Source organism: Streptomyces sp. NPDC091376 (assembly GCF_044757085.1).
Taxonomy (GTDB): domain Bacteria; phylum Actinomycetota; class Actinomycetes; order Streptomycetales; family Streptomycetaceae; genus Streptomyces; species Streptomyces pratisoli.
This window is the reverse complement of sequence record NZ_JBIVUF010000009.1, coordinates 170962-286304: the sequence shown is the minus strand read 5'-3', so window position 1 is coordinate 286304 and position 115343 is coordinate 170962. Positions and strand designations below refer to the sequence as shown.

Sequence of the window (115343 nt, the reverse complement as noted above, 5' to 3'; positions counted from 1 at the left end):
CACCCCGCAGTAGTTCGGGCAGTGGGTCCGGCGTAGTTCGCAGTGGTTCGCAGGAGTTCGCTGTGGTTGTGCCGTTCCTCCGCCGGGGCCCGACGGCGCCTGCTGAGGCCTGCGGTCGCGCACCGGTCCGCCCCTGGAACAATCCTTTGCACTGTGCAATGCTTCGCGGCGAGGAGGGCTCGACGAGCGGTCGGTCCTTGCCCGGGAGCTGGGCGCTGGCACGGTGACGCAGCTGTACGCGGCACACCGGCCCACGCTGTCGACGCCCTCCTCGCCAAGAACCCAAGAGCCGGCCCGATGGCCGAGCCTGAGGCCGCTGCCTCCGGCAGAGGGCGCGCGGCTCCCGTGTGGCTTCAGTGCCCGCGCACCGCCTGCGCCCCCCCCGCGCACCGCCTACGTACCCCCGCACACCCCCCGCCCGTCGCCTGCCCGCGGACCACCTACGGGCCCGCGCACGAACGGCCGATGACGTCTCGACGCACACGGGGGACGAGGGTCCCGGGTGCGCAAACGATCAATGACTCTGTGTTATATAGTCCGCCGCAACGTGTAGGTAAGGGGATCGTGGATGACCAATTCCGCCCCACTGGTCTCCGTCCTGGCGGATGTCAGTGAGCTGAGCGACGCTGAACTGGCCGAGCTTCCGGACACGGTGTTCGGGGCCATCGTGGCGCGGCTCAGGGACGATGCGCTCCATCCCTCCGGCGAGCCGGTGTCGGCCTTCACCTCGGCGCTCAACCCGGTGTCCTGAGACACGTTGTGACGTTCCGCCAGTATCTGCTGAAACTGCACGGGCGGTGCAATCTCTCCTGCACGTACTGCTACGTGTACGAGGCCGCGGACCACAGCTGGCGCACCAAGCCCCGCCGGATGGAACTGGCGACCGTACACCGGGTGGCCGAACGGATCGCCGCGTACCGGCGGGAGGCGAGTGCCCCCGGAGCAGGAGCAGGAGCAGGAGCCGGTGCCAGCGCCGGGGCCGGGGCCGCGGCACCGATCGCGGTCACCCTGCACGGCGGCGAGCCGCTTCTCGTCGGGTCCCGGCATCTCGACGAGACCCTGACGGTGCTACGTGACGCCCTGGACGGCACCGGCGACGTCGCGTACGCGGTGCAGACCAACGGGGTGCTGTTACGGGACGATCCCGAACTGCTGCGCGTGCTGCGACGGCACCGGGTGCGGATCGGCGTCAGCGTGGACGGGACCGCGGCCGACCACGACCGCTACCGCCGGTTCGCCGACGGGCGGGGGAGCCATGCGGCGGTCGCCGGCGCGCTCGGGATCCTCGGTACGGAGGAGCACCGTGACCTGTTCGGCGGAGTGCTGTGCACGGTCGATCCGGCCACCGACCCCGTGGCCACCTACGAGGCGCTTCTCGCGTTCGCGCCGCCCCGCATGGATCTGCTGCTGCCGCACGGCACCTGGGGCAATCCGCCACCGGGTCTTGCGGGCCGTCAGCCCCCGGACCGGCCGCCCGTGCCGCGGCCGCCCGTGCCGCGGCCGCCCGTGTCCGGCCCTCCCGTGTCCGGCCCTCCCGTACCCGGGCCGCACGCGCCCGGTGGCGCCGAGGAGCCGACTCCGTACGCCGACTGGCTGTGTGCCGTCTTCGACCGCTGGTACGGGGCGCCCCGCCGTGAGACCGGGATCAGGCTGTTCGAGGAGCTGATCGTGCTGCTGCTGGGCGGCCGGGCGAGCAGCGAGATGGTCGGGACGGGGCCCGCGGACCTGGTGGTCGTGGAGACGGACGGATCGCTGGAGCTGGCGGACAGTCTGAAGGCGGCGTACGACGGCGCCGCGTACACCGGGCTCAGCGTCTTCCGCGACTCCTTCGCAGAGGCCGCCCGGCATCCGGCGTTCCGTACGCCCCGGCCCGCGGCCCTGTGCCGCGAGTGCCCGCTGTGGGCGGTCTGCGGCGGCGGGCTGTACGCGCACCGCCACCACCCCGGAGCGGACGAGCCCTTCGACCGGCCCACCGTGTACTGCCACGACATGGTCGTTCTCATCGAGCACATCCGGCGGCGTCTGGAAGCCGATGTCGCCGCCTTCAACGCACGACGCGCGACGCACGAGCAGGAGGTGGGAGCCCGATGACCACGGCCTCCCCGCACACCATCCCCCGCCGGACCTTCCTCGCCCTCGCCCGGGGGCGCGGCGGCGCCGACGCCGTCGCCGTCCTGCGGGCCGGCCAGCTCAGCAAGCGACGGCTGCTGCTGAGCGCGGTGCGCCGGGCCGCCGAGGCGCGGCGGCCCGACGAGGCCCGTGAGGTACGGCTCGCCGAGACGTACGAGGAGTTCGAGCGGATCCGGCAGCGGTCCCGCGAGCAGTGGGAGTCCGTGCTGCTGCAGCCGTATCTGGACCTGTGGGCGGCGGACTGTCTGCGCCGGCTCCACGCGGACGAGGCCCCTGCCCGGGACCAGGCCCCTGCCCGGGACGAGGCCCCTGCCCGGGACCAGGCCCCTGCCCGGGACCAGGCCCCTGCCCGGGACCAGGCCCCTGCCCGGGACGAGGCCCGCGCCCGGGACGAGCATCACGCCCCGGACCAGGCCCCTGCCCCGGACGAGACCCCCTCCCCGGCCCAGACCCCCGCCCCGGACGAGGCCCCCGCCCCGGCCCAGACCCCCGCCCCGGACGAGGCCCCTGCCCCGGACCAGGACCCCTCCCCGGACGAGGCCCCTGCCCCGGACCAGGACCCCTCCCCGGCCCAGCCCCCCGCCCCGGACCCGGACCGGTCCCGGGACACCGACCGCGACCGGCTGCGCGGGCTCGCCGGCTTCCTCCGGCCGACCGGGCACGTCGTACGCCTGGAGGCCGCCGGACACCGCCTCGTGCTGCGGATCGACGACCGGGGCCCGTACCGGCACGCGCACGGTGAGCCCGTGCCCGGCCCGCTCGGCGAGGACGAGCTGCGCGCCTGGCGGGAGCTGCTCGCCGAGGCATGGCGACTGCTCGCCGAGCGCCATCCCTGGTACGCGGAGGCCGTCGGTGCCGGCGTGTCCACCCTGGTGCCGCTGCGGCCGCCGCCCGACGGGACCGCCGTGTCGTCGGCCGTACGGCGCGGCTACGGCGCGGTCGGGGTGTCGCTGCCCTCCGGTCCGCAGGCGCTCGCGCTCGCCCTGGTCCATGAGTTCCTGCACATCCAGCTCGGGGCGCTCCTCGATCTCGTACCGCTGCACGGACCGGACTCCGGGGCCCGCTACCACGCCCCCTGGCGGCCCGACCCCCGCCCGGCCGGGGCGCTGCTCCAGGGGACGTACGCGCATCTGGGGGTGTCGGACTTCTGGCGGAGGGAGCCGGGCGGTCACGCCGCCGAGCAGTACACGCACTGGCGCGGCCGCACCCTCCAGGCCGCTGACACCCTCCTGGAATCCGGTGAACTCACCGAAGAGGGGCGGGAGTTCGTCACCGAGCTGCGCCGCGCCGTCTGCGACAGGTAAAGAAACGCGGCGACTTCTGGCCAGAACGTGACGGGCGGCTTAGCTCCTCCACGGAGAGGGCAATAACCAGCAAACCCAAAGGGTGTCGAGCCCCTGCCGGGGCGCTGTGAGTCTGCGTTGAGCAGCCGGAGTCATGGGGGAGCCGGTGGGGCCGTACTTCTTCCTGAGTTACGCGAGGATCGACGACTCGGACGCGTATGTGCAGCAGTTCTACGACGATCTCTGCACTCAGATCATCGAACTCTCCGACGGCACGGCCCAGGTTCCGATCGGATTCCGCGACAACAGCTCGATCCGGATCGGCGAACACTGGAGCGAGCAGCTGGAGATCGCCCTCGCGGGCTGCCACTCGATGGTCGCGCTCTACTCGCCCGCGTACTTCCGCAGCGCGTGGTGCTCACGTGAGGCGGGGGTGATGATGCGCCGTGCCGGTGAGTACTTCGCCCGCACCCGGCGCGGCTCCTCGGCGCTGATCCCCGTGCTGTGGCACCCCGTCGAGGTGCCGCAGGAGGTGGGGCACATCCAGTACCTGACGGACGGCTTCGGCTCCTGGTACGCGGACGTCGGGCTGCAGCGGCTCCTCCAGCGGGCGCCCACGGGGGAGGACTACACGGGCGCGGTCCGGCTGATCGCCCAGCGCGTGCTCGACGTCGTCCACGGCGAGGACCTGCCCGTGCCCGAGGAGCCCCTGCGGCTGGCGCGGGAGCCCCTGTCGTTCCAGCCGAGGACCGAGCCGACCCGGCCGGGCAGCACGGTGCAGTTCTTCGTCGCCGCCGGCACGTCGGAGTCCGTGCCCGGGCACCGCCAAGGCGCGCCCTACTACGGCCAGGCCGGGCTGGACTGGAATCCGTACCATCCGCAGGAGGAGTACCCGCTCTACCAGCAGGCCCAGCGGCTCGTGACGGCGCAGGGCTACGGGACGGCCTACCGGGAGGTGGGCTCGGGGCTGAACCGGCAGCTCAACCAGGCCTGGCGCGACGACCAGGTGACGATTCTGCTGGTGGACGCCTGGAGCGCGCCCGAACCTCCGTACCGCCAGCCGCTGGAGCAGTTCGACCGTACCGAGCATCCGGCGACCGGTGTCCTGGTGCCGTGCCATCCCCGGGAGGAGCGGGACCGGGAGGAGCTCTGGAGCAGGGTCGGCGACGTCTTCGAGCGCAAGTCGTCGCGGGGCGTGCACGACAGACAGTTCCAGCTCCGGGTCTGCTTCGACGACTTCAAGAAGGCACTGGGCCGGATGGTGTCGGCCGCGCAGAACAATCTGATCCGCAAGCGGACCGCCGTCGTGGCGCCGGGTGACGACGGGGACGACGGCCCGGTGGCCGCCCGGCCGATCCTGCGCGGCCCCAGCGGCGGCCCGCAGCAAGGCGCCCGGGCCGGCGGCTCGCCGGGGAGCGCGAACAAGCCGCCCGCGCCCCGTTCGCCCCGCTGGTCCGGCGGCCGCGCGCACATCCCGTACGACCCGTACGCGTTCGACCCGTACCCGTATCCGCACACCCCGCAGGACCCGTTCGACGGCCGCCGTGAGGGAGGACCAGGACGATGAAGAGCGCAGGCATCCGCGAGCCCGGCAGCACAGGCACCGGTGAGCCCGGGACCGTCGTCACGTTCTACTCGTTCAAGGGCGGAGTCGGCCGGACGATGGCGCTCGTCAACACCGCCTGGATCCTCGCCGGGAACGGGCTGCGGGTGCTGATGGTCGACTGGGACCTGGAGGCCCCCGGTCTGCACCGCTACTTCCACCCCCTGCTCACCGACCCCGAACTCGGCTCCACCGGCGGCGTCATCGACCTCATCCGCGACTACGCGATACGGGCCGACGAGCCGGGCCCCGGCGCGGCGGGCTCCCGGGACCGTGCCCAGTGGTTCCGTGAGCGCTGCGACGTGGACCGGTGCATCGTCGGGATCCGGGAGGACTTCCCCGACGGCGGAAAGCTGGACTTCCTGCCCGCGGGACTCCAGGACGACGGCTACTCGGCGGCCGTGTCCACCTTCGACTGGGACCACTTCTACACCCGGCTGCGCGGCGCCGCCTTCCTGGCCGCACTCCGCGACGAGCTGCGCGGCCGCTACGACTACGTCCTGATCGACAGCCGCACCGGACTGTCCGACACGGCCGGCATCTGCACGGTCCTGCTGCCCGACGTCGTCACCGTCTGCTTCACCCTCAGCGCCCAGTCGATCCAGGGCGCGGCCGCCGTCGCCGAGTCCGTGCGCGCCCAGGTCACCGACCGTCCGGTGCGGATCCTGCCCGCGCCGATGCGTGTCGAGTACGCCGAGCAGAAGAAGCTGGAGGCGGGGCGCGACCTCGCCCGCAGCCGGTTCCTGTCGTTCCTCGAAGGGATGACCCGGGAGGAGCGCGACCGCTACTGGGGCGATGTGGAGATCCCGTACCGGCCGTTCTTCGCGTACGAGGAGATCCCCGCGCCCGTCGGCGACCGCCCGCACCAGGGCACCAGCCTGCTGGCGGCGTCGGAGCGGCTCACCGGGCGGATCACCGGCGGCCGGGTGACGCGGCAGCGGCCCATGCCGGAGACCCGGCGGCGCGCGCTGCTGTCCCGCTACGAGCGGACCAAACCGCCCGTGCCCTCCGATCTGTTCCTCAGCTACGCGCCGGCCGACCGGATGTGGGCGGAGTGGATCGCGGCCAGGCTGCGCGGCCTCGGCTACGAAGTGGTGCTGAGCGGCGCCGCCGAACACGCCGGCTCCGACGCGCAGACCGAGGTGCGCCGGGCGCTGGACGGATCGGGCCGGATCGTGGTCCTGCTCTCGCCCGACTATGTGCGGCTGCCGCACGCCTACGAGGTGTGGAAGTCGGTCTCGGCCCGCGACCCGGAGGCCTCGCAGCGGATGCTGATCCCCATCCGGATCCATCCGGCCCCGCTGGCACCGCCGTTCGACGGTCTGGTCGCCGTGGACCTCGTCGAGCGCGACGACCAGGTCGAGGCGGAGGCGGCGCTGCTGGCGGCGGTCGGGCGGCCCGATCCGCCGGCCGCCGAGACCGTGGGCACCCCGGGTGACGCGGACGAGGACCAGGGGCCGCGCTATCCCGGCACCCCGCCGCCGGTGTGGCAGATGCCCACCCGCAACGCGTCGTTCACCGGCCGCGGCCGGACGCTGGAGGAGATGCGGGACGGGTTCGCCGCGGGTGTGCCGCTGGGCGGTCCGCCGCAGGCCGTGTTCGGCATGGGCGGCGTGGGCAAGACGCAGGTCGCCATCGAGTACGCGCACCGGTTCGCGGCCGACTACGACGTCGTCTGGTGGGTCAACGCGGGCCAGCCGAGTCTCGTACGGCAGGAACTGGCCACCCTGGCGGGCCGGTTGGGGCTGCCGTCCGGGGACGATGTGGAGACCACGTCCAACGCGGTGCTGGAGGCGCTGCGGCAGGGCAGGCCGTACCGGCGCTGGCTGCTGGTGTTCGACAACGCGGAGCACCCGGAGGAGCTCGCCCCGCTGATCCCGTCCGGCACCGGGCATGTGCTGGTGACCTCACGCAACCGGGCCTGGGCGGACCGGGCCGCACAGGTCGAGGTGGACGTCTTCACCCGGGACGAGTCCGTGCGGCTGCTGCAGCGGCAGAACCCGCATCTGCCGGACGCCGACGCCGGACAGGTCGCGGAGGCGCTCGGCGATCTGCCGCTCGCCGTCGCCCAGGCGGCGGCTTGGCTGGAGCAGTCCGCGATGCCGGTGGAGACGTATCTGGAGCTGCTCAGCACCCAGCTCGCGACGATGCTGGAGCAGGAGCCGGCCACGACGTACCCGAGATCGGCCGCGGCGACCTGGCTGCTGGCGCTCGGCAAGGTCCGCGAGTCGATGCCGGCGGCGGCCCAACTGCTCGAGATCTGCGCGTTCTTCGGCCCCGATCCCATCCCGATGTGGACGCTGTACGGGCAGAAGACGGCGGAGCTGCTTGCCCGCCACGACCGGCGGCTGGTCCACTCGGTGCGGATGGGCGCGCTGTTCGCCGAGATCAACCGCTACGGTCTGGCCCGCACCAACCAGAGCGACAAGACCATCAGTGTGCACCGGCTGGTGCAGGAGGTGCTGCGCGCCCAGATCCCGCGCGAGCAGTGGCCCGTCATGCGCGCCCATGTCCACGCGATCCTCGCCGAGGCCAACCCGCGCAACATGGAGGACCCGGCGTCCTGGGACCGGCACGCCTCACTGCTGCCGCACATGAGACCGTCGCGTGCCTTCACCAGCGAGGACGATTCCGTACGCCGCTGGATCGCCGACTCCGTGCGCTACCTGTGGCGGCGGTCCAACCATGTCGCGGCGCAGGAGACGGCGGAGCGCGCCCTCGCCGCCTGGGAGCCCGTCTTCGGTGACGACGACGCCCTCGTGATCTATCTGCGCACCCAGTACGCCAACGCGCTGCGCTCCAGCGGGCGGCTGGAGGAGGCGTACGCGATGGACGAGCAGGCGTTGCGGACCGCACGCGAGGTGCTCGGCCCCGACGACTACTACACCCTGGTGGCCGCCGCGAACCTCGGCGCCGATCTGCGCGCCAGGGGCGCCTACCGGCAGGCGCGTGACGTCGACAACGAGACCTACGCGGCGAGCAAACGGGCCTACGAGGGCGGGGACGAGGAGCGGCTGCTCATGGCAGCCAACAATCTCGCCGTGTCGAAGTTCCTGGTCGGGGACCGCTGGGGCGCCCGTGAACTCGACCGGGAGGTGTGGGAGAAGCGCAAGGGCCTGCTCGGCAAGCACCACCCCTACACGCTCACCTCGGCCAGCAACTACGCCCGAGGGCTGCGCGAGACCGGGTCCGTGGACGAGGCGCTCAAGCTGCTCCAGGAGACGGTGAAGGCGTTCCGCGACAAGACCGGCGACCGCCATCCCGAGACCCTTCAGGCCGCCCGCAACCTTTCCGCGGTGCTGCGCCGCAGCGGGCGTTACGAGGAGGCGAGGGCGCTCAGCGCGGAGAACTACGAGATCTCGATGTCCGTGCTCGGCCCCGACCACCCGGACACACTCTCCGCTGCCGTCAACCTGGCCTGTGCGCTGGTGGCCACGGGGGACGCGCAGGGGGCGCGGGATCTCGCCAGGGACGCCCTCAACCGGCACCGGACCCAGCTGGGCGAGCGTCACCCGTTCGCCCTGGCCTGCGCCAACAACCTGGCGGTCTATCTACGTCTGACGGGAGAGCGGGACGCGGCGCTCGCGCTGTCGCGCAGAACGCTGCATCAGCACCGGGAAGTGCTCGGCCAGGACAATCCGTACACGCTGACGAGCATGATGAACCACGCGACCGACCTGGCCGCGGACGGCGACGCGGAGGGGGCGGTGCGGCTGGGCCGTGAGGCGTACGACGCCTTCGTCCGCGTCCTCACCGCCGACCACTACGACGCCATCGGCTGCGCGTCCAACCTCGCGGCGGATCTTCGGGACCTGGGGGAGCCGGAGGAGGCCGCGCGGCTGCACGAGGACGCGCTGCGGCGGGCGAGGGCGACGATGGGGCCGCAGCATCCGACGACACGGGCGGTGAAGGAGTGGGTGCGGCTCGACTCGGACATCGAGCCGCCGGCGACGTGAGGGCCGACTGCACGCCGGCGACGTGACGACCGACCGCACGCCGGTGACCCGACGACCGACCGTACGCCGGCGACCTGACGACCGACTGCAGGCCGTTGACCCGATGGCGGACTCCACGCGTTTCCGTCAAGGTCGTGCGCGGGCCCTGCCTTGACGGGGTGCGGGGCGGCGCATAGCGTCGGGCTTCGGGCTGAGCGAGCGCTTAGGCGACTGGGGAGGGACCCGTACGTGCCGCATTCCGAAGACCCCTCGGGGCGTCTCACCGCGCCAGGGGCGCCCTTCGCGGTCGAGGACGGGGCGTATGTGTCGGGGCCGCGCACGCTGCGCGAGTTCGTCGAGGCCACCTGGGCGTTCGGGGAGCAGCCGTTCCTGGTCGCGGAGAGCGGGACGTACACCTACGGGGAGTTCTTCGCGGCCGCCTCCGCGCTGGCGGGACGCCTCGTCGACGTGCACGGACTGCGGCCGGGCGACCGGGCCGTCATCGGCATGCGCAACCACCCCGAATGGCAGATCGCCTTCTGGGCGGCACAGCTGGCCGGGCTGGTGGCCGTACCGCTGAACGCCTGGTGGACCGAGGCGGAGTTCACCTACGCCCTCGACGACTGCACGCCCCGGGTACTGCTCGTGGACGGGGAGCGGCTGCCGAGGATCGGCGCCTGGGCGTCGCGGCAGCGGGTGCCCGTCATCGTCTTCCACCACGACGGGCCGGCCGGGGAAGGCGTCGAGCGCTACGAGGACCTGCCGGCCCCGGACCCCGGCGTCGCGCCGCCGGACGTGCAGGTACGCCCCGAGGACGACGCGACCATCATCTACACCTCCGGGACCACGGGCCGGCCCAAGGGCGCCGTCGCCACCCAGTTCGCCCAGGCGGGCGCCGCGATGAACCCCCGTTACACCGCGGCCGCGTCCGCGCTCGGCAGGGGAGTCCTCCCCGGGCAGGGCCGCGCCCCGGTCAGCCTCATGACCTTCCCGTTCTTCCACGTGGCGGCGTTCACCACGGTCTACTCGGTGATGGCCGTCGGCGGGACGCTCGTCCTCATGCGCAAATGGGACGCCGAACAGGCACTCGCGCTGATCGGGCGACACGGCGTCACGCACTACTCCGGGGTGCCCACCACCGCGCTCCAGCTGCTGGCGGAAGCCGAACGGTCCGGCGCGCACCTGGAGAGCCTCACCCACCTCAACACGGGCGGGGCCGCCGCGCCGCCCGATCTGGTCGCGCGGCTCACGGCCCGTTTCGGTGAACGCGTCGAGCCCCGCAACGGCTACGGGCTGACCGAGACCAGCGGCGGTGTGACGGCCAACTTCGGCGCCGGGTACCGGAGGTTCCCGGACAGCGTGGGCCGGCCCACCCCGGCCACCGAGGTACGGATCGCCGGCCCGTCCGGTGAGGTGCTGCCGGAGGGCGAGGTCGGGGAGCTGTGGCTGCGCGGGCAGTCCCTGGTGCGCGGCTACTGGCGCGACGAGGACGCGACCAGGAAGGCGTTCACGGCGGACGGCTGGTTCAGGACCGGCGACCTCGCGACGGTGCGGGACGGCCGGGTCTCGATCGTCGACCGCCTGAAGGACATGGTCGTCCGCGGCGGCGAGAACGTGTACTGCGTCGAGGTCGAGGCCGCCCTGCACGACCATCCGGACGTCGTCGACGCCGCCGTGCTGGGCGTACCGCACCCCGTCCTCGGCGAGGAGGTCGCCGCCGTGGTCCGGCTCGGCCCGGGCGCCGCGGTCACGGCCGACGAGCTGCGGGCGCATGTCGCCAGGACCCTGGCCGCGTTCAAGGTGCCGGCGCATGTCGTCGTACGGGACGAGCCGCTGCCCCGCAATCCCACGGGGAAGATCCTCAAGCGGGAACTGCGCGGGCCGCTGGTGGAGCGGGTCAGGAGCGGCGGCTGAGGCGTGGCCCGGTCGGGTGAGCCGCGGGGCGCGGAATCCACCTCGGGGTGCTCTTGGGGCGCGGTGCGCTCCGGGCGCGGTGTGTTCCGGGTCGTCAGGTGCGGGTGACGCGGACCCGGTAGGTCCCGTTCGCGCTCTCCGACAGCACGGTGATCCGGATCCTGTGCGCCGGGTCGACGAACGACTCGCCCGGCCGGTACGGCGCGTCCGACAGCTCGGCGTGCACATTGGGCCGGCGGGTGCAGCCGCCGCTCTCCTTGTCGCTGTCCGCGACGGCGACGGGCCCCTGCCCCGTGTCGACGTCCGTCTCGACGTGGTAGACGAGGACGCCCGGCTCGCAGACGGCCTCGTCGTTGCCCGCGCGGGTGCGGACCTCCACGGCGTAGCCGGCGTCGGAGCCGAGCGGGATCACGACGAGCTTGCGGCCGCCCTTGGTGGCCAGCGGGGTCAGCGCGTACTCGGTACTGCCGGTCGTGGAGGCGCACACGACCTGGTCGCTGTCGAGCCAGCCCAGCTTCCACTTGTGCCAGCCCAGCAGATCGTTGTTGGCGCCCCAGTCCTCGGACATGATGTCCCAGTGGCCGACGGCGCCGCCGCCCTCCGCCGTGTAGAGGTCGGGCAGTCCGAACACATGGCCGTTCTCGTGCGGGAGCACCCGGTAACCCGTCTCGGAGTAGGTCCCCGAGCCGTCGTCCTGGCGGCTGTAGACGAACGACGTGTTGGCGAGCGGCACCCCGTCCGCGTAGGGCGCCTCGTGGTTGCCGGAGAAGGTCACCGACAGGACGGTGTCCAGCGCCGAGGGGCCCGCGTTCGGCGTGACCAGGACGTTGACGAGGTCGTACGCGCTGAAGTCCACCTGGTGGTCGGTGGCGGCCACGATGTCCTGCACCAGCTGGCGGTAGCCCGGCTCGTACGGTGCCCCACGGTCTATCCCGTACGCGGAGAACGGCATCGGCATCCGCAGCCAGCCCTGCAGCGGCGCCTCCGGGCGGTAGACGAGCCTCCCGTACGAGCTGGTGGCGAACCAGTGCTCGGTCTGCGGGAAGAACTCCGCGTACCGGTCCAGTGCCGAGCCCGTTCCCTCCGCGTCCGGGAAGTCGATCATCAGGTTGAGGGCGCGGATCTCGCCGGTGGAACGTACGTAACCCGTCGGGGTCGGCACACCTTCGGACATCTGTACGCCCGTGGTGGAGGTGAGACGGCACGGGTCGAGCGCCGACTCCTTGGCCGCCGCGATGGGACCGGCCGAGGCACGCGAGGTGCCGGGGAGCGTCGAGCTCGCCGAAGTCAGTGCCGCGAAGGTGATGACGGCGAGGGCGCCGAGCGTGCCGGGTCTGCGTATCCGTCGGCGGGTCTGGTGCATGCCGTCGTCCGCCTTCGGCTCCGCGGCAGCCGGCCTGCTCCGGGCTGCGCTCCGTTCGTTCAGCCTGGTGGGAGCCGTGGGAGGGCGCGCGCCGGGAGAGCCGATCGTGGGACACGCCGAAGCGGAGGCGAGGCGGTGACTCAGCTCACACCGATCCGCTCCCGGTCCGGAAATAACCGGGGAGCGTTTCCCCGTTTGCACCGGTGTCCCAGCGAAACGGGGAAGTCGTCCCCGATTCCGCGAAGGCAATCGACCGAGCACCGGCCGAGCACCGGCCGAGCAGCGATCAAGCTGCGATCAACAAGACTGGAAGGACGTGGAGCCGTGAGCCCCGCCACCGACACCGCAGAGCGCCGCGCCACCCGGCCGCGGGCCGACGCTCTGCGCAACCGGGAGCGGATCGTGGCGGCCGCCCGGGAGATGTTCGTCGAGTTCGGCCCCGAGGTGCCGCTCGACGAGATCGCCCGTCGCGCCGGCGTCGGCAACGCGACCCTCTACCGGAACTTCGCGGACCGGGCGGCCCTCGTCCACGAGGTCGTCCTCGCCGTCCTCGGCGGCACGGCCGAGCGTGCGGAGGAGGCGGCCGAGGGGGAGCCGGACCCCTTCATCGCGCTGAGCCGCTTCACCCACGCGGCCGCAGACGAACGGATCGGCGCCCTGTGCCCGATGCTCGCCGGAGGCGTCGACTTCGACAAGGACCATCCCGATCTGCTCGCCGAACGCGACCGGCTCGAAGGGGTCGTCCAGGGTCTCGTCGCCCGTGCCCAGGCGGCAGGAAGGCTCCGCGCCGACGTCGCCGTCGGAGATCTGCTGGTCGCCCTCTCCCAGCTCACCCGGCCGCTTCCGGGCTTCGCCTGCCTGGACATCGACCGGTACACCCACCGCCATCTCCAGCTGTTCCTCGACGGCATCGAGGCGCCCGCGCGCTCCGAACTCCCGGGCACGGCAGCGACCTTGGAGGACCTGAGGCACAGGCCGTAACGACGACGCGCGCCGGCCGCACCTCCTCTGCCTTCTCCGCCCCCGCCCCCTGACTCCTTCGACTCCCTTACCTTCTCACGACCTCACTTCTCGCGACCTCACTGCTCACGACCTCACTTCTCGCGACCTCCTCTCACGACCCGCCTCCTCAGGCACACCTGTCTTCGCGACACCCGTACGTACAACGCTTTTTCACCACTTCACATCCTTAGGTGGCTTCTTCCATGTCAAAAACGGCCGAGACCCAACTGCCCGACTCCGCCGGGCCCGATCCGAGCCGCTGGAAAGCGCTCGTCTTCATAGCCCTCGCCCAGCTGATGGTCGTGCTCGACGCGACGATCGTGAACATCGCGCTGCCCTCCGCCCAGCAGGACCTGGGGATCTCGGACGGCAACCGCCAGTGGGTCATCACGGCCTACGCCCTCGCCTTCGGCGGACTGCTCCTCTTCGGCGGGCGCATCGCCGACCTGTGGGGCCGTAAGCGCACCTTCGTGGTCGGGCTGCTCGGCTTCGCCGCCGCGTCCGCGCTCGGCGGAGCCGCGAACGGCGAGACCATGCTGCTCGGTTCGCGCGCGCTCCAGGGCGCCTTCGGCGCGCTGCTCGCGCCGGCCGCACTGTCCCTGCTCGCCGTGATGTTCACCGACGCCAAGGAGCGGGCCAAGGCGTTCGGGATCTACGGCGCGATCGCCGGTGGCGGTGGCGCGGTCGGTCTGATCCTCGGCGGGTTCCTCACCGAGTACCTGGACTGGCGCTGGACCTTCTACGTCAACATCCCCTTCGCGGTGATCGCCGCCGCGGGCGCGTACTTCGTCATCCGTGAGCCGGCCGGCGGCCGCAACCGCTCGCCGCTCGACGTCCCCGGCGTCGTCCTGTCCACCCTCGGACTGGTGGCGCTCGTCTACGGCTTCACCCGTGCCGAGTCCGACGGCTGGTCGGACCCGACGACGATCGGCCTGTTCGTCGCCTCCGCCGCGCTGCTCGCCGCGTTCGTCGCGGTCGAGGCCAAGGTGAAGTCGCCGCTGCTGCCGCTGCGCGTGCTGACCGAACGCAACCGCGGCGGGGTCTACCTCTCGCTGGGCCTCGCCATCATCGCGATGTTCGGCCTGTTCCTCTTCCTCACGTACTACCTGCAGGTCGTGAAGGGCTACTCGCCCGTGAAGACGGGCTTCGCGTTCCTGCCGATGATCGCGGGCATGATCACGGGCTCCACGCAGATCGGCGCCCGGCTGATGACGCGTGTCCCGCCCCGGCTGCTCATGGGCCCGGGCTTCCTGGTCGCCGCCACGGGCATGCTGCTGCTGACCCAGCTGGAGATCGACTCCTCGTACGCCGGACTGATCCTGCCGGCGCAGCTGCTGCTCGGCCTCGGCATGGGTACGGCCTTCATGCCGGCCATGTCCCTGTCGACGTACGGCATCGAGGCGCGGGACGCGGGTGTCGCCTCGGCGATGGTGAACACCTCGCAGCAGGTCGGCGGCGCCATCGGCACGGCGCTGCTCAACACGATCGCCGCGTCCGCGACGACTTCGTACATCGCCGCGCGCGCGGCCGGGGCCACCGGTCCCGAGGCCCAGCAGCTGCTCCAGCTCCAGGGCATGGTGCACGGCTACTCCAGTGCCATCTGGTGGGCCGTCGGCATCCTGGCGGCCTCCGCCGTGATCGCGTTCGTCCTCATCGACTCCGGACGGCCCGGCACCACGGCCGTGGCGTCCTCGGGGGAGAGCGCCGAGGACGAGGTGAGGATCCCGGTCGTCGCCCACTGAGGCAGAGCCGGTGCTGTCGAGTGCCGGCGCAGCCGACAGTCGGCACCACGGGCAGGGAGCGGGCCCCTGCCGGAGTCCAGCGGACTCCGGCAGGGGCCCGCGTGCGTGCGGTCAGCGCAGCCAGGGGAGGTCGGCGCCGGTGCCGTCCGGCTGGAGGGTCTCGGTCATGATCCGGGTGATCTCGCCCAGCTGGCGCACCTGGTCCGGGCTGAGCCGGTCGAAGATCGCCTGCCGTACGGCGGCGACATGGCCGGGTGCCGCCTTCTTCAGGACGTCGAAACCCTGGTCGGTCAGGCAGGCGTTCTGCCCTCGCTTGTCGGAGGGACAGTCCTCGCGGCGCACCCAGCCGTTCCTCTCCAGGCGTGCGATCGCGTGCGAGAGCCGGGAGCGGGTGATCTTGGCGTCCTTGGCGAGCTCGGTCATGCGCAGACGACGGCGCGGTGCCTCGGCGAGCTGGACGAGCAGACCGTAGTAGATGTGGGGCATGCCCGCGTCCCGCTGGAGCTGGCGGTCGAGACTGTCCTCGAGGAGGGTCGTGGCGTGGAGGTAGGAGCGCCACACGCGCTGCTCCTCGGCGGTGAGCCAGCGGGGTTCACCCGCGTTCGGTGCCGTGGTCATGCATCTATCCTACGGCCTGTTCTTGAAAGTTGAACTAGATCTGCGTACGGTATTTCCCGAAGGAACTTGAAGGTTCAAGATTTCAGGCTCACTGCCGGGAGGCTCCCGTGAACGCTGCCGACGTGACCGCGGATCGCACCGCCGGGACCACCGCTCCCGCGGAACGGATGCCCGTCCTCTATCTCTCGCACGGCGCACCGCCCCTGGCCGACGACCCGGTCTGGCCCGGCCAGCTCGCCGCGTGGTCGGCGTCGCTGCCCAGGCCCACGGCCGTCCTGATGATCTCGGCCCACTGGGAGGAGGCCCCGCTCGCGCTCGGCGCGACGCGGACCGTGCCGCTCGTGTACGACTTCTGGGGCTTCCCCGAGCACTACTACCGGGTGCGGTACGAGGCCCCGGGTGCGCCCGCGCTCGCCGAGTCCGTACGGAAACTGCTGCGCGGCCCCGGCACGCCCGTGCAGGACATCCCCGACCGCGGCCTCGACCACGGGGCGTACGTCCCGCTCGTCGAGATGTTCCCCGGTGCCGACATCCCCGTACTCCAGGTCTCCATGCCGACCCTGGACCCGCAACGGCTCCTGGAGATCGGGCGCAGGCTGGCACCGCTGCGCGACGAGGGTGTGCTGATCGTCGGCAGCGGCTTCTTCACCCACAATCTGGCGGCGCTGCGGCACACGGGTGGCACAGTGCCCGGCTGGTCGGCCGAGTTCGACGACTGGGGGCAGCGGGCACTGGCCGCCGCCGATGTGGACGCGCTGCTGGACTTCGAGCGCAAGGCCCCGGCCGGGAAGCTGGCTCATCCGCGGACCGAGCACTTCGCGCCGCTGTTCGTGACCCTCGGGCTCTCGGAGGGGGACCTGTCGAGCGGGGGCGCGGGCGGCTCCGGGGGTTCCGGTGGCTCCGGCCCCGGTGGCGGTCGTGGTGCCCGCAGCGTCATCGACGGATTCTGGATGGGGCTGGCGAAGAGGTCGGTCCAGTTCGGCTAGGGCGATCCGGTTCGGTCGACCGGGCTCGAGCGTCCGGGGCGGTTCGGGCGGGGCGATCCGGGTAGGGCGATTCGGGCGGAGCAACCAGATCGAGGTCGGAGTCGTCTTCATGGGTGGCGGCGCGGTGGCGGGCGGCGCTGTGGATCCGCGCTTCTGACCTGCGGTTCTGTGCACGCTCGGGGACGCTGGAGGCGTCAGCGGCGGTGCAGGGTACTGCAAGATCACGAAAATCTGTGCACCGCGTGGGAATTCTGTCCGGATTCCAGTCGTTGTTTCCGTCGGATGCAGGGCACCCGCGAGGGTGTCGCGACCTACTCAGCAAGGGAGCTCGCATGGCAACCCGTGCCGTCGCCCGTCGTCAGTCCGCCGCCAATGGGACCAGGGCTGATGGGGCAAGCAGTGTTCGCGCCGCGACCGGGGAGATCGCCGACCGCGATCTGGTCGGCATGTATCTCGACGAGATCGCGCGCACGCCGCTGCTGGATGCCGCCAAGGAGGTCGAGCTCTCCCAGACGATCGAGGCCGGCGTCTATGCGAGGCAGATCCTCGGCGAGGAAGTGGACAGTGGCGCTGCCGGTGCCTCGCGTGAGGAGCTGCAGGCCCTCGTCGAAGCCGGCGAGCGCGCCAAGGACATCTTCATCAAGTCGAACCTCCGCCTGGTGGTGGCCGTCGCGCGGCGCTATCCGCGCAGCGGTCTGCCGCTGCTGGACCTGATCCAGGAGGGCAACGCGGGCCTGGTCCGCGCCGTGGAGAAGTTCGACTACACGAAGGGCTTCAAGTTCTCCACGTATGCCACGTGGTGGATCCGCCAGGCCATCACCCGCTCCATAGCCGACCAGTCCCGTACGATCCGGCTGCCCGTCCATCTGGTCGAGGAGCTGGGCCGGATCCGCCGCGTCCAGCGGGAGTTCAACCGTGAGCACGGACGCGAGCCCGAGCCGGCCGAGGTGGCAGCGGAGCTGGGCTCGACGCCTGAGCGGGTCATCGATGTGCTGGACTGGGCCCGTGACCCCGTCTCGCTGAACATGGCGGTGGACGACGAGGGCGAGACGCAGTTCGGCGATCTGCTGGAGGACACCTCCGCGGTGTCGCCCGAGCAGTCCGTGCTGACGTTGCTGCGCAGCGAGGAGCTCGACGATCTGATCGACAGGCTCGACCACCGCACCGCCTCGATCATCCGGATGCGGTACGGCATCGAGGACGGCCGCGAGCGCACGCTGACCGAGGTCGGCAAGGAGCACGGCCTCACGCGAGAGCGCATCCGTCAGATCGAGAAGCACGCACTGCTGGAGCTGAAGCGGATGGCCCGGGACACGGGCTTCGACGCGGCGGCGTAACGGCGGCGGCGCGACGAGCGCCGGCCCCACGAGCGCCGGCCCGACGGGCGATGGGCGACCTGCCCCCGCCCCCGAGAGCGGACCCCGGCACCCTACCCCCCCTGGTGCCGGGGTCCTTCGCGTTCAGCTGCCCGCCCGGGTCAGACGTGCGCCGAGTTCCGTCAGGTAGTCGGACAGTGAAGCCGGCCCGTGGACCGTGAACTCGCAGTCGACCAGGGCGAGTCGCAGCGCGACCCACTCCAGCGAGTCCTGCGAACGGGTACGCAGCCGGCAGGTGCCCGGGCCGGTGGGCTCGGGTGCGCCGAGATAGTCCGGCAGCCGGGCGGCGACGAAGTCCGCCGGTGCCTCGAAGCTGACGTCCAGCGTGTGCTCCGGCTGGTTGCGGGACATGGAGTGCGAGAAGAACTCCGCCGCGTCCCCGCCGGTCGGTAGCTCACGCGGGGTGAAGCGGGCGCCGGTGGCGAACGGTTCGCTGACCCGGTCGACCCGGAACGTACGCCAGTCCTCCCGCCCGAGGTCGTACGCCACGAGGTACCACCGCCGCCCGGTCGAGACCAGCCGATACGGCTCGACCTGCCGCTTCGTCTCCGTACCGTCGCCCGAGCGATAGCCGAAGCGCAGCCGCTCCCGGCCGGTGACGGTCGCCGCGATGGCGGTGAGGGTGTGCGGGTCGACGGTCGCCCCGTCGCCGCGGGTCAGCGGGATCGTCGCGTTCTGGAGCGTGGAGACGCGGTGCCGCAGCCGTGACGGCAGCACCTGCTCCAGCTTGGCCAGGGCCCGTACGGACGCCTCGTCCACGCCCTCGATGGCATGGCCGGCGCCCGCCCGGAGCCCCACGGCGATCGCGACCGCCTCCTCGTCGTCGAGGAGCAGCGGCGGCATGGCGGCACCCGCGACCAGGCGGTATCCGCCCACCGCGCCCTTGGTCGCCTCGACGGGATAGCCGAGGTCGCGCAGCCGGTCGATGTCCCGGCGGATCGTGCGCGGGCTGACCTGGAGCCGTTCGGCGAGTTCACTGCCCGGCCACTCGCGCGGCGTCTGGAGCAGCGACAGCAGATTCAGCAGTCGTGCCGGCGTGTCTCTCATAACACTCAGGTTCCCAGGCTTCTAGGACATGACCTGACCTATATCGTTCCTAGGTTGCTCCGCATGAGCTCCCACGACGCCGTACTGGATACGGCTCCCGACCCCGCTGCCCCTGCCGACCGGCGCCGCTGGATAGCCCTGGCCATCGTCATGACGGCCGCCTTCATGGACCTGGTCGACGTCACCATCGTCAATATCGCGATCCCGTCGATCGAGCACGATCTCGGTGCGTCGTTCGGTGCCATCCAGTGGATCACCGCGGGGTACGCGCTGGCCTTCGCCGCCGGCCTGATCACCGGTGGCCGACTCGGTGACATCTACGGCCGCAGGCGGCTCTTCCTGGTCGGCATCACCGGTTTCACGATCGCCTCCGCGCTCTGCGGATTCGCCGCGGGACCCGAGATGCTGGTCGCCTCGCGGCTGCTGCAGGGTGCGATGGCCGCGATGATGGTGCCCCAGGTCCTCGCGATCATCCATGTCACCTTCCCGGCGCACGAACGCGGCAAGGTCTTCGGGATGTTCGGCGCGATCGTGGGCCTCGGGGCGGTCTCGGGCCCGCTGCTCGGCGCGCTGCTCACGCAGTGGAACCTGTTCGGCCTCGAGTGGCGGCCGATCTTCCTGATCAATCTGCCGGTCGGTGTCGCGGGAGTCATCCTCGGCCGGAAGTTCATCGCCGAGTCCCGTGCCGAGAAGGCGCTCCGCCTCGACCTGGTCGGCGTCGCCCTCGTCACCACCGGTCTGCTCATGCTGGTCTACCCGCTCACGCGCGGCCGTGAGCTGGACTGGCCGCTCTGGGGCCACCTGTGCATGGCGGCCAGCCCGCTCGTGTTCGCCGTGTTCGTGGCGTACGAGAAGCGCAAGACCCGCAAGGACGGCTCGCCGCTCGTCGAGCTGTCGCTGTTCCGGGTGAAGAGCTTCGCCGCCGGTATCGCGGTCCAGCTGACCTTCGGTGTGGTCCTGGGCATCTTCTTCCTGGTCTGGACGCTGTACATGCAGATCGGTCTGGGCTGGAGCCCGCTCAAGGCGGGCCTCACCGGAGTGCCGTTCTCCATCGCGGTGTCGCTGGCCGCCGGCCTGTCCGTACAGAAGCTGGTGCCGCGCTTCGGCCGCAAGGTGCTGCAGGCGGGTGCGCTCACCATGGCGGCCGGGCTGCTCCTCTACATCTGGGAGGCCGGGCGGTACGGCACGGACATCCAGTCCTGGCAGATGATCGCGCCGCTGGTGATCATGGGGCTCGGCATGGGGCTGATCGTGGCGCCGCTGACGGACGCGGTGCTCTCCGACGTGCCGCGTGAGCACGCCGGGTCGGCGTCGGGGCTGATCAACACGACCGGGCAGATGGGCAATGCGCTGGGCCTCGGACTGGTCTCGGTCGTGTTCTTCGGGGTGATCGACGAGAAGCCGCTGACGTCGCAGGGAGCCGTCGGCCGGGCCTTCGCGGACGCGTTCCAGGGCTCGCTGTGGTGGGTCGTGGCGGTGCTCGCGGTGATCTTCGCGGTGATGTTCGCCCTGCCGGCGCGTCCGAAGCAGCACCTGGAGGGCGCGGACGCCTCCGGGGAGGGCGTCGGCGCGGGTACGGAGGAGCAGGAGCTGGTGCTGACGCGCTGAGCCGACCGCTCCGCAGAGCCGCCGACTGCTCCGCAGAGCCGACCGCTCCGCTGCTCAGCAGAGGTTCTCAGTAGAGGCCCGGCGCCGGGATGTTCCCCGGCGCCGGGCCTCTTTCTGTGCCTGCTCGAGTCCGTATGTGCCCGTGTGGATGCCCGAGTCTGTTTACTTCGTGTCGACGGGGGCGTAGCCTGACCCTGAAACCACAGGTTCGGGCATGGAATGGACGTAAACCCACATGTACGCACCGGAGCGTCAGCAGCAGATCCTCCGCCTCGCCCGTGAGGGCGGACGGGTCGACGTGCTGTCTCTCGCCGACGAGTTCCAGGTCACCGCCGAGACCATCCGGCGCGATCTGAAGACCCTCGACCGGGCCGGGCTCGTGCGCCGGGTGCACGGCGGGGCCATCCCGGCCGGGCGGCTCGACTTCGAGCCGGACCTCGCCGAGCGCGAGTCCACCGCCGCCGACGAGAAGGACCGCATCGCGCACGCCGCCCTCGCCGAACTCCCCGAGGACGGCAGCGTCATCCTCGACGCCGGCTCCACGGTGGCCAGGCTGGCCGCGGCCTTCCCGCTGGAGTGCTCGCTGACCGTCGTCACCCACGCGCTGCCCGCCGCCGCCCGGCTCGCCGACCACCCCGGGATCGACCTGCATCTCGTCGGCGGCCGCGTCCGCCACCGCACGCGCGCCGCCGTCGACGCCTGGGCCCTGCGGGCGTACGGGGAGATCCGGGCCGATGTCGTCTTCCTCGGCACCAACGGCTTCTCGGCCGGAAGCGGGCTGACCACACCCGACCTCGCCGAGGCGGCCGTCAAGCGCGCCGTCGTCGCGGCGGCGCGGCGCGTGGTGCTCCTCGCCGACTCCGCCAAGTACGGCGAGGAGCACTTCGCCCGCTTCGCGGGCCTCGCCGATGTCGATCTGCTCATCACGGACAGCGGGCTCAGCCCCGAGGACGCCGCGGCTGTCGAGGCCGCGGGCACGGAAGTAGTACGTACATGATTCTCACCGTCACCCCGAATCCCTCGCTGGACCGGACGTACGAGATCCCGGACCTGGAGCGCGGCGAAGTGCTGCGGGCCACCGGCGACCGCATGGACCCCGGCGGCAAGGGCGTCAACGTCTCGCGGGCGGTCGCGGCGGCCGGACACCGGACCGTCGCCGTACTGCCGCTCGGCGGCCCGCCCGGCAGGCTCGTCGCGGAACTCCTGGCAGGGCAGGGCATCGAGACCGCGGTCGTGCCGGTCGCGGGAGTGACGCGGTCGAACGTGGCGCTCGCCGAGCCGGACGGCACACTGACCAAGATCAACGCGTCGGGGCCCGAACTCACCGCGGCGGAATCGCAGGCGCTGCTCGCCATGGTCGCAGCGCGCTCCCGTACCGCCGACTGGATCGCCTGCTGCGGCAGCCTTCCGCGTGGCCTGGCGCCCTCCTGGTACACCGAACTGGTCGCCCGCGCCCATGAGTCGGGCGCCCGGATCGCGCTGGACACCTCCGGGCCGTCACTGACGGCGGCTCTCTCCGCCCGGCCCGATGTCGTCAAGCCGAACGCCGACGAACTCGCCGAGGCGGTCGGACGGCCGCTGGCCACGGTCGGCGACGCGGTGAAGGCGGCGGAGGAACTGCGCACGCGCGGCGCGGGCGTGGTGCTGGCCAGCCTCGGAGCGGACGGTCAGCTTCTCGTCTCGGGCGCCGGCGCGTTCTACGGCGCCGCGTCGGTCGCCGCCGTACGCAGCAACGTCGGCGCGGGCGACGCGTCCCTGGCCGGCTTCCTGGCGGCGGGCGCCGACGGACCCGACGCCCTGGCCGCCGCGGTCGCCCATGGCGCGGCCGCCGTCCAGCTGCCGGGCAGTGTGATGCCCACGCCGTCCGATCTCGATCCCGCCGCGGTTCTGGTGACCGCGGACGTCCCCCTGGACCGCGCACTCACGGAGCAAGGGAGCCCGCGATGAGCGACATGATCACCGCGGACCTGGTCGACCTCGACCTGGCCGCCGCGACGAAGGAAGAGGCGGCCAGGTCGCTCGCCGAGCGCATGGTCGCGCTCGGCCGTGTCACCGACCTCGACGGCTTCCTGGCCGATGTGGCGGCGCGTGAGGCGCAGATGCCGACGGGCCTGGACGGCGGCATCGGCATCCCCCACTGCCGCAGCGCGCATGTCACCGAACCCACCCTGGCCTTCGGACGCGCCGTCACCGGCATCGACTTCGGCGCACCCGACGGACCCGCCGACCTCGTCTTCCTCATAGCGGCCCCCTCGGGCGCCGACGACGCGCACCTCACCATCCTCTCCGCCCTCGCCCGCCGACTGATGGACCCGGACTTCACGTCCGCCCTGCGCGAGACGGACTCCCCGACGACCGCGGCGGCCCTCGTCCGCGGCGATGTCGAACCGGCGGACGCGTCGGCGGCTTCCGCCGCTTCCGCTGCCGAGGTGGCGACGGGCCCCGAGTCCGACCGGGTCACGTCTCCCACCGGTACGGGCACGGGCACTGGCACTGGTGCGGAGCCGGCTGCCGAGTCTGCGCCTGCGTCTGCGTCTGCGTCTGTGTCCGCGTCCGCGTCCGTGCCGGGCGAGGATGCCGCGGAGCCGGAGGGTTCCACACCCTTCCGGGTCGTCGCCGTCACCTCCTGTCCCACCGGGATCGCGCACACCTACATGGCCGCGGAAGCCCTGGAGCGCGCGGGGCAGGAAGCCGGGGTCGAGGTCACTGTGGAGACGCAGGGGTCCGCCGGGTTCGCCCGGCTGGACGCCGCGGTCGTCGAGGCCGCGGACGCCGTGATCTTCGCGCACGACGTCCCCGTACGGGACAAGGAGCGCTTCGCCGGGAAGCCCACCGTGGACGTCGGGGTGAAGGCCGGGATCAACCGGGCGGCCGAACTCATCGCCGAGGCCCGGGAGAAGGCCGCCCGCGGCGAGGCGAGCGCCGTGTCCCGGCCCGCCCCCGTCGAGGGCGCGGGCGAGCCCGGTGAGGGGTACGGCAGCAAGCTCCGCAAGTGGCTGATGTCCGGTGTCAGTTACATGATCCCGTTCGTCGCCGCCGGCGGTCTCCTCATCGCCCTGGGCTTCGCCCTCGGCGGCTACGAGATCACCAGCGCCAAATCCGTCGCCGACGTCTTCGTGTGGGGCGACCACACCAGCTGGGCCGCGCTTCTGTTCCAGATCGGCGGGCTCGCGTTCAGCTTCCTGATCCCCGTCCTCGCCGGATACATCGCGTACGGAATGGCCGACCGCCCCGGCCTCGTCCCGGGCTTCGTCGGCGGCGCGATCGCCATCACCATCAAGGCGGGCTTCCTGGGCGGTCTGGTCGCCGGACTGCTCGCCGGCGCCGTCGTCCTGGCGATCCAGAAGGTCAGGGTGCCCGACGTCCTGCGCGGCATCATGCCCGTCGTCGTGATCCCGTTGATCTCCTCCGCGATCGTCGGCTTCCTGATGTTCCTGGTCATCGGCAAGCCGCTCGCCTCGCTCCAGCAGGCCCTCACCGACTGGCTGAACGGCCTCAGCGGCGCCAACGCGATCATCCTTGGCGCGATCCTCGGCCTGATGATGTGTTTCGACCTGGGCGGCCCGCTCAACAAGGTCGCGTACACCTTCGCGGTCGGCGGCCTCGCCACTCCCAACGAGGGCTCGCTCAAGGTCATGGCGGCCGTCATGGCCGCGGGCATGGTGCCGCCGCTCGCGATGGCACTGGCCACGACGGTGCGCGGCAAGCTGTTCACCAAGGCCGAACGTGAGAACGGCAAGGCGGCCTGGGTGCTGGGTGCTTCGTTCATCACGGAGGGTGCGATCCCGTTCGCCGCCGCCGACCCGCTGAGGGTCATCCCTTCAGTGATGGCGGGCGGCGCGGTCACCGGCGCCCTGTCGATGGCCTTCGAATGCACACTGCGCGCGCCGCACGGCGGCATCTTCGTCGTCCCGCTGATCGGCAACGCGTTCCTCTACCTGCTCGCGATCCTCGCGGGCACGGTGGTCGCCGCCGGTCTGGTCATCCTGCTGAAGGGCATGAGGAAGACCTCCCAGACCCCTCCGCAGCCCGCGGCCACCGCCGAGAAGTCCGCAGTCGTCGCGGCGGTCTGAGCACTCGCCTGCCGGGCTGCCGAGCCGTCGGGCAGCCCTCGGGTCAGCGCACCCGCGCGCGGAACTCCATGGCTTCGCGCGCGGTGCGCTCGTCCTCGTACACCTCGCACATGTGACGGCCGTCGGGCGTGGCCGTGTGCTCCACTTCCCACAGGCTCAGCTCCGTGCCGTCGAGCAGCAGGAACGCGTGCTCGTAGAGCGTGAAGCCCGCGTCCCGGGCGTCGGCGAGGCACTGCCGGCCGAACGCCTGGCCGATGTGGTGCGCGAACGCCGCCCGAAGCAGCCTGGCGGTGTCCTCGCCCGGCCGGTCCGGATTCTCGGCTCGGCGCAGCAGCCGCCGGGCGTGGTCCGCGGAGTCGTCCGGGACGTACCTGCGCGCGGGGACCGCCGGAGGGGCAGCCAGCAGCCTGCCGAGCAGCTCCAGCTCGGCGTCGAGCCCCTCGGTGTCGGGGTCCGCCTCGGGCGCGGCCCCGGATATCGCCGCATGGCCGGTACGCCCGCCGTGCTCCGAGCACAGCCTGGACGCCGCGAGCCGGGCCTCCGACTCGTCCACGTACAGCTCATGCTGCCGGGCGCCGCCCCGTCCGCTGTTGTGCACGAGCTCCCACAGGGTGAGGGAGGAGCCGTCGGCCAGCAGATACGCATGCCGGTAGGTCGTACGGTGCAGGGCGGCGCTGTGGTGCGAGGAGTGCAGCGAACTGTCGTGGGCCAGCGCGGATTCGAGACGGTCGACCATGGTGTCGGGAAGGTCGAAGGAGTTGAGTGCCCGACCCAGGAGCCGTTCGAGGTGCGTCTCGGTTGTCTCGTAGGGATCGTTCAAGGTGGATCTCCCGGATCTCCAGGCCGTTGCCACACGTCACTTGATGACTGCTTAACGTAGTCCCTGGGTCTGACATCGCGTCCCGGGTTCCGGAAAACGAGCGGCTCACACGCAAAAGTTCCGCGCGCCGTCCGCGCGCGCCTCAACTCCCTGACGCAGTACGTCAGTCCGCGTTGGGGGCGCCGCGTGGCCCGAGCCCGTACAGCTCCGTGTACGAGGGGAAGTCGCCGCCTGCCCCGGTGACACTCCGTGCGGCCAGCAGAGCGCGGACGATCGCCCTCGTCACGACATCCGCCCCTGCCGCGAGAACGGCGTTGAGGGCGAGCGGATGGCCGTCGAGCGGACGGGCGCCGGTGGCCAAGGTGAAGACGGTGTCGCCGTCGTTGAGGAGATGCACCGGGTGCACGGCGCGCGCGATACCGTCGTGCGCCGTGCCGGCGAGCTTCTGCGCCTGCGCGCGGGTCAGTTCGGCGTCGGTGGCGACGACGGCGAGGGTGGTGTTCAGCGGCGGTGCCCCGTTGCGGTCGGCGGCCTCCGCGAGCCGGTGCAGGGCTGCGGCGTGCACCTCTGGCGGCGGCGGAACGGGCAGCCCGCCCGTGACGTACTGCCCGTAGAGCACACCGGTGTCCAGGTCGACCGCCGAACCGGCCGCGTTGGCCACGACCAGCGCGGCGACCGTCGCCCCGCTGGGCAGGACGGTGCTCGCCGTGCCGATGCCGCCCTTGATACGGCCGACCACCGCGCCCGTCCCGGCGCCGACCGAGCCCTCCTCCACCGGCGCGCCCGGCTCCGTGAGCGCCGCCGCCTCCACGGCCGCGCGTCCCGTCGAGGCATCCGGCCTGGCCCGCCAGTCCCCGCCGCGGCCGAGGTCGAAGACGCAGGCGGCGGGGACGACCGGTACGACCTGGCCGGGTTCCCGCCCGGCCGGCACCCCGCGGCCCTGCTCCTCCAGCCACGCCATCACGCCGGACGCGGAGTCCAGCCCGTACGCGCTGCCTCCGGTCAGGACGACCGCGTCGATGCGCTGGACCAGATTGCGGGGGTCGAGCGCGTCGGTCTCCCGGGTGCCGGGTCCGCCACCACGGACGTCGACCGCGGCGACGGCCCCGCCCTCGGGAGCGAGGACGACCGTGGTGCCGCTGAGGGCGCCCTCCCCGGAGAGCCGGGCGTGGCCGACCCGGAGGCCGGGCACGTCGGTCAGTGCGTCGTTCGGTGCCTTGTCTGCCATGCGTTCTGCGTATCACGCGTGCCGGGCGGCGTGGCCGGGTCCGGGAGAGGTCCGCCCGTGGCGTCGATCACCCGGCCGGTGCTCCGGCGGTGGCCCCTGGCCCGGGGCGGTTCGCGCGACGGCTCAGTGTCTCTCCGGCCGCGACCGTGGCAGCCGCCACCAGCCCGGCCGCGAGCACGGCATGCTCGCCCGCCAGGGTGCAGAGGAGGATCGCCAGCGCCGAGCAGGGCAGGATCAGTTGCTGCCAGAGGCCGTGCTTGAAGTGGCGTGCGTGCAGCAGCCAGACGGTCAGCAGGAACGCCGCCGTGGGTACGGTGACCGCGGCCGCCGCCGCGACCTCGGAGATGTGCGACTTGTGGACGGCCGTCTCGACGGCGACCTCCAGACCCGCGCCGATGGCCGCCGCGCACGCGAAGATCACATAGTGGCCGTAACCCCACAGGAACGCCTCGTCGCCGGCCTCCAGCCGGACGTGGACCGGGACGGCGAAGTAGATCCACCAGGCGGCGAACACGATCAGCAGCCCTCCGACGGCGATCGGCACCAGCACCCCCAGCGCGTTGCTCACATCCAGTGCGGAACGCACCCCCACGGTGGCGGCCAGGATCGTCTCGCCGAGCACGATGATGGTGAACAGGCCGTAGCGCTCGGCGATGTGGTGGGCGTGCCAGCTGGTGGCCATGGAGCGCTCGGCGATGAGCGGTACGGCCATCTCGGCCAGCGCCAGCACCAGGAACGCCCAGGGCCGTACGTGCTGCGGGAGTACGAGCAGTGCCAGCCAGCCGATCTGGCAGAGCACGATCCCGCCCGCGTACCGCAGGGCCGTCCTCCGCTCCGCGCCGCGGGTCGAGGCCGCGACCCTCAGCCACTGCCCGACGAGCGCGATCCGCATCACCACGTAGCCCAGGAAGACGACCACGTAGTCCTGGTCGAGGAAGGCGCGCGAGACCCCGGCCGCGAGGATCAGCACGCCCGCGATCTGGATGAGCGTGACGATGCGGTACGGGATGTCGTCGGTGTCGTACGCGGAGGCGAACCAGGTGAAGTTCATCCACGCCCACCAGATCGCGAAGAACACCATGGCGTAGTTCAGCAGTCCGTCGCCGGCGTGGTTCTCGGCCACGGCATGGACCAGCTGCGCCCCGGCCTGGTTCACGGCGACGACGAAGCAGAGGTCGAAGAAGAGTTCCAGCGGGGTCGCGGCGCGATGGGCCTCGTCGCGACGGCGCGCACGCATACGGCGCCGGGATCCCGAGCCGCCGCTCTCGGCGGATGCGGAAGTGGAGGTCATGCCTCCAGCACACCAGAGCGAGCGGGACGGCGTGGCGAGACGCGCGTACGAGCGTGGTCAGGAGCCGCACCGCAGGATCGTGGTGTCCTGCTGTCCGCCGTCCCGCGGTGGCGCGGCGCCATCGGCACGGTAGGGGCGCCATTTGAGCGAAGCCCTCACCCCCGTGAGTAGCAAAACAGGACCAACCCGCACAGAGCCCCTAGCGTGGCGGCGTGAACGACCCGTCCGAGCCAACGCAGAGCCCGCAAGCGCCGTCCGCCGCGCCGGCTGCCGGGCCGTCCGCGCCGCCCGCTCCACCGCCCGCCCACCAGCAGACACCGGGAGCCGTGCGCCGGCGTGCCTCGCTGGCGGGCGCCGCCGTCTGCGTACTGCTGATCATCGCGATCGTTCTCGGCAGCCGGCTCCTCACGGACTTCGACTCCGCTCTCCTCCCCTATGCCGTCGCCACCGTCTTCCTCGCCTTCGGCATCACCTACCGCTACACCGTCTGGATCTCCTCGCCCGGCGCCCGTCGGCTGTTCCGGCAGGGATGGCGCAGCTTCTTCTCCGCCGCCAACTTCCGCAGGGCACCGACCGCGCTGCCGAGGATGATCGCCACCTATCTCGGCTTCCAGAAGTTCCTCGGAGCCCGTTCGCACGCACGCTGGGCCGCTCACCAGCTGATCTTCTGGGGCTGTGTGCTGGCCGCGTTGATCACCTTCCCGCTCACCTGGGGCTGGTTCACCTTCACCTCGCCCACCGGCTCCGGGCCCGGCTACGACATGCGGATCTGGGGCTTCAAGGTCCTCGGGTTCGACGCGTTGAGCTTCTTCGGCTGGGTCATGTTCCACGGCCTCGACCTCGCCGCCGTGCTCGTCATCGCCGGTGCCTCGTACTTCCTGTGGCGGCGGATGAAGGACCGCGGGGCGATCACCGGCCAGCGGTTCGCCTACGACCTGATCCCGCTGATCGCCCTGCTCGTCATCTCGGTGACCGGTCTGCTCCTCACCTTCTCGTCGATCTTCCTGCACGGCGGCGGCTACGAGTTCCTGGCGATCCTGCACATGGTGGCGGTGGTCTTCACCCTCATCTATCTGCCCTTCGGCAAGTTCTTCCACATCGTCCAGCGCCCCGCCGCGGTCGGTATGCAGCTGTTCAAGTACACGGCCCGGCAGGACGAGCAGATCTTCACCTGCCGCCGCTGCGGCGACCCCATCGACACCACCCCCTATGTCGAGAACCTGCAGGGCACCATGCGCGATCTGAAACTCGACTTCGACGAGTGGGCGCAGTACTGCCCGCGCTGCAAGCGGGTGCTGCGCGGCAACGCCTACCTCACCCATGTCAAGAAGGGCTTCAAGTGACCGAGCAGCCCCTCCCGCTGGATCCCTCCCTCGCTCCTCCCGGCACCCGCAACTTCCGGGACGCCGGAGGCATCCCGGCCGACCGGTGGCGCGCCGACCAGGGGGGCGAGACCCTCGTCCCCACCCACTGCTGCTTCTGCGGTGTCCAGTGCGGCATGTATCTGCGCGTCAACAAGAGCGGCAAGGTCTTCGGCGTCGAGCCGCGCAACCACGACATCAACCGGATGCGCCTCTGCCCCAAAGGCATCAACGCCTATCAGCAGGTCAACCATCCGGACCGGCTCACCAGCCCGCTGATCCGCCGCTCCCGCGACGAACCCTTCCGTGAGGCCTCCTGGGAGGAGGCGCTCGACTTCACCGCCGCCGAGATGCAGCGCATCCAGTCCGCGTACGGCAACGACGCCTTCGGCGTGCTCGGCGGCGCCAGCCTGTACTCCGAGAAGACGTATCTCGTCGGCAAGTTCGCCCGGGTCGCCCTGAAGACCCGGCACGTCGACTACAACGGCCGGCTGTGCATGGTCAGCGCCGCCGGGGCCAACAAGCTCGCCTTCGGGATCGACAGGGCCGGCAATCCCTTCGCCGACATCCTGCAGACGGACTGCCTCCTCATCGCCGGCTCCAACGTCGGTGAGTGCTTCCCCGTGATGACCCAGTACCTGTGGGGCGCCCGGGACCGTGGTGCGAGCCTGATCGTCATCGATCCGCGCGAGACCGCCATTGCCCGCACCGCCGACATCCATGTCGCCCTCAAACCCGGCACCGACTCGGCGTTCTTCAACGCCGTGCTCCATGTCGTGATCCGGGAGGAACTCGACGACGAGAGCTTCATCTCCGCCCACGCCACCGGCTGGGCCGAGGTCCGGGAGAAGGTCGCGGAGTATCCCCCCGAGCGGGCCGCGGAGATCTGCGGCGTCCCGGAACGGCAGATCGTGCAGGTCGCCCGCATGTTCGCCCGCGCCCCGAAAGCCATGGCCTGGCACGCCCGGGGTATCGAGCACCATTCGCAGGGCGTCGAGAACTGCCTTTCCGTCATCAACCTCTGTGTGGCCACCGGCAACATCGGCAAGCCCGGAGCCGGCTACGGCACCATTACCGGCCAGGGCAACGGCCAGGGCGGCCGCGAACACGGCCAGAAGTCCGACCTCCTTCCCGGGGGCCGCTCCATCACGAACGACGAGCACCGCCGCCAGATCTGCGAGATCTGGGGCATCGAGGAATCCGAACTCCCGCCCGCCGGCACCTCGATGATGGAGATGGTCTGGCAGATGCAGCGCCACGAGATCCGTGGGCTGATCGGCATCTGCAACAACCCGTTTGTCTCCCTCCCCAACTACCGCGTGGTCAAGGAGGGATACGACGCCGTCGAATTCCATGCCCAACTCGACTTCTTCCTTTCCGAGACCGCGGCCAACGCCCATGTCGTCCTCCCTGTCACCACCTGGGCCGAGGACGAGGGCGTGATGGCCAATGCCGAAGCCCGCGTGATCAAGCACAACAAGGCCCAGGAACCGCTCCCGGGCGTACGCACCGACACCTGGGTCATGTGCCAGCTCGCCCAGCGCCTCGGCGTCGGCGACAAGTTCGCCTTCGCCGGATCGCGCGAGGTCTTCGATGAGCTGCGCGTCGCCTCCGCCGGAACGGTCAACGACTACTACGGCATCACCTACGAACGCCTGGAGGAGACCGGCGGCATCGCCTGGCCGTGCCCCTCCACGGACCACCCGGGCACCCCCCGCCTGTTCGAGGACGGGAAGACCTACCACCCCGACGGCAAGATCCATATGCAGGTCGTCGAATGGCACCCGCCCATGGACCCGTACGACGACGAGCACCCGATGACACTCACCACCGGACGGACCGTCGCCCACTTCCTCTCCGGCAACCAGACCCGCAGGCTCGGCGCCCTCGTCGAACAGACCCCACGCCCCTGGATCGAGGTCCACCCCTCCCACGGCTTCCGCTCCGGAGACCCGGTCCGCGTCGTCACCCGCCGTGGCAGCGAGGTCTTCCCCGCCCTGGTGACCGAGGCCATCCGCCCGGACACCGTCTTCGTCCCGTACCACTGGCCCGTCCCCACCGCGGCCAACGCGCTCACCATCGACGCCCTCGACCCCCGGTCGAAGATCCCCGAGTACAAGGTCTGCGCCTGCCGTATCGAGCGCGCCGAGCAGATCGACGAGGTCCCCGAGCCCCCGACCGCTCCCGGCCACCACGCGTACCCGGAGACCCAGGTGTCCCGCACCGACCCACTGCCGCCCACCGTCCCGCAGGGCCGTGGCACCGCGGAGAGGAGCTGACGAGAACCATGATGGGCAGAACGATCTTCATCGACCCGGGGCGCTGCATCGGGTGCCAGGCATGCGTCTCCGCATGCCGTGAATGCGATTCCCACCGCGGAAAGTCGATGATCCATCTCGACTACCCCGACGAAGGTCACTCCGTCGCCTCCCTTCCCACCGTCTGTATGCACTGTGAGGACCCGGTCGCCCCCTGCGCCGAGGTCTGCCCCGCCGACGCGATCCTGGTCACCGCGGACGGTGTCGTGCAGCAGGCCGACACCACCCGCTGCATCGGCTGCGCCAACTGCGTCAACGCCTGCCCCTTCGGTGTCCCGAAGATCGACCTCCAGGCGAAGCTGCAGATGAAGTGCAACCTCTGCTACGACCGCACCGCCTACGGCCTCGCCCCGATGTGCGCCACGGTCTGCCCCACCGGCGCCCTCTTCTACGGCACCGTCGAGGAACTCCAGGCCGAACGCCCCGGAGTCCAGGTCGTCGACTCCTTCACCTTCGGCCGTACGACCGTGACCACCGGGGTCGCCATGGTCGTCCCCGCCGACAAGGTCCAATGGCCCGTGCCCGGCGGACTGCCCGTGGTCGAGGTGAACGGAGTGGACGTCCGATGAGCGTGACCGAACAGCCGCCGGCCGACGGACCGGGCGCGACGGACGCCGCACAGGAGGCGCTGGAGGACCGGATCGCCGCGGACTCCCTCACCACCCGCCGCGACTACCTCCGCATCGTCGCGACCGTCTCCGGCGGCCTCGCCGTGGGCGGCATCGGCGTCGCCGCGGGCGTGCTTCACCGGCACGGCGACAGCGAGGGAATCCCGGCCCCCAAGCGGATCGCCGGCGGGCTGCTGCCCGGGGAGTCCATCGCGTTCCGCTACCCGGAAGAAGCGGACCGGGCCGTCGCCGTACGCCTCGGAGACGGCAGCCTCGTCGGCTACTCCGCCGTCTGCACGCATCTCGCCTGCGGGGTGCTCTGGCGCGCGGACCGGGGGAGCGAAGGCGAGCTGTACTGCCCCTGCCACGAGGGCATCTTCGACCCGCGGACCGGTGAGGTCACCGCCGGTCCGCCGCCGAGGCCGCTGCCCAAGGTGCTCCTCATCGAGGAGGCGGACGGCAGCGTCTGGGCGGTCGGCACCACCCGCTCCGGAGAGTCCGCGACCGAAGGGCTGTGCCGCCAACTCCTCGAGGACCGCCCCGAGATGGCCGCCAGACTCGGTTGCCCGGGTGCCCGTTCCACAGGGGAGGAGGGGCTCCGCTCATGACCACACCTTCCTCGCAGCCGAACACCCCACCGCCCGACTACCGCCCCGGCAGCGCCCAGCCCCGGCTGAACCGGCCGGTGCGCGAGCGCTATCCGCAGATCCGCTCCACCAGCGGCTACGGCGACCCCCGGATCCGGCACACGGGCCCGGGGCCCGGTGCCGGCAGCGAGCAGGAGCCCGAACGCTCCTCCAAGCTCACGGCACGCCTGGCACTCGCCCTCACCGTCATCGTCGGCCAGCTCTGGGGGCTGACCATCACCGTCGACGAGTGGATGAGCGGGAACACGGGCACCGCCTGGTGGGGCGCCGGATTCCTCGTGCTCTCGTTCCTGGTGGTCCTCGGCCTCTGGCTCCTCGACCCGAAGGACCGCTGACCCCCGCCGCCCCCGGCGTACCCTGAGTCCATGAGCACCGCCCCCGCCCCCGGACCGCGTGATGCGGAGGAGCCCCGGCAGCCCCTTCCCAAGCCGGCGCTGATCTTCGACGATCCGCTGGACCAGCAATCCTCGGACGATACGGACCGCGGGTGGGGCGAGCGGCCTCCGACGAGCGGCGACAGCGCCACCGACCTGGCCCGCTTCCTCGACGAGAAGCCCCCGCACCACCTCTGACCCCGGCCGAGCGGGCCTGCCACCGGCCGTACGGGACGGGCGAGGGGAACGCGGCGTGCACGGGAAACCGGACGTGCACGGAATGCCGGGACACGACTCAGCACAGCGTCACCGCCAGACGTGATGTGGCGCTCGCTCCGGCGAGCGCCGCAGCGACCGGACGCGGCACGGCAAGGACGACCAGAGCCCCGCTCTCCTGCAGACCCTCGCTCGCCCGTGGAACATCGGCCACCCGGGCACCGGTCGCGATGACCCGGGCGTCGGAGTCCGCGCGCGACGTCCCTCGCAGGCCCGAACCCCTGCCGTACGCCGATCCGAACCCTGTGCCCGCCGGGGAGCCGGCGGCCGCGATGACGTCCACGCGGTCGCCCGGCTCCAGCAGCCGGACCGTCTCGGCGTCGGCGATGCGCACCGGCGCGGACACGATGTCCACCGGTAGCGGTGGAGCGGGCAGCGGTGGCGCATGCCAGGGCAGCGCGACCGGCTCCCCCCGGGCGTCGGCCCCGACCTGCGCGCGTGGCACCCAGGCGGCCAGCGCCGCAGCCGTGACCGCCAGACCCGCCGCCAGGGCTCGCCGCCTCCGCCGCAGCACACGCCGCAGCCGCGTCCTCTGCCAGTGCAGCCCGCCCCGCACCCTCAGCGGCGGGAACGCGGGCACTCCGCAGGGCTCCGGCGCCGGAGCCGGCGGCAGGGCCGATGTCCCGGAGGGGGAAGCAAGCGAGGAGGGAAGCTGCGTCATGGTCGTGACCACCCGTCGTGAGCCGTGTGAGGGGCGTGGATGCCCAACGCCCTTCACGATCCCCGCTCACGCGCCGCCCCGCCCGGACCTGTGGACAGCCCAGGTCCTGTGGACAACTCCCTCACCCTCACGGGCGATCGATGCACCGCGCGCCCACCGCTACGGCAGCTTCATCCCCGTATCCATCCCGTTCAGCGCGTTCCCGCACAGGCAGTCGCGGTCCTCGTTCGCCGGCAGCCCGGCCACCGCGTCGAACAGCACGTCCCTGAGCCGGTCCACGTTCGCGGCGAAGACCTTCAGCACCTCCCCGTGGGAGACGCCCTCACCGCTCTCCGCCCCCGCGTCGAGGTCCGTCACGAGCGTCATCGTCGTGTAGCAGAGCTCCAGTTCACGGGCGAGCGCGGCCTCGGGGTGACCGGTCATCCCCACCACCGACCAGCCCATCGCCGCGTGCCAGCGCGACTCGGCGCGGGTCCCGAAGCGCGGCCCCTCGACCACGACCAGCGTGCCGCCGTCGACCGGCTCCCAGTCCCGCCCGCGTGCCGCGGCCAGCGCGGCGGCGCGGCCGGAGGGGCAGTACGGATCGGCCAGCGACACATGCACGACCTTCGGCACCTCCCCGCTCGAGAGCGGCTCACCGTCGAAGTAGGTGTCGGCGCGGGCCTTCGTACGGTCGACCAACTGGTCAGGGACGAGCAGCGTGCCCGGTCCGTACTCCGGCCGCAGCCCGCCCACGGCGCACGGCCCCAGCACCTGCCGGACGCCCACGGACCGCAGGGCCCACAGATTGGCGCGGTAGTTGATGCGGTGGGGAGGGAGGCGGTGGCTGCGGCCGTGCCGGGGGAGGAAGGCGATCCTGCGGCCGGCGATCTCGCCGAAGAACAGGGAGTCGCTCGGGCTGCCGTACGGCGTCGGAATCTCGGCCTCGGTCACGTTCTCCAGGAACGAGTAGAAACCCGAGCCGCCGATCACGCCGATTTCCGCGCGCTGTGCGCTGTCTGCGTTGGCCATGGCGATCACAGTAGCCGCGCCCGAACACGCGCCGGAATGCGCCCGGTGCCCACGGAACGCGCCGGATGCCCGCCGTGAACGCCCAGGGCCCCACCGTCCGAAGACGGTGGGGCCCTGACGCGAAGAACTGGATCAGGCGGCCGTCGTACCGCTGCTGGAAGCGCCGGACGAGCCGGACGTGCTCGCCGCCGGCTTCGAGTCCGAGGACGAGGACTTCGTGTCCGTGGAGGAGGACGAAGAAGCGGACGACGACGAGGTCGACGACGGCGTGCTGCTCGACGACGAGCCGCGGCTGTCGTTCCGGTAGAAACCGGAGCCCTTGAAGACGATGCCGACCGCCGAGAACACCTTCTTGAGGCGTCCGTTGCAGCTGGGGCACTCGGTCAGGGCGTCGTCGGTGAACTTCTGCACCGCCTCGAGGCCCTCGCCGCACTCGGTGCACTGGTACTGGTAGGTCGGCACTTGTCTTCCTCCTGGCACTCTCACTCGATGAGTGCTAACGACGGTCCATAGTGACGTATTCCCGCGGATCAGTCCACCGTCACGGGCACTCGGTGACCGACACCACGTGCGACGGTACGGCTGTGCGACCGCGGCGCGAGCCGTGACCGCAGCGCCACGAGCGTGATCAGGGCCAGTGCGGTGCCCACCAGCGGCACCAGGAATCCGGCGCTCGCGCCGTACCCGTCGGCGAGCCGCCCCGCGACCGTCACCGCGGCCGCCTGGCCCAGCGCCACGGAGCCCGTCAGCCAGGTGAACGCCTCGGTACGGGCCGATGCCGGCACCAGAGTCTCGACCAGCGTGAAGCCGCTGATCAGCGCGGGCGCGATGCATACGCCGACGACCAGGCCGAGCGCTCCGAGCAGGACCGCGGAGTGCGCCGCCCACAGCAGGGACGCGGCGATCGCGAGCCCTGCGTAGCCGAGCACGAGACGCCGTCGCGGCCCGGACTTCCAGGCGATCGCGCCGATGGCGATGCCCGCCAGCATGTTGCCGGCCGCGAAGAGCCCGTACAGCAGACCGTTCATGCCGGGCTGCCCGATCTCCTCCGAGAACGCGGTCAGCGAGACCTGCATACCGCCGAAGACGGAGCCGATGCCCAGGAAGGCCACGGCCAGGACCCGTACGCCCGGCACGGACAGCGCGGACACATGCGCCTCGCGCTCACCGGCGGCCGGGCGGCCGAAGGGCGGCTGCGTGCGGCGCTGGGCGGCGAACAGCAGACCGCCGACCAGGGTCAGCCCGGCCTCGGCGATCAGTCCCGCGGCCGGGTGCACACCGGTGCACAGGGCGGTGGCCAGCACCGGGCCGACCACGAAGGTGAACTCGTCCGTCACGGACTCGAACGCCGCCGCCGTCGGCATCAGCGGTGAGCCCCCGAGCTTCGCCGCCCAGCGGGCCCGCACCATCGGGCCGACCTGCGGGACGGAGGCACCGGCCGGCACGGCGGCCGCGAAGAGCACCCACAGAGGAGCGTGCGCGAGCGCCAGCACGGTCAGCGCGGCGACGGACGCGGAGTGCACCAGCACCCCGGGGACCAGCACGGCGCGCTGGCCGAACCGATCGGCGAGCTTGCCGCTCTGCGGAGCGAAGAGAGCCATGGAGACACCGGTGACGGCGGCGACGGCGCCCGCGCTGCCGTACGAGCCGGTGGTGTGCTGCACGAGCAGGACGATGCCGATGGTCAGCATCGCGAAGGGCTGCCGGGCAGCGAATCCGGGGAGCAGGAACGACCAGGCCCCGGGAGTGCGGAGCAGCTGCCCGTAGCCAGGACGCTGTGAGGACGTGTCAGAAGCGACCGTGGACACCACGGCCCTTGCCTTTCTGCCGCCTGGTAGCGCTTCCCGGGGTGCCGGGAGCAGCCGAGAGCTGTCCTCTTGCGCGGAACTGCGGTAGATACCGGAACCCACTGCTGGGGGATGCTCGGCCGCCATACGGTCGCGCCAGCTCTGCGTCAGGCAGAGTTGGTCGATCAGTGTGCCTTCATGGTACAGGGGTGGAGGCCGTTCTTCCGCTGAGATCGCAGACGTATCCGGACCGGCACCTGCGATTAACGGGACGTCTGCCCTCCGGTCCCCAGCCAACCGGCGAGCTTTCCGCCCTGACCCACGGCCCGCAGCCGTGCTTCCGCGGAGTCCCGCACCGGATCCGTCGCCACCACCAGCAGCTCGTCACCGCGCCGCAGTACGGTCGTCGGCAGCGGTACGAAACTCTTGCCCTCGCGGACGACGAGCGTCACCGCGGAGCCGGCGGGCAGCCGCAGCTCCGCGACCTCCACACCGTGCATCCTCGACTTCTCCGGAATCGCGACCGACAGCAGATGTCCACGCAGCCGCTCCAGCGGCGCCGACTCGATGCCCAGGTCCGCGGCCTCCGCCCCGTTGCCGAGCCGCAGCGCCTTCGCCAGCCAGGGCAGTGTCGGCCCCTGCACCAGCGTGTAGACGACCACCAGCACGAAGACGATGTTGAAGACCCGCTCGCTGCCGTCGATGCCGGACACCAGGGGAATGGTCGCCAGGATGATGGGCACGGCGCCGCGCAGGCCGGCCCAGGACATCAGGGCCTGTTCCGGCCAGGGCATACGGAACGGAATCAGGCTGATGACGACCGACAGGGGGCGCGCGACCATCGTCAGCACCAGCCCGATGGCCACCGCGGGCCAGAAGTCGCGCACCAGCTCGTGCGGGGTCACCAGCAGGCCGAGCAGGACGAACATGCCGATCTGGGCGATCCAGCCGAGCCCGTCCGCGAACCCGCGGGTGGCGGGCCAGTGCGGCAGCCTGGCGTTCCCGAGCACCATCGCGGCGAGGTAGACGGCGAGGAACCCGCTGCCGTGGGCGATGGCGCCGGCCGCGTACGCCGTCATCGCGATCGCCATGACGGCGATCGGGTACAGACCGGAGGCGGGCAGGGCCACGTGGCGCAGCCCGAAGGAGCCCAGCCAGCCGACCGCCAGACCGATGGCGGCGCCGATCGCCAGTTCGAGCAGGATCGTCGCGACGAGGAGATACCAGGTGTCCACGGGTTCCGCCGCCGAGAAGGCGACGACGAGGATGACGACGGGTGCGTCGTTGAATCCGGACTCGGCCTCCAGGACGCCTGTGATGCGTGCGGGCAGGGGCACTCTCCGCAGGACCGAGAAGACCGCGGCGGCATCCGTCGAGGACACGACCGCGCCGATGATCAGCGCCTGGCGCCACTCCAGTCCGACCAGATAGTGCGCGCCCGCCGCCGTGACGCCCACGCTCACGGCGATGCCGACGGTCGACAGCGCGACCGCGGCGGGCAACGCCGGTTTGACTTCCTTCCACTTGGTGCCCAGACCACCTTCGGCCAGGATCACCACGAGTGCGGCATAGCCGATCACCTGCGTCAGTTCGGCGTTGTCGAACTTGACGTTGAAGATGCCGTCCTGCCCTATGGCGACCCCGATGCCCAGATACAGCAGCAGGCTGGGGAGCCCGCTCCGGGACGAGATGCGCACCGCCGCGACGGCGATGAGCAGGACGAGCGAGCAGATGAGCAGGAGTTCATTGAGCTCGTGGACAGTCAGCGGCCGATCCTTCCCCTCGCGCTTGCTGCCGGATCGTTCCTCCGGCAAGCGACACTTCGTTACCTTACCTAATCTTTAACGACTTCTTGACGGTCCCATGACGGCTTCCGCCCTGAAGTCGATCGTCAGTTCGAGTGGCCGGTCATTGATGTCGCCTTACTGATACCGCGTCCGGGCCCGTCGATCGCTGCGCCTATGGTTGCTCCAGCACTCCCAGGACCACACTGCCCCTCGAAGGACAGCGATGCCCGCCAACACAACCGCCTCCTCCGCCGAGAAGCCAGGCAAGAGGAGGGGCCGACGCGCCCGTCTGATCGTGCTCGCCCTGGTGCTGGCGCTGGTCGCGGGTGTCGTCTGCGGTGCGTACTGGGGCGTCAGCACCGTACGCGCCTCCTTCCCGCAGACCAGCGGGACGATCGAGCTCAAGGGCCTGTCCGGGTCCGTCGACGTCAAGCGCGACGGGAACGGCATCCCGCAGATCTACGCCGACAGCGACGAGGACCTCTTCCGCGCCCAGGGTTACGTCCACGCGCAGGACCGGTTCTGGGAGATGGACGTACGCCGTCACGTCACCGCGGGCCGGCTCTCCGAGATGTTCGGCCCGGGATCGGTCGAGACGGACGCCTTCCTGCGCACCCTCGGCTGGCGCCGGGTGGCACAGGAGGAGTACGACAAGCAGCTGGCGCCCGCGACCAAGAAGTACCTCCAGGCGTATGCGGACGGCGTCAACGCCTATCTGTCGGGGCGCGACAGCAGTGATGTGTCCCTCGAGTACGCCGCCCTCGGCCTCACCAACGACTACGCCCCGGAGAAGTGGACGCCGGTCGACTCGGTGGCCTGGCTCAAGGCGATGGCCTGGGACCTGCGCGGCAACATGCAGGACGAGATCGACCGGTCGCTGATGACCAGCAGGCTCAGCCAGGCGCAGATCAAGCAGCTGTACCCGGCGTACCCGTACGACCTGCACCAGCCGGTCGTCCAGGGCGGCAGCGTGGACAGCGACACCGACAAGTGGGATCCGAAGGCCAAGGCCTCCTCCTCCGACGACTCGGACAACGGCTCGAACGGCGGCTCGAACGGCGGTTCGGGCAACGGCCTGGGCGTCGGTTCGGGCAGTGGCTCGGACAACGGCACGGGCGGTGGCTCGGGCGACGGTTCCGGCTCCGGCGGCGGTCAGGACGTCCAGACCCAGCTCTCCGGCCTCTCCGACGTCCTCGACCGGGTCCCGGCGATGCTCGGCCCCAACGGCAACGGCATCGGATCCAACTCCTGGGTCGTCTCCGGCGACTACACGACGACCGGTAAGCCGCTGCTCGCCAACGACCCGCACCTGGCGCCGCAGCTGCCCTCGCTGTGGACCCAGATGGGCCTGCACTGCCGCGCCGTCTCGCCCAAGTGCTCGTTCGACGTCGCCGGTTACACCTTCTCCGGCATGCCGGGCGTGATCATCGGCCACAACCAGGACATCGCCTGGGGCTTCACCAACCTCGGCGCAGACGTCACCGATCTCTACCTGGAGAAGGTCTCCCAGGCCGGCTGGCTGTCCGGCAGCAGGGTCAAGCCGTTCAAGGTCCGCGACGAGATCATCAAGGTCGCGGGCGGCAGCAGCAAGACGATCACCGTCCGGGAGACCGACCACGGGCCCCTGATCTCCGACCGCAGCGCCGAGATGGAGCGGGTCGGCGAGCGGGCGCCCGTCAGCAACTCCACCCCCGTCCCCGACCGCGGCCACGGCTACGGCGTGGCGCTGCGCTGGACGGCCCTGGATCCCGGCAAGTCCATGGACGCGGTGTTCAAGCTCAACCTCGCGAAGGACTTCAAGGGCTTCCAGGCGGCGGCGAAGGACTTCGAGGTCCCCTCGCAGAACCTGATCTACGCCGACACCAAGGGCAACATCGGCTACCAGGCGCCCGGCAACATCCCCATCCGCGCCGAGGGCTTCGACGGCTCGATGCCGGTTCCGGGCTGGAACCCGACGTCCGACTGGAAGGGGTACATCCCCTTCGACGAGCTGCCCTACGAGTACAACCCGCAGCGCGGTTACATCGTCACCGCCAACCAGGCCGTCGTGGACTCCGACAAGTACCCGTACCTGATCACCAAGGACTACGGCTACGGCTCGCGGAGCCAGCGGATAAACGACCTGATCGAGTTGAAGATCAAGGACGGCGGGAAGATCTCGACGGACGACATGCGCACCATGCAGATGGACAACAGCAGTGAGATCGCCAAGCTGCTGACGCACCATCTGCTGAAGATCGACGTTTCCGACCCGTATGTGCGGGAAGCGCAGAAGCTGCTGGAGGGCTGGGACTACACCCAGGAGCCGGACTCCGCGGCCGCCGCCTACTTCAACGCGGTCTGGCGCCAGGTCCTCAAGCTCGCCTTCGGCAACAAGCTGCCCAAGGAGCTGCGGGTCCAGGGCGAGTGCCTCAACGTCCGTCCGGCCGACAGCACCGGACCGGTCGACGATCTGAACGGGCTGGTGCGCGAGTGCGGCCAGCGGGACACCGAGTCGGCCCAGCCGGACGGCGGCGACCGCTGGTACGAGGTGGTGCGCGGGCTGCTCGAGGACGAGAACAGCGAGTGGTGGCAGTCCCCGAAGACCCGCAAGGACGTTGCCACGACGACCCGTGACGGGCTGCTCGCCCGGGCCATGAAGGACGCCCGCTGGGAGCTGACCGCCAAGCTGGGCAAGGACGTCTCCACCTGGAGCTGGGGCCGGCTGCACCAGCTGACGCTGAAGAACCAGACGCTGGGCACCGAGGGACCCGGGGTGCTCCAGTGGATGCTCAACCGCGGCCCGTGGAACCTGGGCGGCGGCGAGGCCACGGTCAACGCGACCGGCTGGAACGCGGCGGGTGGTTACGACGTGATCTGGGTGCCGTCGATGCGCATGATCGTCAATGTGGGCGACTGGGACAAGTCCCGCTGGATCAATCTGACCGGCGCCTCCGGGCACGCGTACAACGCGCACTACACCGATCAGACGGACAAGTGGGCCAAGGGCGAACTGCTCGACTGGGCCTACGGCGAACAGGCGGTCCAGGCGGCGACGAAGGACACGCTGGTGCTCAAGCCGTAGGCCGCGGCCGGCGGCTCAGGCCGTGGGCGGCGTCGCGAAGCGGCGGACGCCCTCCGGTGTCACCACGGCGTGGACGGGGTGGTCGTGCGGTTCCTCGGGGACCCGCGCGACCACCTCGTTCGCGTACAGGAGCACGACGAGGGCGGGGTGCGCGCCGGCCGCTTCGAGGCGGGCGAGGACCCGGTCGTACGAGCCGCCGCCGCGCCCGAGCCGCATTCCGCGTTCGTCCACCGCGAGCCCGGGCAGCAGGACCGCGTCCGCGTCGAGTACGGCCTTGTGGCCCAGCCGTGGACCGTCCGGCTCGGCCAGACCGCGCCGCGCGGGGACCAGGTGGTCCGGCCCCTCGTACACCGCCCAGTCGAGATCGTTGTCGTCCAGCAGCACCGGCAGGAGCACCCGCACGCCCCGCGTGCGCAGCTCGTCGAGCAGCGCACGGGTACCCGGCTCGCGCCCCACGGACACGTAGGCGGCTACTGTGCGGGCACGGCTGAGTTCCGGAAGCCCCCGTGCACGCCGTGCGAGAACCAGGGAGGCCTCCCGGACGTCTTCCGGTGACAGGAGGCGTCGTACGTCGAGCAGTTCACGCCGTACCCCGCTCTTTCCGGACATGTCGGCACCAGCAGCACCCACAGCAGCCTCACAATCCTCAGGCAATCCACAGCCAATACGCCTTTATGAGGAGAAAGTTAACCGGAGGCTAATCTTCCGCCCATACGCACCGGATATGGTGCCCGCATGACTGAGTCGCACCCCAGGATCAGCAAGGCTGTCATCCCCGCCGCAGGCCTCGGAACCCGGTTCCTGCCTGCAACGAAAGCCACTCCGAAAGAGATGCTGCCTGTCGTCGACAAGCCCGCCATCCAGTACGTGGTCGAGGAAGCGGTGGGCGCCGGTCTCTCGGATGTTCTCATGGTCACCGGTCGCAACAAGCGCCCCCTCGAGGACCACTTCGACCGCAACTACGAGCTGGAAGAGGCCCTGAGCCGCAAGGGCGACGCCCAGCGCCTCGCGAGGGTCCAGGAGTCCAGCGACCTCGCCACCATGCACTATGTGCGCCAGGGCGACCCCCGCGGTCTCGGCCACGCCGTCCTCTGCGCCGCCCCGCACGTCGGTGACCAGCCCTTCGCGGTCCTCCTCGGTGACGACCTGATCGACCCGCGCGACCCGCTGCTGTCGCGGATGGTCGACATACAGGAGCGCGAGGGCGGCAGCGTCATCGCCCTGATGGAGGTCGAGCCCTCCCAGGTCCACATGTACGGCTGCGCCGCCGTCGAGGCCACGGGTGAGGACGACGTGGTCAGGGTCACCGGCCTCGTCGAGAAGCCCGACCCGGCCGAGGCGCCCAGCAACTTCGCGATCATCGGCCGGTACGTCCTGGACCCGGCCGTCTTCGAGATACTCCGCAAGACCGAGCCGGGCCGCGGCGGCGAGATCCAGCTCACCGACGCCCTCCAGATGCTCGCCGCCGACGAGAAGATCGGCGGACCCGTGCACGGCGTCGTCTTCAAGGGGCGCCGCTACGACACCGGCGACCGAGGCGACTATCTGCGTGCCATTGTCAGACTCGCGTGCGAACGTGAAGACCTGGGCCCGGACTTCCGAGCCTGGCTTCGCCGTTACGTCACCGAGGAGATGTAGCACGTGAGCAGCACGGCAACACCCGGCACGGGCTCAGGCCCGGCCACCCCGACCGGCTCCGGTCCGGCCGGTGACGCCCCCGGCGGGCGGCCGGTCCTGTGGTCGGTGGACGACCATCTGGAGGACATCCTCGGCGCGATCCGCCCCCTGGACCCGATCGACCTGCAGCTGCCCGACGCCCAGGGCTGCGTCCTCGTCGAGGACGTCACGGTCCCCGTCGCCCTCCCGCCGTTCGACAACAGCTCGATGGACGGCTACGCGGTGCGCGTCGCCGATGTCGCGGGCGCCAGCGAGGACTATCCCGCCGTCCTCAGGGTCATCGGGGACGTCGCCGCCGGCAGCGGGGAGCAGCGCCTCGTCGGTCCCGGGGAAGCCGCCCGCATCATGACCGGCGCCCCGCTGCCGCCAGGCGCCGAGGCCGTCGTCCCGGTCGAGTGGACCGACGGCGGCACGGGCGGCGGAGCCGCCACGACCATGCGCCCTGCCGGCAGCGCCCCGGAGGCCGCGGGCGGCGAGGTCCGGATCCACCGGCCGGTGGAGCCCCGCGCCCATGTCCGCGAGCGCGGCAGCGACGTCCAGGCCGGTGATCTCGCCCTGGTGGAGGGCACGGTCCTCGGCCCGCCGCAGATCGGCCTGCTCGCCGCCATCGGCCGCGGCACCGTGCGGGTGCGCCCCCGTCCGCGCGTCGTCGTGCTCTCCACGGGCAGCGAACTGGTCCAGCCCGGTGAGGAATTGGGCGACGGCCAGATCTACGACTCGAACAGCTTCGCGCTCACCGCCGCCGCTCGGGACGCCGGAGCCATCGCCTACCGGGTCGGCGCCGTCACCGACGACGCCGACGAGCTGCGCGCGACCATCGACGACCAGCTGATCCGCGCCGATCTGCTGGTCACCACGGGCGGCGTGAGTGTCGGCGCGTACGACGTGGTCAAGGAGGCACTCGCCTCGGTGGGTGACGAGGACGAGCCGGGCAGCGGGATCGACTTCCGCACCCTCGCCATGCAGCCGGGCAAGCCCCAGGGCTTCGGCTCCATCGGCCCCGACCACACACCGCTGCTCGCCCTGCCCGGCAACCCCGTCTCCTCGTACGTCTCGTTCGAGCTGTTCGTACGGCCGGCGATCCGTGCGCTGATGGGCCTGAAGGACGTGCGGCGCCCGCACGTGCGCGCCGAGCTGCGCACCGACAAGGCGCTGACGTCGCCCGCGGGGAGGCGTCAGTTCCTGCGCGGTGCCTACGATGCGGAGGAGGGCACCGTCACCCCCGTCGGCGGCAGCGGATCCCATCTGATCGCGGCGCTCGCACAGGCGGACGCGCTGATCGTGGTCCCGGAGGACGTGACCTCCGTGGAGCCGGGCACGGAGACGGAGGTGGTCCTGCTCGGATGAGCGCGTTGCCGTGGCGGTAGCGTGTCTCATCACACAGTGACCGGGAGCCACAGCGATGAGCGCGCAGCAAGGACTGACACACCTCGACGAGGCGGGCGCGGCCCGTATGGTCGACGTCTCGGAGAAGGCCGTCACCGCGCGCACCGCCCGCGCGAGCGGGAGGGTCCTGGTCTCGCCGCGCGTCGTCGAGCTGCTGCGCGGCGAGGGAGTGCCCAAGGGCGACGCCCTCGCCACCGCCCGTATCGCGGGCATCATGGGCGCCAAGCGCACACCCGACCTGATCCCGCTGTGCCACCCGCTGGCGCTCTCCGGAGTCAAGCTGGACCTGTCGGTGGCCGACGACGCGGTCGAGATCCTCGCCACGGTGCGGACGACGGACCGCACCGGCGTCGAGATGGAGGCCCTGACCGCGGTGTCCGTGGCGGCGCTGACCGTCGTCGACATGATCAAGGCGGTCGACAAGGCCGCGGTCATCACGGATGTCCGGGTGGAGGAGAAGACCGGCGGGAAGTCGGGCGACTGGTCCCGTGAGGGGGACGGGCAGTGAGCCCCCGCGCGGGTGAGGTGCACAGCCACGCCCACGGTGCGGCGCCCCGGCCCGGCGGGACAGGGCGTCCTTCGCGGCGCGCCCTGGTCGTGACCGCCTCCAACCGTGCCTCCGCCGGTGTGTACGAGGACAAGGGCGGCCCGCTGCTGGCCGAAGGCCTCGCGGGCATGGGCTTCGAGGTCGACGGCCCCCGGGTCGTCCCGGACGGCGACCCGGTCGAGGCGGCGCTGCGCGAGGGCGTGGCCGAGGCGTACGACGTGATCCTGACCACCGGCGGCACCGGCATCTCGCCCACCGACCGCACCCCGGACGCCACCCGCCGGGTGCTCGACTACGAGATCCCCGGCATCCCGGAGGCGATCCGCGCGTACGGACTGGCGAAGGTCCCCACCGCGGCGCTGTCCCGGGGCGTCGCGGGCGTCGCAGGCCGCACCCTGATCGTCAACCTCCCCGGATCCTCGGGCGGGGTACGGGACGGACTCGCCGTTCTGTCCCGGATGCTGCCGCACGCCGTCGACCAGATGCACGGCGGTGACCACCCGAGACCCGCAGACCTCGCGGACGTCGCGGACCCCGTGGTCCCTGAGGACCTCTCGGGCACCGAAGGCCGCGCCGGGGGTTCACGCTGAACGCCCATGTCTGGCCCGTGGTTCTGACGGACGGTGATGTCACTCTCCGCCCGATAAAGCTGCGCGACCAGCGGGCCTGGCGAGAGGTGAACCGGCGCAACCGGGACTGGCTGCGCCCCTGGGAGGCGACCATTCCGCCGCCCGCGCCCGGCGGCCCTGTCGCGCAGCGCCCGACGTACCGCCAGATGGTCCGTCATCTGCGTGCGGAGGCCAATGCGGGCCGGATGCTGCCGTTCGTCGTCGAGTACCGGGGAGTGCTCGTCGGGCAGCTGACCGTCGCGGGGATCACCTGGGGTTCGATGTGCTCGGGCCATGTCGGCTACTGGGTGGACCGTGAGGTCGCGGGCCGCGGGGTGATGCCGACGGCCGTCGCCCTGGCGGTCGACCACTGCTTCAGGTCCGTGGGACTCCACCGCATCGAGGTCTGCATTCGCCCCGAGAACGGTCCCAGCCGCCGGGTCGTCGAGAAACTCGGATTCCGCGAAGAGGGTCTGCGCCCCCGCTATCTCCACATCGACGGCGCGTGGCGGGACCATCTGGTGTTCGCGCTCACGGCCGAGGAGGTACCCGAGGGGCTGCTGCGCCGCTGGCACCAGGCACGACCCGCGCGGCACGAGAAATAAAATGATTGTTCGAATTCAGTCGCCACTCGATCGCGCAACGATCTGAAGAATCACAAAAAAAGTCAGTGATATCAGCCAGATCGTGCGACACACCGGGCCAATTGGCCGATGCCCTCGTGCGAATCCCTCTACGGTGTGTTGCGTGAGCAGCAGCGGCCTCATCTATGCAGTCATCGTCGGGGCCTGGGCCGCCTACTTGGTGCCGATGTGGCTCCGCAGGCAGGACGAGCTCAACGAAGCCCGTCCCACGGAACGCTTCAGCACCGCCATCCGGCTGCTGTCCGGACGGGCGGGAATGGAGCGCCGGTACGCCAAGGAGCTGCGCGAGCGCACCGCCGAGGACGAGCCCACCTCCGACGCCGACCCGGACGCCGGGACGGACCGACTCAGTTCGGTCGACGTCCGGTCCTTCGCCGCGCCTCCGGCCAGGACGGAAGCCCGGCTGAAGGTGCCGGACCCGTCGGCCGGACCCGCGTCCGCGCGCAAGGAGCGTCCCCGTCCTCCGAGACCGAACAGCGCGGCATCGGAACGCGCCCGGCGCTCGAAGGTCCTCGCCCGTCGCCGGCGGACCACCGTGATCCTCTTCCTGGCCTTCACCGTCGGCGCGATCGTCGCCGCGGTCGGCGGGCTGGCGTTCCTCTGGGCGCCCGGCGCCCCGGCGGTCCTGCTCAGCGCGTACATCGTGCATCTGCGCGCCAAGGAGCGCAGGCGCTTCGTGTACGTCATGGACCGCCGTCGCGCCGAGGCCGCGGCGCAGCGCCTGCGCGAGAGCCACCCGCGCCGCAAGCCCGCCGCGGCCACGGAACCGGACGAGGAGCCGGCGGAGCACCCCGAGCCCGAACCCGCGCCGGTGGTCTCGCCGCAGGAGGCGGGCCGCCGCGCCCTCGTGGAGCAGACCGACCACGCGGAGTGGGTCGACCAGCAGCGCGACCCGGGCCCGGCCCGCGGCGACAGCTGGGACCCGGTCCCGGTGCCCCTGCCCACGTACGTCACCGCGCCGGTCGCCCCGCGCGCCACGAGCGGCATCGATGTCACGGACCCGGAGACCTGGAGCTCGGCCCGCTCCTCCACGGCCGATCCCACCCCCTCCGCCCCGCAGCCCCCGCGCCAGCGCACCACCGCTGCGCGCCGCACCCGCGACCACGGCCGCACCCCGCTCTTCGACCAGTACGCGGACGAGGACAGGCCCCGCGCGGCCAACGAGTGAGACGGCCCCGCCACACGCGGGACCTGGGGCGACGGACCTGCCGGCCTTCGGAACCCCGCCTCGGCTGACCAGCGAGGAACGGATTTCCAAGCACCCCGATCGGGATGCTAAGGTTTCACTCGTTGCAAGGGCCTGTGGCGCAGACTGGTAGCGCACCTCGTTCGCATCGAGGGGGTCAGGGGTTCAAATCCCCTCAGGTCCACAACAAGTCAAAGCCTCTGTCGGAGAGATCCGGCAGGGGCTTTTTCGTGCCTGGGCGTAGTGACCACAGGCGTACTCCGGACGGAACCGCGGGTGCCGGGCCCGGACGACGGGCCCCTGCGCAGGGGCGCCGGGCGCCGTCGTAGGGTCACGGGGTGACGACGAAGACGCCATCGAGGGCTGGGCAGCTGCTGTACGGGTGCATGGGGCTCGGGGGGACGTGGGACGCCGAACCGTACGGCGCCGCGGACGTCGACGCGGCCGAGGCGGCGATCGCGGCGGCGCTGGACATCGGGATCACCTCGTTCGACCACGCCGACATCTACCGGCACGGGAAGGCCGAAGCCGTCTTCGGTGAGGTCCTGGCACGCACTCCCGGGCTGCGGGAGCGCATCGTGCTGCAGACCAAGTGCGGTATCCGCCTGGCGGACGGCGAGCGCCCCGGGATCTACGACCTGCGCGGGCGGACCATCGTGCGCCGGGTCGAGGAGAGCCTGGCACGGCTGCGTACCGACGTCATCGACGTGCTGCTGCTGCACCGGCCGGACCCGCTGGCCGACCCGGACGACATCGCGGAGGCGCTGACCTCTCTGCACCGGCAGGGTCTGGTGCGCCGGTTCGGGGTGTCGAACATGGGGGCTGTGCAGATGGGCCACCTTCAGGCGCGGCTCGACTTTCCGCTCGTGGCCAACCAGTTGGAGATGAGTCTGCAGCGGCGTGACTGGCTCGAAGCCGGTGTCCTCGTGAACACGCCGGAGGCGGCGGTGAACGGCTTCCCCTTCGGGACACTCGAGTTCTGCATGCAGAACGGGATCGAGCTGCAGGCCTGGGGCGCCCTGGCACAGGGCCGTTTCTCAGGGCGTCAGGAGACGCCCGAGGAGCACGCCACCGCGCGGCTGATCGAGTCGCTCGCCGCGGAGAAGGGCACGACGCCGGAGACGATCCTGCTGTGGTGGCTCCAACGGCACCCCGCGCGGATCGCACCGGTGATCGGCAGTGCGCGTCCCGATCGCATCCGCGCCTGCCGCCAGGCCGCACAGGAGGAGCCCGGCCTCACCCACGAGGAGTGGTACGGGCTGTGGGTGACGGCCCGCGGAGTCCCGCTGCCCTGAGGAAACCGGGCCCCCGTCCGCGCGGTGTCGGTGCCGGGCGCCACACTGATGACATGCCTGCCGCTTCGTGCACTCCCGCGCCGGCCGATCCCGAGCCGGTCTCCGCCGAGCCGCCCGGCTCCACGCACAGGCCGCTGCTCACGCAGTCGTGGCTCGATCTGGCGTTCCTGCACTGGGCCGTCGACCCCGCGGACGTGGCTCCGCTCCTGCCGGCCGGCACCGTTCCCGACACGCTGGACGGCGCCACCTACGTGGGGCTCGTCCCCTTCCGCATGCACCGCGTGGGCTGGCTCCGCCTCCCCGGCGTGCCGTATCTGGGCAGCTTTCCCGAGACCAACGTCCGCCTCTACTCGGTCGACGGCGACGGCCGCCGCGGAGTCGTCTTCCGTTCGCTCGACGCGTCCCGGCTGATACCGGTCGCCGTCGCGCGGTCCGCCTTCCACCTGCCCTACTACTGGTCGCGGATGGCGGTCCGGCGCCGGGGTGACACCATCACCTACACCAGCGCTCGGCGCGGACCGGGACCTCGCGGTGCGTTCAGCCGGGTCACCGTCCGCCCCGGCGAACGGATTCAGGAGCCGAGCGCCCTCGAGCACTTCCTGACCGCCCGCTGGGGCATGCACAACTCCGCCTTCGGGCGCACGAGGTACCTCGCGAACACTCATCCGCGATGGCCGCTGCACCGTGCGGAACTGGTCGAGTGCGACGAGGACCTGACCAGGGCCGCGGGTCTCGTGACGCCGCTCGGCGACCCCGTGAGCGTGCTGTACTCACCCGGCGTCGCCGTGCGCTTCGCCCGGCCCGTGGTCGCCTGACGGGTTCCTACGAGACGACGTCCCGGGGCGGTTTCCCGTCCAGGTGGTCGATGACGTTCTGGACCGCCGCCAGAGCGATGCGGACCAGGGTTTCGCGGGTGACGCCCGCGACGTGCGGGGAGAGGACGACGTTCGGGGACTTCAGGAGGCGCAGGGCGGCGGTCGGTGGTTCGGGGTCGAAGACGTCGATGCCCGCGCCGGCCAGGGTTCCGGCGGCCAGGGCGTCGGCGAGGGCGTCCTGGTCGATGAGTGCGCCGCGTGCGGTGTTGACGACGAACGCCGTGGGCTTGAGGAGCGCGAGGCGGTCGGCGTCGAGGAGATGGCGGGTCGCGTCGGTCAGGGGGGCGTGGAGGGTGACGTAGTCGGAGGTCCGCAGGAGTTCGTCGAGGGGGACGTGGCGGGCGTCGCCGAGGCGGGCCTCGGTTTCCGGCGCGGCGCGGCGTGGGCCCGTGTAGAGGATGCGCATGTCGAACGCGAGGGCGCGGCGGGCGACTTCCTCGCCGATGTGGCCGAGGCCGACGATGCCGAGGGTCTTGCCGGAGAGTTCGGTGATGGACCGCTGGAGGCGTGGCAGTGCCCAGTCCGCCTCGACGAGGGCGGTGTGGGCGGGGACGAGCTGCTTGGCGAGGGCGAGCATGAGCGCGAAGGTCTGCTCGGCCACGTTCTGCTTCTCGGCGCCGCTGGAGCCGATGTTGCAGACGGGTACCGAACGGGCCCCGGCGGCCGCCAGGTCCACGTAGTCGTAGCCGTGGCTGGCGCACTGGACGAGTTCCAGGCCGGGCGCGGCGGCTATGTGGGCGGCGGTCACCGGGCCGAGGCCGGTGATGATGACGTGCGCCTCGCGCAGGGCGGCCGGGTCCTCGTCCGCCGATTCGACGACGGTCACACGTGCTCCGGGCATGAGGCCGACGAGTCCCGCTCCCGCGGAACGGCCGCCGACGTGCGCGGAGATGACGGCCAGAACGTTCTTGGCGGCATGCGTGCTCATGCGGAGGATTCCTTCACGAGGTCGTCGGCGGTGAGCGAACCGGGGCCCGCGTGGCCCGACAGCGCCATCGTCAGGTCGAGTTCGGCGAGCAGACAGCGGATGACGTGGTCGACGCCGGCCTGGCCGTCGAGGCCGAGACCGTACGCGTACGGGCGGCCCAGCAGCACCGCGCGGGCGCCGAGCGCCAGGGCCTTGAAGATGTCGTCGCCGCTGCGTACGCCGCTGTCGAAGAGAACGGTCAGCCGGTCGCCCGCCGCCTCGACGACGCGCGGCAGGGCGTCGGCCGCGGCGACGGAGCCGGCGACCTGGCGGCCGCCGTGGTTGGAGACGATCACACCGTCCATGCCCGCGTTCGCGGCCCGGCGGGCGTCGTCGGGGTGCAGGATGCCCTTGAGCACGATCGGCCCGTCCCAGTGCTCGCGCAGGAAGGTCAGGTCCGGCCAGGTCTTGGCGGGGTCGGCGAACATCCCGACGAAGTGCATCACGGCCGCGTTCGGGTCCGCTTCCACGGGCTTGGCGAGCCCGGCCCGGAAGGCCGGGTCGGAGAAGTAGTTGGCGGTGCCCACGCCGTGGAGGAACGGCAGGTAGGCCTGGTCGAGATCGCGGGGGCGCCAGGCCAGCAGCGGGGTGTCGAGGGTGACGATCAACGCGGTGTAGCCGGAGGCCTTCGCCCTCGCCAGGAAGCTCGCCGTGACCTCGCGGTCCTTCGCCCAGTACAGCTGGAACCACCGTTCCCCGTCGCCCATGGTCTCGGCGACCTGCTCCATCGGCGTGCTGGACGCCGAGGACAGGATGTACGGCACTCCCTGCGCGGCGGCCGCGCGCGCCGCCGCGCACTCTGCGTCCGGGTGCATGATCGACAGGACGCCGATGGGCGCGAGGGCGAGCGGGGCCGGCAGCGGGCGGCCCAGTACCTCCACGGACAGATCGCGCTCGTGGACGTCACGCAGCATGCGTGGCACGATCCGCCAGCGGTCGAGTGCGGCACGGTTGGCGCGCGCGGTGCTGCCGTTGCCCGCGCTGCCCGCCACATAGCCGAACGGGCCCGGCCCGAGCCGGTGTTCGGCCAGTTCCTCCAGCCGGGTCAGGTCGGTGGGCAGCCGTGGTACGGCGCCCGTCATGCCGTTGAGATAGATCTCGTACTGGAAGTCCGCCCAGTGCCGCGTCGTCGCCATCCGTGCATCCTCGCGGTGCGGGGCGGGCCCCGTCCATGGTCGCGTGCGGCGGGCGGCGAGGGCTGTGCTCCTCGCCGCCCGCCGACTCGGCCCAGGAGGCGGTCAGGAGGCCCGGATCAGGAGGCTTGTGCCTTGTCGTACAGCGCCTTCGCCTCGTTGCCGAAGTACGGGCCGAACATCCGGTTCGGCAGGAAGACGTAGCCGAAACTGTTCACCGAGACCTGCAAACCCGTGCCCGCCGACTCGTTGAAGCCGGTGAACCAGGGGCCACCGCTGGAGCCGCCGGTCATGTTGCAGCCCAGGCTGTGGTCCTGCGAGAACAGCCAGTCCTTCGAGCTGTTGCCGCTGCAGTAGATCAGCTTCGTGCCGTCGTACGGGGACGCGGCCGGGAAGCCGAAGGCGTACATCTGCTTGTTGTACCCGCCGTTGAACTGGATGCCCTGGGCGCCGGTGACCGACGTCAGGGTCTGGCCGTTCAGCGGTGCGACGACGGCGGCGCCGATGTCGTGGTTGATGTCCTCGCTCGCCTCCCACTGCGGGGTGGTGAGCGTCTTGGAGGCGGTCCACTGGCCGTACGGGGCCTGGCCGTTGTCGTACGCGGGCACGAAGACCCAGTTGGTGTGCCAGCTGCCCTGGTACTTGACGCAGTGCCCGGCCGTGATGACGGTGCTGGCGTTCTTACTGGTCACCGCGTTGCCGGAGCAGGATGCCGTACGGCCCTGGAAGGTGAAGAACACCCGGCCCGAGGTCTTCACGACGGCGCCGCCGCCGGTCCAGGGGCCGCCCGCCTGCGGGAAGGCGGTGGGGGCGACGGTCGTCGTCGTGGAGCCGGGCGCGGGCGGCTTGAGGGTCTTCAGGGCGTCCGCGCCGAGGCGCAGATCGAGCGGGGTGGCGCCGCGCATCCGGTCCGCTGTCCAGAAGGCCCGTGCCGTGCGCTGGTCGGCGGCCGAGGCGTTGTGCGCCACGGCGGAGGCGGAGGCGGAAGCCGGGGAGGGGGAGGGGACGGGGGTGGCGGCCTGGGCCGCGGTGGCGGCCGTCATGCCGCCCGTGAGCAGAGCGCCGACGGCTAACAGAATGCCTGCGGCTGTGCGATGGCGTCTCACGCATGTCTCCTTCTGCCGGGGCAGGTGGGGGATGAGAACGGTGCGGATCGGCGTGCGTGAGGCAGGGTGCCACGACAGTGCAGGCTTTGTCAGGAGCGCGTCAGGGTCTTGTGTGTCCGGCCCGGTCGGGCTATGTCAGCGGCTTCGCGAAGCAGCGGCTGTTCTCGTACTCGCGGTAGTGGCCGAACTTGACGCACGGCTCGTAGCCGCTGGTCGTGTACAGCGCGATGGCCTCCGGCTGGGCCGTGCCGGTCTCCAGTACCATCCGCAGCCGCCCGGCCGCGCGGGCGTCCTCCTCCAGCGCCGCCAGGATGCGCCGGGCCAGGCCGAGGCCGCGTGCCTCCGGCACGACGTACATCCGCTTCAGCTCGGCGTCGCCGTTCGCGTACCCCTCGTCGTTCTCGTCCTGGCTGCGCCAGCCGCCGGTGGCGACCGGGCGGCCGAGCCCGTCGTAGGCCAGCAGGTAGAGTCCGCGCGGGGACGCGAACATCGAGGCGTCGAGCGGTGTGGCATCGCCCTCGTCGCCGTAGCGCGCGGCGTATTCGAGCTGCACCTGTTCGTTGAGTTTGACGGCGTCAGGGTGGTCGAAGAGCGTCGGCCGGATATCCATGCAAACTATCGTACATGTATGCGCACGATGCTCCTCGGATCAGGATGCTCCTCGGATAGTGTGCCGGAATGCTCACTGTGACCAGCGTGAATGTGAACGGCCTCCGTGCCGCCGCGAAGAAGGGCTTCGTCGAGTGGCTGGCGGAGACCTCCGCCGATGTGGTGTGCCTGCAGGAGGTGCGGGCCGAGGGGCACCAGCTCCCCGAGGAGGTGCGCGAGCCTGAGGGCTGGCACGTCGTCCACGTCCCCGCGGCGGCCAAGGGCCGAGCCGGCGTCTCCGTGTACACGCGCCGGGAGCCGGACGCGGTGCGGACCGGATTCGGCAGCGAGGAGTTCGACGGAAGCGGGCGGTACGTCGAGGTCGATCTGCCCGGTGTCACGGTGGCCAGCCTCTATCTCCCCTCGGGTGACGTCGGCACCGAGCGGCAGGACGAGAAGTTCCGGTTCATGGACGAGTTCCTGCCCCATCTCAAGGCCCTGAAGGGGCGGGCGGCGGCCGACGGCCGTGATGTCCTGGTCTGCGGCGACTGGAACATCGCCCACCAGGAGGCCGACCTGAAGAACTGGAAGGGCAACAGGAAGAACTCCGGCTTCCTCCCGGAGGAGCGCGAGTGGCTCGGCCGCGTCTACGGGGACGGTGAGGCGGGAGCCGGGTACGTGGACGTGGTCCGCGCGATGCACCCCGAGCAGGAGGGCCCGTACTCCTGGTGGTCCTACCGGGGCCGTGCCTTCGACAACGACACGGGCTGGCGGATCGATCTGCTCGTCGCGACGCCTCGCCTCGCGGGCAAGTGCGTGAAGGCGTATGTGGAGCGGGCCGCGAGCCATGGTGAGCGGTGGAGCGACCATGCGCCGGTGACGGCGGTCTTCGAGCTGTAGCGGTCCGCCTGTAGCGGTCGGTCTGTAGCGGTCCGCCTGGGCGGTCCGCCGGCGCCCCGGGCGCGGAGGTTGGCTGTTTCGGTACGTGACCTGTCCGGCAGGGTCGGGCAGGCTCAGGAGCCGTGCGGATTCGCCGGGTTCTTCGGATGCGTGTGTTCAGGGCCGTGCTGCTCGGGGTGTTGGCGCTGTGCCTCGTGGGCGCGGTGCCCGCCCCGCCGCAGCGCGGCGTCGCTGCCCCCGACCTCCTCGTCACCGACCAGGCGGCCAAGCGACTCCTGCTGCTCGACCGGTCGCGGACGACCTGGGATCCGGCAGCCGATCCGTCCGTGGTGAGATGGGCGTTCTCTCCGGTGGGCGACGCACGGTACGCGGATCTGGATCCGGCCAGGAGCTGGGTGTACCCGGACGAGGCGAAGGTGCGCAGGCACCGAGGGCGGACGTATGTGCTCACCACGGCGTCGTTCGGTTTCGCGGCGGTCGTCGAGTATCCGTCCGGCAGACGCTACTGGGGTGACGCGCTCGCGCCCGGCACGATCGAGGTCAATCCGCACAGCATCGAGCTCCTGCCCGACGGCAATGTGGCCGTCGCCGGCAGCACCGGTGATGTGGTCAGGCTCTATGCGGCCTCCCGGGGGGCGGCGGACGTGCCCTTCGTCTCGTACCCGCTGGACGACGCGCACGGGCTGCAGTGGGACACGCGGCGCGAGGTGCTGTGGGCGCTCGGCGGCGACCGGCTGGTGGCGTTGAAGCCGGGCGGGACGGCCGCGCGCCCGACGCTCACCAAGACCTTCGAGACACGGCTGCCCGGTCCGCACGGGCACGATCTGCTGCAGGTCGCCGGGCGGCCCGACCGGCTGTGGGTGACCACGGGCTCGGCGGTCCACCAGTACGTCAAGAGCCGCGACGCGTTCGTGCAGGACTTCGCCGGCGCCGCAGGGATCAGCCGTCCCGGGGTGAAGGCGGTCGGGAACGATCCGACGACGGGACAGGTGGCGTCCACCGTGCCGGAGAGCGGGCTGGAGGAGACGTGGTGGACGCGGAAGGTGACGGTCCATCGGCCGGAGGGTGCCCACCACCTGGTGAACGGCGGCATCTACAAGGCCCGCTGGTGGCTCCCGTCGCCACTCTGAGCGCCGGGCCGCGCACGCCGCCGCGCCGCACGCCGCCGCGCCGGGAGGGATCCAGGGGCGGAGCCCCGTCAGTCGTGGAGCCGGCGGTCCATGGCCATGGAGAGTTCCGCCTCCACCACGCTCTTGGCCAGGGGGCGGAGGCGGGCGATGTCGTCCTCGGCCGCGTGGGTGCGCAGCAGTTCGGTGAAGAGCGCGGCCAGGGCGTCCGCGTGGGCGCGGACCTCGCGGCCCGCGGCGAGGACGGCGGCGAGCGGCACGCCCTCCTTCACCAGCGCGGAGGAGACGTCGAGCAGCCGGCGGCTGATGTGGACGATCTCGTCGCCGTCGGTGGCGAGATAGCCGAGGTCGAGCGCGGCGGTGAGGTTCTCGGGGGTGACCTCGCCCTCGAAGTAGTCGGCGAGATCCTCCGGGGTGAGGCGGACCGGTGTCTCCTCGCTCGGTTCGCCGAGGCCCAGCACCTCGCCCACGTCCCGCCCGCTGTCGAAGGCGGACGCGAGGTCCGCGATGCCGCTGAGGGTGTGGCCGCGCTCCAGCAGGGCGGAGATGGTGCGCAGCCGGGCCAGGTGGTGGTCGTCGTACCAGGCGATACGGCCTTGTTTGCGCGGCGGCGGAATGAGTCCCCGCTCGCGGTAGAAGCGCAGGGTGCGCACGGTGATGCCGGCCTCCTCGGCCAGCTCCTCCATGCGGTACTCGCGCGTTTCGCGATCCTTGCGCTGCTCGTCCGTCACGTCCGCAAGCCTATGTTGTACCGCCGGTAACTTGTTCGGTCCGACCTCTACCGCTCGGTATGCGGAGGCTCTACGCTCCCCACCATGCCAGTGATTGCTGGCGCGGTTCGGCGGAAGTCAGTCTGTGGGAGGGCGGCGGCATGAGCCAGCAGCACGAGCACGTACGAGTGGCGGTGATCGGATCCGGATTCGGCGGCCTCGGCGCCGCGGTCCGGCTGCGCCGCGAGGGGATCACGGACTTCGTCGTCCTGGAACGGGCGGACTCGGTCGGCGGGACCTGGCGGGACAACAGCTATCCCGGGTGCGCCTGCGACGTACCGTCCCACCTCTACTCGTTCTCGTTCGCGCCCAACCCCGACTGGCCCAGGACCTTCTCCGGACAGGAGCACATCCGGGCCTATCTGGAGCACGTCGCCGACGTCTTCCGGCTCCGCCCGCACATCCGCCTCGGCCACGAGGTGCTGATGATGCGCTGGGACACCGACGAGCTGCGGTGGGAGATCGAGACCTCACGGGGCAGGCTCACCGCCGATGTCGTGGTGTCGGCCACCGGGCCGCTCTCCGACCCCAAGGTCCCCGAGGTCCCCGGTCTGGCCTCGTTCCCCGGCAAGGTCTTCCACTCGGCCCGCTGGGACCACGACTACGACCTGCGCGGCAAGCGGGTCGCGATGATCGGGACCGGCGCCTCGGCGATCCAGATCGTGCCGTCGATCCAGCCCGAGGTGCAGCGGCTGACGCTGTTCCAGCGCACCGCGCCGTGGGTGATGCCGCGCATGGACCGACGCGTCACCACGGCCGAGCGCTGGCTGCACCGGCAGCTGCCGTTCACCGGGACCGCGCGCCGCGGACTGCTCTGGGGCATCAGGGAGTTGCAGGTCAGCGCCTTCACCAAGCGGCCGAACCAGCTGGGGCTGATCGAGTCCCTCGCCAAGGCCAACATGGCCAAGTCCATCAAGGACCCGGCGCTGCGGGCGAAGCTGACACCCTCGTACCGCATCGGCTGCAAGCGGATCCTGCTGTCCAGCGACTACTACCCGGCGCTCGCCCGGCCGAATGTGGACGTCGTCGCTTCCGGGCTGGCGGAGATCCGGGGCTCGACGCTCGTCGCCGCCGACGGGACCGAGACCGAGGCCGACGCGATCGTCTTCGGCACCGGCTTCCACGTCACCGACATGCCGATCGCCGAGCGGGTGGTCGGCGCGGACGGACACACCCTGGCCGAGGCGTGGAAGGACGGCATGGAGTCGCTGCGCGGCGCGACCGCCGCCGGCTTCCCCAACTGGATGACGATCATCGGCCCCAACACGGGCCTCGGGAACAGCTCGATGATCCTCATGATCGAGTCCCAGCTGAACTACATGGCCGACTACATGCGGCAGTTGAACGTCCTCGGCGGCCGGGTCGCGCTCGGCGCGCGGCCGTCCGCCGTCGGCGCCTGGAATCGGCGGGTCCAGGAGCGGATGAAGCGCACCGTGTGGAACACGGGCGGCTGCACCAGCTGGTACCTGGACGCGAGCGGCCGCAACACCACCATCTGGCCGGGCACGACCGGGGAGTTCCGGCGGCAGACACGAGGGGTCGACCTCTCCGAGTACGAAGTGATCCGCCCGCCGGACACCCGCGAAACGACGTCCGGGCTCGTCACGGAGGAGGCCAGGTGAGCCGGCTCATGAAGCGGTCCGCGGCAGCGGCCCCCGCCCCGCCCGTCGCCACCCGCGAACTGACCGCCGTCTCGGCCGACGGCTCCCGCCTCCACGTGGAGCTGCACGGCCCCGAGGGCGCCCCCGCCGTCGTCCTCGCCCACGGCTGGACCTGCTCCACCCACTTCTGGGCGGCCCAGATACGGGACCTGTCCACCGATCACCGGGTCATCGCCTACGACCAGCGCGGGCACGGGCGCACCCCCGCCGTGGCGAAGACGGGCCACAGCACCGGCGCGCTCGCCGACGACCTTGAGGCGGTGCTCGCCGCTGCGCTGGAGCCGGGCGAGAAGGCCGTGCTCGCCGGGCACTCCATGGGCGGGATGACGCTGATGGCCGCCGCCGCCCGGCCGGGGTTCGCCGAGCACGCCGCGGCCGCGCTGCTGTGCAGCACGGGCAGTTCGCAGCTCGTCGCCGAGTCGCTGGTGGTGCCGATGAGGCCGGGGCGGGTTCGGACCCGGATCACCCGGTCCATCCTCGGCTCGCGGGCGCCGCTCGGGCCGGTCACGCCGATCTCCAAGCGGATCCTCCGGTACGGGACGATGGGGCCGGGCGCGGCGCCGGAGCGGATCGCCGAGTGCGCCCGTATCGTGCACGCCTGCCCGCGGCCGACCCGGGTGGCCTGGGCGCGGGTCCTCGCCGAACTCGATCTGGCCGCGGGCGTACGGGAGATGAGGCTGCCCACGGCCGTGATCGCGGGCACCGCGGACCGGCTCACGCCGATCGTCCACGCGCGGGCGCTCGCCGCCGAGCTGCCCGAGTGCGTGGGGCTCGTCGAACTCGCCGGCATGGGGCACATGACGCCGGTGGAGGCGCCGGAGGCGGTCACCGCCGAGATCAGGAAGCTCGTGGACGCCCACCTGAAGCCGGACACCCGGCCGGAGCGGGACCGGGCCGAGCAGGGCCACGCGAAGCAGGACCACGCGAAGCAGGAGGAGAACGCATGACCAGGGTCCGCCTCGAAGGACAGGTCGCCGTCGTCACGGGCGCGGCGCGGGGTGTCGGTGAGCTGCTCGCCCGCAAGCTGTCGGCGCGCGGCGCGAAGATCGCGCTCGTCGGTCTCGAGCCGGACGAACTCAAGGCCGTCGCGGGCCGGCTGCACACCGAGTGCGAGCACTGGCACGCCGACGTCACCGATCACGAGGCGATGACGCGCGTGGCCCAGGAGGTCAAGGAGCGCTTCGGCAAGGTCGACATCGTCGTCGCCAACGCGGGCGTGGCCTCCGGCGGGCCGTTCGCCGACTCCGATCCCGAGGCGTGGCGCCGGGTCATCGAGGTCAACCTCATCGGCGGCGCGGTCACCTGCCGCGCCTTCCTCCCGGTGCTGATGGAGTCGCGTGGCTACTTCCTGCAGATCGCGTCGCTCGCCGCGATCACCCCGGCGCCGATGATGACGGCGTACTGCGCCTCCAAGTCCGGTGTGGAGGCCTTCGCGCACAGTCTGCGCGCGGAGGTCGGCCACAAGGGCGTGCGGGTCGGCGTCGGTTATCTGTCCTGGACCGACACGGACATGGTGCGCGGTGCCGACCAGGACGAGGTCATGCGGGAGTTGCGGCAGCGGCTGCCGTGGCCCTCGAACCGTACGTACCCGCTCGGTCCGGCCGTCGACCGGATCGTCGAGGGCATCGAGCGGCGCTCGGCGCATGTGTACGCGCAGTGGTGGCTGCGCGGGATGCAGTCGGTGCGCGGTTATCTGCCGTCGCTCATCGGGCTCGTGGGACAGCGGGAGATGCGGCACTTCGAACCGCGCCTGTCCGGGGTGCGCAAGGGGCTGGTGGGTGCCGGAGGTGCCGCCGACGAGCAGGAGCGCACGGAGCGTCACTGATCGAAATGCGAGGGATGTTCCTGCATGCCAGGCTGGTCGAGGCCCCGGGGGCCGGCAACGGCCCCCGAACCTCCCACACCCTTCCAGGAGTGAACCAGATGGGTATCCAGGAGCAGTTCAAGGACAAGGCGGAGCAGCTCAAGGAGCAGGCGAAGCAGAAGCCGGGCAACGCCAAGCGCGAGGCCGCGCAGCGTTCCCCGCAGGAGCGGCCGCAGGAGCGCCCCCCGCAGGAGCGCGGGAAGCAGGAGCGCCCGCAGCACGAGCGCCCGCAGCAGGAGCGTGTGCAGCAGCGCGGCCGGCAGCAGCGTGAGATGCACGACGAGCCCCGCCGGTCCCCGCAGGAGGCCCAGCGCCGCTTCGACCAGGACCACGACGCCTGACGTCAGCGGCTCTGAAACGCGGAAGGGGCGCACCCAGTGCACGGGGTGCGCCCCTTCACCGCGTCCAGGTCCGTCCGGTTCATCCGGTCCGTCCAGGTCGGTGAGTCCAGCGGTCCGTCCAGGTCGGTGTGTCCAACGGTCAGCCGCGCGGCGGCAGTTTGGGGCGGCGCCGGTCCGGGACGTTCTCGTACCCGGGAGGTGTCGCCGCCGGATGCTGCTCCAGCCGGTCGAGCGCGACCTGCACCGCCGTGTCGAGGTCGGTGCGCTTGCCCTCGGCCCAGTGGAGCGGCGGCCGTTCGGCGAAGATGTCCGGCTCCACGCCGTGGTTCTCGACCGACCAGCCGTACACGTCGAACCAGGCCGCGTTCATCGGCACCGTGATCACCGTGCCGTCCGCGAGCCGGTGGCGGCCGGTCATCCCGACCACCCCGCCCCAGGTGCGCTGTCCCACCACGGGGCCGAGGCCCAGCAGCCGGAACGCCGCCGTGATCATGTCGCCGTCCGAGGAGGTCGCCTCGTCGGCGAGCGCGACGACGGGTCCGCGGGGCGCGTTCGACGCGTACGAGACGGGCTGCGCGTCGCGCGTCAGGTCCCAGCCCAATATGGTGCGGGTCAGCTTCTCGACGACCAGCTCGCTGATGTGACCGCCCGCATTGCCGCGTACGTCCACGATCAGCGCCGGGCGGGACACCTCCATCCGCAGATCGCGGTTGAACTGGGCCCAGCCGGAGCCGCCCATGTCCGGGATGTGCAGGTAGCCGCACTTGCCGCCGCTCACCTCCCGTACGACGGCCCGGCGTTTGGCGACCCAGTCCTGGTAGCGCAGCGGGCGTTCGTCGATCAGCGGCACGATCGCGACCCGGCGTGCCGGTCCCTCGCCCTCGGCCGGCCGGAAGGTCAGCTCGACGGTCGTTCCGCCGGCCGCCGACAGCAGCGGATACGGGCCGGCGATCCGGTCCACCGGCCGCCCGTCCACATGGGTCAGCACGGCGCCCTCGCGGATGCCCGTACCGGCGAGGGGGGAACGGGCCTTGGAGTCCGAGGAGTCGCCGGGCAGGATCCGCCTGACGACCCAGCCCTCGTCCCGGCACGCCAGGTTGGCGCCGAGCAGGCCCATCGCCCGCTGGTAGTGGGGCGGTCCCTCGTTGCGGCGGGCGGGAGTGACGTAGGCGTGCGAGGTGCCCAGTTCGCCCAGCACCTCACGGAGCAGATCCGCGAACTCGTCGGGGGAGGCGACCCGTTCGACCAGTGGCCGGTACTGGTCCAGGACGGCGTCCCAGTCGATGCCGGACATCCCCGGGTCCCAGAAGTAGGCGCGGATGAGGCGGCCCGCCTCCTCGAAGGCGCCACGCCACTCCGCGGGCGGATCCACCTCGTGCAGGATGCGGCGCAGATCGAGATAGACGGTCGAGTCGCTGTCGCCGGGTTCGGTCGCGGGCATCGCGCGCAGCTCGCCGTCGTCGACGACCACCAGTCGTGAGCCGTCGCCGCTGACCGCGAACCCGTCCAGATGCGGGACGAGTTCGGTCCTGCGGGCCTTGGGGATGTCGAAGTACTCCAGGGTCGGCCGGTGCGAGGGGTCGGCCGGGTTGGCGAACGTCTCGCCGAGCGCGCCCGAGATCGGCCAGCGCAGCCAGACGAGGCCGCCGCCGCTGACCGGGTGCAGCGAGGAGTACTTGGACGCGGACACCGGGAACGGAGTGACCCGGCTCTCCAAGCCCTCTACCTCCACCTCCACCATCGCGGCGCCCTCCCCCATGTCGGCCTCGGCGGGATCGAGCCCGCCGGCCGCCGGGCGCCCGTCCGGCAGCAGCGCGAACGGCGAGGGCGTCGCGGACGACAGCGGTACGAGATAGGGGCGGCAGCCGAGCGGGAAGGACAGGTCGCCGGTGTGCACGTCGTACACGGGGTCGAAGCCGCGCCACGACAGGAAGGCGAGGTAGCGGCCGTCGCGGGTGAAGACGGGACTCTCGTCCTCGAAGCGGCCGTTGGTGACGTCGACGACGGTGCGCGGGCCCGCGCCGTCGATCCGTACCATCTTGATCTGCCGCAGGGTGCGGCCGATGCCGGGATGCGACCAGGTCAGCCAGTTCCCGCGGGGCGAGAACGCGAGATCGCGCACCGGGCCGTTGTCGGACCGGACGAGTTCCGTGACCACGCCTACGCTGCCCGCGTCCCGGTCGGGGCTCTCCTCGGCCGCGCCACCGGGCCCGTTCCCGGCGCCGGCGGCGCCGCCTCCGGCTCCGGGCTCGTCCTCCGGCCCCTGCGCGGTCCCGGACTCGTCCGCTCCCGGTGTCCCGGGCTCGTCCTCCGGCCTCTGCGCGGTCCCTGGCTCGTCCGCCGGCTGTTCAACCGCTCCGGGCTCGGCCGCGCCCGTCGTCGCCTCCGGCTCCTCCTCGGTCACCGTGATGAGCAGCAGCCGGCCGTCGTGCGAGGCGATCGCCAGACGCTCCCCGGCCGGGTCGGACACCATCTCCCGCACGCGTCCGAGCTGCCCGGCGGCCAGCCGTCGGGGCTCGCGTTCGCCGCTCGCCCGCGGGAGGTAGGCGATCTCGATCGCGTCCTCGCCGTCCGCGTCCGTGACGTACGCGACCTGTCCGCCGCCGCTGCCGAGCATCACCGGCTGCCGCACCCGGACGCCCGGGGTGTCGGCGATGGTCCGCGCCGGGCCGTCGCGGTGGGTGAGCCAGTACAGGCTGCCGCGTACGGAGACGGCACTGGCCCGGCCCGTCGTGTCGACGGAGAGTCCGTCGACGTGGTTGGAGGCGGGGACCTGGTAGGGACGCCGGCCGGCGCGCTGGCCGCCGAGGCGCACGTCCAGTTTCCGCGGTTCCGCGTCGGGCGCCAGATCGTCGACCATCCACAGCTCGCCGGCGCACTGGTAGACGATCCGGTTCCCGTCGCTGGAGGCGTGCCGGGCGTAGAAGGCGTCGTGGTCGGTGTGCCGGCGCAGGTCCGTGCCGTCGGGCAGACAGGAGTAGAGATTGCCCACACCCTCGTGGTCCGAGAGGAACGCGATGCGTCCGGCCACGAACATCGGGCAGTCCAGATGACCCTCGATGTCCGGGAGCAGCCGCTCCCCGTGCAGATACAGCCGCCCCATCGCCCCGCCCCGGTACCGCTTCCACGCGGCCGGCTCGTGCGGCGGCTTGCCGGTGAGCAGGAGCGTGCGGTGGCAGCCGGCGGCATCGACGACCGCGATGTCGGAGACAGGGCCCCAGGGGAGGCGTTTGCCGGGGTCGCCGTCGGTGGGCACCTTGTAGGCCCAGGAGAAGTACGAGAACGGCTGGCCGTGCGAGGAGACGGCGAGGATGTTGCCGTCCGGGTCCCAGCCGCAGACCCGGGTGTCGGTCGAGCCCCAGTAGCTGAGCCGTCGCCCGGGGCCGCCGTCCACCGGCGCCAGATGGATCTCGGGGTCGAGGCTGCGCCAGGTCGTGTACGCGATGTGGCGCCCGTCCGGTGAGAAGCGGGGGTGCCCGACCCGGGTCCTGTCCACGGTGACCCGCCAGGCGCGGCCGGGGCGGTGGCCTTCGGGCACGAGGGGCGCGATCCAGAGATCGTCCTCGGCCGCGAAGCACAGCAAGTCGTCGTGCAGATGCGGAAAGCGGAGATACGCGACGTCGTCACTCACCTTCCAATGCTTTCCGCGCACGCAGGGCCCGGCAACTTGTGGGACGGGACTTCTGTAAACGGGTCTTCCGCGGGCGGGACTTCCGCGCGCCGGACGTCTGCGCGCGGGCCGGAAGCGCTGTGGCCCAGGACACGTACGAAACGGTTTCGTTTCGCTGAAGCGGGGGGTATCTTCGTACTGTACGAAACCGTTTCGTTCGGAAGGTCGGTCGGTCATGGCACGGAGCAGACTCACGCCGGAGCGCGAGGCCGAGCTGTACGAAGCCGTGCTCGACCTGTTGCGCGAGGTCGGCTACGACGCCCTCACCATGGACGCCGTCGCCGCCCGCACCCGCTCCAGCAAGGCCACCCTCTACCGCCAGTGGGGGAGCAAGCCGGAGCTGGTGGCGATGTCGCTGCGGAACAGCAAGCCGGTGGACGTGTCGCTGATCGACACCGGAAGCCTGGCCGGCGACTTCCACGAGATGGTGTCGCAATCCGACGACTGCCAGATGGAGCGGGACACCGCGCTGATGCGGGGGCTCGCCCGGGCGGTCCACGAGAACGACGATCTGCTCCAGGCCCTGCGCGAACTGTTCATCGAGCCGGAGATCACCGGCCTCGACGGGATGCTGCAGCGGGCGGTCGACCGCGGCGAGATCGCGGCGGACAACCCGGCGCTGAAGTATCTGTCGCACATGCTGGTCGGCGCCTTCGTGGCCCACCCGCTGATCAAGGACCAGCCCATGAGTCAGGGCTTCCTGCACGACTACATCGACGCCGTCGTGCTCCCGGCGCTGGGAGCACGATGACCGGACGTCCGAACGCCTGAGCATCTGAACGTCTGAACGTCTCTGCGTCCGGACGTCTCTATGTCTCTACGTCTCTACGTCTTTACGTCCGAACACCGCGGATCTCCCCGTCGGCGGCGTTCCCCGGAGAACCCACCGGAAATCACGGCCGAAGTCCCACCTGACGCGCACCGCTCACGTCGTCGGGCTGGTCATGCCTGCCCTTTTCGTCCCAACGACCTGACCGGGAGTCCCAACTCGTGGCCACGTTCCTGTACAAACTCGGGCGGTTCGCCTTCAGGCGCCGCCGGCTCGTCGCCCTGTTGTGGGTGGCGCTGCTCGCACTCGCCGGCGTCGGCGCGGCCTCCGCGCCCACCGCCACCTCCAGCTCCTTCTCCATTCCGGGTACGGAGGCCCAGAAGGCCTTCGACCTCCTCGAAGAGCGCTTCCCGGGCGCGAGCGCCGACGGCGCCACCGCGCGGGTCGTCTTCAAGGCGCCCGACGGTCAGAAGATGACCGACCCGGCCCACAAGGCAGAGGTCAGGAAGGTCGTCGCCGAGCTCAAGTCCGGGTCGGACCAGGTCGCTTCGGTCGTCGACCCGTACCAGGCCAAGTCGGTCAGCCGGGACGGCGCCATCGCCTACACCCAGGTCTCGTACAAGGTCAGCGGCATGGAGCTGACCGAGAAGGACCGGGAGGCGCTCACCGACGCCGGCCAGGGGGCGAAGGATGCCGGGCTGACCGTCGAGATCGGCGGTGACGCGCTGCAGGCCGCGCCCGAGACCGGTGCCTCGGAGATCATCGGCGTCGCCATCGCCGCGGTCGTCCTCGTCATCACCTTCGGCTCGCTGATCGCCGCCGGGCTGCCGCTGCTCACCGCCGTCATCGGCGTCGGGATCGGCGTCTCCACCATCACGGCCCTCGCGAGCGTCCTCGACCTGGGCTCCACGACGGCCACGCTCGCGACGATGATCGGCCTCGCCGTCGGCATCGACTACGCGCTCTTCATCGTCTCCCGCTACCGCGCCGAGCTGGCCGAGGGCCGGGACCACGAGGAGGCCGCCGGAAGGGCCACCGGCACCGCCGGTTCCGCCGTCGTCTTCGCCGGGCTGACCGTCGTCATCGCCCTCGTCGGTCTCGCCGTCGTCAACATCCCGATGCTCAGCAAGATGGGCTTCGCGGCCGCCGGTACGGTCGCGATCGCCGTCCTCATCGCGCTCACCCTGATCCCGGCGCTGCTCGGCTTCGCCGGCAGGAGGGTGCTGGGCCGCAAGGCCCGTGCCGCGTCCCGTGAGAAGGCGGGGAAGGCAGGGGAGGCAGGGCCCGCCGACGGCGACAAGCCCAACATGGGCACCCGCTGGGCCCGGTTCGTGCTGCGCCGCCCGGTCGCCGTGCTGCTCGCCGGAGTCGTCGGCCTCGGCGTCGTCGCCATCCCCGCCACGTCGCTGGAGATGGGACTGCCGGACGACGGCTCCCAGCCCACCAGCACCACCCAGCGCAAGGCGTACGACCTGCTCTCCGACGGCTTCGGGCCCGGGTTCAACGGCCCGCTGCTCATCGTGGTCGACGGTGACAAGGCCACCGCGGACGGCACCGCCGAGGACATCCGGAAGCTCGACGGGGTCGCGGCCGTCACCCCGGCCACGTACAACAAGGCCGGTGACACGGCGACGATCACCGTGATCCCCGAGGACCGGCCCAGCTCCACGGAGACCGAGGCGCTCGTCCACAGCATCCGGGACACCAGCGGCGAGAACGTCCATGTCACCGGCGCCACCGCGATGAACATCGACTTCTCGCAGCGGATGAACGACGCGCTGCTGCCGTACCTCGCGCTCGTCGTCGGCCTCGCGTTCCTGCTGCTGATGGTGGTGTTCCGGTCCGTCCTCGTTCCCCTGAAGGCGGCGCTCGGCTTCCTGCTCTCGGTGGTCGCCGCCCTCGGCGCGGTGGTCGCGGTCTTCCAGTGGGGCTGGCTGGGCTCCCTCTTCGGCGTCGAGCAGACCGGCCCGATCATGTCGATGATGCCGATCTTCATGGTGGGTGTGGTCTTCGGGCTCGCCATGGACTACGAGGTCTTCCTGGTCACGCGGATGCGTGAGGCGTACGTCCACGGCGAGCGGCCGGGCCAGGCGATCGTGACCGGCTTCCGGCACGGCGCCAGGGTGGTCACCGCCGCCGCCGTGATCATGATCGCGGTCTTCGCGGGCTTCATCGGCTCCGGCGAGCAGATGGTGAAGATGATCGGCTTCGGTCTCGCGATAGCCGTCTTCTTCGACGCCTTCGTCGTGCGGATGGCGATCGTGCCGGCGGTGCTCGCGCTGCTGGGGCACCGGGCCTGGTGGCTGCCGCGCACGCTGGACCGCGTCCTGCCCAGCGTCGACGTGGAGGGCGAGCGGCTGCGCGAGCTGGACGCCTCGGGCGCCGACGCCGACGACGCCGACGAGGAGCGCGAGCTGGCCCGCGTCTGATCGCCGCGGGCCCCCGGGTGGCCGTGTCCGTCACGCAGCCGTGGCGGGCGCGGTCACCTCCGCGTAGGTGCGGCGCAGGAAACGCACGAGGGGCCGGGTGTCGAACTGGATCACCGCCACGCCGTCCGGGGAGTGGAGCTCGACGACCACCTGGGCGCGGCCGCACGGCCAGACCGTGACATCGCCGCTGCGGGCCGGGGCCCGCAGTCCGGTCTCCAGCAGCTCGCGGGGGAAGGCCCACTCGGTCCCGCTGGGGAAGCGGAAGTGGACGGTATCGGGATCCTTGTCGGGCTCGTAGCGGAGGGCCACGGGCACGGAGCGGTAGTGAGGGGCGTCGTTGACTATCCGGGCTTTCGCATGCTCTTCGACAGCATGCTCTTCGGCAGAGGCACTCTCGACAGAGGGACTCTCGACGGCTTGAGACATTGCTGGTTCCTCACCATTGAGGCTCTTTGCACTCCAATGTCGCATATTTCTCGCCGTAAGGCCTGGGCGTGTCGCTTGCATTTGTCGGCCGTACGCTCTTGCAACAGGTTCGCAACAGGGCGCATTATCGGACGGTTGACCAGCCGGGCCCGAGCGGCCCGTCCCGGAAGCGGAGCCTGCCATGCATGTGCCCGACGGATTCATCGATGTACCCGTCTCCGCCGCGGCGGGCGTGGTCGCCGCCGGCGCGGTCGCCGTCAGTCTGCGTGGCGCACAGCGCGAGCTGAACGAGCGGACGGCGCCGCTCGCCGGCCTCGTCGCCGCGTTCATCTTCGCCGTGCAGATGCTCAACTTCCCGGTCGCGGCCGGTACCAGCGGCCATCTCCTCGGCGGCGCACTCGCGGCGATACTCGTCGGGCCGTACACGGGAGTGCTGTGTGTCTCCGTCGTGCTGCTGCTCCAGGGCATCCTCTTCGCGGACGGCGGACTGACCGCGCTCGGCGTCAACATCACGGTCATGGGCGTGGTCACGGTCGTCGTCGCGTACGGCCTGTTCCGCGCGCTGGTGCGGGTGCTGCCGAAGAAGCGCAGGTCGATCACGGTGGCCTCGTTCGTCGCGGCGCTCGTGTCCGTACCGGCCGCGGCCGCCGCCTTCACCCTGATCTACGCGATCGGCGGCACGACCGACGTGCCGATCGGCACGGTCCTCAGCGCGATGGTCGGTGTCCACCTCCTGATCGGCATCGGCGAGGCCCTGATCACGATGGCGACGGTCGGCGCCGTCCTCGCCGTACGCCCGGACCTCGTGTACGGCGCGCGCGGGCTGTCCACGCCGCTCAAGCTGCGCGTCGGCGGTGAACTCGTGGACGCACGGCCCGACGACGCCCCGGCCCCGGCCGCCTCCCCGCGCCCGGTCTGGATCGCCGGCCTCGTGACCTCCCTCGTACTCGCCGGATTCGTCTCCTTCTACGCCTCCGCCAACCCGGACGGACTGGAGAAGGTCGCCGCCGACAAGGGCATCGACAAGAAGGTCGAGGACCACGCGGCCGCCGATTCGCCCCTCGCCGACTACGGCGTCGCGGACATCGAGAACGCCCGCCTCTCCGGCGGTCTGGCCGGGGTGATCGGCGTCGGCGCCACGGCGCTGGTGGGCACCGGAGTCTTCCTCGTGGTGCGTCGCCGCCGCAGCGAGGGCGTGCAGACCAAGGAGACCGTCAGCGGCTGAGCGGACGAGCCGCAGGGCCGGCCGGCAGGTGGATCCGGGGCTCGGAGAGGATGAGGGCCAAGGCTCACAGGACGAGCCCGAGGACCAGCGGATGCGTATGCGGATGCGTATAGGGACCGGACGATGAGCACGAGGACCGGACGATGAGCACGAGGACCGGCGGATGAGTACGGGCCACGCCCACAAGCTCTACCGGCACGGACACTCGCCGGTCCATCAGCTGCCTCCGCACTGCAAGATCGCCGCGGCCCTGTGCTTCGTCCTCGTCGTGGTCTCCACTCCGCGCGAGGCGGTCTGGGCCTTCGGCCTGTACGCGGTGCTGCTGGGCGCGGTCGCCGCGCTGGCCCGCGTCCCGGCGGGCTTCCTGCTGCGCCGGCTGCTGATCGAGATCCCGTTCGTCGCGTTCGCGCTGCTCATGCCCTTCGTGGTGCCCGGCGAGCGAACCGAGTGGCTCGGGATCTCCCTCTCCGTGCCGGGGCTGTGGGGCGCCTGGAACATCCTCGCCAAGGGGACGCTCGGGGTCGCCACCTCCGTACTGCTCGCCTCGACGACCGAGCTGCGCTCGCTGCTCCTCGGACTGCAGCGGCTGCGGCTGCCGCCGCTCATGGTGCAGATCGCCTCCTTCATGATCCGCTACGGCGATGTGATCACCGACGAGATGCGGCGGATGTCCATCGCCCGCCGCTCGCGCGGCTTCGAGGCGCGCGGAGTGCGCCACTGGGGGGTGCTCGCCAAGTCCGCCGGCGCGCTGTTCATCCGCTCCTACGAGCGCGGTGAGCGGGTGCACCTGGCCATGGTCAGCCGCGGTTTCGCCGGCACCATGCCGGTGATCGACGAGGTGACCGCGTCCCGCGCGCAGTGGGCGTACGCCGCCGCGCTCCCGTTCTCGGCGCTCGCCGTCTGTCTGCTTGGCTGGACCCTATGACCTCGCACCCCGCGGCCGCCGCCCCGCCGTCCCTCGACGTGCGCGGGCTCGCGTACGCCTACCCCGACGGCCACCAGGCCCTCTTCGGCGTCGACCTGACCGTCGCCCGGGGCGAACGGGTCGCTCTGCTGGGCCCCAACGGCGCGGGCAAGACCACCCTGGTCCTCCACCTCAACGGCATCCTCACCGGCGGTGCCGGCACGGTCACCGTCGCGGGTCTGCCCGTCGGCAAGCAGCACATGGCCGAGATCCGGCGAAAGGTCGGCATCGTTTTCCAGGACCCGGACGACCAGCTGTTCATGCCGACGGTGCGGGAGGACGTCGCCTTCGGTCCGGCCGCGGCCGGGATGCGCGGCGCGGAGCTGGAGAAGCGGGTGCGCGGGGCGCTCGACCAGGTCGGCATGGCGGAGTACCTCGAGCGGCCGCCGCACCACCTCTCCTTCGGCCAGCGCCGCCGGGTCGCGGTCGCGACCGTCCTCGCGATGGAGCCGGAGATCCTCGTCCTCGACGAGCCCTCGTCGAATCTCGACCCGGCCTCGCGCCGTGAACTCGCCGACATCCTGCGCTCGTTGGACGTCACCGTGCTGATGGTCACGCACGACCTGCCGTACGCGCTGGAGCTGTGCCCCCGTGCGGCGATCCTCAGCGAGGGCGTGATCGCGGCCGACGGCCGCACCCAGGACCTGCTGGCCGATCCCGCGCTGATGAGCGCGCACCGGCTGGAGCTGCCCTTCGGCTTCGACCCGCGTGCCGTGGCGACGGGCGCCTGACCGAGCCGAGCCGCGTCCGTGACCGACCCGGAATCGGGGTCCGCTCCGCCACGTTGCACCATGGAGTGACCGGCAGGTCGGAACAGCAGGGAGCGGTGGACGTGGACGTCCAGGGCACGGTCGCGGAAGGCTTCGAGCCGGTCCGCGAGGCGTTCATACGCAACTTCGAGGCACGGGGGGAGCGCGGTGCGGCCGTCGCCGTCTACCGGGACGGAGTGAAGGTCGTCGACCTCTGGGGCGGCGTGCGGGACGTCGACGGCACCGAGCCGTGGGCCGTGGACACCGCACAGGTCGTGCGCTCGGCGACCAAGGGCGTCGCCGCCGCCGTTCCGCTGCTGCTGCACCAGCGCGGACAGCTGGACCTGGACGCGCCCGTCGGCACGTACTGGCCGGAGTTCAAGGGAGCCGGCAAGGAGCGGGCCCTCGTACGGCATCTGCTCTCGCACCGGGCCGGGGTGCCGGCGCTGGAGCGGCCGCTCACCGTGGAGGAGGCCGCCGACGGCACGTCCGGCGCCCGGGCCGTCGCCGCACAGGCCCCCGCCTGGGAGCCCGGCACCGACCACGGCTACCACGCCCAGACCTACAGCTGGCTGCTGTCGGAACTCGTACGCCGGGTCACCGGGCGCACCATCGGCCGCTGGACGGCCGAGGAGCTGGCCCGGCCGCTCGGCCTGGACCTCTGGATCGGCGCACCCGCCGAAGAGGCCCACCGCATCGGCCGGATCGGCCCGGTCGAGGAACCGCCCACGGCGGCCGGCGGGGGACTGAAACTGCGGCCCAAGAGGTCCGTGGCCGAGGCCTACCGCGACCCGGACTCCCTCACCCGGCGCGCCTTCGGCGCGATCCACCCGCTGCCGGACGAGAACGACCCGCTCTACCGCGCGGCCGAACTTCCCGCCTCCAACGGCATCTCCACCGCCCGGGCGCTGGCCCGCTTCTACGCGGCGACGATCGGCGAGGTCGACGGCCACCGTCTGTTCGCCCCCGCCACCCTCACCCTCGCCCGCACCGAGGAGTCGGCGGGCCCCGACCGGGTCCTCGTCGTCGGCACCCGCTTCGGCCTCGGCTACATGCTCCACGGACCGGCCTCCCCGCTGCTCGGCCCCGGCTCCTTCGGCCACCCGGGCCGCGGCGGCTCGCTGGGCCTCGCCGACCCGGAATCGGGCATCGCCCTCGGGTACGTCACCAACGGCATGCGCAAGGGGGTCACGGCGGACCCGCGCGCCCAGGCTCTGGTCAGGGCGGTCCGCGCGGCGACATGATCGGCGGATGCAGCGTTTCGAGGGGTACGGCGTACTGATCACCGGAGCGGGACAGGGGATCGGCGAGGCGATCGCCCGCAGACTCGCCTCCGAAGGAGCCCGTGTCCTGGTCACCGATCTCGACGGAGAACGGGCCGCCGCGACCGCACGGACCATCCCGCGCGCCGTGTCGTTCCCCTGCGACGTCGCCGACCGGGCCGCCGTCGAGGCGGCCGTGGCGTGCGCCGTCGAGGAGTTCGGCGGCCTCGACGTCCTCGTCAACAACGCCTACGCCTGCGCCCTCGACGCCCCGTTGTTCGAGGACCAGCCCGACGACACCTGGCAGCGGGACCTCGACATCGTCCTCACCGGTGCCTTCCGGTGTGCCCGCGCCGCCCTCCCGTACCTGGCGAACGCCAAAGGCCGTGGTGCGATCGTCAACATCGGCTCCGTCAACGCCGAGCAGGACTTCGGCAACCACGCCTACAGCGCGGCCAAAGCGGGCCTCGCCTCCCTCACCCGCACCCTCGCCGGTGACGCGGGCCCCCGCGGGGTACGCGTCAACCAGATCAACCCGGGCACGGTCCGCACCCCAGGCTGGTCCGGCCGCGAACGCCACCTCGACGCCCTCGCCGGCGTCTACCCGCTGGGCCGTGTCGGCACCCCGGACGACATCGCCGCCGCGGTCGCCTTCCTGGCGTCCACCGACGCCGCCTGGATCACGGGCACGACGCTCCGGGTCGACGGCGGCCTGCTGGCGGTGAACACCGGCTTCACCCGGACCGTTTCGGATGCCGACGGCGACGGCGACGGCGACCGCGACGGCGACTGAGGGACGGCGCCGGCGACTGGCGACCGCCGGCGTCAGCCCGTCTGCAGCATCAGCCCGATCCCGACCACCATCAGGCCCGCCGCCGCGATGCGCGGGCCGCCGAAGCGTTCCTTGAAGAACAGCGCGCCGATGGCCGCGCCGACGATGATCGAGGACTCGCGAAGGGCCGCGACGGGCGCCAGTGGGGCGCGCGTCTGCGCCCAGAGGACCAGACCGTAGGCGAAGAGCGAGAGGACCGCGCCGAGGAGTCCGCGGACGGCGTAGGGCCGCAGACGAGGGAGCAGGGAACCGCCGAACCGTCGCACGGCCCAGGCCGGGATGAGCACGCCCTGAAGGACCATCAGCCAGGCGATGTAGGCGACGGAGGAGCCGGAGGCGCGGACCCCGACGCCGTCGACGACGGTGTACGCGGCGATCGACAGACCCGTGGCGAGCGCGGCGAGCAGGGCCGGCCAGTGCGGACGGCCGCCCGTGCCGCGAAGGCCCCACAGCGCGACCCCGACGAGACCGGCGGAGGCGACGGCGACACCCGTGAGCTGCCAGGTGGTCAGCTCCTCGTCCACGAGGAGGGCGGCGAGCACGGTGACGACCAGCGGCGCCGTGCCCCTCGCGATCGGGTACATCTGGCCGAAGTCGCCGAGGCTGAACGACCGCATCAGCAGCAGCTGGTAGCCGAGGTGCAGCAACGCGGACGCGACGAGGTACGGCCAGGCCGCGGCGTGCGGCAGCGGCAGGAAGCAGGCCGTCACCGCACCGATCGCCGCCGCGCAGCCGCCGATCAGGGTGAACGCGACGACCTGGTCCTTGATCGCGTGCGCCATCGCGTTCCAGCCGGCGTGCGTGATCGCGGCGACGAGGACCGCCGCCGCGACGGCGACGCTCACGCGGAGCGCTCGCGCACGTCCACGAGGACCGCGCCGGAGTGCGCGATCACGGACGTGGGGTCGAGCGGGAACACCGTGTGCGGGGTCCCGGCGGCCGCCCAGACCACGGCGTGGTCGAGGAGCCCGCGGTCGGCCAGCACCCGCGTCCTCGTCCGGTGCCCGAAGGGCGGGACGCCGCCGATCGCGTACCCCGTCGTCTCCCGCACCAGGTCCGCGTTCGCCCGCTTGACGGCCGACGCGTCCAGTTCCTGGCGTACCCGCTCCACGTCCACCCGTGAGGAGCCGTCCATCAGCACCAGCACCGGCTCCCCGTCCGCCTCGAAGATCAGCGACTTGACGATCTCGCTGACGTCGCAGCCGATGGCGGCCGCGGCCTCCGCCGCCGTGCGGGTGGCGTCGGGGAAGCGGCGCACCTCGACCTCCAGGCCCAGCTCGCGCAGGGCCTCGGCGAACCGGGGGTGGGCATGCGTGGTGGCATCAGGAGTGCTCATGGCCCGCCACGCTAGCGGTACCTGTATGGGCCATGCGACCGCGTTCCGGTCGGTGGACCGGCGTTCCGGGACCGCGCACCGAAGCCCGGCCCGGTCCCGGCCCCCACCCCGGACCCGGCCGCAACCTTGGACCCGGCCCCGGCCCCTGTCGGGCTCGGCCCGGCGTCAGCCCGCCTTCAGCACCGACGCCACCAACGGGCCCGCCGCGTCCCCGCCGTGCCCGCCGGCCTGGACCACGGCGGCCGCGGCCAGGTCCCCGGAGAACCCGGAGAACCAGCTGTTGGACGTGGCCTGCCCGTCAACCTCGGCGGACCCGGTCTTCGCGCCCTTGTCCCCGGGGACACCGGCCATCGCGTTAGCCGCCGTACCCCAGTTGGCGGTCGCCCGCATCATGTCGCGCAGCTGGCGCCAGACCGAGCCCGACAGGGGCCGGGTGGCACTGGCCAGTTCGCGGTCGTCCAGCGAACGAGGCACGATGACCGGCTGCTTGAAGCCGCCGTTCTTCGCGGTCGCCGTGATGGACGCGACGGTGAGCGCGTTCATCTGGACCGTGCCCTGCCCGATGTACTGCGCCGCGGCCTCGCCGCCGTTCGCCGGGGGCACATTGCCGTCGAACGTCCGCACCCCGGTGTTCCAGGAGAGCCCGATGCCGAAGGTGCCCCGGGCGATCTCCGACAGCGCGGCATCGTTGTCGACGTCGTCGATCTGCTTGATGAAGGCGGTGTTGCAGGAGCGCGCGAAGCTCTTGGTGAACGTGTCGTTCTCGATCCCGAAGTGGTCCAGGTTGTGGAAGGTCCGGCCCTGGTACATGACCTCCTTCGGGCACTCCACCTTCCGGTCCGCGGCCACGAGTCCCTTGTCCAGCAGCAGTGCCGCCGTCACGATCTTCATCGTCGAGCCGGGCGCCTGGGTGCCGCTCAGCGCCGCGTTGAAGCTGTCCTTGCGGTTGTTGGCGACGGCGCGGATCTCGCCCGTGCTCGGCTTGATGGCCACGACCGACGCCTCGCTGTGGCGCTTCACCGCCTTCTCGGCGGCGGCCTGGACGCCGGCGTCCAGCGTCGTCCGCAGCAGACCCGGCTTTCCCTCGGCCAGCGTCAGGAGTGTCGTGTCCGCCCCGCCGGCGCTGGTGATCACCAGCTCCACGCCCGCCTCGCCGCCCGCCTTGTCGCCGTACTTCTGGCGCAGCTGGTCCAGCACCGGCCCGAGGGAGGGGTACTTCTCCTTCGTCAGCTCCTCGCCGTTGCGGTCGACCGCCTTGATCGGCGGCTGGGCGGCGGGGCCCGTCCTGAGCTGCTTGTTCCGGTCGAGCTGGGGATGGACGACGGACGGTGTCCAGTCGACGAGCGGGCGCCCGCTGGTCAGTCCGCGGACGACGGTGAGTTCGGAGCTGTACGTCCAGGGCTTGCTCTGCCCCTCGTACGTGACCGTCGCGCTGACCGTGAACGGCACCTTCGCGCCCACGGCCGCGCCCTGCTTCATCGTCACCTCGGTCACGTGGGCGCTCTCCCGGAACGCGGCGATCGAGGGCTCCGCGCCTGCCTCGTTGTTGGTGAGCTGCGCGGCGAGCGGCGCTTCCCCCGACGCCCAGGCCGCGAGGAAGTGCTTCGCGGTCGTACGGATCTCCTCGGTGCTCGGCGGACCCGACTTCTTCGTCGTGACCCCGGACTTGGACTCCGTACCGCCGCTTCCTCCGCCGTCCACCAGCACGTTGTACGCGCCGTAGCTGACGCCGCCGGCGAACAGGATGAACACGCCGCCGATGACGGCGACCTTTGCTCCGCTGCGCATCGCAGTCCCCTCCCCAGGAGCCCCCTCTTACTTGAACGCGTTCAAGGGGCGTTTGTCGGGCACTCTACGGGACAGGAGTGAGGCGGGGGACGGACGTTACCGGACTGTGGCGCGCCGAGCGCCGCCGCACAGCCGAGGTGGGCAGGGCGCCGAGGCGGGTAGGGCGACGGAGCGGGTAGGGCGACGAAGCGGGTAGGGCAAGAGCCATGAACCGCACCCGCGACATCGACCCGGCGCTTCCCGCCGGCAGTTCGCCCCACCAGGTCTGGTACACCGCGTACGGCTCCAACACCCACCTGGAGCGCCTGTCGTACTACCTCGCGGGAGGCCGCCCGCAGGGCGCGTCCAGGACCTACCCCGGCTGCCGCGACCCCCGCCCGCCTGCCGCGTCCGTTCCGGTGGAACTCCCGGGCGCCCTGTACTTCGCCACGCACTCCCCGGTGTGGGACGGCGGACGCGCGTTCCACGACCCGGCCGCACCCGGCCGGATCCGCGCCCGTGCCCACCTGGTCACCGCCGCCCAGTTCTCCGACATCGCGGCCCAGGAGATGTACCGCGAGCCGGGAACGGACCTGGACGTCACCGAGGCCCTCGGCGGCGGCAGGTCCGTACTCGGCAGCGGGCGCTACGAAACCCTCGTCTGTCCCGGAACGCTCGACGGCGTTCCCGTCCTGACCTTCACGGCACCCTGGGGACTCCACGACATCGAGTGGACGTGCCCCTCCGTCGCCTATCTGCGGCACCTGGCGGCAGGTCTGCTGGAGACCGGTGCCTGGCCGGGCCCCGACATCGCCGCCTATCTCGCGGCCTGCCCGGGCGCCGCCGGCCACTGGACGCCTCAGGCCGTCGCCACTCTCATGGCGGGGCCCGACGGGCTCGCACCGTGAAGGGGGAAGCCGTCGGACCCGCGCTGGACGCTCGGCAGAATCGGTCAGCAGGTCAGTAGTAGTGCCGCCGGCCGCCGATCGCGTGCCCGAACGCTCCGAGCACCCAGAGCAAGGCCCCGACGGCGATCAGGATGATCCCGATCGTCGACAGTATGCCCATGCCGACCACCAAACCGATGATCAGTAGGATGAGTCCGAGGATGATCATTTCGTCCTCCAGTCCGGAACCCCCCACTGATCCGAACCTTGCCGCTCCAGGCCGTCGCAAACCACCCCGGGCCCACCCACTTCGGGCACCCGCACCGCTGGACCCGGCTGACCGCAACATCATCCTGTCGCACCGGTCGTCCCCATGGACGTACGGGCCGGCGCGGGACACCGGCGGGCGGTCCGCCGCCCGCCGGCATCGCCGTTCAACGATCGCAGTTGATGTTCTGCATCGGCGTGGCGCCGGCCGAGCTGAGCGCCCACGTCGTGCCGGTCCAGATGACGTAGGGATTCACGGCGGCGCCCATTCCTGACGCCGTGCTGAAGCCCTGGCCGGTGACGGCGTTGCAGATGGCTTGCGCTTCGATACCCGCGAGCCGGATGTCGAGACCGTTGATCCTCGGCCCGGAACACGAGGAGGTGGTCGCCGTCGTGTTGGTGCTCGCACACGTCAGCGTCGCGCCGCGCACGATCTGGGTCGCGAGGAACTGACCGAAGACCGGTTGAGGTGTTCCCGGTCCCTGCGGCCCGGTCGCACCCTGTGTGCCTTGCGCGCCTTGGGGCCCGGTCTCGCCCGGCGTGCCGGGTGTGCCCTGGATGCCTTGGGGCCCGGTCTCGCCTGGCGTACCCGGCGTGCCTTGGATGCCCTGGGGCCCGATCTCGCCCTGCGGTCCCGCCTGCCCGGTGCCACCCTGCAGTCCCTGCAGTCCCTGCGGACCCGTCGGCCCGGTGTCGCCCTGCGGGCCTGTCGGGCCGGCGCCACCTTGGGGTCCCGTCGGGCCGGTCGCACCCTGCGGGCCTGTCGGGCCGGTGCCACCCTGCGGGGCCGTCGGCCCGGTGGCACCCTGAGGACCCGCCGGCCCGGTGGCACCCTGAGGTCCCTGCGGCCCGGCGGGCCCCACCTTGCACCGGTCGTACCTGCCGTTGCCCAGGAGGCCGGGCAGGCCGAAGTGGTCGCCCCTGCCGTCCCGGCAGTCATCGCCGCCGACGCCACGTACCGAAGCCGTGCCCGCCGGCAGCGCGCTCGACGGGGTCGCCACAGCCGGTTCGGCGACGCCGAGCACCGCGAGGGTCAGCAACGCCGCAGCGCTGCCGACGTGCCGCCTGCCGTGCCCGGGCAGCGGCCCCATGCCGGGCCGCGTCTGCTTCTCAGGACTCATGCTCAAGTGCTCCTCGGAAAGCCACGAATGGACGCGGAAGCCCTGCTAGCAGGCGTCCTCCGGCAGGATTTCGCCGCGCCGCGCGGTCCCGGCGACAGGCGCGCCGCACGATCAAGCGATCGGTCCAGCACGAAGTCCCGGGCGGTCCGTGGGGCCGGCCGTGGGCCGTCGTGCTACGGACCGGCACAGCCAGGGACGACCATCAACAACCAGAACGGGCCCGGCACCTCCAGGTGCCGGGCCCGCCGTCGTGCCTGCTAGACCCAGGTGTCCAGCCACATCCTGTTGCGCCAGTCGTCCATCGGGATCGACTGGCCCGTGTAGAGCGGCCAGAAGTAGATGAAGTTCCAGACGATGAGCAGCACCAGCACGCCCGCGCCCACCGCGCCGATCGTTCTGCGGCGTTCGTCCGAGCCCGCCGGGCCGATGATCGCGCCCAGCAGCATCGCGACCGCCAGGCACAGGAACGGCACGAAGACGACCGCGTAGAAGAGGAAGATCGTGCGCTCCTGGTACAGGAACCACGGCGCCCAGCCCGCAGCGACCCCGCAGGCGATCGCGCCCGCGCGCCAGTCGCGGCGGAACGCCCAGCGCCACAGGACGTAGACGAGGGCGAAGCAGGCCACCCACCACAGCAGGGGGGTGCCGATCGCCAGGACCTCGCTGGCGCACTTGTCGGCGGCGGTGGCGGGGCAGCCGGCGGTGCCGGCGGACGGGTCCTCGTAGAAGTAGGAGACGGGACGGCCGAGGACGATCCAGCTCCACGGGTTGGACTCGTACGTATGACCCGACGTCAGGTTGACGTGGAACTGGAAGACCTCGGTCTCGTAGTGCCAGAAGCTGCGCAGCCAGTCGGGGAACAGCCAGCTCCAGGAACTGCCGCTTCCTTCGTTCGTCGCCCAGTCGCGGAAGTAGCCCTTGTCGGTGACGAGCCAGCCGGTCCAGGACGCGAGGTACGTGGCGATGACCACCGGCAGCGCGGTGAACGCCGGCAGGAAGTCGCGCTTCAGCATGGACAGGTACGGCCGCACCGCGCCCGCCGTCTTCCGGGCGCCCACGTCCCACAGCACCGTCATCAGACCGAACGCCGCCAGGATGTACAGGCCGTTCCACTTCGTGCCGATCGCCAGGCCCAGCATCACCGCGGCCGCGATCCGCCACGGGCGCCACCCCATCCGCAGGGTGTCCGCGATCCGCGCGTCGGGCCGCAGCACTCCCTCCGCGTCCATCGGCAGTGCGTCCGCCAGCCGCTGTCTCGCCCGGTCGCGGTCGATCAGCAGACAGCCGAAGGCAGCCAGCACGAAGAACATCAGCACCTGGTCGAGCAGCGCGGTGCGGCTCATCACGAAGTGCAGCCCGTCCACGGCGAGCAGCGCCCCCGCGAGACAGCCCAGGAACGTCGACCGGAACAGCCGCCTGCCGATCCGGCACAGCATCAGCACGGACAGCGTGCCGAGCACGAAGACCATGAAACGCCAGCCGAACGGGGTGAACCCGAACAACTGCTCACCGAGCCCGATGACCCACTTGCCCACGGGCGGATGCACCACGTAGCCGGGATCCACCGGCACGGCGACCGCGTCCGGGTTCTTCAGGATCGCCTTGTCGATGTCCTTCGGCCAGGAGCCCTCGTACCCCTGGTTGATCAGTGCCCAGGCGTCCTTCGCGTAGTACGTCTCATCGAATATCACCGCCTTGGGGTGGCCCAGATGCCACAGCCGCAGCAGCCCCGCCACGAGCGCCACCAGCAGCGGCCCGCCCCACGCCGTCAGCCGCTCCACCCGGCGCGCCGCTCCCGGCGGCACGCCGAGCAGCGACCACAGCCGGTCGGAGGGCCGGGTGTACGGCGGCACCAGCCGCTCGCGCAGCCCGATGCCGGGCCGGGGCGCATGGCCGAATCTGCGCAGGCGCTGCTGCCAGGACGACGGCTGTTCGGCGGCGGCCTGACCGTGCAGGGCCCGTGGGGCGGTACTGGTCACCGCGCCATCGTAGGGAACGCGTCTGTGCGAAGGGTGTGGCCCGCCCTGGGAGGATGGCTCTGTGACTGGATCGGTGACTGGAACGCTCGTACTCGCAGGGACGCCCATCGGTGATGTGGCGGACGCCCCGCCGCGCCTGGCGGCCGAACTGGAGACCGCCGACGTGGTCGCCGCGGAGGACACCCGGCGGCTGCGCCGGCTCACCCAGGCCCTCGGCGTGCACACCCGCGGCCGGGTCGTGTCGTACTTCGAGGGCAACGAGTCGGCCCGTACGCCGGAACTGGTGGAGGCGCTGGAGGGCGGTGCGCGGGTGCTGCTGGTCACCGACGCCGGAATGCCCTCCGTCTCCGACCCCGGCTACCGGCTGGTCGCCGCGGCCGTCGAGAAGGACATCAAGGTCACGGCGGTGCCCGGCCCGTCCGCCGTGCTGACCGCGCTGGCACTGTCCGGGCTGCCCGTGGACCGCTTCTGTTTCGAGGGCTTCCTGCCGCGCAAGGCGGGCGAGCGTCTCGGCCGGCTCCGCGAGGTCGCCGGCGAACGCCGCACCCTCGTCTACTTCGAGGCGCCGCACCGCCTCGACGACACGCTGGCGGCCATGGCCGAGGCGTTCGGCGCCGACCGCAGGGCCGCCGTCTGCCGCGAGCTGACGAAGACGTACGAGGAAGTGAAGCGCGGCGGCCTCGGTGAACTGGCCGCGTGGGCGGCCGAGGGCGTACGCGGCGAGATCACGGTCGTCGTCGAGGGCGCCCCGGCGCCGGGGCCGGCCGAGCTGGACGCGGACGAGCTGGTGCGCAGGGTGCGGGTGCGCGAGGAGGCCGGGGAGCGGCGCAAGGAGGCCATCGCGGCGGTCGCGGCTGACGCGGGCGTACCCAAACGAGAGGTGTTCGACGCGGTCGTCGCGGCAAAGAACGCGGCAGGATCGGGCCCCTCGGATCGCAAAGGTCTATCGTGAAAAGCAAAGCTCGGACCGCGTGATCAAGCCTTCTGGAATGCGCCGGCCAAATCCTCCTCAATGAGCCGGAAGGTCTGATGCGCTCCCGCCGGAACAGGCGTCCACTGAAAGGACACACCCCCGGTGCGGCCGGGGGCGGTGGACCAGGAGGAGCTGGCATGAGTGAGACAGCGGGCACCCCGAGCGACGCGCGACCCATCCCGGTCGCCGCACCCGAGACGGTGCAGGAGTCCTACGCCTTCGCCTGCATGAGGTGCGGCTACGGCTGGGAGCAGACCTACGACATCGAGCACCACATCGACGGCGACGGCCGGCCGTTCTTCATGTACCGCGCACAGGGACAGCTCGTCCCCTCCCCGCTGAACCGGCTCACCTGCCTCAACTGCGGCGAGCAGAAGGTCCGCATCATGCGCGCCGGGCAGGTCTCGGGCGTCGCCGAGACCCTGCGCCGCCAGCACTTCGCGCCCCCCAACTTCGCCATCGCCGGGCCCGTCCCGTCCTCCGAGCCGGAGCCGAGGGCCGCCAGGCACCGCCAGGACGCCGGGCCCGAAGCGGCCGTGCGGCGCCGGGGTCTCGGGGACATGCTCCGCGGTCTGCACCGCCGCCGGTAGGGCGGTGGCCGCGGCCCGTGGCCGAGGTGAGGCGGGCCGGAGACCGGAGACCGGGGCAGAGGCGGAGGGGTCGGAGGCCATCGTCACGGTCCTCGTACGATCGTGGTCATGAGCGCCAAGACCGACGAGACGCCCCCGCCGCTGCCCGCCCCGCTGCGTGTGCCGGTCGCCGATTCGCACACCCACCTGGACATGCAGAGCGGCACCGTCGAGGAAGGTCTGCGGAAGGCGGCCTCGGTCGGTGTGACGACCGTCGTCCAGGTGGGATGCGACATCAAGGGCTCCCGCTGGGCGGCCGATACGGCCGCCGCGCACGAGAACGTATGGGCGGCCGTCGCCCTGCACCCCAACGAGGCCCCGCGGATCGTCCACGGCGATCCCGACGGCTGGTCACGGCAGGGCACACGGGAAGCCGGCGGCGACGCCGCCCTCGACGAGGCCCTGGCCGAGATCGACCGGCTGGCCGGACTCGACCCCGTACGAGCCGTCGGCGAGACGGGGCTCGACCACTTCCGTACGGGCCCGGAAGGCATCGCCGCCCAGGAGCGCTCCTTCCGCGCCCATATCGAGATCGCCAAGCGGCACGGCAAGGCGCTCGTCATCCACGACCGTGACGCGCACGCCGACGTGCTGCGCATCCTCGCCGAGGAAGGCGCCCCCGAGCGCACGGTGTTCCACTGCTACTCCGGCGACGCGGACATGGCCAGGATCTGCGCGGACGCCGGGTACTTCATGTCGTTCGCGGGCAACGTGACCTTCAAGAACGCCCAGCCGCTGCGTGACGCGCTCGCCGTCGCCCCGCTGGAACTCGTCCTCGTGGAGACCGACGCGCCCTTCCTGACACCCGCGCCGTACCGCGGACGGCCCAACGCGCCGTATCTCGTTCCGGTCACGGTCCGTGCGATGGCCGCGGTGCGGGGGATCGACGAGGACGCCATGTCGGAGGCGATCGCGGCCAACACGGCCCATGCCTTTGATTACTGAAGGATAACAATTCGTCACCTTCTGGAGGGAACCGACAGGTTCCGGCGGCGCGACACCGGATGACACCGAGTAGCCGTCCTGCTTTGGAGAGTGACGGCGACCCGCTAGGGTCCCGGCCTCGTGAGCACTTCGCAGGGCAGTCACCGTGCAGCGCGCGGCGGTCGTCGCGCCGCCAGGCTCATGGAGCCTCCTCCGCCGCCTGTGCCGCCGGGCCCGGTCCAGGCCCCGGTCCGGGCTCCGGCCAGGGCGCGGGACTCGGACGTGTCGCCCTACGCGCCGACCGTGGCGGCGTTCCTGCCCGGGCCGGGGTCCGGGCCAGGTGCCGGACCGAGAACCGGCCCTGGTCCAGGGCGCGGACCGGGTCCCGGGCCGGGACGCGACACGGGAGCGGAAGCCGGTCCTCATGCCGGACCGGAAGCCGGCTCCGAGGCCCGGCGCGAGGCCGGCCTCGCCGCCGGACCGGAAGCCGGCCCTGCCGGCGGCCCCGGCACAGGCACAGGCACCCACGATCCGGCGGTACCCGCCACCCCGGCACCACCACCCGCCGGCGGCCGCGCCGAGGCCCGTCGCGCAGCCCGCCGCCGCAGGACGGGCCCGCTCGCCCGCAGCCGCCCCGACAGCCTGCGCCGCCTCATCCCCCAGGCCCTCGTCGTCGCCTTCCTCGCGGGCGGCACCACCGCCTTCGTCGCCGCCGACAAGGGCGTCCGTCTCAGCGTCGACGGCGTACCCCGCACGCTGCACACCTTCGCCGACGACGTGGGCGAACTGCTCGCCGACGAGGGCCTTGCCGTCGGCGAGCACGACATCGTCGCCCCCGCACCGGACGCCGACCTCGAAGACGGCGACGAGGTCGTCGTCCGCTACGGCCGCCCCGTCACCCTCACCATCGACGGCCACCGCCGCCAGGTGTGGACCACCGCACGCACCGTCGCGGACGCCCTGCACCAGGTCGGGGTGCGCGCGGAGGGCGCGCACCTGTCCGCCTCCCGCTCCCTGCCGATCTCCCGCGAGGGCCTGGCCCTTGACGTCAGAACCGAGCGGAAGGTGACCTTCATGGCCGACGGCCGTGAACACACCATCCGTACGAACGCGTCCACCGCACAGCAGGCGGTCGAGGAGGCCGGCATCACCCTCGGCGGCCAGGACACCACCTCCGTACCGCCCGGCAGCTTCCCGCGCGACGGCCAGACCATCACGGTCATGCGCATCACCGACACCGAGCAGGTCCGCGAGGAGCCCATCCCGTACACCACCGTGCGGACGGAGGACCCGGCCCTGCACACCGGCACCGAAGTCGTCGAACAGCAGGGGCGCACCGGCACCCGGCAGGTCACCTACGCCCTGCGCACCGTCAACGGCGTCCGGCAGAAACCGAGGAAGGTCTCCGAGGCGGTCCTGCGGCCACCGGTGACGCAGCGGGTCAGAGTCGGCACGAAGCCGCTGCCGGACTCGGTCGCCGGCGCCGACGGGCTGAACTGGGCGGCACTCGCGCAGTGCGAGTCCGGCGGGCGGCCCGACGCGGTCGACCCGTCGGGGACGTACGGCGGGCTGTACCAGTTCGACACCCGCACCTGGCAGTCGCTCGGCGGCAGCGGAAGACCTCAGGACGCCCCGGCCGAGGAACAGACGTACCGGGCGAAGAAGCTCTACCTGCAGCGGGGGTCGAGCCCGTGGCCGCACTGCGGCCGTAGGCTGTACGGGTGAGCACCACCACCGGACCCGACAGCCCCGACGCCCTCCTCGGCCCCGCCGACATCCGGGAACTGGCCGCAGCGCTTGGCGTACGCCCCACCAAGCAGCGCGGCCAGAACTTCGTCATCGACGCCAACACGGTCCGCCGGATCGTCCGTACCGCCGAGGTGCGCCCCGACGACGTGGTGGTGGAGGTCGGGCCAGGACTCGGCTCGCTCACCCTCGCGCTGCTGGAGGCCGCGGACCGGGTCACGGCCGTCGAGATCGACGACGTGCTCGCGGCCGCGCTGCCGACGACGATCGCCGCGCGGATGCCCGCGAAGAAGGACCGCTTCGCACTGGTCCACTCCGACGCGATGCATGTGCGGGAACTGCCAGGACCGGCGCCGACCGCGCTGGTCGCGAACCTCCCGTACAACGTGGCGGTGCCGGTCCTGCTGCACATGCTGGACCGGTTCCCGACCATCGAGCGCACGCTCGTCATGGTGCAGGCGGAGGTCGCCGACCGGCTCGCCGCACGCCCCGGGAACAAGGTGTACGGCGTCCCGTCGGTGAAGGCCAACTGGTACGCGGAGGTCAAGCGCGCCGGAGCCATCGGCCGCAACGTCTTCTGGCCCGCGCCCAACGTCGACTCCGGGCTCGTCTCCCTCGTCCGCAGGACCGAGCCGGTCAGGACGACCGCTTCCAAGAGCGAGGTCTTCGCTGTCGTCGACGCGGCCTTCGCGCAGCGCCGCAAGACCCTGCGCGCCGCGCTCGCCGGCTGGGCGGGCTCCCCGCCGGCCGCCGAGGAGGCACTGGTGGCGGCGGGCGTCTCCCCGCAGGCGCGTGGAGAATCCCTGACGGTGGAGGAGTTCGCACGCATCGCGGAGGCCAAGAAGTGAGCGTCACGGTACGAGTGCCGGCCAAGGTCAACGTCCAGCTGGCGGTGGGTGCCGCGCGGCCCGACGGCTACCACGACCTCGCCAACGTCTTCCTCGCCGTCGGGCTGTACGACGAGGTCACCGTCACCCCGGCCGAGTCGCTGACCGTCACCTGCGCCGGCCCCGACGCGGGCCAGGTGCCGCTGGACCGTACGAACCTCGCCGCCCGGGCCGCGGAGCTGCTCGCCGGCCGGTACGGCATCGACCCGGCCGTCCACATCCACATCGCCAAGGACATCCCCGTCGCCGGCGGCATGGCGGGCGGCAGCGCCGACGGCGCGGGCGCGCTGCTCGCGTGCGACGCCCTGTGGTCCACCGGGGCCTCACGGCAGGAACTGCTCGACATCTGCGCCGAACTCGGCAGCGATGTGCCGTTCAGCCTCGTCGGCGGCGCGGCGCTGGGTACGGGCCGCGGCGAGCGGCTCACCGAACTGCCCGTCGGCGGCGCCTTCCACTGGGTCTTCGCGGTCGCCGACGGCGGACTCTCGACCCCCGCCGTCTACCGCGAGTTCGACCGTCTGAACGAGGGCGCCCACGTCCCCGACCCGGTCGCCTCCCCCCTGCTCCTCGACGCCCTGCGCACCGGCGACCCGGGCGCCCTCGCCGCGGCGCTCGTGAACGACCTCCAGCCCGCCGCGCTCTCGCTGCGGCCGTCCCTCGCGGACACCCTCGCGGCCGGAACCGACGCGGGCGCGCTCGCCGCGCTCGTCTCGGGCTCCGGCCCGACAACGGCGTTCCTCGTGAAGGACGACGAAGCGGCCCGGCAGGTCGCCGAGGCACTCCTGGCCTCCGGCACCTGCCGTACGGCCCGCGTGGCCCTGGCTCCGGCGCCCGGCGCGACGGTCCTCTGAACGGTTCTCCAGACGGTCCTCCAGATGGCGCCCGCGCCGGGGCTCCGAGCGAGCCCTTCCGGCGATCGAGGCACAGGCGCCCAGGCGCGAGGGCACACGGGCTCGGTCACGAGGGCACAGGCGCCCAGGCACGAGGCCCGTACGCCCGGTACTCAGACGGGAGTTGAGTACGGGAGCGCTGACGCCCACGGGGGTGCGAGCGCGACCGTACCCGTATGGGATCAAGCGTTCGTGCGCTCGCCGAAGCCACCCCGGACACCCGGGACCGTTACGTCGACCTCCTCCGGGTCGCCTCGCTCGGGACCGTCGTCCTCGGCCACTGGCTGATGGCCGCCGTCACCGCCGACGGTGTCGGCAATCTGCTCGCCGTCGTCCCGGAGCTCCAACTCCTCACCTGGGCCCTGCAGATCATGCCGGTCTTCTTCTTCGTCGGCGGCTTCTCGCACGCGCTCTCCTACCGCTCGCTGCGCCGCGGGCAGCCGGAGGGATCGGTGTACGCGACGTTCCTGCGGGCCCGGCTGCGCAGGCTGCTGCGCCCCACCATGGTGTTCGTCCTGGTCTGGGCGGCGGCGGCGCTGATCGTGCAACTGCCGGGCGGTGGCGGCGGGCTGACCGGCGTCACGCTGCGCCTGGTGACCCAGCCGCTCTGGTTCATCGGGATCTATCTGGCGATGGTGGCGTTCACCCCGCCACTGCTGAGGCTCCACGAGCGGTACGGCTGGGGCGCGTTCGCGGCGCTCGCGGGCGGCGCGCTCGCGGTGGACGTGCTCCGGTTCGCGCTCCAGGTCCCCTTCGTGGAGTTCCTGAACTTCGCGTTCGTCTGGCTGGCCGTGCACCAGCTCGGCTTCCTGCGTGCCGACGGCCGGCTGCGGCTGCCGTCCGTGCTCGCCGCCACGGGACTGGCCGGGGCCGCCGCGCTGGTGGCGTTCGGCCCGTACCCGCTGTCCATGGTCGGCATGCCGGGCGAGAAGGTCTCCAACATGGCCCCGCCCACCCTCGCCCTCCTCTGCCACGGTCTCTGGCTCGTCGGCGCGGTGGAGCTGCTGCGCGGGAGCGGGGCGCGCCTGGTGGCCCGGCCCCGGGTGTGGCGGACCGTCGTCGCCGCGAACGGCGTCGCCATGACCGCCTTCCTGTGGCACCTCACCGCCATGCTCGGGGTGTACGGCGCGCTCCTCGCCCTCGATGTCCCGCTGCCCGAACCGGCCTCGGCCGTCTGGTGGGCGCAGACCCCGCTGCGGATCGCCGCGGCGGCCGTCCTCACCGCGCTCCTGGTCGCCGCCTTCCGCACCTTCGAGCGCCCTTCCCCGCCCCGCGCGGACGCCGCCCCGGGCTCGGGTCTCCTCGCGGCGCTGGGGATCACCCTGTGCCTGCTCGGCGTCCTGGGCCTGTCGATGGTCGGCTTCGCGGGCCTGCTGGAGGGCCGCTCGGCGACGCTGATCGCGGTCCCGGTCACCGCTCCTGCGGCGGTGGCCATGGCGCTGGCGGGCTGGCTCCTGGTGGAGCGCTCGGGCGCGAGGCGAGGACGGGTGTGACGGGGAGGGCCACGCCACCCTCCGTCAGCAGGTGATCACACAGGGTGTGCACGGGATTTCGACGTGCCCGCGACGATTACGCTGGGAGGTCGATCGGATCCCCTCATCTGGAGCGTTGATGGCCGTCAACCTGGTCAATGTCGAGGCAGTCAGCAAGGTGTACGGCACCCGTGCCCTGCTCGACGGAGTCTCCCTCGGCGTGTCCGAGGGAGACCGAATCGGTGTCGTCGGGCGCAATGGGGACGGCAAGACGACCCTCATCCGCATGCTCGCCAAGCTGGAGGAGGCCGACACCGGCCGCGTCACCCACAGCGGCGGGCTGACCCTCGGAGTGCTCACCCAGCACGACTCGCTCGACCCCGCCGCCACCGTCCGGCACGAGGTCATCGGTGATCTCGCCGACCACGAGTGGGCGGGCAACGCCAAGATCCGCGACGTACTGACCGGGCTCTTCGGCGGGCTCGACCTGCCCGGCTTCCCGCACGGACTGGACACCGTCATCGCGCCGCTCTCCGGTGGCGAGCGGCGGCGGATCGCCCTCGCGAAGCTGCTCATCGCCGAGCAGGACCTGATCGTTCTCGACGAGCCGACCAACCACCTGGACGTGGAGGGCATCTCCTGGCTCGCCCGCCACCTCCGGGCGCGCCGCTCGGCGCTCGTCTGCGTCACGCACGACCGCTGGTTCCTCGACCAGGTCTGCACCCGCATGTGGGACGTCCAGCGCGGCACGGTGTACGAGTACGAAGGCGGCTACACCGACTACGTGTTCGCCCGTGCCGAGCGTGAGCGCATCGCGGCGACCGAAGAGGTCAAGCGGCAGAACCTGGTCCGCAAGGAGCTGGCCTGGCTGCGCCGCGGCGCCCCGGCCCGTACGTCGAAGCCGCGCTTCCGGGTCGAGGCCGCCAATGAGCTGATCAAGGACGTGCCGCCGCCGCGCGACACGTCGGAGCTGATGAAGTTCGCCTCCTCCCGGCTCGGCAAGACGGTCTTCGACCTGGAGAACGTGACGGTCCAGGCCGGACCGAAGGTGCTGCTGAAGCATCTGACCTGGCAGCTCGGCCCCGGTGACCGCTTCGGCCTGGTCGGGGTGAACGGTGCAGGCAAGACGTCGCTCCTGCGGGCGATGGCCGACGCCGCCCGCAGCGACGGAGAGCGTCAGCCGAGCGACGGACGGATCGTCACCGGCAAGACCGTGAAGCTGGCCTATCTCTCCCAGGAGGTCGTCGAACTCGACCCGGAGCTGCGAGTGCTGGAGGCGGTCCAGCAGGTGCGCGACCGCGTCGACCTCGGCAAGGGCAGGGAGATGACGGCCGGGCAGCTGTGCGAGCAGTTCGGCTTCTCGAAGGAGAAGCAGTGGACCCCGGTCGGTGATCTGTCCGGTGGTGAGCGGCGCCGGCTCCAGCTGCTGCGGCTGCTGATGGACGAGCCGAACGTGCTGTTCCTCGACGAGCCCACCAACGACCTCGACATCGAGACCCTGACCCAGCTGGAGGACCTCCTCGACGGCTGGCCCGGCTCGATGGTCGTCATCTCCCACGACCGGTTCTTCGTCGAGCGGACCACCGACCGGGTGTACGCGCTGCTCGGCGACGCCGCCCTGCGCATGCTTCCGCGCGGTATCGACGAGTATCTGGAGCGCCGGGAGCGGATGACGGAGTCCGCGGCCGCGACCCCGGCGGCGCCCGCCGCGGCGTCCGAGAAGTCCGCGGCCCCCGAGAAGTCGGCAGCGGACCAGCGTGCCGCCAAGAAGGAACTGCAGAAGATCGAGCGACAGCTGGACAAGGTCTCCGCCAGGGAGGCCACGCTGCACTCGCAAATCGCCGAAAACGCCACCGACTTCGAGAAGGTGGCGAAACTCGACGCCGAGCTCCGTGAACTCGCAGGCGAGCGCGATGAGTTGGAAATGCGGTGGCTGGAGCTCGCCGAGGACGCGTAGCGGCCTCGCGCGGAACGGGTAACGACGGCATCACGGGCCGGTCCTCCCTTGGGTACAGGGGCGGACCGGCCCCGCTGTTGACAGGTCCCAGGTGATACAAAGAAGCCCCGCTCGACTGACGTGACGCTGCGCCATCCATGTCCGATTCGCTCCTTTCCGTACGGCAACTGCCGGACGGAATCGCGGGGGAGGCCGGTCGGGTCGTGGACCGCACGAAGGGGGATGTGCTGCCATGACTCAGCCGCCCAGCCAGCAACCGCCGCAGGGAGGCTTCGGGTCTCCGCAGGACCCTCAGCAGGGTTCTCCCCAGCAGCCCGCGCAACCGCCGCAGATGCCGCAGGGTCCGCCGCCGGTCCCGCCGCAGGCTCCGCCCGCGCCGCCCGCCGGTCAGCCGCAGCCGCAGCCGCAGCCGGGATACGGCTATCCGCAGGCCCCGCAGCCGGGTTACGGCTATCCGCAGCAGACGCCGGGTCCGTACAACCAGCAGCCCGGCCCGTACAACCAGCAGCCGGGGCCCTACGGCCAGCAGCCCGGCCCCTACGGCGGCTACCCCGGTGGCTACCCCACCCAGCCGCAGTACCCCGGCGCCCCCACCCCGCCCCCTCAGGGCGGCGGGAGCGGGAACTTCTTCAAGGGCAGGCCCGCCGCCATCATCGGTGCGGCCGTGGCGGCCCTCCTCGTCATCGGCGGCGGCACCTGGTTCGCCGTCAGCGGCGGTGACGACGACACGAAGCCCGACGCCAAGCAGACCAGCGGCCCGAAGCCGTCCGGCTCCGAGTCGGTCGACCAGGGCGACGGCAGCGGCACCGGTGGCGGCAAGGAGGTGGACGACCTCAACGCCGGGCGCAAGGACGGCGAGTCGAAGGTGCTCTGGCTGACGAAGAACGACATCGACCTGCCGCGCAACGGCTCCGAGGTGTACGGCCCGTGGTTCGCCGGCGATGTCGTCGTCAAGGGCATGTACAAGGAGCTCAGCGGCTTCTCGGCCACCGACGGCAGCAAGAAGTGGACCCTGCCGCTACCCGGCGAGCTCTGCGCCGCGCCCGTGCGGGGCACCGACGACGGCAAGCTCGTCATCGGCTTCAAGGACGGCACCAACGACAAGGCCAAGTGCACCCAGATGCAGCTGGTCGACCTCAAGACCGGCAAGGCGGGCTGGAAGAAGGAGATCACCGAGAAGGGTGCCTTCGACCTGCTCTCCGACATCACCCTGGCGATCAGCGGCGACACCGTGACCGCCGCCCGCACCGGCAACGGCGAGGCCTTCCGGATCAGCGACGGCAAGCCGCTCTTCGGCAAGCTCCCCGGCAACTGCCAGCCGCAGGCCTTCGCCGGCGGCCCCAAGCTGATCGCCGCCGAGACCTGCCGCACCAGCAGCTACGACAAGCGCCAGGAACAGCTCCAGGAGCTCGACCCGACCACCGGCAAGGCCAAGTGGACGTACAAGCTCCCGGCCAACTGGGAAGTGGACAAGGTCTATTCGGTCAGCCCGCTGGTCGTCTCCCTCTCCCAGCGCGACCAGAAGAAGTGGAGCGTCATCGCGCTCAACGACAACGGCACGCTGCGCTCGCAGATCGACGGCGGCACGGACCGCTTCCAGCCGCGCTGCGGCGGCGGCTTCGTCGTCTTCAGCCAGGTCCTGGAGGGCTGCGTCGGCGTCGCCGCCGACGCCAACACCTTCTACATGGCGACCGAGCCCAAGTCGGGCGGCACCGTCCGCACCAACACCGTCGTCGCCTTCGACCTCAACACGGGCAAGGCCAAGTGGCGCGCCGACGCCCCTGCCGAGCGCACCATGCTCCCCCTGCGCACGGAGGGCTCGAACGTCCTCCTGTACATGGAGCCCCGGTACGACTCGGGCGGCGCGATCGCGACGCTGCCACCGACCGGCGGCAAGCCGACCGTGATCCTGCAGAACCCGGCGTCCACCTCCGAGATCGAGCGGACCTTCTGGTCACCGAAACTGGCCTACCAGGACGGACGGTTCATCATCGCGAGCGGGCGGGTCAGCGCGAGCAACGACGCGGAGGAGAAGGAGGCCAAGACGATGATGGCCTTCGGAAAGTGACCGCGTCCGACCGACGCCCCGGAATCGACAGACTCCTTCTCCTCAGAGGTACGGACACGTGACGCAGCCACCGCAGCCGCCCAACCAGCCACCGCAGCCACCGAACCAGCCACCGCAGCCACCGAACCAGGCGCCGCAGCCGCCGAACCAGGCGCCTCAGCCGCCCCACCAGTCGGCGCAGCCTCCGCAGGGTGGCTTCGGCGCCCCCCAGGACCCTCCTCCCGGCGGCTTCGGGGCGCCCACCCCGCCGCCGCAGCAGCCCGGGTACGGGTATCCGCAGACGGCTCCGCCCGGGCAGGGCGCCGGGTACGGCTATCCGCAGACGCAGCCCATGGGGCAGCAGCCGTACGGGTACGGGTATCCGGCGCAGCCCACGCAGCCGCAGTACCTGCCGCCCCAGCCGGGCGGTCCGGGCGGCGGCAAGAAGCTGAGCGCCCAGATGCAGATCATCATCGCCGCGGCCGTCGCGGTGGTCCTGATCATCGGCGCCGGTGTCTGGTTCGCCGCGGCCCGGGGCGACGACTCCAAGCCCGATGCCAAGAACACGACCGCGGGCGCCGACGGCGGGAAGGGCAAGGACATCGGAGGGGGCGGCAAGGAGAAGGCGCCGGCCAACACCGCGGCCAAGGTGGCGTTCCAGCTCCCGCAGCCGAAGGTCACCGACGTCACCAACGTCAGCGGTTCCTGGGTCACCGACTCGACGTACGTCAAGACCGGCGTCTCCTCCGTCGTGGGCTACGACCTCGCCAAGGGCACGGTGAAGTGGACCATCCCGCTCCCCGGCCAGGTGTGCGCGGCCTCGCGACACGCCACCAAGGACAACAAGACCGCGATCGCCTTCGAGGCCACCAAGCGCAAGCCGCCGCGCAACTACGCGGCGTGCACCGAGGTCGGCGCCATCGATCTCACCACCGGCAAGCTGCTGTGGACGAAGTCGGCCAAGGGAACCGGTGACGACAAGCTCCGCTTGACCGAGGTCACGCTCAGCGGCAACACCGTCGCGGGCGGCGGCACCGACGGCGGCGCGGCCTTCGACCTCGCCACCGGTGCGCTCCGCTGGAAGCCCGACGCCAACGCCGAGGGCTGCTACGACATGGGTTACGGCGGCGGCGAGGCCCTCGTGGCGGCCCGCAAGTGCGGCGAGTACGGCAGCCAGCACGTGCTCATCCAGCCGGTGAACCCGGCGACCGGCGCGCCCCTCTCCTCGTTCAAGATGCCCGCGGGCGTCGAGTACGCGAGCATCGTCTCCACCAAGCCCCTCGTCGTCGCCGCGGACGTCGGCGACACGGCAGGGGACGGCAGCGGCATCTCGGACTTCTTCGTCATCGACGAGAAGACCGGCAAGCTCAAGGCCAAGATCACGGCGGACGCGGACCGGTTCGCCGCGCGCTGCGGCTCCACCGAGGTCGAGACCTGCCAGCACGTGACCGTCGGCAACGGCCGTCTGTACCTGCCCACCGAGGAGCACGAGGGCTCCGGCGAGTACGGCCGGACCAACGAGATCGTCTCGTTCGACCTGAACACGGGCAAGCCGACGACCGACAGGGCCGACGCCGGCGACCGGTACACCCTGTACCCGCTGCGCATGGACGGCGGCAACGTCATCGCGTACAAGAAGCCCCCGTACGACAAGGGCGGCCAGATCGTCAGCATCGACGGCGGCACCTTCAAGCAGACGGTGCTGCTGGAGAACCCGTCGGAGGAGTCGGTCCGGGACGCGGAGACCAGCTTCTCCCTGGACTACGCGGAGATCCTCTACACCAACGGCCGGCTGTTCATGTCCGAGACCATGCTCAGCAAGCCCAGCACGTCCAGCTCGAGCGACCCGCAGTACCTGGCGCTGTCCTTCACCACCGGCTGAGCCGGATCGCGTCCGTGAACACGAGGGAGGTCCCCCATCGCCGGGGGACCTCCCTCGTTCCGTCAACTTGCCCCGAACGACATACATTTCGCCGATCCGAGGGAATTCCGACGCGTAGGGCGAGCGCGACGTCGAACAAGCGTGTAGCTTGCCGGGTCAGTAGGGCTGGGGGCCGGGGGGCCGACTCCAGGGGTATGGGGGGTGCTCGATGGGTGTGCGGCTCATGGTGGTCGACGACCACCGATTGCTGGCCGAGGCGCTGGCCTCGGCGCTGAAGCTGCGCGGGCACCGGGTGCTCGCGGCGGCGGCGCCGACGGCGAGGGCGGCCGAGCTCGTGGTGAGCAGGGCCCCTGAGGTGTGCCTGCTCGGCACCGCGGCACCGGCGGAGCCCGGGGCGTTCGACCCCATCGTGCGGATCAAGCGGGAGCGGCCGCAGGTGGCCGTGGTGGTGCTCGGGCCCGTGCCGTCGCCGCGCGGGATCGCGGCGGCCTTCGCCGCCGGCGCCTCCGGTTACGTACGCCACGACGAGCGCATCGAGGGCGTCGAGCGGGCGATGGTCAAGGCACGGGCCGGCGAGACGGCGGTCGCGCCGCAGCTGCTCCAGGGCGCCTTCTGCGAGCTGCTGAACCCGGCGGCCCAGCCCGACGACGAAGGGCAGCGGCTGCTGCGGATGCTCACTCCACGCGAGGTGGAGGTGCTCGTACGGGTGGCGGAGGGCGAGGACACCCGGCTGATCGCGGCGGGCATGGGCATAGCCCCGAGCACGGCCCGCACCCATGTGCAGCGGGTGCTGATGAAGCTGGGCGTCGGTTCACGCCTGGAGGCCGCGGCGCTGGCGGCCAGGACGGGGCTGCTCGACCACGCCGCGCTCCCGCCGGCCGCACCGCCCGGACCGCCCGCACCGATGCGGGACGCCGACCAGGCCTGAGTCACGCACCGGGGCAGGCGCCGTCTCACGCGCCGACCTCTGGCCCCGTGCTGCCCCGACATCCGACTCCCACAGGAACACACACTCCACGGTTGACGTCTCTGTTGACTCATGGTTTGTTGTGTTCGCTTATGTTGGTGGATGGCGGGCCATGGAGGCACTCCGCGTGAAGAAGACAGTCACCAGGCTCGCCGACGGCCGAGAGCTGCTCTACTACGACTCCCGCGACGACATCGTCCGTGACGCCGTCGACCGCCGGCCGCTGGACCCCACCTCCACCACGTCCGAGATCCGGCACGACCCGCTGCTCGGCGACGCCGTCGCCGTCGCCTCCCACCGCCAGGGCCGTACGTACCACCCGCCCGCCGACGAATGTCCGCTCTGCCCCTCCAGGGACGGCCGGCTCAGCGAGATCCCGGACAGTGACTACGACGTCGTCGTCTTCGAGAACCGCTTCCCCTCCCTCGCCGGAGAATCCGGCCGCTGCGAAGTGGTCTGCTTCACCTCCGACCACGACGCCTCCTTCGCCGCCCTCACCGAGCGCCAGGCCGCCCTCGTGCTGGACGCCTGGACCGACCGCACCGCGGAACTCGCCGAACTTCCGCAGGTCAAGCAGGTGTTCTGCTTCGAGAACCGGGGCGCGGAGATCGGCGTGACCCTCGGCCATCCGCACGGCCAGATCTACGGCTATCCCTTCGTCACCCCCCGTACCGCCCTGATGCAGCGCTCGGTCGCCGAGCACCTCGCCGCCACCGGCCGCAACCTCTTCGACGACACCCTGGAGCGCGAGCTCGCGGACTCCGCACGGATCGTCCTTCAGAGCGCGCACTGGGTGGCCTTCGTGCCCTACGCCGCGCACTGGCCGTACGAGATCCACCTCTACCCGCGGCGCCGCGTGCCCGACCTGCGGGCACTGGACGAGGAGGCGCGCACAGAGTTCCCACAGGTCTATCTGGAACTGTTGAGGCGCTTCGACCGGATCTTCGGCACGGACCAGCCGCCGACGCCGTACATCGCCGCCTGGCACCAGGCGCCGTTCGGCGAGGCCTCGCGCGAGGACTTCGCGCTGCACCTCGAGCTTTTCACCGTCCGCCGTACTCCCGGAAAGCTGAAGTTCCTCGCCGGTTCCGAGTCCGGCATGAGTGTGTTCATCAACGATGTGCCGCCGGAGGCCGCGGCCCACCGACTGCGAGAGGTAGCGAGCACGTGAGCAAGTACCTGGTGACGGGCGGGGCCGGCTATGTCGGCAGTGTGGTGGCCGCGCATCTGCTGGAGGCGGGGCACGAGGTGACCGTGCTCGACGATCTCTCCACGGGCTTCCGCGAGGGCGTCCCGGCGGGGGCGGACTTCGTGGAGGGCCGCATCCAGGACGCCGCCCGGGTGCTCGACCCCTCGTACGACGGCGTTCTGCACTTCGCCGCGTTCTCCCAGGTCGGCGAGTCCGTCGTGGACCCCGAGAAGTACTGGGTGAACAACGTCGGCGGGACGATGGCGCTGCTCGCCGCGATGCGCTCGGCAGGGGTGCGCAAGCTGGTCTTCTCGTCGACGGCCGCGACCTACGGAGAGCCGGTCTCCACCCCGATCACCGAGACCGACCCGACGGCGCCGACCAGCCCGTACGGCGCCTCGAAGCTGGCCGTCGACCACATGATCAGCGGTGAGTGCGCCGCGCACGGGCTGGCCGCGGCTTCGCTGCGGTACTTCAACGTGGCGGGTGCCTACGGACGCTGCGGCGAGCGCCACGACCCCGAGTCGCACCTCATCCCCCTGGTCCTCCAGGTGGCTCTGGGCACCCGTGAGTCGATCTCCGTCTTCGGCGACGACTACCCGACCCCGGACGGCACCTGCGTACGCGACTACATCCACGTCGCCGATCTGGCCGAGGCCCATCTGCTCGCCATGGACAAGGTCACCGCCGGGGACCATCTGATCTGCAACCTCGGCAACGGCAACGGCTTCTCCGTCCGCGAGGTCGTCGAGACCGTCCGCAAAGTCACCGGTCACCCGATTCCCGAGGTCACGGCCCCGCGCCGGGCGGGCGACCCGGCCGTGCTCGTCGCGTCCTCCGCCACCGCCCGGGAGCGGCTGGGCTGGAGCCCGTCACGGGCGGACCTCGCGGGCATCGTGGCCGACGCATGGGAGTTCACCCGAGCCGGGGAGGCCGGCGCATGAGCGTGGAGGAGCAGTTCCGCGAGCTGTACGGGTACGACCCCGAGGGGGTCTGGGCGGCGCCGGGCAGGGTCAATCTGATCGGTGAGTACACCGACTTCAACGACGGATTCGTGATGCCGCTCGCGCTGCCCCACACGGCCCTCGCGGCGGTGGCGCGGCGCACGGACGGGGTGCTGCGGGTCCACTCGGCGGGCATGGACCAGGGCGTGGTCGAGCTCGCCGCCGACTCCCTCGTGCCCCGCGCGGGCACGGGCTGGGCGGCGTATCCGGCGGGTGTGCTGTGGGCGCTGAGGGAGGCCGGGCACCCGGTCACCGGGGCGGACCTCCATCTCGACTCCACCGTGCCGACGGGCGCGGGTCTCTCCTCCTCGGCGGCCGTGGAGGTCGTCACCGCGCTGGCCCTGAACGATCTCCACGGGCTCGGCCTGCCTCGCGAGGAGCTGGCGCGGCTGGCCCAGCGCGCCGAGAACGCGTTCGTCGGCGTGCCGTGCGGGATCATGGACCAGATGGCGTCGGCCTGCTGCACCGAAGGCCACGCCCTGTACCTCGACACCCGCGACCTCGACCGCCGCCAGGTCCCCTTCGACCTCGCCGCCCAGGGGCTGCGGCTCCTGGTCGTCGACACCCGGGTGAAGCACGCGCTCGGCGACGGCGCGTACGCCGAGCGGCGCGCCGGATGCGAGGCGGGCGCGGAGGCGCTGGGCGCGCGCACGCTGCGCGAGGTCGAGTACGCGCAGCTTCCGGACGCCCTGGGGCGGTTGGCCGATACGACGGTGCGCCGTTACGTACGCCATGTCGTGACCGACAACCACCGGGTCGAGCGGACGATCGCGCTGCTGGACGCGGGCGACATCCGCGGCGTCGGCCCGGTCCTCACCGAGGGCCACGCCTCCCTCCGGGACGATCTCCAGGTCTCCTGCGAGGAGTTGGACCTCGTGGTCTCCTCCGCGAACGCGGCGGGCGCGCTGGGCGCCCGGATGACCGGCGGCGGCTTCGGCGGCTCGGCGGTCGTCCTCGTCGAGTCGGCGGACGAGGACACGGTGACCAAGGCCGTCCTGGACGCCTTCGCGGCCGCAGGCCACACCCCGCCACGTGTCTTCCCGGCGGTGCCGTCCGCGGGGGCGCGCCGGGTCGGCTGAGCTTCCGCGGGCCCGTGGGTCCGGGCGCGGGGTGCGGTCCTGGGGCGGGTCCGGTCAGCCGGGTCAGCCGAGCTTCTTCGTGAGGATGTACTCGGTCACCCCCGGCGGGTAGTCGGGGACCCGGCCGACGACCGCGTAGCCGTGTCTGCGGTAGAACGCCGGAGCCTGGAAGTCCCAGGTCTCCAGGCGGGAGTTCGTGCAGCCACGGCCGACGCGGGCCTCGCGTTCGGCCGCGGTGAGGAGCTGGGAGCCGAGGCCCGCGCCGCGGTGGGGGGTGTCGACCCAGAGGAGGTCGACATGGAGCCAGCGCGCCCAGGTGCGGCCCGCCAGGCCCGCGGCCAGTTCGCCGGACGTCTCGTCCACCACCCAGACCTGCAGCGGGACTTCGTCCTCGTGCGGGGTGCCGGCCAGGGCACGCATCGCCGGGGAGCGTTGTGCGTTGGCGGCCTCCAGCCGTTCGCCGAGCAGCACACGGCGTTCTTTGTCGACTTCTGTCTCAAAACGAAACATGAGGCACACCTTAAACACGGCGTTCAACCAGTTCTGCAAATGCCCTTCCGCTCCCGGCCACCGGCCCTACTCTGATGCACAGCGCCGGTGGGGGCCGGTGCTGTTCAGGGGGCGAGACAGTCGGGTACGACGCCCGGGGCGGGGTAGCAGTCAAGCACGGCGGCGGCCGTGGGACTGCCCACCACTCCTTCCGGGCGCCGTACCCGCGCTTCGTGACCTCCGCCGGAAAGCACAGCCTGGGGGTGTCTGTGGTTCGTATCCGGGTCCTTGTGGTGGACGACCATCGAATCTTCGCCGAGTCACTCGCCGCGGCGCTCGCGGCCGAGCCGGACGTCGAGGTCGCCGCGGCGGGCAGCGGCCCGGCCGCGCTGCGCTGCCTCGAGCGCGCGGCGGCCGACGGCCGCAGATTCGATGTGATGCTCGTCGACGCGGATCTGGGGGCCGCGGCGGCACCGGCCGCCCCGGTCGTCGCCCGTGCCGTCCCCGACGACGGGGACGGTTTCGTGGACGGCATCTCCCTGGTGTCCGGGGTGCGTTCGGCCCGTCCCGCGGTCCGTACGGTCGTCCTCGCCGACAAGGACGATCCGCGCCGTGCCGCACTGGCGCTCCAGGCCGGGGCCTCGGGCTGGGTGGCCAAGGACTGTTCGCTGCAGCGGCTGCTCACGGTGATCCGTGGCGTGCTGCGCGACGAGACGCATCTGCCGCCCGCGCTGCTCTCGGGCGTCCTGCGGGAGCTGACCGCCGCGCGCAAGCACCGCACCGAGAGCGAGCGGCTCGTCGAGTCGCTCACCCCGCGCGAGCGCGAGGTGCTGCGCTGCATGGTGGCGGGACTGGGGCGCAAGGCGGTCGCCGAGCGGCTCTTCCTCTCCCCGCACACGGTCCGCACCCATATGCAGAACGTGCTGGGCAAGCTGGGTGTGCATTCGACCCTCGCCGCTGTGGCGCTGGCACGGCGGGCCGGGGTCGGCCCCGCGGAGCCGGCGAGGTCCTCAGCCGGGGACGTTGTCGAACGGGGCGGTCAACTGGCGTAGCAACCCGGCCAGTTCGCCGCGCTGGGTGCGGGAGAGCTCGCTCAGGATGGCTCGTTCCTGGGCGAGCAGCCCGGCCAGGGCCTGATCGGCGCGGTCACGGCCCTCGGTGGTGAGACGCACCAGCACACCGCGCCGGTCGCTCGGATCGGGCAGCCGCTCGACCAGGCCCTTCTTGGCGAGCCGGTCGATACGGTTGGTCATCGTGCCCGAGGTGACCAGGGTCTGGGTGAGCAGCTGGCCGGGGGAGAGCTGATAGGGCGCGCCCGCGCGCCGCAGCGACGTCAGGACGTCGAACTCCCAGGGCTCCAGTTGGTGCTCGGAGAACGCGATCCGGCGGGCCCGGTCGAGATGGCGTGCCAGTCTGGAGACACGGCTGAGCACCTCGAGCGGCTCCACGTCGAGGTCGGGGCGCTCGCGGCGCCAGGCAGCGACCAGTCGGTCGACCTCGTCCTCCATGACGATCAGTGTAGATGGTCTGTCGACATGAAGTCTCTTGACGTCAAGATATATTTAGCTGGACGATTGGGCATGGTCGGGCCGGAGCCCCGTTCCGGTTCCGGAAATCGTTCCAGCAAGGGGGATCGAACATGCATTCCGTTCCAACCTGGGATCCACAGCAGTACCTACGACACTCGGGCCACCGAACCCGCCCGTTCCTCGATCTGCTCGCCCGCATACCCGAACTGCCCCACGGCACACGGCCGGCCCGGATCGCCGACCTGGGCTGCGGACCCGGCAATGTGACCGTCCTGCTCGCCGACCGCTGGCCGGACGCACGGATCACCGGATTCGACCTCTCGCCCGAGATGCTCGCCCGCGCGGAGAAGGAGTACGCGGGCCCCACGGCCGGCGGCGGCCTGCTCGACTTCCGTCCCGCCGACGCCGCGCACTGGACACCCGACGAGCCCTACGACCTCATCGTCTCCAACGCGGCACTGCAGTGGGTGCCGAGCCACCCCGAGTCCTTCGCGACCTGGATCGACGGCCTCGCGCCCGGCGGCACCCTCGCCTTCCAGGTCCCCGGCAACTTCACCTCACCCAGCCACGCGCTGCTCGGCGAACTCTGCGACGCCCCGCAGTGGCGCGACCGCCTCGACGGCCAGGGCCGCCGCTTCGTCCACGTCCTGGAGCCGGCCGACTACCTCATCCGTCTCGCCGACCTCGGCTGTGCGACGGACACCTGGGAAACGACCTACCTCCAGCTGCTCACCGGCGAGGACCCCGTCCTGGACTGGGTGAAGGGCACGGCGCTGCGGCCGGTCCTCACCGCGCTCGAAGGGGACGAGGAAGCCACCGAGGAATTCCTCACCCAGTACCGCGATCTGCTCCGCAAGGCCTATCCGCCCGGCCCGCACGGCACGGTCTTCCCGTTCCGCCGCATCTTCGCCGTGGCCCGCAAACCGTCGTGACCAGGAGGGGGTACCGATGCTGACCGCTGTCGACCACGTCCAGCTCGCCGCACCACCGGGCTCCGAGGGCGCCCTGCGCGCGTACTACACCGAAGTCCTCGGCATGACCGAGATTCCCAAGCCCCCGGCCCTCGCCGTCAACGGCGGCTGCTGGTTCCGGGCCGGATCCGTGCAGCTGCACCTCGGTATCGAGGAATCCTTCCGGCCGTCCCGGAAGGCCCATCCGGGCCTGCGCGTCAGCGGCATCGAGGCGTATGCCGACCGCCTCGCGGCACACGGCGCCAAGGTGGTCTGGGACCACGACCTGCCCGGACACCGCCGCTTCTACTCCGAGGACCCGGCCGGAAACGTCCTGGAGTTCCTGGAGCCTGCCCGGTGACCGGCTCCGCCGACCTGGCCGATCCGGCCGACTTACCCCCCGGTCGGCGGTCACTCCCACGACAGGGACCCGACCGCCGGCCGGGACTGAAGCGCCCCGGGCACCGACGGCCTCACCGACGGCCTCAGCTCTTGCGGTGGCCTATCAGGCGCGGCTTCGGCTCCAGCCCGTCCAGCCCGTGCCAGGCCAGATTGACCAGATGCGCCGCGACCTCCGCCTTCTTCGGCTTGCGGGCGTCCAGCCACCACTGGCCGGTCAGCGCGACCATCCCCACCAGCGCCTGCGCGTACAGCGGCGCCAGCTTCGGATCGAAGCCGCGCGCCTTGAACTCCAGCCCCAGGATGTCCTCGACCTGAGTGGCGATGTCGCTGATCAGCGACGCGAACGTACCCGTCGACTGCGCGACCGGCGAGTCGCGCACCAGGATGCGGAAGCCGTCCGTGTACGTCTCGATGTAGTCGAGCAGGGCGAACGCGGCCTGCTCGAGCAGCTCCCGCGGATGGCCCGCGGTCAGGGCTCCGGTGACCATGTCGAGGAGCTGGCGCATCTCCCGGTCCACCACGACGGCGTACAGGCCCTCCTTGCCGCCGAAGTGTTCGTACACCACCGGCTTGGAGACCCCGGCCTTCGCCGCGATCTCCTCCACCGACGTGCCCTCGAAGCCCTTCGCCGCGAAGAGTGTGCGACCGATGTCGAGCAGCTGCTGGCGGCGCTCGGCTCCGGTCATCCGGACCCTGCGTCCCCGCCGGGGCTTCTCACTGCTGCTGGTGCTGCTGCCGTCGATCGCCACGTCCTCAATCATGCCGCCTCCGCGGCCTCCGTTTTGCGCCGGGCGTCGATCCGCTCAGCGGTCGGCCAGCGCACGTCGTACGCCCAGCCGGCCAGCTCGAACCAGCGGATCAGCCGCGCACTGGAGTCGATCTGCCCACGCATCACACCGTGCCGCGCGCTCGTCGGCTCCGCGTGGTGCAGGTTGTGCCAGGACTCGCCGCAGGACAGCAGCGCGAGCCACCACACGTTGCCCGAGCGGTCACGCGACTTGAACGGGCGCTTGCCGACCGCGTGACAGATCGAGTTGATCGACCAGGTCACGTGGTGCAGCAGCGCCACCCGCACCAGCGAGCCCCAGAAGAACGCGGTGAACGCGCCCCACCACGACATCGTCACCAGACCGCCGACCAGCGGCGGGATCGCCAGCGACAGGATCGTCCAGTACACGAACTGACGGGAGATCGCCCGGATCGCCGGGTCCTTGATCAGATCCGGCGCGTACTTCTGCTGCGGTGTCTGCTCCTCGTCGAACATCCAGCCGATGTGCGCCCACCACAGGCCCTTCATCAGCGCGGGGACCGTGTCACCGAACCGCCACGGCGAATGCGGGTCCCCCTCGGCGTCGGAGAACTTGTGGTGCTTGCGGTGGTCCGCCACCCAGCGGACCAGCGGGCCCTCCACCGCCATCGAGCCGGCGACGGCCAGCGCGATGCGCAGCGGGCGCTTCGCCTTGAACGAACCATGGGTGAAATAGCGGTGGAAGCCGATCGTGATGCCGTGGCAGCCGAGGTAGTACATGAAGACGAGCAGACCGAGATCGAGCCAGCTCACGCCCCAGCCCCAGGCCAGCGGAACCGCGGCCAGCAGAGCGAGGAAGGGCACCGTGATGAACAGCAGCAGGGCGATCTGCTCGATCGAACGCTTGTTGTCGCCGCCCAGGGTGCCGGGCGGGAGGTCGGATTCGGACGGCTTCCGGGCGTCGTCGATCACATCGGGGCTTGTGGTCATGGGGTGTCCCCTGGGGGGTGAGAGGTGTGTCTGATCCGTTGCTACGGGTCCGTAACCTACGGCGTCGTAAGTATGTCAGCGCGAAGCCTCGCGGCAAGAGGGCTGTGGACAACGCCGCGTGAACGGACACCTATCCTTGGAGTCGTCGGACAGCGCGGTCCGCAAAGCCTCCGGAAAACCTCCAGACGTGCTCAAACACTGCAAGGAGCCGCACCTGTGAGCAGTGCCGACCAGACAACAACCGCCAGCGCCGAGCTGCGCTCCGACATCCGCCGACTGGGCGATCTGCTGGGCGAGACCCTCGTACGGCAGGAAGGCCCCGAGCTCCTCGAGCTCGTCGAACGCGTACGTGCTCTGACCCGGACGGACGGCGAGGCCGCCGCCGAGCTGCTCGGGGACACCGACCTGGAAACCGCCACGAAGCTGGTTCGCGCGTTCTCCACCTATTTCCATCTTGCCAACGTGTCCGAGCAGGTGCACCGCGGCCGCGAGATGCGCGAGCGGCGCGCCGCCGAGGGCGGACTGCTCTCGCGGACCGTCGATATGCTCAAGGAAGCCGATCCCGAGCATCTGCGCCAGACCGTCGGCAATCTCAACGTCCGGCCCGTGTTCACGGCGCACCCCACCGAGGCCGCGCGCCGGTCCGTGCTGAACAAGCTGCGGCGCATCGCCCAGCTGCTGGAGACCCCGGTCATCGCCGCCGACCGCCGCCGGCACGACCTCCGGCTCGCCGAGAACATCGACCTCATCTGGCAGACCGACGAGCTCCGCGTCGTACGCCCCGAGCCCGCCGACGAGGCCCGCAACGCCATCTACTACCTCGACGAACTGCACGCCGGCGCCGTCGGCGACGTTCTCGAGGACCTCGCCGCCGAGCTGGAGCGCGTCGGCGTCGAGCTGCCGTCCGGCACCCGGCCCCTGACCTTCGGCACCTGGATCGGCGGCGACCGCGACGGCAACCCCAACGTCACACCGGACGTCACGGGCGAGGTGCTGATCCTCCAGCACGAGCACGGCATCACCGACGCGCTCGAGGCCGTCGACGCGCTGCGCGGACTGCTGTCCAACTCGATCCGCTACGCCGGGGCCACCGAGGAGCTGCTGGAGTCGCTGCAGACCGACCTGGAGCGGCTCCCCGAGATCAGCCCCCGCTACAAGCGGCTCAACGCCGAGGAGCCGTACCGCCTCAAGGCCACCTGCATCCGCCAGAAGCTCGTCAACACGCGCGAGCGGCTCGCCAAGGGCACCGCGCACGAGGACGGCCGTGACTACCTCGGCACCGCCGAGCTGCTCCACGACCTCACCCTGGTCCAGACGTCGCTGCGCGCCCACCGGGGCGGGCTGTTCGCCGACGGCCGCCTCGACCGTACGATCCGTACGCTCGCCGCCTTCGGGCTGCAGCTCGCCACCATGGACGTACGGGAGCACGCGGACGCCCACCACCACGCCCTCGGCCAGCTCTTCGACCGGCTCGGCGAGGAATCGTGGCGGTACGCCGACATGCCGCGCGACTACCGGCAGAAGCTGCTGGCCAAGGAACTGCGCTCGCGGCGGCCGCTCGCCCCGACCCCGGCCCCGCTGGACGCCGCCGGGGCCAGGACCCTCGGCGTCTTCCACACCGTGAAGGAAGCCTTCGAGCGGTTCGGGCCCGAGGTCATCGAGTCCTACATCATCTCGATGTGCCAGGGCGCGGACGACGTCTTCGCCGCCGCCGTGCTGGCCCGCGAGGCCGGGCTGATCGACCTGCACGGTGGCTGGGCGAAGATCGGCATCGTGCCGCTGCTGGAGACCACCGACGAGCTGAAGGCCGCGGACGTCATCCTCGACGGCATGCTCGCCGACCCCTCCTACCGCAGGCTCGTCTCCCTGCGCGGCGACGTCCAGGAGGTCATGCTCGGCTACTCCGACTCCTCCAAGTTCGGCGGCATCACCACCTCACAGTGGGAGATCCACCGGGCCCAGCGGAGGCTGCGCGACGTCGCTCACCGTTACGGAGTTCGCCTGCGGCTGTTCCACGGCCGCGGGGGGACGGTCGGCCGCGGCGGCGGCCCCTCGCACGACGCGATCCTCGCCCAGCCGTGGGGCACGCTGGAGGGCGAGATCAAGGTGACCGAGCAGGGCGAGGTCATCTCCGACAAGTATCTGATCCCCTCGCTGGCCAGGGAGAACCTGGAACTGACCGTGGCCGCGACGCTCCAGGCGTCGGCGCTGCACACCGCCCCGCGCCAGAGCGACGAGGCGCTCGCCCGCTGGGACGCCGCGATGGACACCGTCTCGGACGCCGCCCACGCCGCGTACCGGCGGCTGGTGGAGGACCCCGACCTCCCGGCGTACTTCTTCGCCTCCACGCCCGTCGACCAGCTCGCCGATCTGCACCTGGGCTCACGGCCCTCACGCCGCCCCGACAGCGGCGCGGGACTCGACGGACTCCGGGCGATCCCGTGGGTCTTCGGCTGGACCCAGTCGCGGCAGATCGTGCCGGGCTGGTTCGGCGTCGGCTCCGGACTGAAGGCCGTTCGCGAGGCGGGCCTCGACTCCGTTCTCGCGGAGATGTCCGAGAAGTGGCACTTCTTCCGGAACTTCCTCTCCAACGTGGAGATGACGCTCGCCAAGACGGACCTGCGGATCGCCCGGCACTACGTGGACACCCTCGTGCCGGACGAGCTGAAGCACGTCTTCGAGGACATCGAGGCGGAACACGAGCTGACGGTGCGTGAGGTACTGCGGGTGACGGGCGGGGAGCAGCTGCTCGACTCCAACCCGGTGCTCCAGCAGACCTTCGCGATCCGGGACGCCTACCTGGACCCGATCTCGTATCTGCAGGTCTCGCTGCTCGCCCGCCAGCGCCGGGCGGCGGAACGCGGGGAGCCGGCGGACCCGCTGCTCTCGCGGGCGCTGCTGCTGACCGTGAACGGCGTGGCCGCGGGCCTCCGCAACACGGGCTGACGCCCGGGCGTTTCGTTGCAGGATCGCCGGACGGGTTCGACGAGAGCCCGTCCGGCGAGGCGTCAGAGGGCGAAGAACGCGCTCACCAGAAGCGCTCCGCCCGCCGCCGCCGTCGCCCACGCCGTGCGGGGCATCCGCAGCCCACCGCCGATGACGCACGCCGCGAGGAGCAGCGCGCCGCCGAAGGGCAGCCAGGCGTGGAGTGCGCCGGGCCAGCCGGTGCGCACGGCCTCGTCGGTGCCGGGCTTCACGACGACGGGGAGCTTCGCGCCCTTGTCGACGGCGACCGAGCGCTCGATGGTCAGACCCGTGCGCGCGCCACCGGCTCCGTCGGGGTCGAAGGGGCCCGTGCACGTCTTCTCGCCGCAGCTCGCGACGGTGAGCGTGCCGTGCTCGCGGCCCTTGGACAGCAGGACGTGCTGGGCCGTGCCCCACGACGACCAGACGCCGGCGACGAGCAGCAGCAGGGCGACCAGGACCATGGACACGCGGCGCCCGTGGTCGAGCATCCGGCCGGAGGAGTTCCGCTTCATGGGGCGCGATCCTTCGGCAATCGACCGCGCTCGGTCAACCTCAGGCCATTGCTATGGGGGGCTTGTCAGGAGTTGTACGCACTCTGCGCCCGCTCCAGACCCTCCGTCACCAGACACTCCACCGAGTCCGCCGCCCGGTCCACGAAGTAGTCCAGCTCCTTGCGCTCCACCGAGGAGAAATCCTTCAGCACGAAGTCCGCCACCTGCATCCGCCCCGGCGGACGCCCGATACCGAACCGGACCCGGTGATAGTCCGCACCCATCGCCTTCGTCATCGACTTCAGACCGTTGTGCCCGTTGTCGCCGCCGCCCAACTTCAGCCGCAGCACGCCGTAATCGATGTCCAGTTCGTCATGGATCGCCACGATGCGCGCCGTCGGCACCTTGTAGAAGTCCCGCAGCGCCACCACCGGACCACCCGACAGATTCATGTACGACATCGGCTTCGCCAGGATCACCCGCCGGTTCGCGGGACCGATCGGACCGATCCGGCCCTCCACCACCTGCGCCTGCGTCTTCGCCGCCCGCTTGAACTTCCCGCCGATGCGCTCCGCGAGCAGATCCGCGACCATGAAGCCCACGTTGTGGCGGTTGGCCGCATAGCCCGGCCCCGGATTCCCGAGCCCCACCACCAGCCAGGGCGCGCCGGCGTCCTCCGTCGTCATGAACGTCTCCTCGTGTCCGGACAGAAAACGGGGTGGCGGGCCGAGCGGCCCGCCACCCCGTCAAGCAGAGCCTACGGCTCAGGCCTCGACAGCCTCGGTGGCCTCGCCCTCGACGGCCTCGCCCTCGGCCTCGGCGGCCGGCTCCTCGGCCTGCGCGGCCAGGACCTGCAGGACGACGGTCTCCTCGTCGACGGCCAGGGTCACGCCCTTCGGCAGCGTGATGTCCTTGGCGAGCACGGAGGCGCCGGCCTCCAGGCCCTCGACGGACACGGTGAACGCCTCGGGGATGTGGGTGGCCTCGGCCTCGACCGGCAGCGCGTTCAGGACGTGCTCCAGCAGGTTGCCGCCCGGGGCCAGCTCGCCCTCGGACTGCACCGGAACCTCGACGGTGACCTTCTCGCCGCGCTTCACCAGCAGCAGGTCGACGTGCTCCAGGAAGCCCTTCAGCGGGTCGCGCACGACGGACTTCGGGATCGCCAGCTCGTTCTTGCCCTCGATGTCCAGGGACAGCAGGACGTTCGGCGTACGCAGCGCCAGCAGCAGCTCGTGGCCCGGCAGCGTCAGGTGGATCGGGTCCGAACCGTGACCGTAGAGAACACCCGGGACCTTGCTGTCGCGGCGGATGCGGCGGGCAGCGCCCTTGCCGAACTCGGTGCGGGTCGTGACGCTGATCTTGACCTCGGACATATGCACTCCTCGTATCTGGTGACGAACATGAACAGTCACCCGGCCACGACTGGCCTGCTACGAAGAGCGCGTCGATAACGGACCGCCGTACACATGAGTACGGCCTCCCTCGCCGAGCAACCTGAACAGTCTACTCGGCGGGGAGGCCGCCCCGGAAATCGATCTAGATACCGGACATCGGATCCCGGACATCAGCCCGGGACATCAGCCCAGACATCAGCTCCGGAGAACGGAGCCGGAGATCACTGCTCCTCGAAGAGGCTCGTCACCGAACCGTCCTCGAAGACCTCGCGCACCGCACGCGCGATCGTCGGAGCGATCGACAGGACCGTGATCTTGTCCAGCTCCAGATTGTTCGGGTCCGGCAGCGTGTTCGTGAACACGAACTCGCTCACCTTCGAGTTCTTCAGACGGTCCGCGGCGGGGCCGGACAGCACACCGTGCGTCGCCGTCACGATGACGTCCTCCGCACCGTGCGCGAAGAGCGCGTCCGCGGCCGCACAGATCGTGCCGCCCGTGTCGATCATGTCGTCCACCAGGACGCAGACCCGGCCCTCGACATTGCCGACGACCTCGTGGACCGTGACCTGGTTCGCCACGTCCTTGTCACGGCGCTTGTGCACGATCGCCAGCGGCGCGTCCAGCCGGTCGCACCAGCGGTCCGCGACACGCACCCGGCCGGCGTCCGGCGAGACCACGGTCAGCTTCGAACGGTCGACCTTCGCGCCCACGTAGTCCGCCAGCAGCGGCAGCGCGAACAGATGGTCCACCGGCCCGTCGAAGAAGCCCTGGATCTGGTCCGTGTGCAGATCGACCGTGAGGATCCGGTCGGCACCCGCCGTCTTCATCAGATCCGCGACCAGACGGGCCGAGATCGGCTCACGGCCACGGTGCTTCTTGTCCTGACGGGCATAGCCGTAGAACGGCACGATCACGGTGATGCTCCGCGCGGAAGCCCGCTTCAGAGCGTCGATCATGATCAACTGCTCCATGATCCACTTGTTGATCGGAGCCGTGTGGCTCTGGATCAGGAAGCAGTCGGCGCCACGCGCCGACTCCTGGAAGCGGACGTAGATCTCACCGTTGGCGAAATCGAATGCCTTGGTCGGCACCAGGCCGACACCCAGCTGATGTGCGACCTCCTCGGCCAGCTCGGGGTGGGCGCGGCCGGAGAAGAACATCAGCTTCTTCTCGCCGGTCGTCTTGATCCCGGTCACAGCAATGTCTCCTCAGACGTGTCGCTCTGCTGCTGATCCGCCCGTCCCTTGTGCGGCGAGCCAGCCGAATCGTGTGTACGTATCACGGTACGCCGAGATTGACGCACTCGTTTCCGGTCAGCTCCCGTCGTTGAACTGCCTGACAGCCTCCGCGGCGGCCTGCGCGGCCGCACTTCCCGGGCGCTTACGAGCCACCCAGCCCTCGATATTCCGCTGCTGGCCACGGGCGACCGCGAGCGAACCCGGGGGCACGTCCTTGGTGATGACCGAGCCCGCCGCCGTGTAGGCGCCGTCCCCCACTGTGACAGGTGCAACAAACATGTTGTCCGACCCCGTCTTGCAGTGGGACCCGATCGTCGTGTGGTGCTTCGCCTCGCCGTCGTAGTTCACGAAGACGCTCGCCGCACCGATGTTGGTGTACTCGCCGATCGTCGCGTCGCCCACGTACGAGAGGTGCGGCACCTTCGTGCCCTCGCCGATCGTGGCGTTCTTCATCTCCACGTACGTACCGGCCTTGGCCTTCGCGCCCAGCTTCGTACCCGGACGCAGATACGCGAACGGCCCGACGGACGCCGCCTCGCCGATGACCGCGCCGTCCGCCACGGTGTTGTCGACCCGGGCACCCCGGCCGACCACCGTGTCCCTCAGCCGGGTGTTCGGCCCCACCTCGGCGTCCTCGGCGACATGTGTGGCGCCCAGCAGCTGAGTACCCGGGTGGATCACCGCGTCCCGCTCGAACGTCACCATCACGTCCACGACCACCGACGCCGGGTCCACGACCGTCACACCGGCGGTCATCGCCCGCTCCAGCAGCCGCTCGTTCAGCAGCCGGCGGGCCTCCGCCAGCTGCACCCGGTTGTTGATGCCGAGGATCTCCCGGTGGTCGGCCGTGACGGACGCGCCCACCCGGTGACCCGCCTCGCGGAGGATGCCGAGGACGTCCGTCAGGTACTCCTCGCCCTGGCTGTTGTCCGTGCGCACCTTGGCGAGCGCGTCGGCGAGCAGCTGCCCGTCGAACGCGAAGACACCCGAGTTGATCTCCCGGATCGCCCGCTCGGCCTCGGTCGCGTCCTTGTGCTCCACGATCGCGGTGACCGCACCGGTCGCGGCGTCCCGCACGATCCGGCCGTAGCCGGTGGAGTCCGGCACCTCGGCCGTCAGCACGGTCACGGCGTTGCCGTCGGCGGTGTGCGTCGCGGTGAGGGCGGTCAGCGTCTCGCCGGAAAGAAGGGGAGTGTCCCCGCACACGACCACCACGGTGCCGCCCCCGGAGCCTTCGGCCTGGGGGGACCCCCAGGTCTGCCCGAGCTCCTCGAGCCCCATGCGGACGGCGTGACCCGTGCCGTTCTGCTCGGCCTGGAACGCGGTGCGCGTCCCGGCGTAGTGCGCGGCGAGATGTTCCTCGACCTGCTCACTGGCATGCCCGACGACCACGACGAGCTGCTCGGGCTCCAGCTCACGGGCGGCGGACACGACATGCCCGACGAGCGAGCGCCCGGCGATCTCGTGCAGAACCTTGGGAGTCTTCGACTTCATGCGGGTGCCCTCACCCGCGGCGAGGACGACGACGGCGGCCGGGCGGTTGGCGCTCACGGGAATGCCCTTCGGCTTCGGGTGGTGGACACCCGAAGGATACCGGGGGGTTTCAGGGGTGAAATGAGGGCGGGTCCTGACCGTGGAGATCAGGACCCGAATCGCATGAAGCTCCCCCGCCAGGACTCGAACCCGGACATAAGGCACCAAAAGCCTCAGTGCTGCCAATTACACCACAGGGGATCAAACCCGACTGAACCGGACATTGGGTCAGGCTGCCGGATCGGCTCCCAACACTATGCCGTACCAGGCCCCCTCCATGCGACGGTAGAGGTCGGCGCTCTCGGTGACGTAGATGACGAGACAGCCGCGGTAGGCCTCCGCCGTGTTCTTGCGCGTGGTTTTCGGGTTGTGCCGCTTCAGCGTCGCCTTCCGGAAGGCCGACGCGTCGACCCCGGCCACCTCGGCCCAGAACCCCTCAGCCCCGGCGACGTCCGCGCTCTCATGGATGCTCACGCGGAAGCGCATGCGCTCGCGCGGCACGCCGAGGAGGGCGAGCCAGCGCAGATAGAGCCTGATGACATGGGGATCGCTGTTGATGAAATGAAGGCACTCCCTCCGGCGGTACGGCTTGTCCTTGGCGCCCTCCGCCCAGTAGAGCGTGACGCCCGCGATGAACAGCTCGCGGTCCGTGAGGCGGCCGACCCCCTCCCGCGCCGCGCGCTTGGCCTCCTCACGTCTTTCGTCCCGTGCGGCACGCATCCGGACGAGGCCCGCGTTCATCAGGGCGCGCTGCTCCTCGCTCGTGTAGCGAGGCGCCGGTTTGGGCAGGTCCCTCACCCACAGGGAGATCGAGCTCTTCGAGCACCCCAGTTCCATCTGGATCTGGTCGTACGTCATGCCCTGCTGCCGCAGCTCCCTCGCTCGCGCTCGCAGGTCGTCCTTCGCGTTCGGTCGTTTCGTCCACTCCGGTGGGGGCTCGCCCTTCACGAGGCGGTTGAGGAGTTCGTTGTTGTCGATGTGGAGTCGGTCACGGATCTGGCGCAGGCTGAGGCCTGCGCGGCGGAGAGCGGTCGCCTGCTCGCGGAGGCCTTCGAGGTCGGTGTACTTCCCGGTGGCTCGTGACATACGGCAAGGTTCGTCCGGAATGCGGGCGTCCGGGTCGAAGGTGTGCTCGATTCGCCGGTTCGAGCGGTCGTCGCGGGGTGCGTTCGTGTTCGATGACGTTTCGTGCTGCTGCAGTCGCCGGAAAATCGGTGGCGGCCTTTCGTAGTCTGGGAGGCATGACCACAACGGGGGCACACCAGGACTCTGCGGGCGATAGCCCGCGGAGCCTGCTGTGGTGGGGGCGGCGGCGCAGTGCGGTGCTGGACGTGGGGCTCGGTCTCGTGTCCGCGGTGGAGTGTGCCGTGGAGGGGGTGCGGTTCGCGCAGACGGCCGCGGTGCCGGTGGCGTTCGGGGTGGTCCTCGGGCTGATCGCCGGGTCGGTGCTGGTGCTGCGGCGCCGGTGGCCGGTCGCCGTGGTGCTGGTCTCGGTCGCGATCACCCCGGCCGAGATGGGCTTCGTGATGGGGATCGTCGGGCTGTACACGCTCGCCGCGTCGGAGGCGCCGCGGCGGGTCATCGCCGCGCTGGCCGGGATGTCGCTGCTCGGGACGTTGATCGTCACGTTCGTCAGGACCCACCAGGACGTTTCCACGACCGACTTCGACCCGGGCCCCTGGTACGTGCCGGTGGTCTCCGTCGTCATGTCGGTCGGCCTGACGGCTCCGCCGCTGCTGCTCGGTCTGTACGTCGGGGCGCGGCGGCGGCTGATGGAGAGTCTGCGGGAGCGGGCGGTGAGCCTGGAGCAGGAGTTGTCGCTGCTGGCGGACCGTGCGGAGCAGCAGGCGCAGTGGGCGCGCACGGAGGAGCGCACCCGGATCGCGCGTGAGATGCATGACGTCGTCGCGCACCGCGTGAGTCTGATGGTGGTGCATGCGGCGGCGTTGCAGGCGGTGGCGTTGAAGGATCCGCAGAAGGCGGTGCGCAACGCCGCTCTGGTGGGGGACATGGGGCGGCAGGCGCTGACGGAGCTGCGGGAGATGCTCGGGGTGCTGCGCGCCGGTGAGGAGGTCGCGGCGCGGGCGGCGGAGCCGGAGCCGGTGCCGTTGGCGGCGGTGGGTGCGGCGGCCGCGGCCGCGGCGGCTGCCGCGGCGGGCGACGGTCCTTCGCTGGCGGATCTGGAGCCGTTGGTGGAGCAGTCCCGGCAGGCCGGGATGGCGGTGGAGCTGACGGTGCACGGTGCGACGCGGATGTACCGGCCGGAGGTCGAGCAGACGGCGTACCGGGTGGTGCAGGAGGCGCTCACGAACGTGCACAAGCACGCGGCGGGCGCGAAGGCGTGGGTCCGGGTCGCTCATCGTGACGCGGAGATCGCGATGCAGGTGGAGAACGGTCCGTCGGAGCGGGGCGTGGCGGATGCGGGTCTGCCGAGCGGGGGGAACGGTCTGGTGGGTATGCGGGAGCGGGTCTCGGCGCTGGGCGGGGTGTTCGTGTCGGGGCCGACGGACGCGGGTGGGTTCCGGGTGTCGGCGGTGCTGCCGATGGAGTCGCCGGCGGTGTGAGGGCGTGAAGGCGCGGCGGTGTGACGGCGTGACGGCGTGGCGGTGTGACGGCGTGCGGCCGTGTGGGCCGTGGTGTCGTCTTGGGGTCGCGGGCGGCGTGGTGTGAGGGTGTGAAGGCGCGGCTGTGTGAGGCCGCGGTGTCGTGATGGGGTCGCGGGCGGCGTGGTGCCGTGGGGCCGGGGTCTCAGGACGTGGTCAGTCGGGGCGGCTGGTTGCCGGTGACGAGAGCGGTCAGGGCCTGGTCGAGGTCGGGGCCGAGGTACCAGTCGCCGGTGTGGTCGAGGCTGTAGACGCGGCCTTCGGCGTCGATCGCGAGGACTGCCTGGGCGTCGCCTTCCTCGCCCAGGGGCGCGATCTCGGTGTCGAGGGCGCGGCCGAGGTCGCCGAGGGTGCGGGCCAGGTGGAGTCCGGCGAGGGGGTCGAAGCGGACGGTCGCGGGTGCCGTCTGCCGGCCGGGGCCGGGCGGGGTGATCAGCAGGGCGCCGAATTCGGCCCAGGCCTCCACGGCGGCGGGGAAGACCGCGTGCCGGTGGCCGCCGGGGGATTCGTGGGCGCGAAGGGTGTCGGCCCAGTGTTCGGCGAGCTTGATGTCCCAGCGGCCCGGCTGCCATCCCGCGTCGCGCAGGGCGGCGTCCACGGAGACGGGGAACCGGGTGGTGCTGAGGGGGTGGTCGGGCATGGGTGCGTGTTCAGCCGTTCTGGTTCTGGGCCGGGTCGACGGTGCGGACGCCGAAGTGGGCGAGCATCGCCGTACAGGAACGGCAGGGTGCGGCGTAGCTGCCGTGGAGCGGGTCGCCGTCCTCGCGGATGCGGCGGGCGGTGAGTTTGGCGTGCTTGAGGGAACGGCGGGCCTCGCCGTGGGTGAGGGGTTTGCGCTGGGCGCGCTTGGAGCGGGCGGCGTCGGTGGCGCCGAGGTGGCGTGAGAGCAGGATCGCTTCGGGACAGCGGCCGGTGAAGCGTTCGCGCTGTCCGCTGGTGAGGGTGTCGAGGAAGTCCTGGACGAGCGGGTGGAGTGCGGGTGGCTGGTCACCCCTGCCGGCGGTGCAGGTCAGGGTTTCGCCGCGTACGCAGAGCGCGGCGGCGACGGTCGGCAGGATGCCGTCGCGGCGGAAGCGGAGTGCGGGCGGGCGCCCTGCGGCCTCCGCACTGCTCCAGCTGAGCCTGGGGTCACCGGTCGTGTCCGATGGTGCCGTCTGCGGTGCCGTGTGCATGGTGCTGTTGTCCCTCCCTGCAATCCCCCGAGTTGCGGGGACAGCCTGCCAAATGGGGCGGCAGGTAAGGAAGCGGGGTGACTGAAACGTGTAGCTGTGTCGTCCCGGCTTCGGCTCAGGGTCACACCGGAGTGACGGTTCGTTACGGAAGTGGAGGGGCCGTGGCCGCTGTTGCCCCACCGCATAGGCTGTGGTGAACGAGCCGGACGCAGCAGGGGGCAAACCGCCATGACGACAGGTCGGATCGGGCTGGGGGCACCTCCCGGCCCTCAGGGCCGGGGGAACGCCGCGCCACCGAACGCGGCCTACGCCGGGCAGGTCGTGCACTTTCCGGACCCGGTGAGGGCCGCGCGGCATCCGCAGGGTGTCCGGATGGACGAAAACGGCTTTCCGGACTTCTCGCCGTATGCGCGTGCCGCCGCGGAGATCGCCGAGCCCCCGGAGGGTTTCGGAGTCGACGAACTGCGGCTCACGGACTACGTGTCGGCGAACGCCGCGCTGGCGGCCGACGGCCACGAGCTGTGGGACACGATTCCGGCGGTGGCGACGCCGCACGGCTGGACGTGGCACCACGTCGCGGGCGGCCGTCGGCTGGAACTCGTGCCGGTCGAGGTGAAGGCGCTGCTGCGGCACCACGGCGGTGTGGCGACGGCCGCGGTCGACCACGCCAAGCGGGGTACGCGTCCGCTGCAGGAGACCCGGCCCGCGCACTTCGGGCTGCCCAAGGGGGCGGTGTCGGTCACCGAGCAGCAACTCCTCGGTGTGGAGGAGGACTTGGGTTACCGCCTGCCGGGCGCGTACCGCTCCTTCCTGAAGGCGGCGGGCGGTTGTGCGCCGGTGGGCGCGGCGCTGGACGCGGAGCTGGGGCTGCTGATCGACCAGCCGTTCTTCACGGTGCGTGAGGAGGCCGCGGTCAATGA

101 protein-coding genes and 2 tRNA genes (2 of these 103 only partly in view) are annotated in these 115343 nt (G+C 71.4%); 65 read left to right on the top strand and 38 right to left on the bottom strand.

Annotated elements, in window-relative coordinates:
• From ACIQMR_RS21575 to ACIQMR_RS21545, 7 genes are all read left to right on the top strand, one after another.
• A protein-coding gene (locus ACIQMR_RS21575) for a DUF4142 domain-containing protein (RefSeq protein ID WP_401389498.1) crosses the window boundary here: on the top strand, positions 1-13 show its 3' portion. The gene continues 650 nt to the left of window position 1, outside the view; 13 of the gene's 663 nt are visible here — the last part of the coding sequence; its start codon lies beyond the left edge, outside the window; its stop codon occupies positions 11-13.
• Between the two features lie 555 nt (positions 14-568).
• On the top strand, positions 569-751 hold the full coding sequence (gene fxsA, locus ACIQMR_RS21570) for an FxSxx-COOH cyclophane-containing RiPP peptide (protein ID WP_266379009.1): 183 nt from the start codon (positions 569-571) through the stop codon (positions 749-751).
• Between the two features lie 8 nt (positions 752-759).
• A complete protein-coding gene (locus tag ACIQMR_RS21565) occupies positions 760-2091 on the top strand; it encodes a radical SAM protein (protein ID WP_401389494.1) in 1332 nt (443 codons plus the stop codon).
• The gene (locus ACIQMR_RS21560; RefSeq protein WP_401389491.1) at positions 2088-3434 is read left to right on the top strand and encodes an aKG-HExxH-type peptide beta-hydroxylase; all 1347 of its coding nucleotides are present in this window, start codon (positions 2088-2090) and stop codon (positions 3432-3434) included. Before ACIQMR_RS21565 ends, ACIQMR_RS21560 begins: the two co-directional genes overlap by 4 nt.
• Positions 3435-3567: 133 nt before the next feature.
• Positions 3568-4980: a TIR-like protein FxsC gene (locus tag ACIQMR_RS21555; RefSeq protein WP_401389488.1), complete on the top strand. Its 1413-nt coding sequence runs from the start codon at positions 3568-3570 to the stop codon at positions 4978-4980.
• The gene (fxsT, locus tag ACIQMR_RS21550; protein WP_401389486.1) at positions 4977-8972 is read left to right on the top strand and encodes an FxSxx-COOH system tetratricopeptide repeat protein; all 3996 of its coding nucleotides are present in this window, start codon (positions 4977-4979) and stop codon (positions 8970-8972) included. Before ACIQMR_RS21555 ends, fxsT begins: the two co-directional genes overlap by 4 nt.
• Before the next feature lie 228 nt (positions 8973-9200).
• Positions 9201-10865 carry a class I adenylate-forming enzyme family protein gene (locus tag ACIQMR_RS21545; RefSeq protein ID WP_401389483.1) on the top strand — a complete coding sequence of 555 codons (1665 nt, stop codon included), beginning with the start codon at positions 9201-9203 and terminating at the stop codon, positions 10863-10865.
• Between the two features lie 94 nt (positions 10866-10959).
• Here ACIQMR_RS21545 and ACIQMR_RS21540 read toward each other — a convergent pair whose 3' ends face one another.
• Positions 10960-12228 (bottom strand): M6 family metalloprotease domain-containing protein, encoded by a 1269-nt coding sequence (locus ACIQMR_RS21540; RefSeq protein WP_401389480.1) that lies wholly within the window; start codon positions 12226-12228, stop codon positions 10960-10962.
• A 324-nt stretch (positions 12229-12552) separates the two neighbouring features.
• On the opposite strand from ACIQMR_RS21540, the gene ACIQMR_RS21535 reads away from it, so the two are divergent.
• Together ACIQMR_RS21535 and ACIQMR_RS21530 are read left to right on the top strand one after the other, a co-directional pair.
• Positions 12553-13209, top strand: coding sequence for a TetR/AcrR family transcriptional regulator (locus tag ACIQMR_RS21535; RefSeq protein WP_401389478.1), 657 nt, complete (start codon positions 12553-12555; stop codon positions 13207-13209).
• Between the two features lie 224 nt (positions 13210-13433).
• On the top strand, positions 13434-14972 hold the full coding sequence (locus ACIQMR_RS21530) for an MFS transporter (protein WP_401389475.1): 1539 nt from the start codon (positions 13434-13436) through the stop codon (positions 14970-14972).
• Between the two features lie 111 nt (positions 14973-15083).
• Here the strand turns inward: ACIQMR_RS21530 and ACIQMR_RS21525 are convergent, their stop codons facing one another.
• Complete coding sequence (locus ACIQMR_RS21525; RefSeq protein WP_401389472.1) at positions 15084-15590, bottom strand: MarR family winged helix-turn-helix transcriptional regulator; 507 nt, start codon at positions 15588-15590, stop codon at positions 15084-15086.
• A gap of 167 nt (positions 15591-15757) precedes the next feature.
• On the opposite strand from ACIQMR_RS21525, the gene ACIQMR_RS21520 reads away from it, so the two are divergent.
• Both ACIQMR_RS21520 and ACIQMR_RS21515 read left to right on the top strand, forming a co-directional pair.
• Positions 15758-16576: a dioxygenase gene (locus ACIQMR_RS21520; RefSeq protein WP_401389616.1), complete on the top strand. Its 819-nt coding sequence runs from the start codon at positions 15758-15760 to the stop codon at positions 16574-16576.
• Between the two features lie 332 nt (positions 16577-16908).
• On the top strand, positions 16909-17913 hold the full coding sequence (locus ACIQMR_RS21515) for an RNA polymerase sigma factor RpoD/SigA (protein WP_401389469.1): 1005 nt from the start codon (positions 16909-16911) through the stop codon (positions 17911-17913).
• 123 nt (positions 17914-18036) lie between these two features.
• Here the strand turns inward: ACIQMR_RS21515 and ACIQMR_RS21510 are convergent, their stop codons facing one another.
• Complete coding sequence (locus tag ACIQMR_RS21510) at positions 18037-18999, bottom strand: helix-turn-helix transcriptional regulator (protein ID WP_401389466.1); 963 nt, start codon at positions 18997-18999, stop codon at positions 18037-18039.
• A gap of 63 nt (positions 19000-19062) precedes the next feature.
• Between ACIQMR_RS21510 and ACIQMR_RS21505 the strand changes: the two genes are divergently transcribed.
• The 4 genes from ACIQMR_RS21505 (at position 19063) to ACIQMR_RS21490 (ending at position 24680) form a co-directional block, all read left to right on the top strand.
• A complete protein-coding gene (locus ACIQMR_RS21505) occupies positions 19063-20607 on the top strand; it encodes an MFS transporter (protein WP_401389463.1) in 1545 nt (514 codons plus the stop codon).
• A 235-nt stretch (positions 20608-20842) separates the two neighbouring features.
• The gene (locus ACIQMR_RS21500) at positions 20843-21604 is read left to right on the top strand and encodes a DeoR/GlpR family DNA-binding transcription regulator (RefSeq protein ID WP_266378977.1); all 762 of its coding nucleotides are present in this window, start codon (positions 20843-20845) and stop codon (positions 21602-21604) included.
• Entirely contained in the window at positions 21601-22554 is a 954-nt protein-coding gene (gene pfkB / locus ACIQMR_RS21495) for a 1-phosphofructokinase (protein ID WP_401389460.1), read from the top strand. The genes ACIQMR_RS21500 and pfkB overlap by 4 nt, the downstream gene beginning before the upstream one ends.
• Positions 22551-24680, top strand: coding sequence for a fructose-specific PTS transporter subunit EIIC (locus tag ACIQMR_RS21490; protein ID WP_401389457.1), 2130 nt, complete (start codon positions 22551-22553; stop codon positions 24678-24680). The genes pfkB and ACIQMR_RS21490 overlap by 4 nt, the downstream gene beginning before the upstream one ends.
• Positions 24681-24723: 43 nt before the next feature.
• On the opposite strand, the gene ACIQMR_RS21485 is transcribed toward ACIQMR_RS21490, so the two are convergent.
• The 3 genes from ACIQMR_RS21485 to ACIQMR_RS21475 form a co-directional block, all read right to left on the bottom strand.
• Positions 24724-25500, bottom strand: coding sequence for a DUF6227 family protein (locus ACIQMR_RS21485; RefSeq protein ID WP_401389454.1), 777 nt, complete (start codon positions 25498-25500; stop codon positions 24724-24726).
• A gap of 163 nt (positions 25501-25663) precedes the next feature.
• Positions 25664-26728 carry a P1 family peptidase gene (locus tag ACIQMR_RS21480; protein ID WP_401389451.1) on the bottom strand — a complete coding sequence of 355 codons (1065 nt, stop codon included), beginning with the start codon at positions 26726-26728 and terminating at the stop codon, positions 25664-25666.
• Between the two features lie 67 nt (positions 26729-26795).
• Positions 26796-28019 carry a low temperature requirement protein A gene (locus ACIQMR_RS21475; RefSeq protein ID WP_401389449.1) on the bottom strand — a complete coding sequence of 408 codons (1224 nt, stop codon included), beginning with the start codon at positions 28017-28019 and terminating at the stop codon, positions 26796-26798.
• Positions 28020-28345: 326 nt separating this feature from the next.
• On the opposite strand from ACIQMR_RS21475, the gene ACIQMR_RS21470 reads away from it, so the two are divergent.
• From ACIQMR_RS21470 to ACIQMR_RS21445, 6 genes are read left to right on the top strand one after another with little or no spacing between them, the layout of a single operon-like run.
• Positions 28346-29362, top strand: coding sequence for an MFS transporter (locus ACIQMR_RS21470; RefSeq protein WP_401389613.1), 1017 nt, complete (start codon positions 28346-28348; stop codon positions 29360-29362).
• The gene (locus tag ACIQMR_RS21465; RefSeq protein ID WP_401389447.1) at positions 29359-31659 is read left to right on the top strand and encodes a molybdopterin oxidoreductase family protein; all 2301 of its coding nucleotides are present in this window, start codon (positions 29359-29361) and stop codon (positions 31657-31659) included. Before ACIQMR_RS21470 ends, ACIQMR_RS21465 begins: the two co-directional genes overlap by 4 nt.
• A gap of 8 nt (positions 31660-31667) precedes the next feature.
• Positions 31668-32267, top strand: a complete 600-nt coding sequence (locus tag ACIQMR_RS21460; protein WP_340369663.1) for a 4Fe-4S dicluster domain-containing protein — start codon at positions 31668-31670, stop codon at positions 32265-32267.
• Positions 32264-32914 (top strand): ubiquinol-cytochrome c reductase iron-sulfur subunit, encoded by a 651-nt coding sequence (locus ACIQMR_RS21455; protein WP_401389443.1) that lies wholly within the window; start codon positions 32264-32266, stop codon positions 32912-32914. The genes ACIQMR_RS21460 and ACIQMR_RS21455 overlap by 4 nt, the downstream gene beginning before the upstream one ends.
• Positions 32911-33288, top strand: coding sequence for a hypothetical protein (locus ACIQMR_RS21450; RefSeq protein ID WP_401389441.1), 378 nt, complete (start codon positions 32911-32913; stop codon positions 33286-33288). Before ACIQMR_RS21455 ends, ACIQMR_RS21450 begins: the two co-directional genes overlap by 4 nt.
• Positions 33289-33318: 30 nt before the next feature.
• The gene (locus ACIQMR_RS21445; protein WP_266378950.1) at positions 33319-33525 is read left to right on the top strand and encodes a hypothetical protein; all 207 of its coding nucleotides are present in this window, start codon (positions 33319-33321) and stop codon (positions 33523-33525) included.
• Between the two features lie 97 nt (positions 33526-33622).
• Here ACIQMR_RS21445 and ACIQMR_RS21440 read toward each other — a convergent pair whose 3' ends face one another.
• From ACIQMR_RS21440 to ACIQMR_RS21420, 5 genes are all read right to left on the bottom strand, one after another.
• Positions 33623-34264, bottom strand: coding sequence for a hypothetical protein (locus tag ACIQMR_RS21440; protein WP_401389438.1), 642 nt, complete (start codon positions 34262-34264; stop codon positions 33623-33625).
• A 159-nt stretch (positions 34265-34423) separates the two neighbouring features.
• Positions 34424-35275: an S-methyl-5'-thioadenosine phosphorylase gene (locus ACIQMR_RS21435; RefSeq protein WP_401389435.1), complete on the bottom strand. Its 852-nt coding sequence runs from the start codon at positions 35273-35275 to the stop codon at positions 34424-34426.
• A gap of 132 nt (positions 35276-35407) precedes the next feature.
• The gene (locus ACIQMR_RS21430) at positions 35408-35737 is read right to left on the bottom strand and encodes an FmdB family zinc ribbon protein (protein WP_401389432.1); all 330 of its coding nucleotides are present in this window, start codon (positions 35735-35737) and stop codon (positions 35408-35410) included.
• A 68-nt stretch (positions 35738-35805) separates the two neighbouring features.
• Positions 35806-37086, bottom strand: coding sequence for an MFS transporter (locus ACIQMR_RS21425; RefSeq protein ID WP_401389429.1), 1281 nt, complete (start codon positions 37084-37086; stop codon positions 35806-35808).
• A gap of 239 nt (positions 37087-37325) precedes the next feature.
• On the bottom strand, positions 37326-38876 hold the full coding sequence (locus tag ACIQMR_RS21420) for a potassium/proton antiporter (protein WP_401389426.1): 1551 nt from the start codon (positions 38874-38876) through the stop codon (positions 37326-37328).
• A 196-nt stretch (positions 38877-39072) separates the two neighbouring features.
• Between ACIQMR_RS21420 and ACIQMR_RS21415 the strand changes: the two genes are divergently transcribed.
• A complete protein-coding gene (locus ACIQMR_RS21415; RefSeq protein ID WP_401389423.1) occupies positions 39073-41913 on the top strand; it encodes a penicillin acylase family protein in 2841 nt (946 codons plus the stop codon).
• A gap of 15 nt (positions 41914-41928) precedes the next feature.
• On the opposite strand, the gene ACIQMR_RS21410 is transcribed toward ACIQMR_RS21415, so the two are convergent.
• Positions 41929-42522: a 5-formyltetrahydrofolate cyclo-ligase gene (locus ACIQMR_RS21410; RefSeq protein WP_401389421.1), complete on the bottom strand. Its 594-nt coding sequence runs from the start codon at positions 42520-42522 to the stop codon at positions 41929-41931.
• 126 nt (positions 42523-42648) lie between these two features.
• Here ACIQMR_RS21410 and galU point away from each other — a divergent pair, with 126 nt between their 5' ends.
• The 9 genes from galU (at position 42649) to ACIQMR_RS21365 (ending at position 50071) form a co-directional block, all read left to right on the top strand.
• Positions 42649-43551: a UTP--glucose-1-phosphate uridylyltransferase GalU gene (gene galU, locus ACIQMR_RS21405; RefSeq protein WP_401389418.1), complete on the top strand. Its 903-nt coding sequence runs from the start codon at positions 42649-42651 to the stop codon at positions 43549-43551.
• A gap of 96 nt (positions 43552-43647) precedes the next feature.
• Positions 43648-44937 carry a gephyrin-like molybdotransferase Glp gene (glp, locus tag ACIQMR_RS21400; protein WP_401389610.1) on the top strand — a complete coding sequence of 430 codons (1290 nt, stop codon included), beginning with the start codon at positions 43648-43650 and terminating at the stop codon, positions 44935-44937.
• 55 nt (positions 44938-44992) lie between these two features.
• Positions 44993-45484: a cyclic pyranopterin monophosphate synthase MoaC gene (gene moaC, locus ACIQMR_RS21395; RefSeq protein ID WP_401389415.1), complete on the top strand. Its 492-nt coding sequence runs from the start codon at positions 44993-44995 to the stop codon at positions 45482-45484.
• On the top strand, positions 45481-46113 hold the full coding sequence (locus ACIQMR_RS21390; protein ID WP_401389412.1) for a molybdenum cofactor biosynthesis protein B: 633 nt from the start codon (positions 45481-45483) through the stop codon (positions 46111-46113). The genes moaC and ACIQMR_RS21390 overlap by 4 nt, the downstream gene beginning before the upstream one ends.
• 17 nt (positions 46114-46130) lie before the next feature.
• Positions 46131-46736, top strand: coding sequence for a GNAT family protein (locus ACIQMR_RS21385; protein WP_328725506.1), 606 nt, complete (start codon positions 46131-46133; stop codon positions 46734-46736).
• 142 nt (positions 46737-46878) lie between these two features.
• Positions 46879-47943 (top strand): gephyrin-like molybdotransferase receptor GlpR, encoded by a 1065-nt coding sequence (gene glpR / locus ACIQMR_RS21380; RefSeq protein ID WP_401389409.1) that lies wholly within the window; start codon positions 46879-46881, stop codon positions 47941-47943.
• 128 nt (positions 47944-48071) lie between these two features.
• Positions 48072-48145 (top strand) — tRNA-Ala (locus tag ACIQMR_RS21375).
• Positions 48146-48347: 202 nt separating this feature from the next.
• Positions 48348-49256 (top strand): aldo/keto reductase family oxidoreductase, encoded by a 909-nt coding sequence (locus tag ACIQMR_RS21370; protein ID WP_401389607.1) that lies wholly within the window; start codon positions 48348-48350, stop codon positions 49254-49256.
• Positions 49257-49309: 53 nt separating this feature from the next.
• Positions 49310-50071, top strand: coding sequence for a YqjF family protein (locus tag ACIQMR_RS21365; RefSeq protein ID WP_401389406.1), 762 nt, complete (start codon positions 49310-49312; stop codon positions 50069-50071).
• 7 nt (positions 50072-50078) lie between these two features.
• On the opposite strand, the gene ACIQMR_RS21360 is transcribed toward ACIQMR_RS21365, so the two are convergent.
• The 4 genes from ACIQMR_RS21360 to ACIQMR_RS21345 form a co-directional block, all read right to left on the bottom strand.
• Positions 50079-51059: a 2-hydroxyacid dehydrogenase gene (locus ACIQMR_RS21360; protein ID WP_401389403.1), complete on the bottom strand. Its 981-nt coding sequence runs from the start codon at positions 51057-51059 to the stop codon at positions 50079-50081.
• Entirely contained in the window at positions 51056-52234 is a 1179-nt protein-coding gene (locus ACIQMR_RS21355; protein ID WP_401389401.1) for a lactate 2-monooxygenase, read from the bottom strand. The genes ACIQMR_RS21360 and ACIQMR_RS21355 overlap by 4 nt, the downstream gene beginning before the upstream one ends.
• 116 nt (positions 52235-52350) lie before the next feature.
• Positions 52351-53337, bottom strand: coding sequence for a trypsin-like serine peptidase (locus ACIQMR_RS21350; RefSeq protein ID WP_401389398.1), 987 nt, complete (start codon positions 53335-53337; stop codon positions 52351-52353).
• A gap of 130 nt (positions 53338-53467) precedes the next feature.
• Complete coding sequence (locus ACIQMR_RS21345; protein ID WP_401389395.1) at positions 53468-53947, bottom strand: GNAT family N-acetyltransferase; 480 nt, start codon at positions 53945-53947, stop codon at positions 53468-53470.
• Positions 53948-54015: 68 nt separating this feature from the next.
• Between ACIQMR_RS21345 and ACIQMR_RS21340 the strand changes: the two genes are divergently transcribed.
• Together ACIQMR_RS21340 and ACIQMR_RS21335 are read left to right on the top strand one after the other, a co-directional pair.
• A complete protein-coding gene (locus ACIQMR_RS21340) occupies positions 54016-54825 on the top strand; it encodes an exodeoxyribonuclease III (protein WP_401389392.1) in 810 nt (269 codons plus the stop codon).
• Between the two features lie 146 nt (positions 54826-54971).
• Positions 54972-55955 (top strand): DUF6528 family protein, encoded by a 984-nt coding sequence (locus ACIQMR_RS21335; protein ID WP_401389389.1) that lies wholly within the window; start codon positions 54972-54974, stop codon positions 55953-55955.
• 68 nt (positions 55956-56023) lie between these two features.
• On the opposite strand, the gene ACIQMR_RS21330 is transcribed toward ACIQMR_RS21335, so the two are convergent.
• Positions 56024-56638, bottom strand: a complete 615-nt coding sequence (locus tag ACIQMR_RS21330; RefSeq protein WP_401389604.1) for a MerR family transcriptional regulator — start codon at positions 56636-56638, stop codon at positions 56024-56026.
• Between the two features lie 185 nt (positions 56639-56823).
• Here ACIQMR_RS21330 and ACIQMR_RS21325 point away from each other — a divergent pair, with 185 nt between their 5' ends.
• The 4 genes from ACIQMR_RS21325 to ACIQMR_RS21310 all read left to right on the top strand — a co-directional run bounded on the left by ACIQMR_RS21325 (position 56824) and on the right by ACIQMR_RS21310 (position 60588).
• The gene (locus ACIQMR_RS21325; protein ID WP_401389386.1) at positions 56824-58344 is read left to right on the top strand and encodes a flavin-containing monooxygenase; all 1521 of its coding nucleotides are present in this window, start codon (positions 56824-56826) and stop codon (positions 58342-58344) included.
• A gap of 8 nt (positions 58345-58352) precedes the next feature.
• Positions 58353-59330: an alpha/beta fold hydrolase gene (locus ACIQMR_RS21320; protein WP_401389601.1), complete on the top strand. Its 978-nt coding sequence runs from the start codon at positions 58353-58355 to the stop codon at positions 59328-59330.
• Positions 59327-60208: an SDR family oxidoreductase gene (locus ACIQMR_RS21315; RefSeq protein ID WP_401389383.1), complete on the top strand. Its 882-nt coding sequence runs from the start codon at positions 59327-59329 to the stop codon at positions 60206-60208. The genes ACIQMR_RS21320 and ACIQMR_RS21315 overlap by 4 nt, the downstream gene beginning before the upstream one ends.
• A gap of 98 nt (positions 60209-60306) precedes the next feature.
• A complete protein-coding gene (locus tag ACIQMR_RS21310; protein WP_401389380.1) occupies positions 60307-60588 on the top strand; it encodes a hypothetical protein in 282 nt (93 codons plus the stop codon).
• Positions 60589-60727: 139 nt separating this feature from the next.
• Here ACIQMR_RS21310 and ACIQMR_RS21305 read toward each other — a convergent pair whose 3' ends face one another.
• Positions 60728-64219, bottom strand: a complete 3492-nt coding sequence (locus ACIQMR_RS21305; RefSeq protein WP_401389377.1) for a S41 family peptidase — start codon at positions 64217-64219, stop codon at positions 60728-60730.
• A gap of 214 nt (positions 64220-64433) precedes the next feature.
• Here ACIQMR_RS21305 and ACIQMR_RS21300 point away from each other — a divergent pair, with 214 nt between their 5' ends.
• Positions 64434-65009, top strand: coding sequence for a TetR/AcrR family transcriptional regulator (locus tag ACIQMR_RS21300; RefSeq protein ID WP_401389374.1), 576 nt, complete (start codon positions 64434-64436; stop codon positions 65007-65009).
• Positions 65010-65248: 239 nt separating this feature from the next.
• Entirely contained in the window at positions 65249-67456 is a 2208-nt protein-coding gene (locus ACIQMR_RS21295) for an MMPL family transporter (RefSeq protein ID WP_401389371.1), read from the top strand.
• A gap of 30 nt (positions 67457-67486) precedes the next feature.
• Here the strand turns inward: ACIQMR_RS21295 and ACIQMR_RS21290 are convergent, their stop codons facing one another.
• The gene (locus ACIQMR_RS21290) at positions 67487-67771 is read right to left on the bottom strand and encodes an SsgA family sporulation/cell division regulator (RefSeq protein WP_401389368.1); all 285 of its coding nucleotides are present in this window, start codon (positions 67769-67771) and stop codon (positions 67487-67489) included.
• A gap of 292 nt (positions 67772-68063) precedes the next feature.
• Here ACIQMR_RS21290 and ACIQMR_RS21285 point away from each other — a divergent pair, with 292 nt between their 5' ends.
• The 5 genes from ACIQMR_RS21285 (at position 68064) to ACIQMR_RS21265 (ending at position 72875) form a co-directional block, all read left to right on the top strand.
• On the top strand, positions 68064-69107 hold the full coding sequence (locus tag ACIQMR_RS21285) for an energy-coupling factor ABC transporter permease (protein WP_401389365.1): 1044 nt from the start codon (positions 68064-68066) through the stop codon (positions 69105-69107).
• 163 nt (positions 69108-69270) lie between these two features.
• A complete protein-coding gene (gene cbiQ / locus ACIQMR_RS21280; protein ID WP_401389362.1) occupies positions 69271-70032 on the top strand; it encodes a cobalt ECF transporter T component CbiQ in 762 nt (253 codons plus the stop codon).
• Complete coding sequence (locus ACIQMR_RS21275; RefSeq protein ID WP_266378880.1) at positions 70029-70802, top strand: energy-coupling factor ABC transporter ATP-binding protein; 774 nt, start codon at positions 70029-70031, stop codon at positions 70800-70802. Before cbiQ ends, ACIQMR_RS21275 begins: the two co-directional genes overlap by 4 nt.
• 101 nt (positions 70803-70903) lie before the next feature.
• Positions 70904-72064, top strand: coding sequence for a serine hydrolase domain-containing protein (locus ACIQMR_RS21270; RefSeq protein WP_401389599.1), 1161 nt, complete (start codon positions 70904-70906; stop codon positions 72062-72064).
• A 7-nt stretch (positions 72065-72071) separates the two neighbouring features.
• Positions 72072-72875 (top strand): SDR family NAD(P)-dependent oxidoreductase, encoded by an 804-nt coding sequence (locus tag ACIQMR_RS21265; protein ID WP_401389358.1) that lies wholly within the window; start codon positions 72072-72074, stop codon positions 72873-72875.
• A gap of 32 nt (positions 72876-72907) precedes the next feature.
• Here the strand turns inward: ACIQMR_RS21265 and ACIQMR_RS21260 are convergent, their stop codons facing one another.
• The 3 genes from ACIQMR_RS21260 to ACIQMR_RS21250 all read right to left on the bottom strand — a co-directional run bounded on the left by ACIQMR_RS21260 (position 72908) and on the right by ACIQMR_RS21250 (position 76038).
• Complete coding sequence (locus ACIQMR_RS21260) at positions 72908-73759, bottom strand: EamA family transporter (RefSeq protein ID WP_401389355.1); 852 nt, start codon at positions 73757-73759, stop codon at positions 72908-72910.
• The gene (locus tag ACIQMR_RS21255; protein WP_401389352.1) at positions 73756-74250 is read right to left on the bottom strand and encodes a YbaK/EbsC family protein; all 495 of its coding nucleotides are present in this window, start codon (positions 74248-74250) and stop codon (positions 73756-73758) included. Before ACIQMR_RS21255 ends, ACIQMR_RS21260 begins: the two co-directional genes overlap by 4 nt.
• A 165-nt stretch (positions 74251-74415) precedes the next feature.
• Entirely contained in the window at positions 74416-76038 is a 1623-nt protein-coding gene (locus tag ACIQMR_RS21250; protein WP_401389349.1) for a penicillin-binding transpeptidase domain-containing protein, read from the bottom strand.
• Between the two features lie 206 nt (positions 76039-76244).
• Between ACIQMR_RS21250 and ACIQMR_RS21245 the strand changes: the two genes are divergently transcribed.
• Positions 76245-76925: a histone deacetylase gene (locus ACIQMR_RS21245; RefSeq protein ID WP_401389346.1), complete on the top strand. Its 681-nt coding sequence runs from the start codon at positions 76245-76247 to the stop codon at positions 76923-76925.
• A 52-nt stretch (positions 76926-76977) separates the two neighbouring features.
• On the opposite strand, the gene ACIQMR_RS21240 is transcribed toward ACIQMR_RS21245, so the two are convergent.
• The 3 genes from ACIQMR_RS21240 to ACIQMR_RS21230 all read right to left on the bottom strand — a co-directional run bounded on the left by ACIQMR_RS21240 (position 76978) and on the right by ACIQMR_RS21230 (position 80271).
• The gene (locus tag ACIQMR_RS21240) at positions 76978-77133 is read right to left on the bottom strand and encodes a DUF6131 family protein (protein WP_266378857.1); all 156 of its coding nucleotides are present in this window, start codon (positions 77131-77133) and stop codon (positions 76978-76980) included.
• A gap of 205 nt (positions 77134-77338) precedes the next feature.
• On the bottom strand, positions 77339-78292 hold the full coding sequence (locus ACIQMR_RS21235; protein WP_401389343.1) for a hypothetical protein: 954 nt from the start codon (positions 78290-78292) through the stop codon (positions 77339-77341).
• 257 nt (positions 78293-78549) lie between these two features.
• The gene (locus ACIQMR_RS21230; RefSeq protein WP_401389340.1) at positions 78550-80271 is read right to left on the bottom strand and encodes a dolichyl-phosphate-mannose--protein mannosyltransferase; all 1722 of its coding nucleotides are present in this window, start codon (positions 80269-80271) and stop codon (positions 78550-78552) included.
• A 73-nt stretch (positions 80272-80344) separates the two neighbouring features.
• Between ACIQMR_RS21230 and rsmI the strand changes: the two genes are divergently transcribed.
• The 14 genes from rsmI to galK all read left to right on the top strand — a co-directional run bounded on the left by rsmI (position 80345) and on the right by galK (position 97917).
• Positions 80345-81223 (top strand): 16S rRNA (cytidine(1402)-2'-O)-methyltransferase, encoded by an 879-nt coding sequence (gene rsmI / locus ACIQMR_RS21225; RefSeq protein WP_266378848.1) that lies wholly within the window; start codon positions 80345-80347, stop codon positions 81221-81223.
• Between the two features lie 158 nt (positions 81224-81381).
• On the top strand, positions 81382-81834 hold the full coding sequence (locus tag ACIQMR_RS21220) for a hypothetical protein (protein WP_401389337.1): 453 nt from the start codon (positions 81382-81384) through the stop codon (positions 81832-81834).
• A 108-nt stretch (positions 81835-81942) separates the two neighbouring features.
• A complete protein-coding gene (locus ACIQMR_RS21215; RefSeq protein ID WP_401389334.1) occupies positions 81943-82818 on the top strand; it encodes a TatD family hydrolase in 876 nt (291 codons plus the stop codon).
• Positions 82819-82998: 180 nt separating this feature from the next.
• The gene (locus ACIQMR_RS21210; RefSeq protein WP_401389596.1) at positions 82999-84522 is read left to right on the top strand and encodes a ubiquitin-like domain-containing protein; all 1524 of its coding nucleotides are present in this window, start codon (positions 82999-83001) and stop codon (positions 84520-84522) included.
• Positions 84519-85391, top strand: a complete 873-nt coding sequence (gene rsmA / locus ACIQMR_RS21205) for a 16S rRNA (adenine(1518)-N(6)/adenine(1519)-N(6))-dimethyltransferase RsmA (RefSeq protein WP_401389331.1) — start codon at positions 84519-84521, stop codon at positions 85389-85391. The genes ACIQMR_RS21210 and rsmA overlap by 4 nt, the downstream gene beginning before the upstream one ends.
• Positions 85388-86281: a 4-(cytidine 5'-diphospho)-2-C-methyl-D-erythritol kinase gene (locus tag ACIQMR_RS21200; protein ID WP_401389328.1), complete on the top strand. Its 894-nt coding sequence runs from the start codon at positions 85388-85390 to the stop codon at positions 86279-86281. Before rsmA ends, ACIQMR_RS21200 begins: the two co-directional genes overlap by 4 nt.
• A gap of 215 nt (positions 86282-86496) precedes the next feature.
• On the top strand, positions 86497-87813 hold the full coding sequence (locus ACIQMR_RS21195; protein WP_401389325.1) for an acyltransferase: 1317 nt from the start codon (positions 86497-86499) through the stop codon (positions 87811-87813).
• 118 nt (positions 87814-87931) lie between these two features.
• On the top strand, positions 87932-89749 hold the full coding sequence (locus ACIQMR_RS21190) for an ABC-F family ATP-binding cassette domain-containing protein (protein ID WP_401389322.1): 1818 nt from the start codon (positions 87932-87934) through the stop codon (positions 89747-89749).
• Positions 89750-89981: 232 nt separating this feature from the next.
• The gene (locus tag ACIQMR_RS21185) at positions 89982-91817 is read left to right on the top strand and encodes a PQQ-binding-like beta-propeller repeat protein (protein ID WP_401389319.1); all 1836 of its coding nucleotides are present in this window, start codon (positions 89982-89984) and stop codon (positions 91815-91817) included.
• Between the two features lie 58 nt (positions 91818-91875).
• The gene (locus ACIQMR_RS21180; RefSeq protein ID WP_401389316.1) at positions 91876-93678 is read left to right on the top strand and encodes a PQQ-binding-like beta-propeller repeat protein; all 1803 of its coding nucleotides are present in this window, start codon (positions 91876-91878) and stop codon (positions 93676-93678) included.
• Between the two features lie 208 nt (positions 93679-93886).
• Positions 93887-94606, top strand: coding sequence for a LuxR C-terminal-related transcriptional regulator (locus ACIQMR_RS21175; protein ID WP_401389314.1), 720 nt, complete (start codon positions 93887-93889; stop codon positions 94604-94606).
• A gap of 166 nt (positions 94607-94772) precedes the next feature.
• Entirely contained in the window at positions 94773-95816 is a 1044-nt protein-coding gene (galT, locus tag ACIQMR_RS21170) for a galactose-1-phosphate uridylyltransferase (protein ID WP_401389311.1), read from the top strand.
• On the top strand, positions 95813-96778 hold the full coding sequence (gene galE, locus ACIQMR_RS21165) for a UDP-glucose 4-epimerase GalE (RefSeq protein WP_401389308.1): 966 nt from the start codon (positions 95813-95815) through the stop codon (positions 96776-96778). Before galT ends, galE begins: the two co-directional genes overlap by 4 nt.
• The gene (gene galK / locus ACIQMR_RS21160) at positions 96775-97917 is read left to right on the top strand and encodes a galactokinase (RefSeq protein WP_401389306.1); all 1143 of its coding nucleotides are present in this window, start codon (positions 96775-96777) and stop codon (positions 97915-97917) included. The genes galE and galK overlap by 4 nt, the downstream gene beginning before the upstream one ends.
• A 63-nt stretch (positions 97918-97980) precedes the next feature.
• Here the strand turns inward: galK and ACIQMR_RS21155 are convergent, their stop codons facing one another.
• Positions 97981-98427, bottom strand: a complete 447-nt coding sequence (locus ACIQMR_RS21155) for a GNAT family N-acetyltransferase (protein WP_401389303.1) — start codon at positions 98425-98427, stop codon at positions 97981-97983.
• A 248-nt stretch (positions 98428-98675) separates the two neighbouring features.
• On the opposite strand from ACIQMR_RS21155, the gene ACIQMR_RS21150 reads away from it, so the two are divergent.
• On the top strand, positions 98676-99458 hold the full coding sequence (locus ACIQMR_RS21150) for a LuxR C-terminal-related transcriptional regulator (RefSeq protein ID WP_401389593.1): 783 nt from the start codon (positions 98676-98678) through the stop codon (positions 99456-99458).
• On the opposite strand, the gene ACIQMR_RS21145 is transcribed toward ACIQMR_RS21150, so the two are convergent.
• A complete protein-coding gene (locus ACIQMR_RS21145; RefSeq protein ID WP_358668616.1) occupies positions 99417-99914 on the bottom strand; it encodes a MarR family transcriptional regulator in 498 nt (165 codons plus the stop codon). The two genes, ACIQMR_RS21150 and ACIQMR_RS21145, sit on opposite strands and share 42 nt — an antisense overlap.
• Positions 99915-100045: 131 nt before the next feature.
• Between ACIQMR_RS21145 and ACIQMR_RS21140 the strand changes: the two genes are divergently transcribed.
• Both ACIQMR_RS21140 and ACIQMR_RS21135 read left to right on the top strand, forming a co-directional pair.
• Complete coding sequence (locus ACIQMR_RS21140) at positions 100046-100867, top strand: trans-aconitate 2-methyltransferase (protein ID WP_328725486.1); 822 nt, start codon at positions 100046-100048, stop codon at positions 100865-100867.
• Between the two features lie 16 nt (positions 100868-100883).
• Positions 100884-101246 carry a VOC family protein gene (locus ACIQMR_RS21135; protein ID WP_401389299.1) on the top strand — a complete coding sequence of 121 codons (363 nt, stop codon included), beginning with the start codon at positions 100884-100886 and terminating at the stop codon, positions 101244-101246.
• A 124-nt stretch (positions 101247-101370) separates the two neighbouring features.
• Here ACIQMR_RS21135 and ACIQMR_RS21130 read toward each other — a convergent pair whose 3' ends face one another.
• Positions 101371-102048 carry a TetR/AcrR family transcriptional regulator gene (locus ACIQMR_RS21130; protein WP_266378798.1) on the bottom strand — a complete coding sequence of 226 codons (678 nt, stop codon included), beginning with the start codon at positions 102046-102048 and terminating at the stop codon, positions 101371-101373.
• Complete coding sequence (locus tag ACIQMR_RS21125) at positions 102045-103025, bottom strand: acyl-CoA desaturase (RefSeq protein ID WP_401389296.1); 981 nt, start codon at positions 103023-103025, stop codon at positions 102045-102047. The genes ACIQMR_RS21130 and ACIQMR_RS21125 overlap by 4 nt, the downstream gene beginning before the upstream one ends.
• Before the next feature lie 216 nt (positions 103026-103241).
• On the opposite strand from ACIQMR_RS21125, the gene ppc reads away from it, so the two are divergent.
• The gene (gene ppc / locus ACIQMR_RS21120) at positions 103242-105971 is read left to right on the top strand and encodes a phosphoenolpyruvate carboxylase (protein ID WP_401389293.1); all 2730 of its coding nucleotides are present in this window, start codon (positions 103242-103244) and stop codon (positions 105969-105971) included.
• Positions 105972-106033: 62 nt separating this feature from the next.
• On the opposite strand, the gene ACIQMR_RS21115 is transcribed toward ppc, so the two are convergent.
• The 7 genes from ACIQMR_RS21115 to ACIQMR_RS21085 form a co-directional block, all read right to left on the bottom strand.
• On the bottom strand, positions 106034-106504 hold the full coding sequence (locus tag ACIQMR_RS21115) for a hypothetical protein (RefSeq protein WP_401389290.1): 471 nt from the start codon (positions 106502-106504) through the stop codon (positions 106034-106036).
• 65 nt (positions 106505-106569) lie between these two features.
• The gene (pth, locus tag ACIQMR_RS21110; protein ID WP_401389287.1) at positions 106570-107169 is read right to left on the bottom strand and encodes an aminoacyl-tRNA hydrolase; all 600 of its coding nucleotides are present in this window, start codon (positions 107167-107169) and stop codon (positions 106570-106572) included.
• Between the two features lie 78 nt (positions 107170-107247).
• Positions 107248-107856 (bottom strand): 50S ribosomal protein L25/general stress protein Ctc, encoded by a 609-nt coding sequence (locus tag ACIQMR_RS21105; protein ID WP_401389284.1) that lies wholly within the window; start codon positions 107854-107856, stop codon positions 107248-107250.
• A 242-nt stretch (positions 107857-108098) separates the two neighbouring features.
• Entirely contained in the window at positions 108099-109073 is a 975-nt protein-coding gene (locus tag ACIQMR_RS21100) for a ribose-phosphate diphosphokinase (protein WP_358668757.1), read from the bottom strand.
• Between the two features lie 117 nt (positions 109074-109190).
• Positions 109191-110666, bottom strand: coding sequence for a bifunctional UDP-N-acetylglucosamine diphosphorylase/glucosamine-1-phosphate N-acetyltransferase GlmU (gene glmU, locus ACIQMR_RS21095; RefSeq protein WP_401389281.1), 1476 nt, complete (start codon positions 110664-110666; stop codon positions 109191-109193).
• 111 nt (positions 110667-110777) lie between these two features.
• Positions 110778-110849, bottom strand: a tRNA-Gln gene (locus ACIQMR_RS21090).
• A gap of 27 nt (positions 110850-110876) precedes the next feature.
• Positions 110877-111734, bottom strand: a complete 858-nt coding sequence (locus tag ACIQMR_RS21085; protein WP_401389278.1) for a hypothetical protein — start codon at positions 111732-111734, stop codon at positions 110877-110879.
• Between the two features lie 155 nt (positions 111735-111889).
• On the opposite strand from ACIQMR_RS21085, the gene ACIQMR_RS21080 reads away from it, so the two are divergent.
• Positions 111890-113212, top strand: a complete 1323-nt coding sequence (locus ACIQMR_RS21080) for a sensor histidine kinase (protein WP_401389275.1) — start codon at positions 111890-111892, stop codon at positions 113210-113212.
• Between the two features lie 184 nt (positions 113213-113396).
• Here ACIQMR_RS21080 and ACIQMR_RS21075 read toward each other — a convergent pair whose 3' ends face one another.
• Together ACIQMR_RS21075 and ACIQMR_RS21070 are read right to left on the bottom strand one after the other, a co-directional pair.
• Positions 113397-113891, bottom strand: a complete 495-nt coding sequence (locus ACIQMR_RS21075; RefSeq protein ID WP_266378769.1) for an SUKH-3 domain-containing protein — start codon at positions 113889-113891, stop codon at positions 113397-113399.
• Between the two features lie 10 nt (positions 113892-113901).
• Entirely contained in the window at positions 113902-114423 is a 522-nt protein-coding gene (locus ACIQMR_RS21070; protein WP_401389271.1) for a YwqJ-related putative deaminase, read from the bottom strand.
• A gap of 228 nt (positions 114424-114651) precedes the next feature.
• Between ACIQMR_RS21070 and ACIQMR_RS21065 the strand changes: the two genes are divergently transcribed.
• Positions 114652-115343 carry the 5' portion of an SMI1/KNR4 family protein gene (locus ACIQMR_RS21065; RefSeq protein WP_401389268.1) on the top strand. It continues 316 nt past the right edge of the window, so the window shows 692 of its 1008 coding nt (coding positions 1-692); it begins with the start codon at positions 114652-114654; its stop codon lies beyond the right edge, outside the window.

Coding starts and splice junctions, on each gene's coding strand:
- fxsA (WP_266379009.1), top strand. CDS start 569: ATGACCAATTCCGCCCCACTGGTCTCCGTCCTGGCGGATGTCAGTGAG.
- ACIQMR_RS21560 (WP_401389491.1), top strand. CDS start 2,088: ATGACCACGGCCTCCCCGCACACCATCCCCCGCCGGACCTTCCTCGCC.
- ACIQMR_RS21555 (WP_401389488.1), top strand. CDS start 3,568: ATGGGGGAGCCGGTGGGGCCGTACTTCTTCCTGAGTTACGCGAGGATC.
- fxsT (WP_401389486.1), top strand. CDS start 4,977: ATGAAGAGCGCAGGCATCCGCGAGCCCGGCAGCACAGGCACCGGTGAG.
- ACIQMR_RS21540 (WP_401389480.1), bottom strand. CDS start 12,228: ATGCACCAGACCCGCCGACGGATACGCAGACCCGGCACGCTCGGCGCC.
- ACIQMR_RS21530 (WP_401389475.1), top strand. CDS start 13,434: ATGTCAAAAACGGCCGAGACCCAACTGCCCGACTCCGCCGGGCCCGAT.
- ACIQMR_RS21525 (WP_401389472.1), bottom strand. CDS start 15,590: ATGACCACGGCACCGAACGCGGGTGAACCCCGCTGGCTCACCGCCGAG.
- ACIQMR_RS21520 (WP_401389616.1), top strand. CDS start 15,758: ATGCCCGTCCTCTATCTCTCGCACGGCGCACCGCCCCTGGCCGACGAC.
- ACIQMR_RS21515 (WP_401389469.1), top strand. CDS start 16,909: ATGGCAACCCGTGCCGTCGCCCGTCGTCAGTCCGCCGCCAATGGGACC.
- ACIQMR_RS21510 (WP_401389466.1), bottom strand. CDS start 18,999: ATGAGAGACACGCCGGCACGACTGCTGAATCTGCTGTCGCTGCTCCAG.
- ACIQMR_RS21505 (WP_401389463.1), top strand. CDS start 19,063: ATGAGCTCCCACGACGCCGTACTGGATACGGCTCCCGACCCCGCTGCC.
- ACIQMR_RS21500 (WP_266378977.1), top strand. CDS start 20,843: ATGTACGCACCGGAGCGTCAGCAGCAGATCCTCCGCCTCGCCCGTGAG.
- pfkB (WP_401389460.1), top strand. CDS start 21,601: ATGATTCTCACCGTCACCCCGAATCCCTCGCTGGACCGGACGTACGAG.
- ACIQMR_RS21490 (WP_401389457.1), top strand. CDS start 22,551: ATGAGCGACATGATCACCGCGGACCTGGTCGACCTCGACCTGGCCGCC.
- ACIQMR_RS21480 (WP_401389451.1), bottom strand. CDS start 26,728: ATGGCAGACAAGGCACCGAACGACGCACTGACCGACGTGCCCGGCCTC.
- ACIQMR_RS21475 (WP_401389449.1), bottom strand. CDS start 28,019: ATGACCTCCACTTCCGCATCCGCCGAGAGCGGCGGCTCGGGATCCCGG.
- ACIQMR_RS21460 (WP_340369663.1), top strand. CDS start 31,668: ATGATGGGCAGAACGATCTTCATCGACCCGGGGCGCTGCATCGGGTGC.
- ACIQMR_RS21455 (WP_401389443.1), top strand. CDS start 32,264: ATGAGCGTGACCGAACAGCCGCCGGCCGACGGACCGGGCGCGACGGAC.
- ACIQMR_RS21450 (WP_401389441.1), top strand. CDS start 32,911: ATGACCACACCTTCCTCGCAGCCGAACACCCCACCGCCCGACTACCGC.
- ACIQMR_RS21445 (WP_266378950.1), top strand. CDS start 33,319: ATGAGCACCGCCCCCGCCCCCGGACCGCGTGATGCGGAGGAGCCCCGG.
- ACIQMR_RS21440 (WP_401389438.1), bottom strand. CDS start 34,264: ATGACGCAGCTTCCCTCCTCGCTTGCTTCCCCCTCCGGGACATCGGCC.
- ACIQMR_RS21435 (WP_401389435.1), bottom strand. CDS start 35,275: ATGGCCAACGCAGACAGCGCACAGCGCGCGGAAATCGGCGTGATCGGC.
- ACIQMR_RS21415 (WP_401389423.1), top strand. CDS start 39,073: ATGCCCGCCAACACAACCGCCTCCTCCGCCGAGAAGCCAGGCAAGAGG.
- ACIQMR_RS21410 (WP_401389421.1), bottom strand. CDS start 42,522: ATGTCCGGAAAGAGCGGGGTACGGCGTGAACTGCTCGACGTACGACGC.
- galU (WP_401389418.1), top strand. CDS start 42,649: ATGACTGAGTCGCACCCCAGGATCAGCAAGGCTGTCATCCCCGCCGCA.
- moaC (WP_401389415.1), top strand. CDS start 44,993: ATGAGCGCGCAGCAAGGACTGACACACCTCGACGAGGCGGGCGCGGCC.
- ACIQMR_RS21370 (WP_401389607.1), top strand. CDS start 48,348: ATGGGGCTCGGGGGGACGTGGGACGCCGAACCGTACGGCGCCGCGGAC.
- ACIQMR_RS21365 (WP_401389406.1), top strand. CDS start 49,310: ATGCCTGCCGCTTCGTGCACTCCCGCGCCGGCCGATCCCGAGCCGGTC.
- ACIQMR_RS21360 (WP_401389403.1), bottom strand. CDS start 51,059: ATGAGCACGCATGCCGCCAAGAACGTTCTGGCCGTCATCTCCGCGCAC.
- ACIQMR_RS21355 (WP_401389401.1), bottom strand. CDS start 52,234: ATGGCGACGACGCGGCACTGGGCGGACTTCCAGTACGAGATCTATCTC.
- ACIQMR_RS21345 (WP_401389395.1), bottom strand. CDS start 53,947: ATGGATATCCGGCCGACGCTCTTCGACCACCCTGACGCCGTCAAACTC.
- ACIQMR_RS21340 (WP_401389392.1), top strand. CDS start 54,016: ATGCTCACTGTGACCAGCGTGAATGTGAACGGCCTCCGTGCCGCCGCG.
- ACIQMR_RS21335 (WP_401389389.1), top strand. CDS start 54,972: ATGCGTGTGTTCAGGGCCGTGCTGCTCGGGGTGTTGGCGCTGTGCCTC.
- ACIQMR_RS21330 (WP_401389604.1), bottom strand. CDS start 56,638: ATGGAGGAGCTGGCCGAGGAGGCCGGCATCACCGTGCGCACCCTGCGC.
- ACIQMR_RS21325 (WP_401389386.1), top strand. CDS start 56,824: ATGAGCCAGCAGCACGAGCACGTACGAGTGGCGGTGATCGGATCCGGA.
- ACIQMR_RS21320 (WP_401389601.1), top strand. CDS start 58,353: ATGAAGCGGTCCGCGGCAGCGGCCCCCGCCCCGCCCGTCGCCACCCGC.
- ACIQMR_RS21315 (WP_401389383.1), top strand. CDS start 59,327: ATGACCAGGGTCCGCCTCGAAGGACAGGTCGCCGTCGTCACGGGCGCG.
- ACIQMR_RS21310 (WP_401389380.1), top strand. CDS start 60,307: ATGGGTATCCAGGAGCAGTTCAAGGACAAGGCGGAGCAGCTCAAGGAG.
- ACIQMR_RS21300 (WP_401389374.1), top strand. CDS start 64,434: ATGGCACGGAGCAGACTCACGCCGGAGCGCGAGGCCGAGCTGTACGAA.
- ACIQMR_RS21285 (WP_401389365.1), top strand. CDS start 68,064: ATGCATGTGCCCGACGGATTCATCGATGTACCCGTCTCCGCCGCGGCG.
- cbiQ (WP_401389362.1), top strand. CDS start 69,271: ATGAGTACGGGCCACGCCCACAAGCTCTACCGGCACGGACACTCGCCG.
- ACIQMR_RS21275 (WP_266378880.1), top strand. CDS start 70,029: ATGACCTCGCACCCCGCGGCCGCCGCCCCGCCGTCCCTCGACGTGCGC.
- ACIQMR_RS21265 (WP_401389358.1), top strand. CDS start 72,072: ATGCAGCGTTTCGAGGGGTACGGCGTACTGATCACCGGAGCGGGACAG.
- ACIQMR_RS21255 (WP_401389352.1), bottom strand. CDS start 74,250: ATGAGCACTCCTGATGCCACCACGCATGCCCACCCCCGGTTCGCCGAG.
- ACIQMR_RS21250 (WP_401389349.1), bottom strand. CDS start 76,038: ATGCGCAGCGGAGCAAAGGTCGCCGTCATCGGCGGCGTGTTCATCCTG.
- ACIQMR_RS21245 (WP_401389346.1), top strand. CDS start 76,245: ATGAACCGCACCCGCGACATCGACCCGGCGCTTCCCGCCGGCAGTTCG.
- ACIQMR_RS21240 (WP_266378857.1), bottom strand. CDS start 77,133: ATGATCATCCTCGGACTCATCCTACTGATCATCGGTTTGGTGGTCGGC.
- ACIQMR_RS21235 (WP_401389343.1), bottom strand. CDS start 78,292: ATGAGTCCTGAGAAGCAGACGCGGCCCGGCATGGGGCCGCTGCCCGGG.
- ACIQMR_RS21220 (WP_401389337.1), top strand. CDS start 81,382: ATGAGTGAGACAGCGGGCACCCCGAGCGACGCGCGACCCATCCCGGTC.
- ACIQMR_RS21215 (WP_401389334.1), top strand. CDS start 81,943: ATGAGCGCCAAGACCGACGAGACGCCCCCGCCGCTGCCCGCCCCGCTG.
- ACIQMR_RS21210 (WP_401389596.1), top strand. CDS start 82,999: ATGGAGCCTCCTCCGCCGCCTGTGCCGCCGGGCCCGGTCCAGGCCCCG.
- ACIQMR_RS21195 (WP_401389325.1), top strand. CDS start 86,497: ATGGGATCAAGCGTTCGTGCGCTCGCCGAAGCCACCCCGGACACCCGG.
- ACIQMR_RS21190 (WP_401389322.1), top strand. CDS start 87,932: ATGGCCGTCAACCTGGTCAATGTCGAGGCAGTCAGCAAGGTGTACGGC.
- ACIQMR_RS21185 (WP_401389319.1), top strand. CDS start 89,982: ATGACTCAGCCGCCCAGCCAGCAACCGCCGCAGGGAGGCTTCGGGTCT.
- ACIQMR_RS21175 (WP_401389314.1), top strand. CDS start 93,887: ATGGGTGTGCGGCTCATGGTGGTCGACGACCACCGATTGCTGGCCGAG.
- galK (WP_401389306.1), top strand. CDS start 96,775: ATGAGCGTGGAGGAGCAGTTCCGCGAGCTGTACGGGTACGACCCCGAG.
- ACIQMR_RS21155 (WP_401389303.1), bottom strand. CDS start 98,427: ATGTTTCGTTTTGAGACAGAAGTCGACAAAGAACGCCGTGTGCTGCTC.
- ACIQMR_RS21145 (WP_358668616.1), bottom strand. CDS start 99,914: ATGGAGGACGAGGTCGACCGACTGGTCGCTGCCTGGCGCCGCGAGCGC.
- ACIQMR_RS21140 (WP_328725486.1), top strand. CDS start 100,046: ATGCATTCCGTTCCAACCTGGGATCCACAGCAGTACCTACGACACTCG.
- ACIQMR_RS21135 (WP_401389299.1), top strand. CDS start 100,884: ATGCTGACCGCTGTCGACCACGTCCAGCTCGCCGCACCACCGGGCTCC.
- ACIQMR_RS21130 (WP_266378798.1), bottom strand. CDS start 102,048: ATGATTGAGGACGTGGCGATCGACGGCAGCAGCACCAGCAGCAGTGAG.
- ACIQMR_RS21125 (WP_401389296.1), bottom strand. CDS start 103,025: ATGACCACAAGCCCCGATGTGATCGACGACGCCCGGAAGCCGTCCGAA.
- ACIQMR_RS21115 (WP_401389290.1), bottom strand. CDS start 106,504: ATGAAGCGGAACTCCTCCGGCCGGATGCTCGACCACGGGCGCCGCGTG.
- pth (WP_401389287.1), bottom strand. CDS start 107,169: ATGACGACGGAGGACGCCGGCGCGCCCTGGCTGGTGGTGGGGCTCGGG.
- ACIQMR_RS21105 (WP_401389284.1), bottom strand. CDS start 107,856: ATGTCCGAGGTCAAGATCAGCGTCACGACCCGCACCGAGTTCGGCAAG.
- ACIQMR_RS21085 (WP_401389278.1), bottom strand. CDS start 111,734: ATGTCACGAGCCACCGGGAAGTACACCGACCTCGAAGGCCTCCGCGAG.
- ACIQMR_RS21080 (WP_401389275.1), top strand. CDS start 111,890: ATGACCACAACGGGGGCACACCAGGACTCTGCGGGCGATAGCCCGCGG.
- ACIQMR_RS21075 (WP_266378769.1), bottom strand. CDS start 113,891: ATGCCCGACCACCCCCTCAGCACCACCCGGTTCCCCGTCTCCGTGGAC.
- ACIQMR_RS21070 (WP_401389271.1), bottom strand. CDS start 114,423: ATGCACACGGCACCGCAGACGGCACCATCGGACACGACCGGTGACCCC.